Origin of the sequence: Rhodospirillum sp. A1_3_36, from assembly GCF_047263945.1 — a bacterium.
Classification (GTDB): Bacteria; Pseudomonadota; Alphaproteobacteria; order Rhodospirillales; family Rhodospirillaceae; genus Rhodospirillum.
Genome location: NZ_JBLAVB010000002.1, coordinates 286,779 through 402,121, shown reverse-complemented (window position 1 = coordinate 402,121; position 115,343 = coordinate 286,779). Strand labels below are relative to the sequence as shown.

Genomic DNA, 115,343 nt, shown 5'->3' with positions numbered 1-115,343 from the left:
GGAATGGTCCCATAAATATTCCTGCAATGGCCATAAAAGTGCCAGAGGGAAGGCGTTGGGCGGTCTTTCGGGTCAATCCTCCAAGAGCGGCGAGGGGGATTTTCTGTCCTCTCGCGATAAAAGCGGCACGCGAGGGGCCAAGGGTTGGCATTCCTGGGTGACTGGCGGTTGGAAGGATTGGTGATATCAGGGCCATATCAAGCCCGAGGTGGCGGGCTCGTCCAAGGGCTGTTCTGTCATGACAGGCCATGGACAGGAGGCGATCAGCACGGGCCCGTCTCCAGAGTAAAATCCGGGCGAGGGGGCCATGACGGCCAATGTATTCGGGCAAATGAATGCCGTCGGGGATCCAGGGGTGGACACCGGGCAAGGGAGTGGCAAGCAGAAGACGGATCCCACGCCTGCCTGCGAGGTCCTTCATCCGCTTCAGAAGGGCAAGGCGATCCTTCTGGGACCATTCATAGTGACGGATAATAACAGCGGCGCCCCGGGGCAGGCGAGCCATGACGGGCAGGGGATCAGGCAGCCGGGTGGCGTCGGTTATCAGGATTGGGTGAGGAGTGGACGGGACGGGTACCATAGCATTCACCTTGACCTATTTTTCCGCTCCGGTTCTAGATTAAAAGGAAAGCGGATTCACTTTTATCCCTGCCATTCCGAGGGTAGATTTCCCCCCAAACCAGAATTCTCCCCTTTTCTATCCGCCGGATCCGATCATGCCCGAGACGAAAAACGCCATTCCCTCTGATATCACCGAGAATTTGCGGGAGATCCAGACCCGCATCGTCAAGGCCTGTATGCCGGTTGGTCGACCACCGGAGGAGATTACTTTGGTAGCGGTCAGTAAGACGAATACCGCCGACCGTATTCGTGTTGCCCTGCGGGCGGGGCATCGGGTTTTTGGGGAAAACCGTATTCAGGAGGCCCAAGGAAAATGGCCTGCTTTGAAGCAAGATTTCCCCGAGGTGGAACTCCGATTGATCGGCCCCCTTCAGACCAACAAGGTCAAGGATGCCCTGGCGCTGTTCGATGTGATTGAAACCGTGGACAGGCCGCGTCTGGCCCGGGTTCTCGCAGAGGAAATGGAACGGATGGGACGGCGGGTACCGGTGTTGATCCAAGTGAACACGGGGGAAGAACCCCAGAAAGCTGGTGTCCTTCCCGCAGGTGCTCCGGCTTTCATTCGGGAGTGCCGGGACGAATTGGGTCTGGATGTCCGGGGGTTGATGTGTATCCCGCCGGTTGACGAGGAACCGTCCCCCCATTTCGCTCTCCTGCGGGAAATTGCAAAGGATGCAGGTTTGTCGGTGCTGAGCATGGGGATGAGCGGGGATTTCGAGAAGGCTGTGCCCTTTGGCGCCACCCATGTTCGGGTGGGGACGGCAATCTTTGGATCTCGACCCATGCCCGCAGCTTGACTGCCTGGATTTTCTTAGGCCCCACCCGAAATGATTCTCATTATTTCAATAGTTTAATCATCATTCCCGCACAGGTGGGAATCCAGGGTGGGATCAGGCAACGGAGGCAAACTCCGCAACGCCGGTGTTTCGTGTTTTTTGGGCGATAGCCCAAGCCCATTTGGGGGCCAATGCCCCCAAACCCCCGTTTTTTTAGCCCGGGGTCTGGGGCCTTTTGGCCTCAGCCTCGCCAAAGAGGGGGGGAACGGGGCAAAGCCCCGTTACGGGAAAGCACCGACTGTCGTGTACCCTGGCCCGTTTTCATGGGCCTTCGAGGCCTAGTTGTGCCAAGAAGTGGCCCAAGTGGCCTCGGAGCACTCTAGGGCTCCTGCTGTTCTATTGGAGGGGCTATGTGGGGGCAGCAATCTCCAGAACGGTGCCTGGTCCGACGCAGGCCAGGACTTGGCGCAGGTGCGGGGTTGAGAGGGCCACGCAGCCTTGGGTCGGTTTGCCTTCCGGTGGGGCAATGTGGAGGAAGACGGCGCTTCCAAGTCCGGGAACCACGGGATCATCGTTATGGCCTAAAACGACAATCAGATCATAGAGATTGTCTTCCCGCCAAAGGCGCTCGTGACTTGACGGATGGGGCAAGGTGACCGGTCGATTATAGGAGGTGAGGTCTTGGGGGTCGTCGCACCAGCCCATATCAGGGGTCAAGGCCACGACGGGCAGGGCCGTCATGGGGGGATCCACCCGATCGGCACGATAGTAGACCCGACGGAGGGGAAATTTGCCGACGGGGGTGCCCCCATCCCCTTCCACCTTATCGCGGAGAATACCGCGACGACCCAGGCGGCAAGGAAAGAACTTGGATCCAGCCTGCAAAACGCCTGGCGCTTCTACTCGAAGGAGCGGAACAGAACCGGTCGTCGTACAGTCAGGCATCAATGGGCGCCGCACGGGTCAGGGGGATGGAACCACGGGCCTTCTGGTATTTCTCCAATCCCATCATCATTTTTTGGGCGAACCAAGCGTCTTGATCGATTTCGCCGCCCTCTGGAGATCCTCCCCTTGGAGATTCCCCCCCTGGAGGTTCCATGATGGTCGTCGTGGCTTTTGAACCCGCTCCCGTTTGGCCGACCTGCAGGACATCTCCCTCGGTGGTTCCAGAAGAAGCACTGTTCGAGGCAGTCTTCAGAACCCCGCTGGCCGAGAGAGGCCGACTGGCGGCTTGGGCTTCGAGCAATTGGGCCATAGCTGCAGGATCGGGGAGGGGGGATTGGGAACTGGACTGACCGGTGGTGTGAGTCTGGCTGGAGGTCGATCGGGTCGACCGTCCGGCGTTGAAGCGGACAGCCCGGTTTCGGTAATCATCAAGGCTTTTTCCTGCGAATTCCCGGGTTTCAGACAGGGATCGTGGCTGTCTGCTTGTGGCGGTCGCCGGGTCCACCGCTGTCTGAGCCGGGTTCCTGTCGGCCCGAAGGGCCACTGTTTCAGATTGCGCTGGGGCACGGGTGGCCATGCCCAGGGCGTCATCCCCCAGAGGAGGATTCACGGGGGCACGACCGGCAACTTGTGGCGTTTGTCCGACTGAGGATGCGGCTTCGGCCCGTTGAGGCAAAACGATGTCGACGCTGCCGGGCCGAGGGGGTGTTGGTGAAACAGCTGGTGAAGCAGCCCCGTCTCCCAAGGGGGCGAGAGCCCCGTCCCCCAGGGGAAGGTTGGATGGCATGGTTCCCTGGGTTGTTAGGGAACTGCCCCCTAAAGCGGCTGTTGTCATGCCCGTATTCGCCGCCATCCGCCAACGCGGAGGGAGGAGATCCAGGGGAGCGTTGGGATCTTGGGCCAGAGCCTGGGCAGATTCTGCCTGACCCGAGGGGGGGTTGACCTGAGCTGTTTTCACAGTCTCTTCACCATTGACGGCCATGTCGAACAGCGCAACGGCGTGTTCCCCCAGATCCTTACCGGTCAATTCCTTGGCTAAAACGTTAACGGCCGCTCCCGCGAGGCCAACAACGCCTCCGAACAAGACACCTCCGGCCAACCGCGGACCGGCTTTTATCTGATCGTCGGTCAGCTCCCGGTAAATCGTGTTGACCACTGGGATATGCTGCAGGGGATTGATGACGTCCAGCGCGTCCCAGAAGGTAAAACCATCCATAAAGTCGTCGTTGATAACCTTATCCCCCTCGAGCCGGTATCCCGGATTCGTGGTATCTCTGGGTGCCTGTGGCAGGCTGGTTATCGCGTCGACGGCCATTGTGGACATCCTTAGCGTGGACGGCTCAAGAAAAATGGTACCCTTAACCTAAGCAAATGGCGTGCCGGATATAAACCTATTGTTTTTCAAGGGGATGAAAGATTCTGTTCTCTGATTTTTCCTACCGGTCGGCATCTTCTGCCTGTCTGGGCGGCAAGGGGTACCGACCAGGCCCTCAGGCTGTCTCCCCCGGGATTTCCTGAATCAAAACAAGTGGCCGCCTTTTCGAGCCTTGGTTTGCAGATACCGGAGATTGTGGGGATTGGGCTCGTAGATATGGGGGACCCGCTCCACCACCTCGACCCCATGGCGGGCGAGGGCTTCGACTTTCAGGGGATTGTTGGTCAGAAGTCGGACTTTGCTCAGTCCCAACAGGCGCAGGATTTCCGCCGCAGGCAGGTAAATCCGCTCGTCGTCGTCAAACCCTAACTGTCCATTGGCATCAAGGGTATCAAAACCCTGGTCCTGGAGTTGGTAGGCCCGCAGCTTGTTCACAAGGCCGATACCCCGGCCTTCCTGGGCCAGATAGAGCAGGACGCCGCTCCCCTGGGCGGCGATGGCGTCAATGGCGCCACGCAATTGATCCCCGCAATCGCATCGCAGGGAGCCCAGCAGGTCGCCGGTGAAGCATTCGGAATGCAGTCGGGCCAGGACCGGTTGGTCCGGATCGGGTGTTCCCACCAGGATCGCCAAATGTTCCGTGCCCCCGTCGGAAGGGCGGAAGGCGATAATCCGGGTATCTTCCGCTCCGTTCAGGGGCACCCGGGCCTCGCTGACCTTGCGCAGGGAGCGCGCCGCCGCAATCTGGTAGTCCAGAATGTCCCGGGAGGAAAGGGACAGGGTTGGGGGCGTCAATGTGGTGAGGTCCTGGGCCGGATCCAGATCGACGACCAGGGCGGCCGGCAGCAGCCGGGCCAGCTTGGCCAGGGTGACCGCCGCTGCTGCGGCAGAGTTCATGCGCAGGGGGGTCACTTCGGTGATGGCGGGCAGGGGGCCTTCCAGGTCCAGGCAGGGATCGGCAAGGCGGCTGACCAACTCCGGTGTCGGGGCGTCTGCCAGGGTCAAGGCGACCGGATCCGGTCCGGCTTCCGTCAAGCCGAGGACGGTGGCGCGGCGACCTGTCAAGAGAACCCGGGCTGGGCCAGTGGCGCGGTGTGCCAGATCGCCGAGGGTGGCTGGGGAGACGGATTCTGCAGCCAGAGCCAGGAGATGGCTGTTTTTTCCCCGAATGGAAACGGGCGCACCGAGACGCAATTCCGCCAAGCCCCGGTCGACGCGGGCCAGGATGCCGGGATCCTGGCCAAGACTCTGGCCTGATTCCTGATTGGAATGATCATTTGGATTGGACCCCGGAGAGAGGGGAGAGACGGGGGAACGGGTGTCTTCAGTCACGGGATATCCAACATGTTCGATAAAAAAAGTTCTCACCCCTCCTTCGAACTCGAAGGAAGTATCCGATGGCGTCCATATGGGGTGTCGGTCCTTGGCAAACCAGACGAATTGCCAATCATGGATCGGGAAGCTTCGTAACTGGGAATTTGCCGTTCCTATACCAAAGCGCGCCCGGTAATGGTATCCATAGAATAACGGAAAACGAAGAGTGCAACAAACCATGACATCCGGCAAGCGTCTGCTCCTGGTCGATGACGATGATTTCCTCCGCCGATCCCTAGGCGAGCAATTGCGAGCCCAGGACGATCTGGACAGTGTCGATGAAGCGGCCTCCGGGGCCGAGGCTCTGAAACTGGCTGTCGCGGGCCACTATGACGTGATCTTGCTGGATGTGGGTCTGCCGGACGAGGATGGACGCGACACCTGCCGCGCCATGCGTGACGCGGGGGTTCGGGGGCCGATCATCATCCTCACCGCCGCCGATACGGATGACGACACCATCCAGGGTCTGGGGGCAGGAGCCAATGATTACGTGACCAAGCCCTTCCGCCTGGGGGTTCTCCTCGCCCGGGTCCGGGCCCAGATGCGTCTTCACGAACAAAGCGATGACGCTGTTTTCCTGATCGGACCCTATCGGTTTCAGCCTGCAACCAAGATGCTGGTGGACCGGACCACGGAAAAAAAGGTGCGCCTGACCGAGAAGGAAACGGGGATCCTGAAATTTCTCTACCGGGCCGGGGACAAGGTGATAGCTCGGGATGTTCTGCTCCACGAAGTCTGGGGGTACAGCGCCCAGGTCACAACTCACACCCTGGAAACCCACATTTACCGCCTCCGCCGTAAGATGGAACCCGATCCTTCCCAGGCCACGATTTTGGTGACGGAGGAGGGGGGGTATCGGCTGGTCCGGGGGAATGGTGGGGAGTAGGTGGCCTTCAGGTTCAATACGGTACAAGACAGGGGGTATTGTCCCGTGCCCCACTGGGGGCAAATGCCCTCAAATGGGTTTGGGCAATCGCCCAAAAAAGACGAAACACGGGCGTGTACTGTGAGGTTGAATCGGAAGGAACTCTGGTCTATCAGGATGCTATCCTTCATCGGCTTGTAGGCTACGAAACATTACGAACGCATCGACATAGCCTTGTTTCGGGTGCTGGAATGCATTCGGCAAGCGGCCAACGATTTCGAACCCAAGGTGGCGCCATAGTCGGACCGCCCGATCATTGCTGGAGATCACGAAATTGAATTGCATGGCCAGGAATCCGGCCTGTCGCGCGATCTCCAGAGAATGCTCGCACATGGTTCTTGCCACGCCACGACCGGTGGCGTCGGACGCCGTCATGTAGCCGCAGTTCGCCACATGGGCGCCGCCTCCCGTCTGATTGGCGCGCAATACATATGTGCCGACCACGCGTTCCTGATCTTCTGCCACGAAGCAGAGCCGGTCCGGTGCCATCCAATAGGAAAGGGCCTCCTCACGATCCATGTCACGTGGAAGGGTATAGGTCTCGCCCGCCCGGATCACGGGCTCAAGAATCCGCCACAGGGTGTCCTTGTCACTGGGTTGCGCGGGTCGAATGGAGAGCATGAAACAAGTCCTCTGAGCGAGTCAGCGTCACCGGAACGAGAATATCGAACGGGAAAGTGGGGGCCGAAGGGAACACAGAGCGGACAACCGGCTTTCCGGCCTACGCGATATTCTAGAGTGCTCCGAGATCAAACCACCTCAAGTCGATTCCGATTTTGGGTGGTTTGATCTAAATGACCATCAATGCTGCCGTCAATGCGTTCAGGGTGGGGATGCCAGCATCGGTCGCGCGCAGCTGGCCCTTTTCACATTCAATCAGGCCTTCCGACCGCGCCATGGACAAGCCGTCCCGGTCGATGATGTCAGCCAGTCCCAGGCCGGTCAGGCGGCGCATGCGGGCGTCACTCACCCCTTCGGCCAGGCGTAGACCCATCATCAGCATTTCCTGGGCGCGGTGGCGTGGAGGAATGTGGCTTTCCTCCTTCAGGCCCGTCCCGGTATCCTCGACCCGTTTAAGCCAGGATTCGGGGCGGCGGTGGGCCACGGTGGCGCGGAAGCCGTCGGCGTCCACCCGCAGGCGGCCATGGGCTCCCGGTCCGACGCCCAGGTAATCCCCGCCCCGCCAATAAATGAGATTATGGCGGCTTTCCTGGCCCGGGCGGGCATGGTTGGAGACTTCATAGGCGGGAAGACCCGCGTCGCTCAGGATATCTCGGGTGAGCAGGAACAGGTCGGCGCTTTCGTCCTCGTCGGGTAGGGTAAAGTCTCCCCGGCAATAGGCGCCGAAAAACCGGGTGCCCTGTTCTATGGTCAATTGGTAGACGGACAGGTGGTCCGATCCCAGGGTCAGGGCTCGGCGCAGTTCCGCTTCCCAATGGTCCAGGGTCTGTCCGGGGCGGGCATAAATCAGGTCGAAGGAGAAGCGGTCGAACAGGCTCCGCGCCGTATCCAGGGCCGCCAAAGCGGATTTGGCATCGTGAACGCGACCCAGGAATTGCAGGGCGCGATCCTCCAGGGACTGGATCCCCAATGACAGGCGATTCACTCCGGCCAGCTTGAAATCCCGAAAGCGGTCCCGGTCGACGGTCCCCGGATTGGCCTCCAGGGTAATTTCCAGGTCTGGGGCCGTGGGCCAGAGGTCCGATGCCCGATCAATGAGGGCGGCGACCGTATTGGGGGCCATCAAGGAGGGCGTTCCTCCGCCCAGGAAAATACTGGTGAGCATGCGACCCTGTCCGGCCAGCCGTGCAGACTGGGTCTCCAAGTCGGTGATCAGGGCCTGGGACCAGATACCATGGTCGATGGTATCGACGACATGGCTATTGAAGTCGCAGTACGGGCATTTGGACAGGCAGAACGGCCAGTGGATATACAGGCCGAACCCTTCGTCCCCTTGCGTGACGGTCGAAATTTGATGGTCTTGGTCGTCCATGGGGGTGGACTCCGCCTTTCCCAGAAAAAAGACCCGGGCGGAACCGCCCCCGGGGTTATGGCTTTAGGCAGGCATCCACCATTTTGGCGAAGGCGCGGGCCCGATGGCTGATCGCCTGTTTGGCGTCCGACGCCATTTCGCCGAAAGTGGCGGTATGCCCTTCTGGTTGGAATATGGGGTCGTAACCGAAGCCATGCTCGCCCCGAGCGGGCCAAATCAGCAGGCCATCCACCCGACCCTCGAACGTTTCCACATGACCGTCGGGCCAAGCAAGCGCCAGAACGCAGAGGAAAGCGGCGCTGCGATCCGGTGACCCGGTCAACAGGGTATTTATTTTTTCCATGGCTTTGCCGAAGTCTTTTTCCGGTCCGGCCCAGCGGGCGGAATAGACGCCCGGTGCGCCGTCCAGGGCGGATACCGTCAAGCCGGAATCATCGGCGAGTGCGGGCAGGCCCGAAGCTTCGGCGGCGGCGCGGGCCTTGATCAATGCGTTCTCCTGGAAGGTCGTCCCGGTTTCTTCCGGCTCGGGCAGGTTCAATTCGCCTGCCGATTTGGCTTCCAGGCCGAACGGTGCGATCAGGGCGTTGATCTCCCGCACCTTGCCTGCGTTATGGCTGGCCACCACCAGGGGGCCTTGGGTGAGTTTTCTCGTCATGGGTCAGTCCCTTGCCCAAACGGATCAATCGGCGAGGCCGAGGGCGGCCTTCTGTGCCGCGACCAATTCGCTGACACCTTTTTGTGCCAAGCTCAGCAGCTCCATGAACTGGGCCTGGGAAAAGGGGGCTTCCTCGGCGGTACCTTGGATTTCCACGATGCCACCCCGACCCGTGAGCACGAAGTTGCTATCGGCCTGGGCGTTGCTGTCTTCGGCATAATCCAGGTCGAGCACGGCGGTTCCCTGGTACAGGCCGCAGGAAATAGCCGCCACATGGTCAGTCAGGGGAATCTCCTTAAGGATGCCCAGGGTTTTCAGGTGGGTGAAAGCCATGTGGAGGGCCACCCAGGCGCCGGTGATGGCTGCGGTGCGGGTGCCGCCATCGGCCTGGATCACGTCACAATCAAGCTTGATCTGCATCTCGCCCATCTTGGCCAGGTCCGTGACCGAGCGCAGGGACCGACCGATCAGCCGTTGGATTTCCTGGGTGCGACCACTTTGCTTGCCCCGGGCGGCTTCCCGGTCCGTGCGGGAATGGGTGGAGCGGGGCAGCATGCCGTATTCCGCCGTGACCCAGCCCTTGCCACTGTTGCGCATCCAACTGGGGACCCGTTCGTCGACGCTGGCCGTGCAAAGCACATGGGTGTCGCCAAACTTGGTCAGGCAAGAGCCTTCAGCATATTTGGAGAAGCCGGGCTCGAGGGAGATGGCCCGGGTGGACTCGGGGGTGCGTCCGGAAGGTCTCATGACGGTTTTCTTTCGGTGGCCTGCAGGATTTGACCGGTGTTCTAGAGCAAACCGGCGCAAATCAAAAACCATTTCCTGGTCCTTCATCGACGACTTCCGTCGAATCCGGGGGAGGCAGAGGCGTTGGGCCGTTGACCGGAACCCCTGGGCGACCTACCTTGGTGAAGACTGTCCTGAAACCGTTGGGAGAAATAAGGCCATGGTGATGACGGGTCGCGGACCTATCGTCACCGAGCTGGACGAACGGTCTCGAAAGATCTTCGGCCAGATCGTGGAGACATATGTGGAAACCGGGGAACCGGTGGGCTCTCGGACGTTATCCCGGCGCTTGGCGGTCTCGCTTTCCCCGGCCACCATCCGGAATGTGATGGCGGATCTTGAGGAGCAGGGCCTCCTCTATGCGCCCCATACCTCGGCGGGGCGCATGCCAACGGATGCGGGGTTGCGTCTGTTCGTCAATGGCCTGCTGGAAGTGGGCGGTCTTGATCCCATGGAGCGGGATCGGATCGACGCGCAGGTCCAGGGCGCAGGAAAAAGCGTCGATAGTCTGTTGAACGAAGCCACGACCATGTTATCGGGCCTGTCCCGGTGCGCCGGTCTGGTGTTGGCGCCCAAGACGGACAGTGGCCTGAAACATATCGAATTCGTGCCCCTTGGTCCGGGCCGGGCCATGGTCATCATGGTCACCGAGAATGGTTTGGTGGAAAACCGGGTGCTGGAAGTCCCCCAGGGCCTGCCCACCAGCGCGTTGGCCGAGGCCACCAACTACCTGAATGCCCGCCTGTCGGGCCGCACCCTTGATGAAGCCCGGGACGAAATCCAGGAGGAGCTGGATAACCACCGGACCCAGATGGACGAATTGGCCGCCCGGGTGGTGGCAACCGGCATGGCCACCTGGTCCGGCGGCGACCGGAGCGGCGAACTGATCGTGCGGGGTCAAAGCCATCTGTTGGCCGATGTCACGGCCCTGCAAGACCTGGAACGCATCCGCAGCCTGTTCGAGACCCTGGAAACCAAGGAACAGGTCCTGCGTATTTTGGACATGGTGAATGGAGCTGAGGGCATTCAGATCTTCATCGGAGCGGAGAACGAGTTGTTTTCCGTCTCTGGCTGCTCCATGATCGTGGCCCCTTATCAGAATAGCCGGGAGGAGATCGTCGGCGCCATTGGCGTGATCGGTCCCACCCGGATCAACTACCGCCGTATTATCCCGTTGGTGGACTACACCTCCAAGGTTATCAGTCGCATGATCGGCTGAAGCGGCGGTCTTCCCGAGAAAATCCAAGGTAAAGACGGAACGCGTCATGACGCAGCAGAACAACACGCAGGAAAACCCGGTACCCGAGTCCGAGGATCCGTCCTGGGAGGATACCGCAACCCCGACCGGGGAGACCCTCGGTGAGGACCTGGATGGCGCTGAGGATCCGGAAGCTCGCATCGCCGCCCTGGAGGCGGAAAATCGCAAGCTGAAGGAAGACTATCTCCGTGCGCTGGCCGAGGCCCAGAACGCCAAACGCATGGCCGATAAGCGGATCGAGGATAATTCCCGGTATGCGGTGTCGAATTTTGCCAGGGCGGTGCTCGGTGTCGCCGACAACTTGACCCGCGCCCTGATGGCGGCTCCGCTGGAGGCGCGGGAAACCAACGACATGATCAAGAATCTGGCCGTTGGCGTCGAGATGACGGCGAAGGAATTGGAAAATGCGTTGAGCCAATACCAGGTGCGCAAGGTCGAGGCCCAGGATGCGGCCTTTGATCCCAATTTCCACCAGGCGGTTCAGGAAGTGGAAAACACTGCCGTTCCCACGGGGACAGTGGTTCAGGTGCTCCAGGACGGCTATGTGATCCACGACCGCCTGTTGCGCCCGGCCATGGTCATGGTCTCCCGGGGTGGCCCCAAGCGTGAAGCCAAGGTCGAAGCGGAAGAGGGCGGTGCTGTGGGCGTCGACCGCACCGTTTGAGGAAGACTTTTAGAGCATGTCGCGTGAAATGTGATTCACGCGACATGCTCTAACCCTCTGATATTGAAGCAAATTGTCGTTGCAATCTGTTCCAGATTACTCAGGATTTGCTCTAGAGATCCGGTTTTTCCACTGGTTTTGAAAAGAAGACCGGTTGGGGTGGGGGATCTATCCATCCCAACCGGTCTGTTACTTTTCGAACGAAAACTGAATTCGATATCCAGACCTTGGGACTCAAGTGTAGACGGCATCAATCGCGTAGAAAAAACACCGAAGAGATCCTTTCAGATCGGAAATAAATTTAAAATATTAGTGGAAGTTCTATTCAATTTCACTGTCAAAGTACCAATCTAAATTTTGATCTAAAGGGGAAACGCCGTGTTTTTGCGTTAACACGGACGACAAAGTTTCGGTGATTGGGATCATTCCGTATATATCGTCGTCATGATCTTCTGAAAACAGCTCTTTCAAAGAGTTGATATCAATATAAGATATGTCTATTTCCTTTATCACTCGTTCTGTATCGTAAGAAAATCCACGAAGGTATCGTTTTATAGCCACGATTATTCTCCTTATGGCTCTACAGATCGACTAGGATCAGCATCTTTTGTCCTTTTTCCTGTAATATGATCAAACTCTCCTTCATGTTTCCCTCGTCTATTATAGCGTTCCACCGCTCCACTTTCGTAATCCCATTCATATATTTTGCTGTCAGAGTCTTTCCATCTTGCGCGTAACTTCCCAGCTGCATTGCGAGTTTTTGGAGTGGCGCGATGCGTATCCGGAAAGGCCGGTAGTGATTTCGGTGGATTGTAATAGTTATGGTATTTCGAATCTCTTCCACGTTCTTTGCGCGCATCATGTTCCCGTTGCCTCTGCTCAATCGACCCTTTTGAGGAATCCGAGCGTTCGCGGCGGGGAATTTCCCGCTCTGCACGTCTGCCAAAGGCAAAAGCGTTACTAAGGGCAAATATCTGAATCAGCAGCGTGGTAATTAAGAGCATCGCACGAACTGGTTTTTGGAAAAGGATCAACCGTTTCACGGATCGACCTCCTCCAAAAAGATTCGGGATTGACGCAAGACGCAGGCGTCTTCTTCGCAGAGCGGTAGGAGGATGCGTTGAAACGGTCGCTCCCGCCGCTCCTTTTCGCCGACAGTAAAGGCTGGTGCATTGGCTGCGATGAAGCTCCGCATGGTAGCCTCGATTCGGTCCGCCTCTTGACTGTGCTTTTGCTCTCGCCGATCAAGTAGGATCACCGCATCTACAAAATCATTTTGTTTTACGTCCAAATCTAAAATAGTAATTCCGAAGATGCCGGGTTCAATAGGGACATTAAACCAGTCACAGTCAAAAGAATTGTGACATGCAGAACGATTTTCTCTCTTAGGGCTTGTCAAACAAGATAGAATCCCTTGTTTATTAAACGTGCATGCAACAAGATCTGGTGGGCTACTTACTTCTGGAAGAAATGGACCAGCTAGCATAGCACCAGGACCATCCCAGGGCTGTCCCCCAATTTTATTGTGATCTGTCTCTACGTGAATATCAAACCTTCGGCTACCTTCTGCAGATGCTAGTTTTATTATGGATATATTAAGTAATATCATTAAAATGCACGAAGAGATTGATAAGAATAATCTATTTTTAGTCATGTGTTCCTCATTGAATTGAGATCTACATTATCTTGTGCTTGAGGCATATGATCACAGCTCTCCCAGAGGAAAAGTCCTCTGTTGTCACAGGGTGGTGTTTGCCAATGACCTTGGAGTGTTCCAGATCAGACGATAGGATGCACTGAAAGATTGAGAGATGTGCAAAAAAAATAAAAATACAGCTTTTAATTGTTAATGAGTATTAATCAAATCAGATAAATTTTCCAGACCAGCACCCAGGCGGACTTCCGGTGGTGCAGGAGCTCCTCACGGATGGGGAGTGTCATTTTTTGACCTGTTTCGTTGATTGCCTGACGTTCTTCGGGACAGAAGCAGGATGGTGAGGCCAAGAACGATCACGCCACCAGTGGCGAAAGGAAGGACCGCGTCTCCGGCTTTGGGACTGAACAAGAGGCTCCAGGCGCCTTTCAGGAGAGCGCCAAGGGCGGCGACGGCAAAGCCAAGGCCCCAGGAGCGGTGCCAGAAGGCGGCAACCAGGGCCACCGTATAGGCCAGAACCGCAGCCCCGCCGAACAGGGTTTGCCCGGTCCAGCCCTGGGTGAGAAAGGCCCGTTCCATGGCCAGGAAGCCACTGACCTTCTCCACAGGGGCGTCGGGGACCGGGAACCAGAACATGGAGGTCAGGATCGCCAGGATGGTGGCGAAGACTCCCGCCAGACTTCGGCGCCAGGCCGCGTAACAGAGCGGAAGGACGAGGAGGGGACGGGCGACCCAGGACAAGAGGTTCTGATGGCGTTCGAAAGCCCAGTCAAAGAATGCGGGCTCTGTGAAAAACATGACAAGAAACACGCCAATCAGCCCGGCGAACCCGACGGCGAGGAGCCAATCCAGGGGGTCCCGGAAGGGATCCGAGGTCGGGTGTTCACGCCTCACCCCCAGGGACCGCGTCGGGTGGCGGGGGCCTGTCCCATTTCGGCTGCCAGTGCACGCAGCTTGGCGATGCGGTTCTCCGTGGCCGGGTGGGTGGTGAAGAGGTTGTCCATCTTCTTGCCGTGCAGGGGATTGATGATGAAAAGATGGGCCGTGGCCGGATTGTGCTCGGCTGAGGGATTCTCGATGGCCCGGGCGCCCCGGTCGATTTTGGCCAGCGCGTTGGCCAGCCAAAGGGGGTGTCCGCACAGCTCGGCTCCGGTTCGGTCGGCGCGGTATTCGGCGGTGCGCGAGATCGCCATTTGAACCAGCATGGCCGCCATGGGTGCCAGGACCATCATCAGGATCACCCCGACAAAGCCCAGGGGATTGTTGTTGTTCCGACTGCCGCCGAAGAAGAAAGCGAAATTCGCCAACATGGAGATGGCGCCTGCCAAGGTGGCGGTCAGGGTCATGGTCAGGGTGTCCCGGTGCCGCACATGGCCCAACTCATGGGCCATGACACCAGCCAGTTCCTCGGTTGAGAGCATGCGTATCAGGCCTGTGGTGGCGGCCACCGCAGCGTTCTCGGGATTGCGGCCCGTGGCGAAGGCATTGGGCTGGGGGGTATCGATCACATAGACCTTGGGCATGGGCATACCGGCCCGCTGGGTGAGCTGGCGGATGATACCATACAGGTCGGGTGCCGTCCGGGCGTCCACTTCCCGCGCGTTGTGCATGCGCAGGACCATCTTGTCGGAATTCCAATAGGCGAAGACGTTCATGCCTCCGGCGATCAAAAGGGCAATGACCATGCCTCCCTGGCCGCCAATCAGATAACCGACGGCGAGAAACAATCCGGTCATAGCGGCCAACATCAAGGCAACGCGGGTGAAACTCATGATCTGACTCCCGATGAACCCCAGTGAATGATGGACCACAGGTTCCGATCCTGACATAAGCCGGGGAGAGTGGTCGTCAAGACTGGAATGGAGGGGGTCGGAAGACCCATATCAAAGCAATGACCGAAAAATCAGCCAATACACCCATCCCGGGTGAGCCCGCCAAGGCACCGGATACCAAATCCACCGAGACCTCCACGTCCCCAAAGGAGGAAATACCAAAGGAGGAGGTAAAGGAAATCGGGGGACCCCGGGGTCCGGAACCGACCCGCTACAACGATTGGGAACGCAACGGTCGCTGTAGCGACTTTTAAACGATCCATCGCCGTTCTCCCGCGGCTTTTCCAGGACAGGTCTTCGCCCGGTGTCTCCCTTCGTCTTCGCCGCGGTTCTTGGTGCCGCCCTGCTGCATGCCGCCTGGAACGCTGTGGCCAAGGTTGGGCTGGATGGCTTTGCTGCGATTCTTCTCATCGCCATGGCCGGTGGGGTTGCGAGCTTTATCCTGCTGCCCTTCTTTCCGACACCGGATCCGGCGTCCTGGCCCTATCTGGCGGTCTCGGTCGCCTTGCACCAAGGGTACAACCTGGGTTTGATTGCGGCCTATCGGACCGGTGACTTTGGGCAGGTCTATCCCCTGGCCCGGGGTGGGGCGCCGCTGATGGTGACTCTCGCCGGGTTGTTGGTTCTTGGGGAGCCCTTGGATCCGGGTCCGTTGGTGGGGATCCTGGTCCTTGTTTCCGGTGTTTGGCTCATGGCCAGGCGCGGAGGGGGAACAGGTTTGCCGGATCGCCGGTCCGTTCTTGCCGCCCTGCTGACTTCGGCGTTCATCGCGGGCTATACGGTCACCGATGGCCTGGGAGGGCGTCTGGCGGGATCCCCCCATGGGTATGCCCTGTGGTTGTTTGCCCTGGATGGGGTCTGCGCTGCGGTGATTTACCTGGGCGTCCGGGGTTGGGCCGGAATTCGTGCCCTGGGACCGGCTCTTCCCGCCGGTTTGGGCGGCGGAGCCCTGTCCCTGGGTGCCTATTGGACGGTGATTTGGGCCATGACCCAAGCGCCTATGGGGATGGTCGCAGCCCTCCGGGAAACCAGTATCCTTTTTGCCCTCCTGCTGTCCGTCTTGGTTCTCAAAGAACGGGCCGGTCCCTGGCGCCTCGCCGCCGGTGGGCTGATCGCCCTGGGAGCGGTTCTTTTGAAGACTTTGTGAGGCTTTAGAGCATCGAGCGGAAGCGGAAAGGGGGCATGGTACACGACAGTTGGTCCTTTCCCGTCACGGGGCTTTGCCCCGTCCCCCACTGGGGCCGAAAGGCCCCAGACCCCAGGCTGTTCTTTTTAAAAGAAAAATGGGGGTTTGGGGGCATCGCCCCCAAAGGGCCTTGGGCACTCGCCCAAAAAAGACGAGACACTGTCGTGTCCTGAGAAAAGGGGGGGAGAACGCCATAAACGGGAGGGCGGGGACTCACTCTGCCTGTAGCTTCAACGCCAGATAGCGAAAAAAGTGGAAACGCGGCACACGAGTGCTAGAATAGGGGTTGTTGAACTCCTGTTGCTCTCTATTGGTGTGTGCTGTCCCATGGCAACCGCTTGGTTTTCCTCTTCATTGTTTTTCTGCGCGATGGGTTTGGTCGTCTTCGGCCCGACCAGGGTTTCCGAAACGCATGCGGGTGCGATCGCCGACGTAGAGACCGGCGTCATTTCCGGCCCGGTGCAGGCCGAGGTTCAATCCGTTTATGACGGCGATACCATGAAGGTTTTGGCCGCCATTTGGCCTGATCAGGTGGTGCTGACCTCCGTCCGTCTGAACGGTGTGGATACCCCTGAAATCCGGGGGAAATGCCCAGAGGAAAAGGCCAAGGCCAAGGCTGCGCGGGATCGGGTCCGCGCTTTGGTGGCAGAGAACGGCTCACGCGTCTTGTTGTTGGGGGTGCAGCGGGGCAAATATGCCGGTCGGGTCGTGGCGAATGTGGCCATGCCTGACGGTCGAGACTTGTCCCAGGTCCTGGTTTCTGAAGGGCTGGCCCGGTTGTATGACGGGAAGACTCGCCAATCTTGGTGTGTTGGCGGATGAAGTGTGACGTAGAGCCCGGTACACGACAGGGAGTGCTTTCCCGTCACGGGACTTTGCCCCGTCCCCCACTGGGGCCGAAAGGCCCCAGACCCCAAGCTCTTATTTGTAAAAGAAAAAGGGGGGTTTGGAGGCATTTGCCCAAAAAACACGAGACACTGTCGTGTACTGTGGACGCGAAGTGGGGATGGCCCGTCTGCCTCTTGGCTTGGCTGCTGGCGGCTTTCCTTTGGGGTGGGGTTTGGTCCATCGCGTCAGCGGCGGACATGCAGATGGCTTCCGAGGCGCCCGTGGTCATGCCCACCGTACAGGAGATGGATTCCTGGCTCTCCCGAATGGGGAGGGGGCAAACGGAGGGTCCCTTGATCGCCCAAGCCTGTTGCAAGACATGCCGCAAAGGTAAGGCATGTGGGAATAGCTGTATCAAGCGGGACAAAAGCTGCAGTAAGCCTCCTGGCTGTGCCTGTGACGGCCAGTGATGCTTGGATCACCCTGATCGCTGTTCGAAGGCCTTCTATTTTCCGTAAAAATCCCTGTACCAAGCGACGAAGTTCCGGACCCCGTCCTCGACGGAGGTTTTTGGCATGTAACCCGTGGCGTTGGACAGCAAGCTCACATCCGCCCAGGTTCCCGGAACATCCCCCAATTGCATGGGAAGCATGTCTTTTTTGGCTTTGATGCCGAGAGAGTCCTCGAGCAGTTCAATGTAGTGCATTAACTTGATCGGTCGGGTGTTGCCGATATTGAAGACCTGGAAGGGACCGACGGGGCTGGTGGCCGGGTCGGGGACAGGCTTGTCGTGGGGCACAGCGGCAGGAATGTAATTCAAGGATTTCAGAATCCCATCGACGATATCATCAATATAGGTGAAATCCCGGATCATCTCCCCATGGTTAAAGACCTTGATGGGGTCCCCCTTCATCATGGCTTCGGCGAACAGGAACAGGGCCATATCCGGGCGGCCCCAGGGGCCATACACGGTGAAAAAGCGCAGGGCCGTACAGGGCAGGTCGTAGATATTGGCGTAGGAATGGGCCATCATCTCCGTCGCCCGTTTGGTGGCGGCATAGAAGGTTAGCGGGTGATCAGCGGGGTGATGCTCGCTGAAGGGTTGCTCTCGGTTCGCCCCATAGACGGAGCTGGTCGAGGCGAATACCAAATGCTCCACCGCCGTCGCCCGGCATCCCTCCAGAATAGAGAACGTACCGATTAGGTTGGAATCCACGTAGGCGCGGGGGTTTTCCAGGCTGTAGCGCACCCCTGCCTGGGCGGCCAGATGCACCACCCGGTCGGGTCGGTGGCGGTCAAAGACAGCGCGGACGGCAGGTTCGTCGGCCAGATCCACCCGTTCTTCGACGTAATCCGCAAAGGGAGTCAGTCGGGCGGCCCGGGCTTCCTTCAGCGAGACGTCGTAATAGGGCGTGAAATTATCCAGGCCCACGACGGCGTGGCCTTCCGACAGCAGGCGCAAGGCCACATGGTTGCCGATAAACCCGGCGGAGCCGGTGACGAGAACCTTCATGGTGGAATTCCCAGGGTAAGGGATTGGGGAAGACGGAGGCCCTGTATAGGCGAACAAGCAGATATTGAAAAGGAGCGGGCCACGGTACACGACAGTGTCACATATCTTTTGGGCGATTGCCCAAGCCCGTCTGGGAGAAAATGCCCCCAAATCCCCATTTTTTTAGCCCGGGGTCCGGGGCCTTTCGGCCCCGGTGAGGGACGGGACAAAGCCCCGTGACGGGAAAACATCCCCTGTCGTGTCCCCGTGGGACCGGGCAAGAGAAGGAGCGCAAAAGGCGGGCCCCTTTAGGGGGGCGTGGGAAAGGCATCCTGTTTTCAAGCCCGTGCGGATCAGCACCCCCCCTATGCGGTTTTTGCGCATAGCGCTGCATTGTATACTCGATTAAGGTGATCGCACTATCCGGAATATGTTTTCGATATTTCTGGAAGTCGGCAAAAAAAATGAAAAATGCCGAGACTCATGGGGAGGTATTCAAATGTTCATCCGTCTGATCGACGGGCTGAATGAGGTTGTTGGCCGCGTTTTATCCATCGTGGCAGTCCTATTCGCCAGCATCATTATTTATGACGTTGTCATGCGATACGCTTTTAACGAGCCATCGCGGTGGGCGTTTGACATTTCCAAAATGCTTTACGGATTTTATTTCGTAATGCTGGGTGGATATGCATTGAGGCATGGGTCTCATGTCCGCGTCGACTTGCTGCTTGAAAAGCTTTCTCCGACAGTGCGTCGTTGGGTGGAAGTTCTCGCCTATCCAATATTTTTCTTTCCTTTTGCTTGGGTGTTTACCACCAAAGCCTTTGATTTTGCCATGCGCTCCTGGAATTCGTCGGAATCAACATACGGAGCGGTCCAGATTCCCGTTTATCCCCTGAAGATCGCCATGGCCGTTGCGGCGGTTCTGCTTTTACTTCAGGGCTTGGCTCAAGTATTGAAATTGATCATGAACGTGGACATGGAGAGCGAGAATGCTGAGTCCTGAGCTTATTGCTCTCGTCATGTTCGGCCTGCTGGTGGTGGGCTTGTTCATGGGCCACCCTCTCGCTTTCGTGCTGGGTGGGACCGCCGTCATTGGTGCCCTGTTGGGGCCCGGCGAACGGGTTTTGGGTATTATCGTTAGCCGGATCTTCGGCGATGTCCTTGACAACTACACCCTGATTGCCATTCCGCTTTTTGTCCTTATGGCCCGCTTCCTGTCGGATTCTGGGGTGACGGACAAAATGTTCGAATCCCTTCGTTTGATGTTGGCCCGGGTTCGGGGAGGTCTGGCGCTTGCGGTGGTGTTCATCTCTATCCTGTTGGCCGCCACCACGGGGATTATCGGTGCCTCCATCACCGTAATGGGCGTGATCGCCCTGCGGCCCATGCTGCAGTACCGCTACAGCCCAACTCTGACCACGGGTGTGATCGCCGCCTCGGGAAGCCTGGGTATTCTCATTCCGCCCTCGATTATGCTCATCTTGATGGCCAGTTACAGCCCACTGTCCGTCGGTCAGTTGTTCGCCGGAGCGATGGTCCCCGGTGTGGCCCTGGGTTTGACCTATGCGGTTTATGTGGCGCTGGTGGCCGTCTTCCGTCCCGATATGGCCCCTGCGGCCCGGGCCGAGGAAGTGGGTGAGCATTCCCGTGTCCAACTGTGGAAAATGCTGGGTCTTGAAGCGGTTCCGCCATTGGTCCTGATTCTGGGTATTCTCGGGAGCCTGCTGGCCGGTATCGCAACGGCGACGGAGGCTTCTGCCATCGGCGCCTTCCTGTCCCTCGCCATTGTCATCGTCCGTGGCAAGTTCGAATGGCGGACGTTCTTCGGCGCCCTGCGGGAAACCGCGAGGACCTCGGCAATGATCCTGTTCATTGTGGTGGGCGCCACGGCCTTCACCGGCGTCTTCAACATCAGTGGGGGCCTGGGTGCGGTCCAGGACATCATTCGGGGTCTGGATATGCCCGCCTGGGCGCTGATCACGGTGATGATGGTGATCGTTTTTATCTTGGGCGCCTTCTTGGACTGGACCGGTATCGTTCTGCTGTCCTTCCCCATCTTCCTGCCGATCGTTCAGGAAATGGGGGTCAATCTGCTGTGGTTCGTTGTTCTGATGGCGGTTGTCCTGCAGACCTCGTTCCTGACCCCACCATTTGGGTATGCGCTTTTCTATCTGCGTGCCATCGCGCCCCCTGAAGTGCGAACCGGACAGATCATCATGGGCGTTGTGCCGTTTATCGGGCTGATCATCCTTATGGTGCTGGCCGTGGCCTTCTTCCCAGAGTTGGTCACCTGGATGCCCGATCAATTGTATACTAAATAAAAAAGGGAGGTTTCCTAATGAATATGTTTACCAAGACCCTGCTTGGGGCTGTTTCCATCAGTGTTCTGGCGGCTCCGGCCTTTGCCACTGAGAAATGGACCATGACCTCTACTTGGACCTCTTCTTTGGCGCTGATCGAGTTCGATAAGCACTGGGTGGAGCTGGTGAACAAGCTGGCTGGCGACGAGCTGCACATCGATTTCTTCGAGGGGGGCACCCTGGTGCCATCCGGTGAAGTTTTCGGTGCCGTCCAGTCCGGTGACATCCAGGCTGGCGCCGACTGGCCCGGTTATTGGGCGGGCCGTAGCCCGGCTTTCTCGCCGCTGGCCACCCATACCAGTCTGTTCAACGCCGTGGATTACATGAACTGGATCACGGCTTGGGGTGGTGAGGACCTGTACAAGGAGGTCTACGGCAAGTTTGGCATGGTTTATATTCCCTATGCCGTGACCAGCGATGAATCCGGTTTCCGGACTCAGACGCCGATCAAGACGAAGGAAGACCTGAAGGGTAAGCGTTTGCGCCTGTCTGGCCTGGATCAGGGCAAGGTTCTGGAGCGTTTGGGTGGCAATCAGGTGTCCATGGCCGGCCAGGAAATCTATCAGGCCATGGAACGCGGCGTGATTGACGGCGCCGAGTTCTCCACGCCGAACGTGGATCTGACCGCTGGTTTCGATCAGGTCTCCAAGGCATGGTCGACCCCGGGGTGGCACCAGTCCGCCTCAGTCTTCGGTGTGATGATCAACAAGGCGGCCTACGACGCCCTGTCCGACGAGACCAAGGAAAAGTTGGAGATCGCTGCGCAGGCCACCATGACCTGGGGTCTGGCGACCTTTGAGAAGCTGTCCTCCCAGGCGACCCGAGATTTTGCAGCCAAAGGCATCGAAATCACCCGCATGGATGACAAGACCCTGGCCGAGATTCAGCAGGTTTCCAACGAAGTGATTACCGAAAGCGCCTGTGCTGACCCGTTGACCGCCAAGGTTTATGCCAGCCAGCTGGCCTATTTGGCGGACTATAAGGATTGGCGCGCGGCCTCCCAGCCCTTCGGCTTGGGTCGCAACCCGAACGGTCCGGATCTGGCCAAGATCCAGGAATGCGCCGACAAGCAGTAAGTTGGAGCCTTTCCACCCCAAGGAAAACCCCCGGAGGATCGGTCCTTCGGGGGTTTTTATTTCATGCCTGAAGGGTACAGGATCGGGGGGTGTTTTCCCGTCACGGGGCTGAAAGGCCCGAGACCCCGGAATAAAAAAAGGGGGGTTTGGGGGCATTGGCCCCCAAATGGGCTTGGGCAATCGCCCAAAAAATATAAGACACTGTCGTGATACTTGGTTTGTCAAGTGGGGAAGGCTGCCGGTGAGGAAGAGAAAGACCTATCCGGGGTGTTTCTTAAACCTCCGGTCTTCATTTGAGGCTATTATCCCTCACCATCCTTTTGTAGGCTCCTGGGGCGATCTGTCAGCGAAGATGGGTCGGCCCAAAGTCCTGACCGCTTTTCTCTCTCTATCCCATTTCGTGCAGTTGCAATGTAGTGGACCGAAGGAAGCGTCCTATGACCGTGGAAGACTTGTTTTTTAGCCGCTTGGGTCCGGATTTCGAGATCACGATTGTGGATGTGGGCGCTGCCGAGGTCGGGGAGAAACCGAGCTATGAATCCCTAGTCTCTTCTGGTTTTGCCCGTCTCATCGGCTTCGAGCCCGATGAGACGGCCTGCGCGACCTTAAACGATAAAAAGGAAGGCAAGCGGGTCTACTACCCCTATTTCGTCGGGGATGGGCGAAAGGCCACTTTCTATGAAACCGTCTGGCCTCCAACCGGGTCCCTTTATCCACCCAACACGGCTCTAGTCGAGAAATTCCAGAACCTTAGTGAGGTGATGATCCCCAAGGCGGAGCATCAAGTGGAGACCGTCCGCCTTGACGACCTGCAGGAAATTCCCCGAGCGGAATTCATCAAGCTCGACGTCCAGGGCGCGGAACTGCGTGTCCTGGAAAATGCGGTTTCTTTGCTGCGGAGCACCCTGGTTGTTCAGGTGGAAGTGGAATTTGTGGAGCTCTACAAAGGACAGCCCCTTTTCGCCGACGTGGATTGCTTCCTCCGATCCCAGGGGTTCCAGTTCCATTGTTTCGCGAACGGCCTTGCCGGGCGAGCCTTTAAGCCCATGGTGGTTGGTGATGACATCAACCGACCCTTGCGCCAAGTGCTCTGGGCAGATGCCATTTATGTCCGTGACTGGATGGAACTGGATGCCCTGTCGAATGACCAATTGCTGGCTTATGCTCTCCTGTCTTGCCTCGTTCTTCGCTCTCCAGACCTGTCTCATCAGGTCTTAGGCCACTATGATCTGGTGAACGGCACCCGAGAGGCGGAGACGTTCATGGCCTTTTTGCAGCGGAGGTAATCCCGCAGTTGGGAAAGGGAGAGGCCCGCCAGATCGCTCCTTGGGGTCCTTTGGGACCTCCCTTTATCGTCGTTGTTGTGTCAAAGACGCTCGAACCCAATTGATTGGCGCTGACCGTCGGCGTACAAACCCCGGCATGATGGATTCTGCCACCGCCACCCGCGCCGCCGCCCTTGATCTTCTTATCGCCGTCCTCGACATGGGACGGACGCTGGAGGATGCCATGGGTACCGCTTGTAAGGGCCTCGCCCCTCGCGACCGGGCGTTCGCCCATATGATTGCCGCCACCACCCTGCGCCGCATGGCCCGGTTGGAAAAGGTCGTCAAGTCCTTCCTGGATCGCCCGCTCCCCAATAAGGCCAAGGACGCCAAACATATTCTGCGCCTGGGTGCCGCCCAGATGCTTTTTCTCGACACGCCACCCCATGCGGCCGTGGGCACTGCAGTGTCCCTGGCCAAAGCCCGGCGCATGACCCCTTATGCGGGGTTGATCAACGCCGTGCTGCGCAAGGTCTCAAAGGATGGTATGGCTCGGCTGAACGCCCTGGACGCCCCCTTCGCTGACCTGCCGCGCTGGATTGGCCAAAGCTGGGTTTCCGACTACGGCGAAGAGATTGCGGCCCGGATTGCCCGGGCCTGCGGGCGGGAAGCGCCGCTGGACCTTACTCCCCGGGATGGTGATCCCAGCGCTTTGGCCGATTTGACCGGGGGAGAGGCCCTGGCCGTCGGATCCGTGCGCCTGCCAGCCGGAACGCATGTCCTCGACTTGCCCGGGTTTGAGGAGGGTCGGTGGTGGATTCAAGACGCTGCCGCAGCCATCCCTGCCCGGCTGTTGCCCCTCGCACCCGAGCTGCGTGTCGCAGACCTTTGCGCTGCGCCCGGGGGGAAGACCCTGCAACTGGCCGCTGCGGGTGCCCGGGTTACTGCTGTGGACCGTTCAGAAAGTCGCCTCGGTCGCGTTTACGAGAACTTGGAGCGGGTAGGTCTCGCCGATCAGGTGGAGGTTTTGGCCGTCGATGCTCTCCACTGGGCGGGAGAGATCGAGCCCGGGACCTTTGACGCGGTTCTCGTCGATGCGCCCTGCACGGCCACCGGCACTTTCCGTCGTCATCCGGATGCACCCTGGCTGAAGAATCCCGACGACGCCAAGGCACTCGCCGCCACCCAATCGGGTCTGTTGGATGCCGCACACCGGCTGCTTAAACCTGGCGGTACGCTGGTTTATTGTGTTTGTTCCCTTCAGGCCGAGGAAGGGGAGCCCCAGGTGGCTGCAGCCCTTGTCCGCCATGGGGATCTCACGCGCCAGCCGATAAAGGCTGGAGAGGCAGGCCTGGAAACGGGGATGCTCACCTCCGTGGGTGACGTGCGGCTATTCCCGTTCCACCTGGACGACAAGGGTGGGCTCGACGGCTTCTACATGGCCCGACTGGTGAAAACATCATGACAACACCGCTTAAATCCACCCCTGGTCCGGGTCTTCATGTGCTGTTTCTGGTCACTGAGGACTGGGCCTTCTGGCGGCATCGCCGCCCCATGGCCCGGGCTGCCCGGGACGCCGGGTTCCAAGTCTCCGTCGCCTGCCGAGTGCACGAGCACCGCGCCCGGATCGAGGCCGAGGGTTTCCGTGTCCTCCCCCTGCCATGGAACCGCCAAGGGGTCAATCCCTTCGAGGAGCTGGTCCTGTTGGCCAAGGTCATCGCCCTGTTGCGTCGGGAGAAGCCTGATCTGCTCCATAACGTGGCCATCAAACCCGCAGTCCATGGGAGCCTTGGCGCTCTGGTGGCTGGAACCCCGGCTGTGGTCACCACCGTTGCCGGACTGGGCTACATTTACGTGTCCGACAGCTTTAAGGCGCGGTGCCTGCGGGCTGTCTTTACCCCTCTCTTCCGCATTCTGTTCAACCAGCGGAAGCGGATGTTGATGGTACAGAACACCGATGACCGCGCATTTTTTGTTGACCAGGGCATCGTTTCCGCTGACCGGATCGCTCTGATTCCCGGATCCGGTGTGGATGTGGATCTGTTTCCTCTTGCCCCGGAGCCAGAGGGTCCCCCCCTCTTCGTCTACGTCGGTCGGATGCTCGCCGACAAAGGTCTTCGCGAATTGGCTGGGGCTGCACGGCTGTTAAAGGAACGGGGAGTTCCCTTCCGTCTTGCCCTGGTGGGAGAGCCCGATGCGGGCAATCCGGCCACCTTGGACGAGGCTACCCTGCGCGCCTGGCAGACAGAAGGTCTGCTCGAATGGTGGGGCCACCGCGACGACATCCCAGCTCTTTGGCGAGAGTCCCATGTTGCCGTCCTACCCACGTTTTATCGGGAAGGCCTGCCGAAGGCCCTCTTGGAAGCCGCTGCCGCAGGAAGGCCCTGCGTCACCACCGATGCCCCGGGCTGCCGGGACTTCGTGGTCGATGGCGAGACAGGGATCCTGGTTCCCCCGCGCTCCGTTGAGCCCCTTGCCGAGGCCATGGCGGCACTCGCCACCGACGCTGAGACCCGGGTCAGAATGGGTGCTGCGGCCCGCGCCAGGGTTATTGACGGTTTCTCGGCAGAGGCCATTGGCGCTCAGACGGTCGCCCTCTACCGCACCACCCTCCTCGAGGGAAGGACGAGCCCATGACGCAGTCCGACCTGTCCGATCTGATGGTCGTCCTGATCCTTGCCCTGTTGGCTGTCCCTTTGTCGGCCATGGCTACGGGAGGTTTGATCCGCGAGTTAATTGCCCGGGCTGTTCTGGATACTCCCAACGCCCGATCCAGCCACCATATCCCGACTCCTCGGGGTGGAGGGCTGGCGGTCATGGCGGTGGCGCTTCCCCTGATCGGCTTGGCATGGCTTCTCGCAGGACCGGAGGGATGGGGTCCTTGGATGCTGCTCGCCGGGGCCTGCACCCTGCTCGCGCTGTCCTTTATGGATGACCTTTGGAACCTGGGGGTCGGCGCGCGGTTTGTTGTCCAGCTTCTTTGCGTGGCCCTGGGCCTTATGGCTTTGCCAGAGGGAACGGCGGAGCTGGGCATGGGGGGGGTGTTGTCTCCTTGGGTGGGGGTGCCGATCGCTTTTTTCGGGTGGGTCTGGTTCGTGAATCTGTTCAACTTTATGGACGGCATTGACGGTATTACAGGGGTGGAGACCATTTCTCTGGGCCTGGGGATTACTCTCGTGACCCTGGTCGGCGGCCTGGATAAAGGCTGGGCCGTGCCCGCGCCCATCCTGGCGGGGGCTGCCCTGGGCTTCCTGTTCTGGAACTGGTGTCCGGCCAAGGTATTTCTTGGCGATTCCGGGAGCATTCCCCTCGGTTATCTGCTCGGTGCTCTGTTGGTGGCTCTGGCGGCCCAAGGATATGTCGTCGCTGCCGTGATCCTGCCAGCCTATTATTGGGCTGATGCGACCATTACTTTGGTTCGTCGCCTCCTAAAAGGAGAGAAGATTTGGCAAGCTCACAGGACACATTTTTACCAACAAGCGACTCGCCGGACCCCTGGGGAACCAGGATGGACCCATGACCAAGTGTCCTTGACTATAGCTGGAGTAAACATTGTCTTGACCGGATTGGTCGTTTTGTGGACTTTGGGCACAATTCCAATGTGGGTTTGTTTTACCTTGGCTTTTTTCGTAGTGATGGCCGTCTTCGTCACATTCTCACGAGTACAACGAAAGAAAAGATTATGAGCGAGATCGTTGAACCCGTTTTTCTGATCGGTGCTACGAGTGGCATTGGGGGAGAGGTTCGTCAACGTCTGCTTGAGCGGGGAAGACGTTTGGTAAGTTTGTCCCGCGATCCGACCAAATTGGGTCCGCCCGTGGCTGGAGAAACGCAGCGTCAATGTGATTTGATGGATGGGAATTCCACTAGAGCTGCCCTAAAAGATGCCCGAATCATCATATCTTGTGTTCATGCTCGCTTCGTTGACCAGATTCTGAAGGTAAGCAACGATTCTGGAATCAGACTCATTCAAATGGGCTCGACCCGCGCTTTTTCCCGGGTTCCCGATCCCACTGTCAACCTTGTGGCCAATGGTGAAAAATCTTTAAAAGCAAGTAGACTATCTTGGGTCATGCTTCAGTCTACCATGATCCATGGCTTTAACGGCGAAGACAATATTCAGCGTATCCGTCAACTTGTCCGTCGGAGCCCCATTCTGCCTCTGCCTGGTGGTGGAAAGGCACTCATGCAGCCCATTCACACCTCTGACGTGGTTCGGAGTGTGCTTGCTTGCCTGGATAACCCGAACGTTACCGGACCAATTATCATTGCCGGACGATCTGCCTTGTCCTATCGCGATCTGGTGCATGCCGTTGCTAAGACAGAAGGACGACGCATTCTTATCATACCCCTCCCTATCCCTCTGCTTCTGGCCCTACGCCATGTACTTGCCATGATACGTTTCGGTCCTCGCATGTCTCGAGAAGAGATATTGCGCCTACAGGAGGACAAATGTTTCGATATCGGGCGTATGCGTGCCGAACTGGGGGTAAATCCTTTGGATTTCATTGAGGCTCTTCAGCTCTCCAATGAACAGGAAGGGATTAAATATGAGTGATTATCGAAAATTCAATTACGTGGAAGGTATTAAGAGAATTTTTGGAAATTCTCAAAAAAAAAGAAGTGTGCGTTTTTCAAATATTCCTGCTAGGGCTTGGCTGGTCTTTCTTCACGACCTTGTAATGGCATTTTTGTCTATACCTATTTCGATGTATTTAAGGTTAGGAAATCATATTGGTGCATTTTATACAATAAAAGAACTTTTAATACCTTCTTGTATATTTGTAGTATGTGCTGCTATAGCGTTTTATACTCAACGTATGTACATTGGTATTTGGCGTTATGCATCTTTGGAGGATTTGATCGCCATTTTCCGAGGCGTCGTTTTGGCGTTGGTTCTGTTGCTTGCAACGACATTTTTACTTGGCCGGATGGAATACCTTCCCCGGTCTATTCTGTTTATCAATTGGTTTGTGTTAATGGCTCTACTGGGTGGGCCACGCTTTCTCTACCGATTCTTAAAGGATCGGAAATTTGAACTGCGCCGCCAAGCCTATCAACTCGACAGCGGTACCATTCCCGTGTTGCTCGTTGGGGCCGGAGATGCCTGCGAGATGTTCTTGCGGTCCGTCTCCCAGGATCGCACCACTCCCTATGTCCCTGTTGGCATCGTCGCAGAAAATGAAAGCCGCGTGGGGCGAAGGATTCGAGGACAGGAGGTCCTGGGAACCTTGGAGCAACTGGACTCCGTCGTTCATCTGCTTAAAGCCCGCGGTCGGAAACCGCATAAGCTGATTCTGACCAAGGACGATATGGATCCGACCCTGGTTGCGGCCCTGTTGGACGATTGCGCGGCCATCGGCCTCTCTCTTGCCCGGATGCCCCGGGTGACGGAATTGAAAAGTGGCCTGAAGGAAAATGTGGTCGTGCGTCCGGTCGCGTTGGAAGACCTGTTGGGTCGCCCCCAAACGGTGCTGGACCGAGACCCGGTTATGACGATGGTCCGGGGTCGACGGGTGTTGATTACCGGTGCGGGTGGTTCCATCGGTTCGGAATTGGTCCGCCAGATCGCAGATCTGGAGCCGAGCCGCCTCCTGCTTGCCGATAGCTCAGAATTTGTCCTGTACACTATCGACATGGAAATCGGCGAGCGTTTTCCTAATCTGTCTCGCCGTGCCCTGATCGCCGATGTGCGGGACGAAGGGCGCATAAACTCCATTATGGTGGAGGAGAAGCCCGAACTGGTGTTCCATGCTGCAGCCTTGAAGCATGTTCCTATGGTTGAGGTGAACCCCCTTGAAGGTTTGCGGACGAACGCCCTGGGAACCCGAGTGGTCGCCAATGCCTGTCGTCGCAATGGAGTGCTGACGATGGTGTTGATCTCCACCGACAAGGCCGTCAATCCAACCAATGTCATGGGTGCGGCTAAGCGATTGGCTGAAACTTGGTGTCAGGCGCTGGACTTGGAAGAAAAGGGTAAGTCTACCGGAACCCATTTTGTGACCGTTCGGTTCGGCAATGTTCTCGGCTCTACGGGATCCGTTGTGCCCCTGTTTCAACGACAACTTGCCAAGGGTGGTCCTCTGACCGTCACACATCCGGAGATCACCCGCTATTTTATGACCATCCGCGAGGCCGTCGAGTTGGTCCTTCAGGCAGCGGCCCTGGGATCCCGGGCCGATACCTATCGGGGGTCCATCTTTGTGTTGGACATGGGCAAGCCGGTGAAAATCGTCGAATTGGCTAAACAGATGATCCGTTTGGCGGGCATGCGTCCCGATGAAGATGTGAAAATCACCTACACGGGCTTGCGCCCCGGCGAAAAGCTGTATGAGGAGATCTTTCACGGCAAGGAGAAGCCCTTGCCTACTCCGACCGAGGGAATTCTCGTGGCGGAACCCCGGGCTATGGATCTGGAGGTCCTGGAAGGCCATTTTCAGAATCTGCAAGAGGCCTGCATGGGTCCAGACTTGAAAACGGCATTTGGTGTCTTGGAAAGACTGGTCCCTGAATTCTTCCGGAACTGCTCGCCGGGGGGACAGGAAATGGGGGAGGAAGCAACGCCGTTTCAATAGAACGGTCATCAGCCCCCGTCGGATGAAACCGTTTCCCTCTAAGCGGATGGGTGCAAAACAGATTGGGCCATGCTATAGGAGCCCGGTATTCAGTCGACTCCACCGCTTCAGGGATTTTCGCCCGTGCTGCACACCATTGCCATTCGCCGAGCGCTCATCAGCGTTTCCGACAAAACAGACTTGGTGACCTTCGCCCAGTTCCTCGCTGATCGGGATGTGGAGATCCTCTCCACGGGCGGTAGCGCCAAGACCATCGCCGATGCGGGCCTGCCTGTCGTCGAGGTCGCTGATTTCACCGGTTTCCCTGAAATGCTCGATGGCCGGGTCAAGACACTGCATCCAAAGATCCACGGGGGCATTCTAGGGATTCGCGACAATCCGGACCATCGCCGTGCCATGGCCGAACATGATATTCACCCCATCGACCTCGTTGTGGTGAATCTCTATCCCTTTGAAGCAACCGTAGCAAGGGGCGGCGATTTCGAGACCTGTGTGGAAAACGTGGACATTGGCGGGCCAACCTTGATCCGCGCAGCCGCCAAAAACCACGACAGCGTGACCGTTGTCACGGACCCAGAGGATTACCAGGTCGTCATGGACGAAATGGTTGCCCATGATGGGGCGACAAGTATTGAGTTGCGCCGACTGCTGGCTGCTCGGGCTTTTGCCCGCTGTGGTGCTTATGATGGTGCCATCAGTCGTTGGTTCCAGGAGCAGGTCGGCGACAGTAGCCCTCGCCATATCGTTTTCGCCGGGCGTTTGCGCCAATCTCTTCGTTACGGCGAAAACCCTCACCAAAACGCTGGCTTCTACGTCCATGGGATTGGCCGTCCTGGTGTTGCGAGCGCTGACAAGCTTCAGGGCAAGGAACTCTCTTACAACAACATCAACGATACCGATGCTGCCTTCGAGCTGGTGTGTGAATTCGCTGAACCCGCTGTGGCGATCATCAAACACGCCAATCCCTGTGGTGTGGCCCAAGGCATCGATATGGTGGAGGCCTATAGGGCGGCTTTGGCCTGTGATCCGGTGAGTGCTTTTGGGGGTATTGTCGCCCTGAACCGGACCATCGATTTGGCAGCAGCTGAGGAGATCACCAAAATCTTCACGGAGGTGGTTATTGCCCCGGACGCGGACCCCGACGCCCGTGCCCTCTTCGCGTCCAAAAAGAACCTGCGTCTGCTGTTAACGGGTGTCCCTGCGGATACCAGCACCCAGGGCTTGACCGTCCGCTCTGTGGCCGGTGGCCTGCTGGTTCAGGATCGCGACTCGGCAGATGTGTTGGACGCCAACCTCAAGGTTGTCTCCAAGCGCGCCCCAACCGACCGGGAAATGGCGGACATGCTGTTTGCTTTCCGGGTTTGCAAGCATGTGAAGTCCAATGCCATCGTCTACGTGAAAAATGGTGCCACTGTCGGCATCGGTGCCGGTCAGATGAGCCGCGTGGATAGTGCCCGGATCGCCTCCTGGAAGTCCCAGGAAGCGGCAGAAGCGATTGGCGTGTCAGAAGCCGGGACGATTGGCTCCGTCGTGGCTTCCGACGCCTTCTTCCCTTTTGCTGATGGGTTATTGGCTGCGGCCAAAGCGGGAGCGACTGCGGTGATTCAGCCCGGTGGCAGTATGCGCGATGACGAGGTCATCAAGGCTGCCGACGAAGCAGGCCTAGCCATGGTGTTCACAGGGGTTCGTCACTTCCGGCATTAGAGTACCTTTCCGGCACGGGGCTTTGCCCCGTCCCCCACTGGGGCCGAAGGCCCCAAACTATTATTTTTGGCCGAAAGGCCCCAGACCCCGGACAACAAAAGGGGGGGGGGTTGGGGGCACTTGCCCCCAAATGGGTTTGGGCTATCGCTCAAAAAAGACGAGGCACTGCCGTGTGCTGTGACGCTTGGCTTACCGTACTTTGGAAGCGGCCAAGAGCTCGCCGCGCCCTACGGCGCATCAAAGGCAGCGTGGTATTTGAATGCAATAAAAGGGGCGTGGGTTTGAACCCGCGCCGCTTGGTATGAAGTCTGTGTTTGGGTCGATACTCTAACTATTTGAACTAGAGTCCGGTCGTAAAAGAGGGCTGGTTGCAATCGGCGAACGAAGGCGTGTGCTTTAGCTCAGCAAAGTCAGCATGGGGGCGCTGTCGTCGATTTTCTTGATATTGTCCAGACCTTGACGCATTTCACTCATGATGAATTCGGCGCGTTTGACAGGACCACCACTTGTCGGTTTTGGAAACAGGCGGATCCAGGCGTTCATTTTCACGGTCAGTCCGCAAAGCACACCGCCGATGGTGGTGTGGTAACTCTCGATCAAGCCTCTCACTTTTTCGAACCGTTCTGCGGAAATATTGTCCCACATCACCTTAGTGGACCGGTCGAAATTCTCGAACCGTCCCGTGATGGCCGATGACAGCTCGTTGATGGTATTTTCCATCATGGAACAATTTTTCAGCAGGTTGGCATCCTGCTTGAGCTGATAGTTGTTCCGGATCTCATACATCGAACTGATGAAAACTTCAAGAAGAGGTGCCAGCCTGTCTAAGCATTGTCGGTAATAGGAGAGGGATAGGAATATATCTCCGTAATCTTCCAAGAACTTTGGAACATCAAGCATGCTAATGCCTAACTTATCAGACATTTTCTGCAGACGTTCTTTTGCTTTTTTCAGGTCTGGATCACGGAATAGTTTAACGACATCATCGAAGCTGTTGATAACTAGATTATCATCCCCGTAGATTTGCATGATCAAGGGGTGGGTGAATTTGGTCATATAACTGGTGAGCTGGCTGTTTTTTTCGTCCGATAGCTTCAAGGCATCCTGTTGGTTGACAGAGATTCCATGTTCCCGCAAAAGAATGCGGAGAGAAAAGACGTCGTAGCTTTCCATTTTGGCCAGTTTACGCAAGACGACCATATCCGGGTGAATGCCCTGTTCCGGATCCCAACCGAACAGCTTAGGTAGGTCTGCGACTTCCACTTGGCCACTGCCCGTGGACAGGTCCTCGAACATTTCGATGACGGAAAAGAGCTTGGCGTTCTTAATCATCCGGGCCCGAGCAAGGGCTGGAGTCTCCAGGGGGATGATATTAAGCGGCAAGACGAACAGCGAATCCATATCGCTGTCCTCGATGGGCGTGTGTTTGCGTTCTTCGACCAACATGTCTGCGTGTTCCCGGTCCCCAATTTCTTGGCGCGGGTCCCTAGCACCGTCGGTACGGGATTCGGGACTCCGATGGCAGGAGTGGGGCAAAAACCTGTCCAAGGGCTTTACGGATGGAAACACCAAGGAAAAGCCGTGCGCCTTTTAGGACTGAATACTCTATCGGAGAGTATTGGCTCTGTCTTGGCAAAACAAGATTGAAGGATACCATCTTTAGGTTTCATTGGTAATGGTTTCATGGAATTTCAACAAGCCGGTGCTTCACTGCCCCTGGTTGCGGGTTCTCGGTTCTCTTCCGGACCCTGGACGACATGGGGTGGCGCTGATAAGGTCCGCGCCGCCCCTGAACGGTGATTATTCGGGGCTGCGATATTTCACTGCGGTTTCCCCTATCGAGGACCTTTTGGCGTGACCTTATCCAACGCCCTGGAGCCAACCACTCACACGTCAAGCCGCGTTCTGGTCCATCGTCTGGTCCGAGATTTCGTTCGGCCACGTTGGGGAACCATCCTTCACGGAATGGCTTGGATGTTGGTTTTGGCTGGGGCAACAGTCGCCGTGGCCCATATGCTCAAGCCTGCCATCGACGGAATCGTCAATGGGGGGCAGCCCGACGCGCTTTGGGCGATTGGAGGGGGGATCCTCGCGGCATTCGCAATCAAGGCCGTATCCAATTTCTTCAGCGTCGTTTTGGTGGCCAAGGCTGGCCTTGGTGCGGTGTCGGATGCCAGGGGTCGTCTTTACCGGCACCTCGCCGACATGGATCTCGCATTTTTCCAAACTCATTCGGCCAGTGCCTTGACTTCAAGGTTTACGGTCGATCTACACCAGATGCGGTTGGCCGTGTCCAATGGGTTGATCAGTTTGGGCCGGGATCTGGTGACCATGGTGGGTTTGGTGGCCCATACGATCTGGTTGGATTGGCGCATGGCCTTGCTGGCCTATGTGGCCCTGCCCCTGGCGATCTGGCCGGTCAGTCGGATCGGAAAACGGATCCGCCGGATCGCCTCGCGAACCCAGGGAGAGCTGGGAGGGTTGAACGCCCGCCTGACTCAAACCCTACGGGGGATCCGCATGGTCAAGATCTTCGGCGCAGAGGAGTTCGAGCGGGCCCGGGTCCACGGCTTGATCGAGGGGGTTCGGGCCCAGACCTTTAAGGCCGAATGGACCCGCGCCTTGGTAACGCCGGTGATGGAAGTTTTTGTCGGCGTCGCAGTGGGTGCGGCCCTGTTTTACGGGGGTGATCGGGTGTTGCGCGGAGAGGTCAGCCCCGGCGATCTGACCGCTTTCCTGGGGTCCCTTCTTTTGGCCTATCAGCCGGCCAAGCGCCTTGCCAACCTCCATACCATCCTTCAGGAAGGATTGGCGGCTGCGGATCGCATGTATCACTTGATGGATATGCGACCGGCCCTGATCGAAGCATCGGATGTAAAACCCCTGGGCCCCGGTCCCCGAAGGGTGCGCTTCGAGGGAGTGAGCTTCGCCTATCCCAACCACGTGGAGCCGGAAATCCAGGGGCCGCCTGCGCTGACAGGTGTGACCTTGGCGCTTGAGCCGGGGACGGTTACCGCTTTGGTTGGCCCGTCGGGCGCGGGTAAGTCCACCCTGATGAACATGATTCCCCGATTTCATGATCCGGTGGTGGGCCGGGTCGAGATCGATGGAGCGGATCTTCGAGGGCTAACCCTCTCCTCGATCTGGGAGTCCATTGCTCTGGTCAGTCAGGAGGTGGTCATTTTCGATGACACCGTCCGGGCCAATATTGCCTATGGCCGACCGGAGGCAGACGAGGCGGCCATTAAGGCCGCAGCCCGACGGGCCGCAGCCCATGATTTCATCGAGGCCCTACCCCAAGGATATGATACGGTTTTGGGCGAGCAGGGAACCCGCCTGTCGGGGGGGCAGCGTCAACGCCTGTCCATTGCTCGGGCCTTTCTCAAGGATGCGCCTATTCTGCTTCTGGATGAGCCCACTTCGGCGCTTGATACTGAGTCGGAACGGCTGGTCCAGGCGGCTTTGGCGGACCTGATGGCCGGGCGCACCTGCCTGATTATCGCCCACCGGCTCAGTACAGTTATCGGCGCTCATACCATCCATGTGATGGAGAATGGGGCAATTGTCGAGACGGGCACCCATACCACGCTTTTGACCCAAGAGGGTGTTTACGCAAGGTTGTATGCGGCCCATGCTTTGGGTGCGTGATGTCGCGCAGTGGGATCTGTGGGGAAAAAATCCTTCGATTCCCAAGGATAGATGCCCTATCCTCAGCCTTTCAAGGAAGCCGGTGATGGATCTTTGGTCATCACTATTTAGGGAGCCACGACCAAGGAATCGGTTGGTTCCCGCCCGGGGAGCGATATTCGGTGTGGGATGAGATCTGAAATCATGCATCTCGCCACTGCGGCGGACATTTTGTCTGCGGCGATGGAGGCCGCTCCCGATGGCTTGCTGATCCTGGATGGCCAAGCGCAGGTGGTCGCGTTCAATTCCGCAGCTGAACGTCTGTTCGGACGGCAGCGCGAGGAAATCTTGAGCCGCAACGTGTCCGAACTTCTCGGTGAGAAATTCGCCACCATTACCGCCCTTCTTGGCCGGGACCCGGACAGCGAGTCCTCGGAAACCAAGCGCTACCTCACGATTTCACCCCCCAGTGGTCTTTCGGTCAGCCTGGAGATGACCTTCAGTGCCACCGAGGTCTCTGGGACCCGGTATCATGTCGCTCTGGCCCGGGAAGCCTCGGTTATGCCCACCGGGCCGGACACTTGGCTGGAGACGGAAGAGCGGCTGGGTAATTTCGCCGCGAATATGCCCGGTATCGTGTTTCAGCGGGTTCTCCGGCCCGATGGCGCCATCTATTATCCCTTTTTTTCCACCGGGGTGGAGGAGGTGTTGGGCTTCCATCCGGAGGAAATCACTGTTGCCCGGGATGGCAGCCTGGACGCCATCCATTGGGCTGACCGGGATCGCTACCTGGAAAATGTTCAGCGGTCTGCGGCAACGCTGGGGGTCTGCCTGGAGGAGTTCCGGGCCATTGGCCGCGATGGCACGGTGAAATGGCTTTCCGGAACGGCTCAACCCCAAAGCATGCCCAATGGCGACGTTCTTTGGGACGGTGTGTTGATTGACGTCACCGACCGCAAACGGGCCGAACTGTGGCTCGAAATGATCATGAACCATGCTGCTGATGGCATCGTGACCATTTCAGAGGACGGCTTGATTGAATCCGTGAACGCGGCGGTGGGCGAAGTCTTTGGCTATGACAAAGACGATTTGCTGGGTCAGAATATCAGCGTTCTGATGCCCGATTCCGATCAGGCCGAACATGGCGACTATCTGAAACGGTATGTGATCACTGGTGAAGGCACCTTGATCGGGACCGGTCCGCGGGAACTGAGGGGCAAGCGGAGCAATGGGCGTATTTTCCCCCTGGAGATGGCCCTGTCGGAGGTTCTGACCGAGGGACGGCGTATTTTCATTGGGGTGATTCGCGATATCACCCAGCGCAAGGAAACGGAAAACGCCCTGGCCGCCACCCAGCAACGGCTACAAAATATCGCCGACAACGTACCGGGGTTGGTGTTTCAACGCATGCTGACCACCGACGGGGAGTTGACTTTCCTGTACATCAGCAATGGGGTGAAGGAAGTCCTCGGTGTTGAGCCCGAGGCCCTGCTTGAAAACGGGACCCTGTTCTTGGACGCGATGGCATCCGATGACAGGGACCTGTTCCTGGAGAGTCTGAAACAATCCGCCCGGACCCTTGAGCCCATGGAGGATGACATCAAGGTCCTCAGTATGGGAGGGGACGAGCGGTGGTTGCGGGGTTGGTCCAGGCCACACCGTCTACCCACCGGAGATGTGGTTTGGGAAGGGGTGGCTCTGGATGTTACTGATCGGAAACGGGCCGAAGGGCGCCTGACATTCCTGGCCTACTACGATCCCTTGACCGGTCTGGGCAATCGCTCCTTGTTTGTCGAGCGGTTCGAGCGGGCCCGGCAGTTTGCCAGCAACATGGGAACCTGGGTGGCGGTCCTGTCCCTGGGGCTTGATCGCTTCAGTATCATCAATGCCACAATCGGCCATACCATGGGCGATAAGGTTCTAGTGGCGGTGGCTCGTCGTTTACAACAGAGCCTGGATGCCGGATCCATTGTCTGTCGGGCGGGGGGAGACCGCTTCTTGGTCCTGCTGACGGGCCTATGCAATCACGCGGATCTGTTTGAATCCGTGGAAGTGCTGCAAAGCTCCTTTACACAACCCCTGGAATTGGATGGTCAACTGTTCGATATGACCGTGTCCATCGGTGGGGCCGTCTATCCCAACGACGGGAATGACGCGGAAACCCTGATTATGCACGCGGACGCGGCCTTGCACCGGGCTAAAACCGGAGGCGGCGGGGCGTTCCAGATGTTTACTGAGGAAATGGGCGCCCGGGCCGCTCAGATGCTGACCATGCAGAACCGCCTGAGGCGGGCCTTGGACCGGAGGGAGTTTGTCGCCTTCTTCCAGCCTCAGGTGGATGTCAGAACGGGTGAGATCACCGGTTGCGAAGCCCTGGCGCGTTGGATCAGTCCGGAAGATGGCTTGATCCCGCCGGGCAAGTTCATTCCGGTGGCGGAGGAGTATGGCCTGATTGATGCGATCTGTGTGCAGGTTTTGGCTGATTCCTGCCGGTGGACGTCGGAATGGCGCCGTCGAGGTCTGCCGCAGATAACTGTGGCCGTGAATATTTCGGGTCGCCAGTTCCACAACTCGCGCCAGTTGATCCATATGGTCGAAGAAAGTCTGAGCACCTTTAACTTGAACCCCGAGTGTCTAGAGCTGGAGCTGACAGAAAGTTCCGCTATGAATGATCCGGAGAACGCCATTAATGTGGTGAATATGTTCAGGGAACGGGGTGTATCCTGTTCGATTGATGATTTCGGAACGGGCTATTCTTCCCTATCCGTGCTCAAGCGTTTCCCCATCCGCAAGCTTAAGATCGACCGGAGCTTTGTGATGGATGTGACAACCGACCAGAACGATGCGGCCATTGTTCAGGCTATTATCGCTATGGCCCATGCCCTGAACCTCAAGGTCGTCGCTGAAGGCGTGGAAACCATTGAGCACTTGGATTTTCTCAGCAAAGTGGGCTGCGACGCGATCCAGGGCTACCTCTTCTCCAAACCTCTGCCGGGGGAAGAAATGGCCGCGATGCTCGGTGCGGGTAAGCCGATACCCAAGCCCGAAGACGTGTGATCTAGACGGGGTCAGAAGGGTTGAATGTATATAACTTCAATTGAAGTTGACAGGCCCCCCCCTAGACGGCACCTTGCCATACAAGCCCGATTCAGAGCCTACGCAGGGTTTTGTGCTCTTTCCATCTTGTTGAGGAAGAGAGAGCAGGGTTGCAATTAATTACAGTAAATCAAAACCTTGTAAAATTTTCTTTATGTGCTGAATTAAAGTGACAGCGTAGGGTCGTGGGTCCTGTCATTTGTTCCGAAGTGGGTATGGATTCAGGGGTTAATCTCCGGTGGGAGGGGATACCGGGCCCAGGTTTCCTACGTTAGAGGAGGGTCAGTCTTGGCCGCAGAGGTTAAACATTCCTACACCGTTCCTTGCACGTCAGCTTTTCGAGACGCGGCCCTTGCCCTTGCCGATCGGAGACGGGTCAATGTGGGTGATTTGGCCCGCTCGGTGATGTTGGTGGTCCCGCCAGAGGAAATCGAGACCTTCCCCGATCCCGGAGAGCCCCAAGCGGGGGATCGGGAGACAGTGGTTCTCAAGTCTGGACCGTCCGAGGGGCGACCCTGGCGTCGCAAACCACGTTTGCAGGTGCGGATGATCAAGGGGTTCGAGGTCCCCTTCATCCGCCGGGCCATCGGTCTTGCGCTTGCCATGGAGAAGGGGGCCGTGGCCGTCTCCATTGGTGGAGTCAGCGCCAAGGAAGCCGCCGCAGCGGAAAAGGAAGCCGCTGCAGCGGAAGAGGCACGGCGCGCCTTGGAAGGCAAAATGCGAAGCTTGCGCGCTGAATTGGATCGCGAAAAAGCGGAAATGGCCCGGGAATCAGCCGATATTCGCGAGGAAGTGGATCGCTTGCGGGCGATGGTTGGGGTTTTAATGACCGATCCCCTCCCCGGAGGTGTCACCAGCCGGGGCGAAGCCCTTTTTGTCATGGGGTTTCCGCCCGGCACCTGGCCCGATGGCCGGGAATTGAAAAGCCGGTTCCGTATGCTGGCCACCATTCACCATCCCGACAGCGGCATGGGCAGCCATGACCGAATGAGCCAGTTGAACCAAGCCATGGAATATTTGCGGAATCGTTAAGTTCATTGCGAGTCCGATCTGAATATCGACCCCTTGGCCCGACCCCCGCCCCGGGATATGCTGCCCGCCGCATCCCCTTTTCACGGGGTTGAATATGGAAAATCGGTCATTCAAAGCCGAATTCAAACCCGTCAACCAGTCCAAGAACACCATCCCATTGGAGGCAACATCCATGAAGCGGCGTGAATTCCTAACGACAGCGGCCACGGCCGGTGCGGCGGCGGCCTCGACTCCTCTGGCAGCAGGCGTCCTGGCCGCTCCCGCTTTGGCTCAAGAGCGGATCGAATGGAAGATGGTGGCGCCCTGGCCAAAGAACGCACCGGGTGTTGGCGTCAATGCCCAGCGGTTCGCGGATATGGTGACTGAGATGTCCGGGGGGCGTTTGACCATTACCCTGTTTGCCGGGGGCGAGTTGGTTCCGCCGTTCGAAGTGTTGGATGCCGTCCAGAACGATACCGCTCAAGTAGGCCACTCCACGCCCTATTACTGGCAAGGCAAGGCCAAGGCCTTGAATCTGTTCACTACGGTACCCTTTGGTCTGCTGGCCTGGGAAATGAACGGTTGGTTGACCTTCGGTGATGGCATGGCCCTATGGGAGGAAGTCTATGCCCCCATGGGGGTGAAGCCCTTTTACGCGGGCAATTCCGGAAGTCAGGCGGGCGGTTGGTTCAATAAGGAGATTAATACGCTCGAGGACTTGAAGGGCCTGAAGATGCGCATTGCCGGTCTGGGGGGCGAGGTCATGCGGCGACTGGGCGCGGCGACGGTGTTGACTCCCCCGGGTGAGATCATGCCCTCGCTCATGTCTGGCGCTGTGGATGCTGCGGAATGGGTCAGCCCCTGGCTGGACATTGCCTTTGGCCTGCAGAAGGCGGCAAAGTACTACTATATGCCTGCCTTCCATGAGCCCGGCCCCTCGCTGGAGGTCATCGTCAACCAGGCCCGTTATGATGCGCTGCCCACGGATTTGCAGGCTATCGTCAAGTTCGCTGCCCATGCAACGAACTCCATCACCCTTGCGGACTTTACCTACAACAACACCATCGTCTTCGACAGCATGAGGGAGAAGTACCCGCAGATTGAGATCCGGACCTTCTCAAAGGAGATTATCGTGGCCATGGGCAAGGCAACGACCGAAGTCTTGGAGGAGATGGCGGCCGGGGATCCGATGACCGCGAAGGTCTATGCGTCCTTCAAGGCCTTCAATGAGAAATGCGCCAAGTACCAGGCCCATGCTGATCTTCCCACCCTGCGTAATCGGGAAATTGCCTTGGGAATGGTTTGATTTCTTCCCATCACGGGATCCAGTGGGAGGTTTCTACAGCTTTTCGCCTGATTCAGGAATCCACAGGTCACGACAGTGCCTCGTATTTTTGGGGCGATTGCCTAGAGTGAAACGGGATCAGCTTGGGTCAAGCTGGCCCCGCATGCCTCTCGTTATAGCCCGCCCCCAACCGGGGCCTGAGGCCCCGGACACCCATTTGCTTTTTTACCAATGGGATCAAAGGGTCCGTGACCCTTTGCGGGTCTGGGCAGAGCCCAGTAACTGCGAAGCAGGGTTTCAGGATTTTCAATGCCCCCAAACCCCCCTTTTTCGCCCGGGGTCTGGGGCCTTTCGGCCCCAGCCTCGCCAAAGAGGAGAGGACGGGGCAAAGTCCCGTGACAGGAAAACATCCCCTGTCGTGTCCGGTGTCATGAATTGGAAAATATGCTCCAAGTGATAATGAGAGAAGCTCACGGCCACTCGGCAGCAGGCCGTTCCCACAGATTTTCGAAGATTTTCTCAGGAAAGCAGACCTATTTAACGGCGCGAACGTTTGCGAGAAAGCTTTCCACTTCCTTCTTTAAAAGGATCGCTTGGCGAGAGAGGTCGGTGGAGGCGCCCAAAACCTTTTCCGACATTTGCTCCGTGTCTCCGGCGACATGGGTGACATTTGCGATATTCGCCGAGACTTCGTCTGTGCCTGCGGCGGCCTTGTGGATGCCAGTCGCGATTTCGCGGGTGGCCGTCGCTTGCTCTTCGGCCGCAGTCGCGATGGACGAAATGACTTCGTCAATCATCAGGATGCGTTTGCCAATGACATCAATGGCGGTGGCACAATCTTCGGAGGCTGTTTGCATACCCGCGACTTGAGATGCGATATTTTCGGTGGCATTCCGTGTCTGATTGGCGAGCGTTTTCACTTCATTGGCTACGACGGCAAACCCTTTACCAAGTTCTCCGGCCCGGGCAGCCTCAATGGTGGCGTTGAGGGCCAAAAGGTTGGTTTGGGAGGCGATGTCGGTAATCAGATCGACCACTTCCCCAATTTTAACAGCGGCTGTCTTCAATTCGGTGACGGAATCGTTGGTCCGTTCAACTTCTTTTACGGCGGTACGGGTCATCTCCGAGGATCGGTTGATCTGCATATTCACTTCGTGAATCGAGGCGCTTAATTCCTCGGATGCGGAGGCGATGGTCTGGACATTCGTGGAGGCTTCTTCCGCCGCATTTGCCACGGTGCGTGATTGGGAATTGGTGTCGTCGGCAATCTTTGAAAGGCTTTGTGAGTCGGATTCCATGGCCGAGGATGCGGTCTGCACGCCAGAGACCACTTGGTTGATTGTTATCTCGAAGTCGGATATGGCATTTTCCAACACCTCACCCCTTGCAATCTGGCGTCTTCGTTCCTCGTCCTGTTCCGCCTGAAGCGTCTCGGCGTCCATGGCACGAATGCGCAAATCCTCCAGGGCCAGGAATAGATGGCCGAATTCGTCCATTCGGGTGGGGGTGGGGACCGGTTCGGAAAACTCCCGCTGGGACAAACGCCTAACGGTTTGCATCAAGCCTTTAATGGGGCGTGAAAACCGCCGCAAAATCGAAAGGGTCGAGAAGACCGATAGCCCAAGGGCGATCACCACAAGGGAGATGGCGGTTACCGCCCGTGTCATCGCCCAACTCGACCGCTGTTCGGCGTGGGTGACAGCTTCGTCCATGGCGGTATAACTGATGGCCAGGATGGCATTGAAGGGACCGTTGCACATTTCGGTGTAGGCTTTGGCGGGCATGGCCTCCTGCCCTCCTCCATCGAATCCCGCGACAAGGTCGTTCATACGCTTCTGCACGCGTTCGATTTCTTCGCGGGCCGTTTTGACCGTTGTCAGGACGGCGGAAGGGACATTGTCGTGGGCCAACAAGGCGTCCAGGGTGGGCCAAGCGGTCTGGTAGGCACCGATGAGCCCGAACCACTTTGCGGCAATCTCTGGGGAAAGGCGCCGACTATCCACCACATTGGGGCGGAGCAAGGAACATTGGGACCCGAATTTATCGCGAATGAGCCAACCCAGTCTGCGGACCTGGACCATTTCAGCGACAATGGGATCAAGCAGTCTTGCCCGGTTTTCGAGGGTCTGGGAGGCCAAGGAGAGGGCTTGGACCATGTCGAAGACACTCTGCCTCCAAGGTTGCGTGGCGCCGACGTCCCGCTCCTTTCTGGGACGTGTTGCTTGGGTATCAACCAAGGTTTGCAGTCCAGTCATCGTTTGCCAGCGGCTTTTCAGGCCTTCAAGGAGGTGGGTCTTGTCCGGCAAGTCGGTGCTCAGTAATTTCTCCATGACACTCTTGTAGGCGGCATTTGCCTTTGCACGGACAGCTTGAATGGCCGCAGTCGGGTCATCTTGTGCGACGAGGGCGGTTTGTGCGCTGGCATTTTGTCCTCGGACGACAATCATGGCCTTAAATAAGTCTCGATTGACTTGCGCGGCGGCGAGGATTGTTTTTGCTGCGTCGTAATCGCCAACCGATTCAAAGGCGATAAAAGAAGCGGAGAGGAGAAAAAATGAAAATCCGAAAATCTGGAGAGTTATAAAAAACATGGACAATGAATTTTTAAACATGACAACCCCCAGTCAGTTTGGACATTTTTGAGGCGGCTTTTTTTGACCAGAATAGCGGTGCACAGATAGTGACACTGCTGCTATTACTATATCTGTGCATTCTTGTTTCGAAACACCGTTAATCCAATGAAAATAAATGATTTTTGCTCATAGTCGACGGTGTTTTCTGCGTCAATCGAGTTGGACGTAAACAAGATGCTACGGAGTCAGTAATGTTCGCCAACCTAGTTGAAAATAGTACTTTCTGATTGGAGATTCTGTCCAGAAAAGGATGGTTCTTGCTCTTTTCTTTGGTTGTGTTCACAGCCACGGGGCAGGACAGGGATACTTTCCAGTGACGGGGCTTTGCCCCGTCGTCACTGGAGCCAATGGGCCCCAGACCCTGGGCAAAAAAATGGGGGTTTGGACAATTGCCCAAAACTATAAGACAAGATTGTGTACCGTGGTTGACAGCAATCTGCGGATTGATGAGATCAGCAGGCTGAAAAAAGTGGTCGTGTGGCCTTGGATGGGAGGTCAACAGTGAGGTCGGCAAGGAAAAGGCCCTGGTGATTGATCACCAGGGCCCGTTCAAAAAGTCTAGAAAAACAGGGTTTCAAACTGTGGCTGAAGCCTCTGTTTGGTGTGGTACCCTGGAGCGGAAAGAGGCCAAGTCGGGCCAAGACGTGGCCCAACTTGATCTCGGAGCACTCTAGCGGCGATCCCCCAGGAACATCATCAGGAACTGCATCAGGTTGATGAAGTTCAGGTACAGGCCGAGCGCACTGAAAACTGCCAGCTTTGTCTCGGACTCATGTCCCATCCCGGCGTAGTACCGCTCCTTAATGGCTTGGGTGTCGTAGGCGATCAAGCCAGAGAACACCAGGACGCCGGCGGCAGAGATGACAAACATCAGCATGGAACTGCCGACGAAAATATTCACCACGCCAGCAATCAGAATGCCGATCAGACCCATGAACAGGAACTTGCCGAAGGCCGACAGGTCCCGCTTGGTCGTGTAGCCATAAAGGCTTAGTGACGCGAAAGCCGCCGCGGTGATGAAGAAGACGCGGACCACGCTTTCCCCGGTGTACATCACCAGCAGCGTGGACAGGCTGATGCCCTGCAGGGCCACGAATGCCCAGTAGAAGGCTTGGGTGGCCGTTGCGCTCATGCGTTGACCCGCGAACATGACCAGAAACAGCAGGGCCAGCGGCGCGAAGACAGCGATCATGCCCAGGCCGTTCAGACCAATCAACTGCCCGTCCGGGGTGATTTGATAGAAGATTCCGGCCATGGAGGTGTGAACAACCGCGAGAGCGACCAAGCCTGACAGCAGCAGACCGGATGCCATGTAGTTGTAAACACTCAGCATAAAAGAGCGCAATCCGGCATCCACTTGGGCCTCCGCCCGCGTTCCTGCCTTGGACCGCGACAGATGCGCTTGTCTGATGTCGTCGACCATTTTTTCCTCTTCGATCTCTCAACTCGTGGTGGGAACCGATTGGGAAGCCTGCCTGGAACAGGTCGTTCCAGTCTCCCCTCGTTCCTAATATGGCATGCTTTTCGAAGGAATCAACGGATACTCGGTGGAAACAGATGGCGGGTTTCCCCAGTAATATTTGTGTATATCGTCCGCCTTGATTTCGCCTTCATTCAAAAAGGTTTGGCGACCCGAATTTTTTCTCGCAGTACAAAGCGGCAGTCAGTCAGGGTCCAAGGCGAGGGGACTTCGGATCTTGTTCTGCAACCAGACGCCGGGCTCGCTCCTGACCGTTGACAGCGTAACAGTATACGCAGCCATGGGCGCAGGTGTCATAGGCGCCAATATCCCGGGACTGGACGCAGGCGCATGCGGGTCGGTGGGGTTTGGCCTTGGGAGCGATGGGCCGACCGGCAATGCGCGACAGGCGTGCGGCGTCTATGCAGGCGGCCTCGACTACGCCGGGGACCAATAACTCGGGTTGGGCGCAGAGGGAAAGGCGCAGGCCCCGCTCTGCGGCCAGGTCGGCCAAGTCCCTCAGAAGGGCCTGCTTTTCCTCCACCTGAGGGTCGCACCAAGCCAGGTCGTGGAGCTTGTCCAGACGCCGCGCGGCCTTCTTATAGGGCTGGAGGACGGAAACCACCACTTCATTGGCGAGCGCCCGTCCCGCGACCCGGTCGGCCAGCCGCGCGAAGGTCTCTCGGTGGACGGACTTCGGGGTCTGGTCGGAAAAGACGATCGGGTCGTACCGCCAGACAACCCGATCGGACCCATGGGTCCGGGCGATCTCCTCCATCACGGTCAAGGCCTGATCCGGGGGGGGCGTGCCGCCGTCCAGGCGAGAGGGGTGGCCCGTCATGGTATACTGGACGACGAAAGGGATTTCCCGGGCGGCGACCTGCTCGAGCTGGGGCAGGAAAGGTCGCGCGTTTCGGGTCCAAAAGATGAAGCCCTCCACGTCCTCGGCTTTCAAGGAGACCCGGCCTGGAGGACCGCCATAGGGGTTGCGGACCTCCACCCATCCGGCTTCCAGTCGCCTTGCGAACCACGCAGCGTGGAAGGCGGGAATATCTGTCCGGTAACTGGCGGAAACGATCATGGGGAAGATCTGGGAGCCGAGGGAGAGGCGGTGGGCGGGCGCCCGGTCACCCCATCATGGAGGGGCACATGCCTGAGGCGCAAGCCGGAGCACCACAGGGTGCGGGCTGAGCGGTGGCCGCCGGTCCACCGATACTCGGTGCCATCAAGCTCTTGCGGACGTCCGTGTCTCCGCATTCTGGGCAAGCGAGGGACTTAGCCTCGACCTTGCCATCATAATCGGCCATGTTGTCGAACCAGTGTTCAAAGACATGCTCGTGGCTGCATTCTAGGCTGTAGCGGATCATTGCTTGAATCCCCATGGGCTGTCCGGTTTCTGAAGTCCCTTATAGTCCCTCTGACCCTCGGGGGAAAAGGGGCAAGGGAAACGCACTCTTTGGTCCCATTCTTCTCGGCTCCATTCTTTGACCCTGGGGACCTCTCAGATGCACCAAACGGATGCTTTTCATAGCTAGCCGCTTGGCAGTCTCGGGGGGAGAGTGCTATCCTGCCCTCGCCCCAAACCGGGGAAACGGTCTTTGACTGAAGGTAAGCGTCTGAATATACGGGAGAAAAAACCTCTTGAGAGAGCCTGTTGCAGGTGCTCGGGGTATCTCCTATATAGGGGTTAAGCGTGCCCAAGGGGGGCGCGATATCGTCAATTCGGAACCGTTTCGCGACGGCGGCAGCTCCAACAGGGCACTGTCTGCGCCGGTTTCCGGGGATACACCGCGATGCCAACGTGGTCGCGGAGAGTCCGCCAATCGGGAGAGTATGAAAGATGAGCAAGGTTATCGGCATCGACCTGGGCACGACGAATTCGTGCGTGGCCGTCATGGATGGCAAGGATGTCCGCGTTATCGAAAACGCCGAGGGTGGGCGCACCACACCCTCAATGGTTGCCTTTACTGAATCCGGTGAGCGTTTGGTGGGTCAGCCCGCTAAGCGTCAGGCCGTCACCAATCCGGAAAATACCCTGTTCGCCATCAAGCGGCTGATCGGGCGCCGGTATGGAGACCCCACCGTTGAGAAGGACAAGGGGCTGGTTCCCTACAGCATTGTCAAAGGTGACAATGGGGACGCATGGGTTAAATCGCACGACGAGAGCTACGCGCCGTCTCAGATTTCCGCTTTTATCCTGCAGAAGATGAAGGAAACGGCTGAGTCGCACCTGGGCGAAAGCGTGACCCAGGCGGTCATCACCGTCCCGGCCTATTTTAACGACAGCCAGCGTCAGGCCACCAAGGATGCCGGCAAGATCGCCGGTCTGGATGTGCTGCGCATCATCAACGAGCCCACCGCTGCGGCCCTGGCCTATGGAATGGACAAGAAAAGCGGCGGCACGATTGCGGTCTTCGACCTGGGTGGCGGTACCTTCGACGTGTCCATTCTGGAAATCGGCGATGGTGTGTTCGAGGTGAAGTCGACGAACGGCGACACCTTCCTGGGCGGTGAGGACTTTGACGCCAAGATCATCCAATATCTGGCCGATGAGTTCAAAAAGGAGCAGGGGATTGATCTGCGCTCCGACCGTCTGGCATTGCAGCGCTTAAAAGAAGCGGCGGAGAAGGCCAAGATCGAGCTGTCCAGCTCCATGCAGACCGAAGTGAACCTGCCGTTCATCACCGCCGACCAGTCCGGCCCGAAGCACCTGAACATCAAGGTGAGCCGCGCCAAACTGGAAGCGCTGGTGGACGATCTGATCCAGCGCACCATTGACCCCTGTAAGAAGGCGCTTGCAGATGCCGGGGTGAAGGCCAGCGAGATCGACGAGGTGATTCTGGTCGGCGGTATGACCCGCATGCCCAAGGTTCAGGAGACGGTGAAGTCCTTTTTCGGTCGGGAGCCTCACAAGGGCGTGAACCCGGACGAGGTTGTGGCCTCTGGCGCCGCCATTCAGGGCGGTGTTCTGAAGGGCGACGTGAAGGATGTGCTGCTGCTTGACGTGACCCCGCTGTCCCTGGGTATCGAGACCCTCGGTGGTGTGTTCACCCGCCTGATCGACCGCAACACCACCATCCCGACCCGCAAGTCCCAAACCTTCTCCACCGCTGAGGATAACCAGACGGCGGTGACCATCCGGGTCTTCCAGGGTGAGCGCGAGATGGCGGCGGACAACAAGATGCTTGGGCAGTTCGACTTGGTTGGTTTGCCAAGCGCACCGCGTGGCGTGCCGCAGATTGAGGTGACTTTTGATATTGACGCCAACGGTATCGTGAACGTCAGCGCCAAGGATAAGGCCACCGGCAAGGAACAGGCGATTCGCATCCAAGCCAGTGGCGGTCTGTCCGACAGCGATATCGACCGCATGGTGCGTGAGGCCGAGGCCAACGCTGAGACCGACAAGAAGCGTAAGGAAGCGGTGGAAGCCCGCAATCAGGCCGATGGTCTGGTTCATTCGACCGAGAAGAACCTTAAGGAATATGGCGACAAAATCCCCGCTGAGGATAAGACCAAGATCGAGAGTGATCTGGCGGACCTCAAGGGGGTGATGGACTCCGGTGACGCCGAACAGATCAAGGCAAAGACCGAAGTTCTGATGCAATCCGCCATGAAGCTGGGTGAAGCCATGTACGCCGCCAACCAGGAAGCTGCCGATGGCGCGTCCGAGGGTGGTCCGGAGGCCAGTTCGGCCGATGACGGGGTTGTGGATGCCGACTTCGAGGAAGTCGACGACAAGAAGAAAGACTAATCGTCAGGCGCCAAGGGCTGGGATCTCCCGGCCCTTGGACGTTGCGTCCTGGTGCGGACTGCGTTTCCGCCTCAGTCCCGGCGTCAGTTCACGAAGGTTATCTGGGTAGGTGACCTGAGGGGCTGGCGTTTGGGTTCTGTGTCACAGGACGTGTACGCCGCCTTCCGCTTTCCCAAACCCCAAGGACAGACCCGCACACCATGAGCAAACGGGATTTCTACGAGGTTCTGGGCGTCGAGAAGAACGCCTCGGGCGATGACCTGAAACGGGCCTATCGCAAACTTGCCATGCAAAACCATCCGGATCGCAATCCGGATGATAAGGAGGCCGAGGCCCGGTTCCGAGAAGTGAACGAGGCCTACGAGGTCCTCAAGGACGATCAAAAGCGCGCCGCCTACGACCGATTCGGCCATGCTGCCTTTGAGCAGGGTGGAATGGGCAGTGGACAAGCCAGTGATTTCGGTTTCGGTGGCGGCTTCGCTGATATCTTCGACGAAATGTTCGGGGAATTCATGGGTGGTGGTCGCCGGGGCGGTGGCGGCGCCACGCGTGGCGCCGACCTGCGCTACAATATGGAAATCACTCTGGAGGAAGCCTACGCGGGCAAAAAGACCTCCATCCATGTGCCGACCTCAGTGGCGTGCGATTCCTGTAGCGGCAGTGGTTCCAAAGGGGGCAAGGCGCCGGACACCTGTCCCACCTGTCGGGGTGCGGGGCGGGTCAGGGCCCAGCAGGGCTTCTTTACCATCGAACGCCCCTGCCCCACCTGCCATGGTCAAGGCAAGGTCATCAGCGATCCTTGTGGCGAATGCGGTGGATCGGGGCGCAAGCGTAAGGAAAAGACTCTGGAGGTTACCATTCCTGCCGGTGTTGAGGAAGGTACCCGGATTCGTCTGGCCGGTGAAGGGGAGGCAGGGATGCGGGGTTCCCCAGCGGGGGACCTGTATATTTTCTTGGCCCTTGCGCCCCACCGGATTTTCCAGCGGGATGGCGCTAACATTCATTGCAAAGTCCCCATCAGCATGACCACTGCGGCCCTGGGTGGTACGATCGAGGTCCCGACTATAGATGGCGGTCGGGCGTCACTCAGCATTCCCAAGGGCACCCAATCGGGCAACCAGTTCCGTCTGCGCAGCAAGGGGATGAGCGTTCTCCGTAGCACCTCTCGTGGGGATATGTTCATTCATGCGAGCGTGGAAACGCCAGTGAATCTGACCAAGCGTCAAGAAGAGCTTCTGCGGGAGTTTGAGGACGCTGGGGATAAGGATGCCGATTCTGGTGGGCACAGTCCCGAATCCAACAGCTTCTTCAGGAAGGTGAAGGAATTCTGGGAAGACCTGACAGATTGATCTCGAATCGGGGACAAGACCCCGCATCGTTGATTTGAAACAACTGGCCAGCACGCGATCCTATGGCGTGCTGGCCAGTTGAAAATCCGGAACCCCTGCTTCGCGGTTGCTGGGCTCTGCCCAGACCCGCAAGGGGTCACGAATCCTTTGATTTCATTGGTAAAAAAACGAATGGGGGTCCGGGGCCTCAGGCCCCGGTTGGGGGCGGGGCAAAGCCCCGCGTTTTTCGGTTTTTCAAGGACAAGAGTATAAAAGAAAAAGGGGGGTTTGGGAGCATTTGCTCCCAGATGGGTTTGGCCCGTCGCCCAAAAAATACAAGACAGTCTCGTGTCCCGTGAACTCACAAATCAGCCAATAATAGAATGATTTAAAAATGGTGCCGCCTCGCGGATTTGAACCGCGGACCTACTGATTACGAATCAGTTGCTCTACCCCTGAGCTAAGGCGGCGCACACAAGGTCCCACCGGAAACTGCCTGGGAACCTTGTTGGTTGGACGGCGGACCATAATCCCAACTTCCCCCGGACGCAAGAGTCCGTTTGAGGTAATTTCTATGGTGCATTGCGGTGATCTGTGAGGGGGATTAAACTGCTGCCTTCCAGGAAACCCCAATGGGCACAGGGCGGTAACGCGATATGACGGAGCGGGAAAGCGTTGATCTGGTGTGGGTGCTGCTGTGCGCGGGTTTGGTTTTCCTGATGCAAGCGGGCTTTACCTGTCTGGAGGCGGGTTTTACACGGGCCAAGAACAATATCAACGTTGCGGTCAAGAACATGGCCGACTTCGTCGTGACCGTCCTGCTGTTTTGGGCGATTGGTTACACAATCATGTTTGGTCCCGCCTGGAGGGGGGTGATTGGCCTCGATAGATTGGCCATGGATTTCAGCGAGGACCCAAAACAGGCCGCCTTTTTCCTCTTTCAGGCCATGTTCTGCAGCACGGCGGCGACGATTATTTCGGGCGCCACTGCAGAACGGATGCGCCTGACGGGATACTTGGTCGTCGCCGCGCTGGTTGCGGTCATTTTTTATCCTTTTTACGGGCATTGGGCCTGGAATGCTGATGGCTGGTTGGCCGATTTGGGTTTTGTCGATTTTGCCGGTTCAACCGTGGTCCACTCCCTGGGGGGATGGATGGCTTTGGCCGCAATTATGGTGATTGGTCCCCGGATGGGGCGTTTCGGACCCGATGGCCAGCCCCGCACCATCCAGGGCAGCGACCAGCCCCTGGCGGTTCTTGGAACGCTCTTGCTGTACCTGGGCTGGTTCGGATTCAACGGAGGCAGCACCTTGGCCCTCGATGGACGGGTCCCTGGCATTATTGTCAATACGGTCATCGCCGGAGCTTCGGGTGCTGTGGTGGCATCGGCCCTATCCATGTCCGTGGAACGAACCTTGGCCTTGGGTGTTGTCTTGAACGGCGCCATCGCCGGATTGGTGGCCATTACTGCCAATGCCCATGCGGTTTCTACCGGGGACGCCGTGATTATCGGTGTCGTTGGCGGATTGTTAATGCTGGCTACGGAGCGGGCCATGCCCCACTGGGGTTTGGACGATGTCGTGGGTGCGGTGCCCGCCCACCTGGTCCCTGGTATCTGGGGGACCTTGGCTGTCGCCTTGTTTGGTCGGCCCGAGGCCTTGGGTACGGGACTGGATTGGTTGTCCCAATTGGGGGTTCAGGCCCTTGGCGTGGTGGTTTGCGGGCTTTGGGCGTTCGGTTTGGGGTATCCGGCCATCAAATTGGTGGATCGTTTGATGGGGCTTCGGGTTCCACCTGATGACGAGGACCGGGGACTGAACGTTTCCGAACATGGGGCGACAACGGATTTGGTCGACCTATTCCAAGATATGGAAGCCCAGGCAGCATCCGGTGATCCCCAAGCCCGGCTTCGGGTCGAACCCTTTACCGAGGTTGGCGCCATCGCGCTCCGCTATAACCGGGTCATGGATGCCCTGGAACGGGCCATGACCCAATCGGATACGATTATCCGCTCGGCTCGGGACGCCATCCTGACCTTCGCCGGAGACACCCTGTCAATTATTTCGGCCAATCCAGCGGCTCAGACCATGTTCGGCTATCCAGCCGACGCGATGACCGGAAAGACCTTGGTCGATCTGCTTCCCCAGGGCCCTGATGTCGGAGCCAGCAACGGTGACATGGAGGCCGTCGTTTCCGAATTGATGGCTCGCCGGGCCGACGGAGGGATCTTCCCGGTGGAAGTGTCCTTCTCTTACGCCAATCTGGGGCGGGAGCGGTTTTCTATCGCCCTGCTCCGGGATGTCACTGACCGTCGTCGAATGGACCGGGCCTTGAAGGATAGCGAAGCCCGCTATGCCCAGATCATGAAGGCGGCCAACGATGGGCTGTATGATTGGGACTTGTCCCGCAAGAAAATCGAGCTATCGCCCAGACTTCAGCAAATTATCGGTGAAGCTCGGGCGTTCATAACCGTTGATGAATGGGTGAGGCGTATCCACAGTGATGACCACGACACGTTTCAGGCCATTCTGCGCGCCCATTTAAAGGGACTGACCGATCGGTTCGCCCATGAATACCGCTTTCAGGCCGTGAATGGGATCATCTGGATTCGGCAACATGGCGTGGGTCTGCGCGATGGGCGCGGTCGGGTCGAGAGGGTCGTGGGGGGCATCGGGGATATCACCGAGCGGAAGCGAGCGCAGGAAACCCTGAGAATTCTCATGGGATCCATTCCCTTACCTGTCCTGGTCACCACCCTAAAGGACGGTGAAATCCTGTTCTGCAATGATTTGGCCGTGAGTTCCTACGGCCTGGAAACGGAAAGCGAGAGGACCAGAATCGCAAACCTTTATCGGTCCTCGGAAGACCGGGAAGGATTCATTCAGATCCTGAAGGAAAAGGGGCAGGTGGACGGCTTCGAAGCCCATTTCAAGGGTCCAGATGGAGAGGACCTGTGGCTTATGATGTCTGCTCGGCTCATTGAATTCCAAGGGAAGCAGGCGATCCTGACGGTCACGACGAGTATCACGGAACGCAAGGCTCTGGAGGATGGCCTCCGTGAGGCTCGAGAAAACGCGGAGCAGGCTCTGGCGGATCTGCGGGCGACCCAGGACACTCTGGTGGAAAGCGAAAAAATGGCATCTTTGGGCGGTTTGGTGGCTGGGGTGGCCCATGAAATCAATACGCCCGTGGGCATCGTCCTGACCGCAGCGACACATCTTCAGGAAAAAACCCAGAGTCTGCGCGGTCTGTTTGAGAAAGGGGGGGTCCGCAAGTCGGATTTCAGCGATTACCTGTTCACGGCGGCAGAGGCAACGGCCATGATGGTGTCCAATATCACCCGGGCCGCCGACCTGATCCAGAGTTTCAAACAGGTGGCCGTGGACCAGTCCAGTGACAATCGGCGGCCCTTCGATCTGCGTGGGTATCTATCGGAAGTTTTGCCCAGCCTTGGCCCGGCACTGCGGAAAACCCAACACAGCCTGGAACTGATCTGTCCGGAGGACATCAGGATGGAGAGTTACCCGGGTGCCCTCTCCCAGGTGGTGACAAATCTGGTGATGAATGCCTTGACCCACGCATTCCCCGATGACCGTAAGGGGTCTATGACATTGTCCGTGAGCCTTGATGTGCCGGGTTGGATCCGCCTAACTTTTTCCGATGATGGGGTGGGTATCCCCCGCGACAACCTGAAGCGGATCTTCGATCCTTTCTTCACGACCAGACGCGGGTCCGGAGGGTCCGGCTTGGGCCTGAACATCGTCTATAATATTGTGACCCGAAGCTTGGGCGGTCGGATCGTGGCGTCAAGCAAAGAGGGAGAAGGCGCGACTTTCACCTTGACTCTGCCGGAAGTCGCTCCCGACATACACCAATTGCCCTCCACCCCGGTGGCTCCCTCTCTGAACCGTGATCACTTGACCCCAACCTAGAGTATTCCGAGATCAAGTTGAGTCGCTTCGCGACCAAACTTGATCTCGGAATACTCTAAAACTTATAGAATGAGAGTGAAACGGGGCCAGCTTGACTCACGCTGATCCCGTTTCACTCTAGCCCCACCCTACTCCATGACCGGAGATCACCCATGACTGAAGTGCTTCGCCGCGCTGTCCTCCTGGATCGGGACGGAACGATTAACGTCGACACCCACTACCTGTCCCGGCCAGAGCAATTGGAGTTGTTGCCGGGTGCAGCGGAAGGTCTGCGTATGATGCGGGATCTGGGGTTTGCCTTAATTGTGGTCACCAACCAATCCGGTATCGCCCGGGGATATTTTTCGGAGGACGATCTAAAAGACATACACGCCCGATTTAGGGCTATCCTGGCCGATGAAGGTATCACACTCGACGGAATTTACTACTGCCCCCATGGAACCGAGGATGGTTGCATTTGCCGGAAGCCGGGACGGGGGATGGTTGACCAAGCCCTGGCGGATATCGATTTTGATCCGGCTCGTTCGTTCATGATCGGTGATAAGCGCGTCGATCTGGACTTGGGGCGGGCGGTTGGCGCAGAGCCGATCCTGGTGCGCACCGGCTCTGGAAGCGGTGTGGAAAGCGAGGGCGATCACGGGGCGGTCTTCGTCGCTGACGGCCTTACCCAGGCCGCCGCTTTCATCGGGGGGCGGTTGGACAAACAAGGCGAGCGGTAGCGCTCGACGGGATTTTGGAGTGAAACTGGGCCGACATGACTCAAGCTGGTCCAGTTGGGACAAGACGCAGGGTATAGGACAGTGTCTCGTCTTTTTTGGCGATTGCCCAAGCCCATTTGGGGGTCAATGCCCCCAAACCCCCATTTTTCTTTTAAACATAACAGCCCGGGGTCTGGGGCCTTTCGGCCGAAAATAAGAGTTTGGCGCCTGTCGGTCCCAGTGGGGGACAGAGCAAAGCCCCGTGACGGGACAGCATCGACTGTTGCGTGAATCACATTTCACGCAATATGCTCTAAGACCAGGGTCCTTTGCGGGGTGGCGTGCGTCCTGATTCGGGAAAGCGGGTTCGGGGTCGTTTCAGGGTTACGATGGGCGGGCGCCTCTGGGAATACCCAGAGGGCGGAGGACGCAGCCCTCGACGGCCTGCCCCAAAGGCTGCGGTGCGCAGGCCTTCCGTTGACCGGGCGCGAAACAGGGCCACAGTCCGTCGTTTGAAGGGTAAGAGCAAGGCCATACCGACCAGGAATCCTCCGACATGGGCCCACCAAGCCACGCCTCCCTCCCCTCCCCCCAAGGCGGAGAGCACCTGCATGGCAAACCAAAGGCCCAGGAAGACCACCGCTGGCAGGCGGAGGACCAAGATCCAGGCCCAGCAAAGGATCCGCGCCCGAGGATAGAGGAGAATATAGGCCCCCATTACTCCGGAAATCGCACCGGATGCCCCCACCATGGGGATAGCCGAATGCGTGTCGGACACCCCATGAAACAGGGAGGCGGCGGCGCCGCAAAGCAGGTAAAAAACCAGAAAGCGCCCATGCCCCATGGCGTCTTCCACGTTGTTCCCAAACACCCAAAGGACCAACATGTTGCCAAGTAGGTGCAACAGCCCCCCATGGAGAAACATGCTGGTGAACAGGGTCGCGGCGGACGGGAGAGGAAACTGTTCCTCCCCTGGAAAATCCACGAAGAGGCGCAGGGGCAGGAAGCCGTAGGATAGCAAAAAGGCTTGGCTCTCCCGGTCGGATAATTGGGCCTGATATAAATAGACGATCATGCACAAAAGGATCAGGCCGATGGTGACCACCGGCCTGATTGTCGTCGGATTGTCATCGTGCAAAGGGAGCACAGTGGACGCCCCCTATTCCGCGGCTGCCACCAAATCCCGCGTGGTTGTTCGCCAGGAGACCTGACCCAAAGACCCACAACTTCCGCACCGGGGCTCCCAGGTGGCAAGGGTGCCTCCACAGGCCTCGCAGACCCATTGCGCATCCGGGTCAGCGTCCAAGGCTTTGATCAACCAGGCATTGGCCTTGGCCAAATCCTCTTTCTCCCCCTCCTCCAGTCGTGCCATCAACTGGCAGATGAGGCGAGTGGGTTTGCCATGGGCCAAGTGCTCCAGATCCCGGCGGGCCTGCCCCCACAACCGTGCATCCAGGGCGACCCGAGCCTTCAGTAGGTGACTGCGCGGATGGTCAGGATTGATTGCGGCCAATTCCTCGGCCCGTTTCACCGCTTTCAGGGGATCTCCATTCGTGACCGGAGCCATAAAGAAGGCTTCAAGGTCCGGATGGGGTAGACGGCGCCATTGGGCGGCAATTAATTGGTGGGCCTTCTTTTCCTTGCCCATCGCCATGAGGGCGCGGGCCTGGATCAGGGTGGCTTCCACCAGATCGGGATTCAATTCCTGGGCTTGTTTGGCCATCTTCTCGGCTATGGGGTGGGTGCCCTCTGCCTCGGCGTCCCGGGCCTGGGCGCAAAGCAGAGCGGCGCGGATGGCCTTGGGGTCTTCCTCCGGAGAAAGAATGGCTTGGCCACCCTTGGTCAGGGCAATTTCCGCGTCGGCCCAGGCCCCTTTGTCCAGGGACAGGCGGAACAGGGCGCCAAAAACCCAGGGAGCGTCCACACCGGCACCAAGGGCTTCCCGGGCGATTACCAGGGCCTTGTCCTTGTCCCCCCGGGCCATGGCGGTTTCGAGCAGACCCCGGCGGCCACTGGCCTGGATGCGGGGGTTGTCGAGCATGGCCGTATAGGCCTTCTCGGCGCTCTCCAAATCCCCGGCGGCGGCGGCGGTATCCGCAGACAACTGGGAGACGCCTGCCGCTCCGGGAACCAGCTTTTCTGCGTCTTTTAATAGTTTCCGGGCGAGCATCACATCTCCCCCCCGAGCTGCGGCGATTCCCTCACCCAGGGCCAAAGCGCCCCGCTTCAGCTTCTTTTCCCTGCGGTTCCGGCCAATGGTCTTGGGTAAGCGGAGGGTCCCCCCCAAAATTCGGGCGAGCAGAACAAAAAGGCCGACCAGGAGGATGAGACCGATCAAAAGGACCATGACGGAGGTTTCAACCCGCCAGCCCATCCAATCGACCATGACGGCTCCGGGTCGATCGGCCACCCAAACCGCGCCGAAAACCAAGACGGCGGCCGCGGCAATGAAGAGAAGGATTCGGATCATGGCCTTAACCCTCCGTTCCGGTCGAGGGAGCGCCGTTGGAGTTGACCGGCGCCAGGGCGTCGGCTGCTCCCACCGCAGCCAGGGCTTCGGCGGTCAATTCGGACAGGGCGGTTTCGGCGGACAGCTTGGCCTTGGCGGCGTTGACCCAAGGTTGGGCCGCCTCTGCCGGGGCGCCGGTCAGATTTTCCAGGACGGCGACGGCCCCGGCCAAATCGTTCTGTAAGACCATGGTCTCTGCCCGGGACAGTAGGTCGAGCGGCCCGTCCCCCTCGGCATCGCCCCCGTCGACCCGACGCAGGGTTACCAGATTGGTCAGGGCCCCCAGGGTCCGGTCCATCCAGTTGCTTCCTTCCGGTGCCAGGCTCGCTTGGGAAACGGCTCGGGACACGCTGTCGAACTGGAAGCGCAGGGCGGCCCGGGTGCTTACGCCGGTTTCGGACAGCGGCTCCAGGACCGGAATACCATGGGTTTCCATGCCTGCGCCTTTGGCGATGGCGGTAACGGCCAGTAATTCGGCCTTGAAAGGTTCCCCCTGGGCTGCGGCCTCCCGTAGTTGGCCAACGGCCAGCAGCAGGGCCAGTGCCGAGTTTCGGCGCGTATTGGCCTGACGGGCAAGGGCCTCGATTTCCGTCAGTCGTCCCGACAGGGCCAGAACCGTTGACGGGGGTACTTGGTTGCCTTTGAGATCGGCCTGGGCGGTTTCCAGTTCACTGAACTGGTCTCGCATGTCGGCGATGGTTTCCTGGGTGTTTTGAAGTTCCTCACGAAGGCCGAGGATGACGTCGGATTGCCCAAGGTCGGGAACGGCAGCGACGACGGATGCGGTCTCAGGTCCAGTGTCTTCTGAAGCTGGACCTGTCATCCCCTGGAGGGCGGCGAGATCCTCTTCCAGGGCGGCGATGCGGTCCGCCACGGCCGGTCCGCTGTCCTCTCCCAGGTCGGTCCGCAGGGTTGCGATGGCGTTTTCCACCGCAGAGATCCGCCCTTCCAGAGTGGACACCGTTCCCTCGAGGGCGACCACTTTGGGGGAATCCGGTGCACCAGGGATGGCAGGCAAATGGGCTCTGATGGCTTCTGGCACCATGGGACGCCACCAGGGGTAACTCCCAGCGGCTGCGGCAATGACCAGCAGCAGGAGAACGAACAGGGCTAGGCCGCTGCCCTTCTTGCCGGGTGCCTTTGGGGCGGCCTTTGCCGCCACTGGAGTGGTCGATCCGCCATAGGCGGCATCCTCCCCATCGTCTCCTTCTGGTTTCTCTTCGCCGACCGGTTCCTCGGGTCTGGCTGCTGCGGTCCAGGGTGTTGCCTTCTCCTCCCCCGATTCTCGCCCCTTGTCCGCGACCGGAGCATCCTTGCCCGGAGCGTCCTCGGCTGAGCCTGCGACCTCGTCCTTGGGACGGTCATCCTTGGATGGTGTGTTCATTCCCGGGGGTCCCCCTTTTCTGGTCCCTTCCGGCCCGACGTGACCGGACTTGTCCACGTTCTTTTCCTCAACGCTCCCACCCGCCTTCAGATCCCCGTTACAGAGGGACATAAGGGCTTCCTGGGTTGGAAACTCGGCGACCCGCGTCGCCCGAGTGGGCAGGTCCTTTACCTCTTCAGCGACCGCGCGGCTCAGGGCGTATATGGTCACCCGCTTCATGGCCTCGGTCAAACCGGCTTTCGCCAACAGAGCGACAAAGGTCTTGGCCGTTCGCGGCGAAAACAGGAAAACGGCGTCGATTGTTTCATTGGCCAGGGCCTCCCGTGTCTCCTTGGACAATGCGACGGCCGTTCGAGCTTGATAGAGCTGTTCCCGCCGGACGGTGAAGCCCTCAGCTTCCAGGGTTCCGGCCAGATCACCCGCAGTCACCGTCCCGGTCACATGCAAAAGGTCTCCCCCCGTGGGAGAAAGCTTGGATCGAACCAGGGTGGCCAGGGCTTCCACATCGCCATTGGCCGAGTCAATTTGGGCAAACCCCAAATCCCGGGCAACCTTGGCCGTCGCCTCTCCCACAGCGTAAACGGGCAAGGTTCGGCTGGATGCCATAGCGGAAAATGCCCGTACCCCATTGGCGCTGGTGAACAGCAGCGCCTGGACACCCGTCAAGTTGGGTGCGGGTCCGGCCATGGGGAGAATCACCAAAAGGGGTTCAAGGATAACCTCCACCCCCCGCGCCCGAAGGGGCGAGGCGAGGCGTTCAGCGTCTTCTGCCGGACGAGTGATCAGCGCGCGCATACCCTGGACGTTTTGCCTTTCTGTCAGTGCAAGGAACGGAGACTTCCATCTTTGGGATGGGCCTCTTCGAAACCAGATGGAGGCGCCAAGGGACAGATGGTCCCATCTGATTTCGAAGGGACCCCCGTTGTACCCGGCGCCGGAAGGCAGCGGACTGGCCCCAATCCAGCGGGTCGTCCTCTCACGATCTGGGCCGATCGATCAAGTCCGACAAGGAGCCATCGAATCTGGCCCGAGGGCCGATTCGATTGTCTACAGGACGTCTTTGCGAGGCTTCTGAATCAGGCCCTGACCTGGAAAAACCCCTGTCCAGCCTTGGCCAGCAACTCGACTCCGGCGTCATCGCCCATGGCGATTCCATCCGCAACCGGACCCTCGCGTGTTGTTTCGTGTACAACCTTACCATCCGGGCGGATGATCATGCCACGGAAAGACATGCGCATGCCCGAAGAATCCAGGCGGGCCAACCCTGCGATGGGCGTTCGGCAACTGCCGTCCAATCGGGCCAGAAAGGTCCGCTCCATGGTCACGCAAACAGCGGTGTCCCGGTGGTCCAGGGGCGCCAGCCAAGCCTGGGCCTGCCGGTCGCCTTCCCTGCAGGTAACCCCCACGGCCCCCTGGGCGACTGCAGGCAACATCACGTCGGTGTCGAAAATGGTGGTGGCGACATGGGCCATTCCCAAGCGATTCAAACCTGCGAGTGCAAGGAGCGTTCCCGCAGCCTCTCCCCGCTCCAGCTTGGCCAGGCGGGTCTGGACATTGCCCCGGAAGGGGATGACGGAGACATCGGGCCGCGCCGCCAGGACTTGGGCGCCCCGACGCAGGGATGCGGTGCCGACCACGGCAGCCCGGGGCAAATCCGCAAGTGTGGCCCCATCCCGTCCGATAAAGACATCCCGGGGATCTTCCCGCTCCAGGATGCAGGGCAGGATGATCCCTGGGGGCAGAACTGTGGCAACATCTTTCATGGAATGGACGGCGATATCGATCCGGCCATCGAGCATCGCCTCGTCCAACTCCTTGGTGAACAGCCCCTTGCCACCGATTTCGGACAGGGGCTTGTCAAGGACGATGTCGCCGGTCGTTTTGATGACATCAACGCGCACGGCATCCGGCTCAGATAAAGCCGGATGGGTGGCGATCAGAAGATCGCGGACTTGGTGGGCCTGGGCCAGCGCTAAGGGACTGCCCCGGGTTCCGATGCGTAAAACAGGCTGATGTGTCATGGTCCGCAGTTGTAAGGGCTTGACGCTCCATTTGAAAGGGGCAAGACGCGCGAAATTTCGACAGATTTCTGTTTCCCGGTCGTCTCTTGGGCAAGAAGACCCGGCGTCTTCTGTGACGAAAGGCGAGTTGGGGGGACTCCACCGGCTTGAGCCCTCTGGGCTTTTCCGCCATAAGGATGGGATGATCCGAACCATTGAAACCATAACCGTTCTGGGTGGCGGGGCCTGGGGAACGGCCTTGGCCCAGACCTGTCATAGGGCTGGCCGCACCGTCACCCTTTGGGCGCGGGATCCGGAGGTTGCCCGGCTGGTGACCGAGACGCGGGAAAACCGTGATTATTTGCCCAATATCCCCCTCGATCCGGGACTCCAGGCAACTTCCGACATGATCCGGGCCCTGAACGGCGCCCAGGCGGTTCTGGTGGTCTGCCCGGCCCAGGCGGTTCGGTCGGTCCTGACCGCAGCGCGCGACCACTGGCCCGCAGAGGCTGCTGCGGTCCTGTGCGCCAAGGGCATTGAACAAGGCACCATGGCACTGATGGGCGAGGTCACGGCGGCGGTTCTCCCTGGGGCTCCCATCGCTGTCCTCTCCGGTCCCACCTTCGCCAAGGAAGTGGCCGAGGGAAGACCGACGGCCGTCACCTTGGCGAGTGCCGATCCCGAGCTCGCCGAAGCTTTGGTGACCGCCTTGGGGACCCGCTCCTTCCGACCCTATGCCTCCACCGATGTGATTGGCGCGGAAGTGGGCGGCGCGGTGAAAAACGTCTTGGCCATTGCCTGCGGCGTGGTGGAGGGCCTGGGCCTGGGGGACAATGCCCGGGCTGCCCTGCTGACCCGGGGGCTGGCGGAGATCATCCGCCTGGGCCGGGCCCTGGGCGCCCGATCGGAAACCCTGTCCGGTCTCTCTGGTTTGGGAGATTTGATTCTGACTGCCACCAGCATGCAATCCCGGAACTATTCGCTGGGTCAATCTTTGGGAACCGGGCGCCGGTTGGAGAGCATCCTCGCCGAGCGGAAGTCCGTGGCGGAGGGTGTTTTCAGCGCCTCCGCCGTGGTTGCTTTGGCCAAAGACAAAGGGGTGGACATGCCGATTTGCCAAGCGGTCCATGCCCTGGTTACCGACGCCATGACGGTGACGGAGGCTGTTGATTCCCTGCTATCTCGGCCCCTCCGCCCGGAAAGTGACGCATTCGAGTGATGTGTTTTAGAGGAAGGCGTTTCCCTCTGGAGTTGAAGGCTCCGTGGAAACCACGGTGTCGTCATTGGCTCACTGGTATGGTGCGACGGAAAATGTCATCCTAAACTGTGTATTAGTTTCTGCCGTCATTTAGGATTGGGCAAACCGATGGTGGGCCATCCACGTCACCGACGGTGGGCCGTCCACGTCAAGGAATTTCAAAGTCCATGGTGCACCCGTTTACGGAACGCAACCTGCCGATTCTGCAGTCCGCTGGTATGGTATTGCTCGCAGCGCTGACGACATTGGGTGTGGGGGCCTATGTGATCTGGTCCTTCATGGACCATTTCGAACAGGGCTTAGCTCAAACGGAGGGCAGGACCGTCGCCGCTCAGGAGGCGCTGCTCGACAATCAATTAACGGCGGTGATCAACCGTCTTGACCATGAACGCAATCGCGCCGAAAGCTTTCTGCGGGAACAGGTTCGTGACCGCACCAATACCGCGATTGCCATCGCCCAACAGCTTTATGACTTGAATAAGGGGCGGATGCCGGACGATGAGATTAAGTCCCTGATCCGGGAAACCCTTCGGCCTCTGCGGTTTTTTGATGGGCGTGGCTATTATTTCATCGATACCCTGGATGGGGACTGTGTCCTCCTGCCAACGGCGCCGCAGTTGGAGGGAACGTCCCTTTGGGATAATCGGGATGCTGAAGGGCATTTTATTATGCGGGGTCTGGTGGACGCGGCGCGCGATCCTCAGACTGGAGGGTACTCCACCTATAAGTGGTATCCGCCCTACATAAACGAAATGCGCGAAAAAATCGCCCATGTCCGTGAGTTCAAGCCCTTCGGCTGGGTTATCGGTACCGGGGAGTACACCTATCAGATCGAGGCAGATTTGCGCAAAGCAGCGCTGGAGGAAATCTCCAGCATTCGTTTTGGTGCGAGTGGATACGTTGCGGTTTTGACCACAGACGGCATGCTTCTGGCCTCGGCCAACAACAAGGATGCCGTTGGCGTTCCCCCTGCCGACCTTCCCAAGGATGCTCGAGAGGTTCAAGAGGCGATCGTGGCTAAGGCCAAGGCCGGTGGCGGGACCTACCGGTACGATTGGCAACGTCTGGGCAAAATGCAAAAGACCAGCAAGCTGGCCAGGGTCCGTCTCTATGAACCCTGGGGTTGGGTGCTGGTTACCGGGATCTATATGGAAGATATGGATCAATTGCTGGCGGCCCAACGGGCCGACCTGGGTGTCTATGTCAGTCGTCAGATCAAGGGCCTGTCCTGGGTGATGTTCGTGGTCTTTGCGGTCTCGCTGGTCCTGTCGGTTGGTTTCGGACAGTGGGTCCGGCGCATTCTTCAGGCCTATCGATCCGATTTGGAAGCGCGCAATCGGGATCTCGCTGAAAGCCGCAATCGCTTGAAGCTCTCTGCCAGAGTATTCGAAAGCAGTGGCGAGGCCATGGTCATCACGGATGCGGACAATCACATCCTGGCGGTCAACCCGGCTTTTACCCGAATCACGGGCTACCATGCCGATGAGGCCCGGGGCCGGGATCCCAAAATTTTGACCTCCGGTCGGCATGATACCGCGTTCTTCAAGACCCTTTGGAAGGATGTCATAGAACGCGATGGCTGGTCTGGTGAGATCTGGAACCGCCGCCGGGATGGGGAGGTCTTTCCGTCCTGGCTGGCGATCAATCCGGTCCGTGATGAAACCTCCACCATCACCCATTTTATCGGGACCTTGACCGATATCACCCAACGCAAGGCCGCCGAGGAAAAGATCCGCGAGCTGGCCTATTATGATCCCCTCACCCAATTGCCCAACCGCCGCCTCTTGCGCGACCGTTTGGAGCAGGCCATCGCTGCAGCAAACCGCACCGGTTTCCATGGGGCGGTCCTGTTCATCGATCTGGACAACTTCAAGACCCTCAACGACACCCGGGGCCATGACGTGGGAGATTTGCTGCTGGTGGAGGTCGCCAATCGGTTGAAAACCTGCCTGCGCAATCAGGACACAGTGGCCCGTCTTGGCGGCGATGAATTCGTCGTCGTGCTGGTGCACCTCAGTTGCGAAGAGGCTGACGCGGCCACCCAGGTGGAGCGGGTGGGCGAGAAAGTCACGTTGTCTCTCACCAAACCCTACGATCTGGCGGGGCGTCGCTATGATATCACGCCGAGCATTGGTGCCTGTCTGTTCCATTGGGCCCAGGATTCCGTGGACACCTTGCTTCGTCATGCGGATACGGCCATGTATCAGGCCAAGCAAAGGGGCCGAAACCGCCTTTGCTTTTTTGATCCGGCCATTCAGGAAGCCTTGATGGAGCGGGCGCGCGTGGAAAGCGAATTGCGGGGTGCGCTTGATCGAAACGAATTCGTTTGTCTCTACCAACCGCAGGTCGACGGTAAGGGGATCATCCATGGTGCGGAAGTCCTGTTGCGCTGGCGTCATCCCACCATGGGTATGGTCTCTCCTCAGGCTTTCATTCCCTTGGCCGAGGAAACAGGCCTGATTGTTCCCATTGGGGCCTGGGTTCTTAATCAGGCTTGCATCAAGCTAAAGGAATGGTCCCAACAGGACGAAACGTCCCACCTGGTATTGGCGGTCAATGTCAGCGCGGTGCAGTTCCGGGAGACGGACTTCATTTCCCGGGTGGAGCGAGCGATCAGCACCCATGGGATTGATCCCCATTTCCTGAAGCTCGAATTGACCGAAAGCCTGGTGCTGGAGGATGTGGAAGGCAGCATCGAGACGATGAAACACCTGAAATCCTTGGGGATTGGCTTCTCCATGGATGATTTCGGTACGGGTCAGTCCTCGCTGACCTACCTGAAGCGCTTGCCCCTGGACCAATTGAAAATCGATCAGTCCTTTGTCCGGGATGTGATTGATGATTCCAACGATGCGGTCATCGTGCGCACCATCATCGCCATGTCCAACAGCATGGGTCTGGATGTCCTGGCTGAAGGTGTTGAAACCGCCGACCAACGGGATTTCCTGTTGTGCAATGGATGTCACCGCTTCCAGGGGTACTATTTTGGTCGTCCCATGGATATCGACACCTTCGAGGTCAATGTGGGGCTGCCTCTTCTCCTTGAGGGCTCGGAGAATTCGGACTCCTAGTGGTTCGAATCTGACGCTTCGAACCACTAGGGCTTTTGATTGATGGATCAACTTATCGAAACATTTTAGTAGTTCATGGTGTTTCCAGCCTCATCCGAAGTGGGACTCAAATGTTTCGGTTGATCCACTAAAGTGAAATGGGATCAGCGTGGGTCAAGCTGGTCCAGGTTACGACAGTGTCTCGCATCTGTTGGGCGATAGCCCAAGCCCATTTGGGGGCAAATGCCCCCAAACCCCCATTTTTTTTGGTCTGGGGTCTGGGGTCTGGGGTCTGGGGCCTTTCGGCCAAAAATAATAGGTTGGGGCCTTTCAGCCCCAGTGGGGTACGGGGCAAAGCCCCGTGACGGGAAAACACACCCTGTCGTGTACCCTGGTCAAGCAGGCCCAATTCGATCTAAGGAAATGCGCGCGCAAATCGGGAAAGACGTAAGAAAATTGCGTCTGGCGGTTTGCACCGTTTCGTGGAAATCTCTAATCTGTCGCGGAATGGAGGGCGCTGCTATGCTTGCGCCGATTTCCAAGGACCGTGCCACAGGCTAAAACAGCCGTTCAAATGATCGTATTGGGGAGTTGTTCATGCTTTACGCCGTCCAGTGCCGGGACAAGGCCAACCATGCCCACGTCCGCCAGGAAAACCGTCCCGCCCATTTGGAATTCCTGAAAAGCTGGGGTGACAAAGTCCTGTTTGGGGGGCCGCTTCTGACGGATGATGGTGAGGGGATGATCGGCAGTCTGCTCGTCCTGGATGTGGAGGGTCGGGCCGAGGCCGAAGCCTTCGCCGCCGGTGACCCCTATGGCAAAGCAGGCCTGTTCGAGACCGTTACTATTACGCGCTACAAGATCGTCGTTGGCTCCAAGGCTGACTGATTCCTCTCCTTTTCCAGCGTTTGGAGTGACTTAAGCATGGCCTATTGGTTGGTGAAATCCGAACCAAACACGTGGTCCTGGGAGGATCAGGTCAAAAAGGGTGTGGAACATTGGGACGGGGTTCGCAACTATCAGGCGTCCAATAACATGAAAGCCATGCGGATCGGAGATCGCGCCTTTTTCTACCATTCCGTCAACGAGAAGCGCATCGTCGGCATCGTCGAGGTGGTCAAGGAGTATTACCCAGACCACACCGATGCGTCCGGCCGTTTTGGCATGGTGGACTTTCAGGCGGTCGAGCCGGTCCCCAACCCGGTGACCTTGGCGCAGGTCAAGGGTGACGAACGCTTGTCCCATCTGGCGCTGGTTAAACAGTCCCGTCTGTCCGTCTGTCCCGTGGACGACGCAGCCTGGGCGCTGATCCGGGAAATTGGGGGACTTGGACCAGAGGGGGACGCGTGAGCGAAGCGGCTCGGCGGCTGGATGGAGACCTCTGTGATCTGGCGGACATCGCCGATCCTGGAGCCAAAGGATTCGTTGTTCGGGACGCCGATGATCTGCCCATGAAGGTCTTTGTGGTTCGGCGGGGACAGGTGGTCCGGGGCTATGTCAACCGCTGTCCCCACAATCGCATTCCACTTGATTTCATGCCGGACGATTTTCTGAACATGGGGAAAACGCATATTCAGTGTGCCACCCATGGGGCCATTTTCCTGATGGAGGATGGCCTTTGTGTCGAGGGTCCCTGTCGGGGGAGGCGACTGGACGCCTTTCCCGTCACCCTGGTGAACGGGAGGGTTCTGACCGACAGCCCATGACGACCCCGGACGGTCCAAGGGAGATCCAGAGGGATCCCCAGCCTCCGGGTACAGACGAAGACGTCTAAAATGACCGAGAGAAAAATAGGGGAGAAAACGCATGTCAGATATTTATCCCGTGCCCGCAGAAATCGCCGCGAACGCTCTGGTTACCGAGGCGCAGTACAAGGACATGTACGAAAAGTCGGTAACCGATCCGGTCGGGTTCTGGGGAGAGCACGGAAAGCGGATCGATTGGATCAAGCCCTATACCCAAGTGAAGGACGTGTCCTTCGATCCCCATGATGTCCACATTCGCTGGTTTGCCGACGGCACTTTGAACGTGTCGGTGAATTGCCTGGACCGTCACCTGGAAAAGCGCGGCGATCAGACGGCCATCATCTGGGAAGGCGACGACCCCAAGGACGACGCCAACATCACCTACAGGGATCTGTATGAGCGGGTTTGCCGTCTGGCCAATGCCATGCGCGCCATGGGCGTCAAAAAAGGCGACCGGGTCTGCATCTATCTGCCGATGATTCCCGAAGCCTCGGTGGCCATGCTGGCTTGCGCCCGTATCGGTGCGGTTCACTCCATCGTTTTCGGAGGCTTTTCCCCCGACAGCCTGGCCAACCGCATTCAGGATTCAGAGTGCGTTATGGTCATCACCTCCGACGAGGGATTGCGCGGTGGCCGCAAGGTGCCGCTGAAGGCCAACGTGGACAAGGCCATGGCCACCTGTCCGAGCGTTAAAAACGTGATCGTGGTCAAGCGCACCGGCGGTGACGTGGCGATGGAAGCGGGTCGTGACAGCTGGTACGAGGAGGTGACCGCTGCCCAGCCCGCCGATTGCCAGCCCGAGGAGATGAACGCCGAGGATCCCCTGTTCATCCTCTACACCTCTGGCTCCACCGGGAAGCCCAAAGGTGTTTTGCACACCTCCGGCGGCTATCTGGTCTATGCCTCCATGACCCATGAGTATGTCTTCGACTACCACGAGGGCGAGGTCTATTGGTGCACGGCGGATGTGGGCTGGGTCACGGGTCACAGCTATATCGTCTATGGCCCGCTGGCCAACGGCGCCATCAGCCTGATGTTCGAGGGTGTGCCCAACTACCCGAGCGTCTCCCGTTTCTGGGAGGTGGTCGAGAAGCATAAGGTCAACATCTTCTACACGGCCCCCACCGCCATCCGCGCCCTGATGCGGGACGGCGAGGAGCCGGTGAAGAAGCACGACCGCTCCAGCCTGCGCATCCTGGGATCGGTGGGCGAGCCCATCAATCCGGAAGCTTGGACCTGGTACAACACGGTGGTTGGCGAAGGGCGTTGCCCCATCGTCGATACCTGGTGGCAGACCGAAACCGGGGGCATCCTGATCACCCCTCTGCCCGGCGCCATTGCGACCAAGCCCGGTTCGGCCACCCTGCCCTTCTTCGGCGTCCAGCCCGTTCTGGTCGATGCGGAAGGCACCGAGTTGACCGGCGCGACCGAAGGAAACCTGTGCATCGCCGATTCCTGGCCGGGCCAAATGCGCACCGTTTATGGCGACCACGAGCGGTTCGTCCAGACCTACTTCAGCACCTACAAGGGCTATTACTTCTCCGGCGACGGCTGCCGTCGGGACGAGGATGGCTATTACTGGATCACGGGTCGGGTGGATGACGTGATCAACGTCTCCGGTCACCGAATGGGTACCGCTGAGGTTGAATCCGCCCTGGTTGCTCATGCCAAGGTGGCAGAGGCCGCCGTGGTCGGCTTCCCGCACGACATCAAGGGCCAGGGCATCTATGCCTATGTGACCCTGGTGGCTGGGGAGAAGGAAACCGATGCGCTGCGCAAGGAGCTGGTTGCCTGGGTGCGTCAGGAAATTGGCCCCATTGCCAGCCCCGACGTGATCCAGTGGGCCCCCGGCCTGCCCAAGACCCGCTCGGGCAAGATCATGCGTCGCATCCTGCGCAAGATCGCCGAGAACGAGTTCGGCGCCCTGGGCGATACGTCGACCCTGGCCGATCCCTCCGTGGTCGATGATTTGATCGCCAGCCGCCCCCAGAGCTAACGGTGGTTCGATAAGGGCTTAAGACGGGGCCGGGAGTGTGTTCTCCCGGCCCCTGTTCTTTGATTTTTTTGGTCGGGTTGCTCAAGGGAAGGGGTGGTGGTCACTCTTATTCTATAAGTTTTAGAGTATATTCGAAGCCCAACTTGATCTCGGAATACTCTATGGGTGAGGCCTGACAAAATGCTGTTCCAAGACTTGGTTGCCCCATTGCGTTCCCGCACGTTCATCGACATGGACGAAGCCATGCGATTCGTAGAGATGCCGTGCCGCTGATAAACCGGCAAAGGTCCACAAATGTGTCTCTGTGAACTGCGCTCCGTCCACAAAGTCGAGCGCGGTAGACAGGAGCTTGCGCCCTATTCCTGTGCCGCGTGTGCCATCGTCGACAATGAACCAGCGGAGATGTGCGATGCCGGGGTCAAGATCCTCGCCATCAATGGCAACAGAGCCGACGATCGTTTCATCGCAGACGGCGGTCCATATGGCGTTGTGGGGGGAGTCGAGGCGATCACAGAATGCAGACAGACCGCTGGCGACAAGCGACTCGAAAGGCTGACCAAAGCCCGAAGCCCTTGCGTAATAGAGGGCATGCATTTCGGTGATTCGGGCGATCAGTCCAGGTCTATAGTCAGTGTCTATCCGCACTGACGGTGCAATGCGCCGGTCGTCTGCCGTCTCGGTCAGAGAATTGGCGTAGAGTTGAAGACCTTTCAGGACGGTGCGGGCTTGTTCTGAAGACATACGGCCCAAGGCCGTGGATACCTGTCTCTGGGCGAAGGCGTGGATTTCCTCGACTCGTTTTTGACCGGCGAGGCTTAAAGAGAGCTTCCTTTCGCGTCTGTCCTCCTCGCCGGGCTCTTCTCGGATATCTCCGGACAGGAGGAGCTTGCGGAGCATTCGACTGGTGCTCGATTTTTCTAAGCGTAGACGCTCACTCAGGTCCCGCGCGGTGATGCCTTGCCGTGCGTCGATTTCGATCAAAGCGTGGACGGCGGATGGCGAGAGGGTTGTTCCGGCGAGTGCCTCATCCAGAAAGCCGAGCCCACGGACGAGCTGGCGAGAGGCATCGCGGATCGAACGAACAAGGGAAGAGCGGTCGGGCAAAATGAGACCCCCATTTTAGTTGTATAATACAACTATGTGCGCCAATGTGATTTTGCAAGACTGATTTGGTCTGAAAATGAGGTCGCCTAGATCAAATGGTTAGAGCATCGAGATAGTGTGCTAAAAATCGCGGGGCTTGGGGAGGCCGTGCCTCCCCAAGCGGGTCTGGGCGGCAGCCCGGTTAAGCTTTACGTGTCTTGCCGAGCAACCCGAGTCCCACCACGAGAAAGACAATGATGGTGGCCATGCCCCACCGTTGACTCTCCGTAGCCTGTGTCACGGCGCCCACTGCCACCGGTCCGGCGAAGGCGGTGATTTTACCGGAGAGGGCAAAGAGGCCAAACAGCTCTGCCCGGGCTTCTGGCGGAGCAATACGGGCCATGTGGGTGCGGCTCGCGGCTTGAACGGGGCCGAAAAAGATCCCGAGGATCAGGGCCAGGGTGACGAAGGCGGTGGCGCTTTCCACGACCAGGACGGCGGTGCCCAGGGTGATCATGCCGAACAGGCCGATGACGATGGTCTTCAGGGACCCGAGGCGATCATCCACCCATCCGAACGCGAAGGCACCCAGTCCTGCGGTCACGTTCAGCGCAATCCCGAACATAATGATCTGGTCGAAGCTCATGTCGAAGGTGCCTGCGGCGTAGATACCGCCGAAGGCGAACAGCGTGTTCAGTCCGTCAATGTAAAGCATGCGGGCAAGCAGGAACCAGCCGAGCGGTGGATCCCGGCGGAACAGGGCGGGCAGACCCCGCAAACTGGCGAAGGCCTCGCGGAATGCCTGGTTCAGGGGGGGACGCTCGCCCTTTCCCGATTCAGGCACCCAGGCGAACAACGGCCAGGAAAACAGCAGGTACCAGAGGGCCACCAGCAGCACCGTGGCCCGCACATGCTCGGCCTGATCCCTGTCGAGGCCGAAGGGGGCGGGGTCGGCCTGGACCAGGACGAAGAGGGCGATGACCAGACAGGACAGCCCCCCCAAATAGCCGAGCCCCCAGGCCCAGCCCGACAGGCGGCCCATGCGCTCTGGCGTGGCCACCTCGGGCAGCATGGCGTTGTAGAAGACGCCACCGACTTCGAAGGCCGCATTTGCGACCAGGGCCAAACCCAGGCCGAGAAGCAGGTAGGCGGGATCGGGTTTGACGAACCACAGGAGCGCCGTGGTCCCCACGCAAATCAGGGAAAACAGCAGCAGCCAGGGTTTTCGGCGCCCCCCCTTGTCCGCCATGGCCCCCATGATGGGGGCCAGGAGGGCAATCAGAAGCCCCGAAAGACCCATGGCATAACCCCAGGCCGCCGTCCCCGCCTCCGGTGTTTCCGCCACGGCTTTGGTGATATAGGCAGAGAAGACGAAGGTGGCGATGACTGTCGGAAAGCCCGAGTTCGCGAAGTCGAACAGACACCACGACCAGGCCGCACGCTTGCCAGAGGTTGGATTCACTGTCTTAGTGGCCCGAGGGGTGGAGAATGCTCTCCTTCAGGCCGGTTTCGTAGGCCAGTCCCTCAGCGGTGAGGGTGACCGCCGAGGGGAACATGCCCCGGATCAGGCTTTTCCGCTCCAGGGCCTTCCAGACCCCGGCATTGGTCAGGCCCGAGGCATTGGCGGCCCCCACCACATAGGGACCCACGTGAAAATGGTCGCCATGGGGGTGGGGGATGGAGCCGATGGTGACCTCGCCAGTCTCCCCGTCGGCCATGGCCCGGCCCGGATCCTCGGCCATGGCTTGGAACAGGGTCAGGGTTTTCAGTTGCAAGGCGTTCAGCTTCAAGGGATTCGGGCGGGCGAGAGTCATCGATTTCAAGATCCGGACAGGGCGCGGAATTGCCGCGCAGCGACGGTGAGCATGGCCAAATCGACAGAAGCGGCGCCTCGCAGATCGGCGAGGAGCTGTTCGGCCCGCTCGACCACCTTGGGGTTGGTTCCCTTCCAGCAAGCCACGGCCTTGGCCGGATCGTCAACCTCTTCGGCACAATCGAGCGCCGCCAGGGCGAGGTTCCGCTGTTGGACAAACAGATCCTCGATGATGGCCGAGACGGCGAGCTTGGTCCAATGGCTGCCCTTGTCCAACTCCAGGGCCCGGTCTCTCAGCCAGGACATCCCGAAGTCGGCTCCCACGGCGAAATAGAGCCGGGCGGCCCGGTCCACGGGCATATCCCTTTGGGCCGCCAGACGGGCGATGTCATTGGTTGCGGCCAGATCCTCCAGGCCAGCCACGGCTTGGGCCAGGTCGCCGGGCACACCCGCATCCGTCAGCGCCGCAGTCCGTTTCTCCAGCGCCTTTCGGGCGTTGTCCATCAACAGGTCGGGGAGCGTGTGTCGCAGGGTGGCTGATGCCTCCGCCAAGGGGCCATGGGCTTCGGTCAGGTCCAGGGGGTGATTGCCATTGCGCAGCAGCCACAGGGTGGAATGGGACAGCAGCCGGTTGATGTCCTGGAGCATGGAGAGCTGGACCGTCGCCGGGACCTGGGCATCCAGGGCCTCGATGGCGGACCACAGTTTGCGGACCCCATGGGCGTCGCGGCTGACGATATAGGCCCGAGCCACGTCCGAGGGGTCCAGGCCCGTCCGCTCCATCATTTGGGAAACAAAGGTCCCGCCCACCCGGTTGATCATACTATTGGTGGCGACGGTGGAGATGATCTCCCGGCGCAGGCGGTGGTCCTTGATGGCCTCGGCGAAACGGTCCCCCAGGGCCTCCGGGAAGTAGCGGATCAGATCCCCTTCCAGGGCCGGATCATCGGGCAGGTCGCTGTCCAGCAACTGATCGAACAGCCAGAGCTTGGCATAGGGCATGAGAACGGCCACCTCGGGCCGGGTCAGGCCCTTGCCCTGGTTGGCCCGGTCCTGGAGGGTCTCGTCATCGGGCAGGAACTCGATGGCCCGATCCAGCCGTCCGGTTCGCTCCAGAAGACGCATCAGGCGGGTTTGGTGATCCAGCAGTTCGGGGGCCTGATTGACGGTCAGGCTGATGGCTTGGGTTTGCAGATAGTTGTGGCGCAGGACCAGACCGGCAACGTCGTCGGTCATCTCCACCAACAGGGCATTGCGTTGCTTGCCGGTCATGTCTCCGGCCTGGACAACCCCGTTCAGCAGGATCTTGATGTTCACTTCGTGGTCGGAGCAATCCACACCTGCCGAGTTGTCGATGGCGTCGGTGTTGATGCGCCCGCCTTCCAAGGCGTATTCAACCCGGCCCAATTGGGTGACGCCCAGGTTGGCCCCTTCGCCGACCACCTTGGCGCGGATATCCTCGCCATTGACGCGGATGGCGTCGTTGGCCCGGTCTCCGGCCTGGGCGTCGGTTTCGGTCCGCGCCTTGATGTAGGTGCCGATGCCGCCGAACCAAAGCAGATCCACCTTGGCCTTCAACATGGCCTTGATCAGTTCGTTGGGAGTCACTGTGTCGGAGGGCAGGTCGTAGAGGGCGCGGATCTGGGGAGAGAGGGTGATCCGCTTGGCCCGCCGCTCGAAAATGGCGCCCCCTTCCGACAGCAGGCTTGTGTCGTAGTCGTTCCAGCCCGAACGGGGCAAGGCGAACAGTCGGGCCCGTTCGGCGAAGGAGGTTTCCGGATCGGGATCGGGATCGACGAAGATATGCATGTGGTTGAAGGCTCCCACCAACTTCGTGCGGGGGGAGAGCAACATGCCGTTGCCGAAGACGTCGCCGCTCATATCGCCCACACCGACGGTGGTAAAATCCTCGGTCTGGATATCGTGGCCTGTCTCGCGGAAATGGCGTTTCACCGCCTCCCAGGCACCCCGGGCCGTGATGCCCATGACCTTGTGGTCGTAACCGTTGGAGCCACCAGAGGCGAAGGCGTCGGACAACCAAAAGCCGTAGTCGTCCGAAACACCGTTGGCGATATCGCTGAAGGTCGCCGTGCCCTTGTCGGCGGCAACGACGAGATAGGGGTCGTCCCCGTCCCGGCGCACGACCCGGTCCGGCGGGATCACGCCATCGGGACCCAGGTTATCGGTGATGTCCAACAGACCCCGCATCAGGGTCTTGTAGCATTCGATGCCCTCGGCTTGCTGGGCTTCCCGACTGGGATCCTTGGGCGGTTGCTTGACGATGAAGCCACCCTTGGAGCCAACCGGCACGATCACCGCATTTTTGACCATCTGGGCCTTGATCAGGCCCAGGATCTCCGTGCGGAAATCCTCCTGCCGGTCGGACCAGCGGATACCGCCCCGGGCGACCTTGCCGCCGCGCAGGTGCACGGCTTCCACCCGGGGGGAGTAGACGAAGACCTCCACCCAGGGCTTGGGCAGGGGCAGTTCGTCCAGTCCCCGACTGTCCAGTTTGATGGACAGGTAGGGTTTGGGGTTGCCGTCGGCGCCCGTCTGGAAATGGTTGGTGCGTAGGCTATGGGTGATCAGGTTCAGATAGCGCCGCAGGATCCGATCCTCGTCTGGACTGTCCACGGCGTTCAAGGCCTCCTGGATGTCCTTTTCCAGGGACTTTTCCCAGGTCTCCCGATCATTGGCACTGTCCGGATCAAAGCGGGTCTCGAACAGAGTCACCAGAAGGCTGGTGATTTCAGGGTGGACCCCAAGGGTATTCCAGATGGTGCGCTGGCTGGAGGGGAAGCCCGTTTGCTTGAGGAAACGGGCGTAGGCGCGCAGGATCGTGACTTGGCGCCAAGTCAGCCCCGCGAGAACCACAAGGCGGTTGAACCCGTCGTTCTCCACTTCGCCACTCCATAGGCGGGCGAGGCAATCCTGGAAGGGCGCACGGACCTTGCCGATGTCCAGGCTTTGGCCATTGGGCAGTTCCACGGAAAAGTCATGGACCCAGACGGCCTTCAGGGAGTCCTGTGTGGCGTTGCGGCGTTTCAACTTGAAGGGCACTTCGCCGATGACCCGGAAGCCCATGTTTTCCAGCATGGGCAGCACGTCGGAGAGAGGGAGACCGGTGCCCGGCCTGTAGATCTTCAACCGGGCTTCGTGGGCGGCATCCTCCAGCGACCGATAGAGGTTCATGGAAAAGCCGGGGCCGTTCAGGGCGTCCTCAATCCGGTCAATATCTGTGACCGCTTGATGGGCGGTGAAGCGTTCCCGGTAACCCACGGGAAAGGCTTTGGCGTAGAGGGTGTTCAGGCGGATCCCCAGTTCCTCGCCCTTGGCGGCGATCAGCGCATCGTGCAGGTGGTCGGACCAAGCCCTTGCGGCGTCGGCGATCAGGCGCTCAATGACCCGTGCATCGTAGTGGGGCAACTGGCCCGGTGTGGTGCGGATGATGAAATGAACCCGGGCCAGCGGGGAATCCGAGACCTGGGTGGAATAGCTTTCCACCTTGCCATCCAGGGCCTTTTCCAGAATCTCCTGGATTTCCAGGCGCAGGGCCGTGTCATGGCGATCCCGGGGGACGTAGACCAGACAGGACAGGAACCGCTGGAATTCATCCTGGCGCAGGAACAGGGCGGTTCGCTGCCGTTCTTGCAGATGCAGGATGCCCACAGCGGTCCGCAACAGGGCGTCCTCGTTCATCTGGAACAGCTCATCCCGGGGGAGATGTTCCAGGATGTTCATCAGTTTCTTGGAGTCATGGCCCTTGTTGTGCAGACCCGAGCGCTTGACCACCCGGTGGATCTTGTCGCGCAGGATCGGCACGAAGGAGGGGGAATTGGTATAAACATCTGCGGTGAACAGGCCGACAAACAGGCGCAGGCCGACCACTTCCGTTCCGCATTCGCTGAACTGTTTGATGCCGATGGCGTCCATGGTCACCGGGCGGTGAACCCGGGCGCGCTCCGTGCTTTTGGTGATGATCAGCGAGGTTTTCTGCTCGACGAAAGCGCGGACCTCTTCGGGCAGGCTCCTCAGGTTGCGCAGCTCTCCAAAGGCCTTGGCGGTCGGATCGCGGAGGATGCCAAGGCCAGCTGCCGGAACGGCCATGTCCGGGGTTTCTCCGGCCATGAAGGTATAGGCGCGGTATCCCAGGAAGGTGAAATGGTCATTGCCCAGCCATTCCAAGAAGTCCGCCGTTACCCGGACATCGGCATCGGTGGGGTCGTCCTTGGTCGAGGCGGCGTATTCGGCGGTGATGGCCGCGCAGGTGTCGCGCATGGTGGGCCAGTCTTCCACTGCGGCGCGCACGTCGGCGAGAATGGCGGCCAGCCGACTTTCGGCAGAGCTCAGGCGGTCGGGATCCGATTCCTCGTAGACTTCGATATGGACGATGGATTCCGCTCGCCCTCCATCGGCTTCGGCGTCTTCCATGCTGGCGACCGCCGTCGGCTCCCCCTGGGGCGAGCGGGTCACGCGCATGACGGGGTGGATCACCAAATGGACACCCATTTCCAGGCGGTTCAGTTCCGCCGTCATGGAATCCACCAGGAAGGGCATATCGTCGTTGATGACCTCCACCACCGTATGGGCGCAGCGCCAGCCGTGTTCTTCGACGGTTGGATTGTAGGCACGGATTTTTGGCGCGCCTGGCTTCCGATCCCGCACAAAGGCCCAGAGGGACAGGACCTGGCCGAACTGGCTGTCGGCGTCCGTGTCGGTCAGGTCGTCGGGGGGAACATTGGCGAAATACAGGCGGGCGAAATCCGTGGCCAGGGCCGCAGAATCTCCGTCGAGCCGGGACCCGATCATCGCGATGACCTTGCTCACCAAGCTGTCCTTGCGGCTATCGACCTGCTCTTCCATCGGGGGGATTCTCCAGGGAATTGGGATACGAGGTGGGACGATGGGGGTCGGTTGGATCCCCGGGATGTGCCAAAGGGGGTATTCTGCAAAGAAGGCGGATAACGGTATCACTTTCGAGGGGTAAAGCCCTTAATTTTCAGATGTTTGCGCCGCAGCAAAGGCAAGGGTGCGATTCATGACCTCGCCAAGACTTGGGATGAGGGAATGGATTTGACCACCGGGGACCGGAAAAAATTCACGGAGAAACCGAACGGAGAGGTCCGGCCGATGGCTGGATTCAGCCCTCGACCGGTCTCTCTTCGCGGGGATCCCCGGGAGACTGGATCTATTTGCTTTCGGCGTGGAAGGTGGCGTCCCAATCCGCGAGGGGGGGGACAGCTTTCCAGGTCGCGATGCGGGTCAGATACAGGTCGGCGACCGGATCCCGGGGACGCCGGTAGGACAGATCGCGGAAGGCGCCCTCTGCTTCTGCCCAAAGCTGCGCCCGGTACAGGGTGATGGCCCGGTCCCAGTCTCTGATATAGGCTCGCAGCTCCTCGATGCCCATGGCTTCCCAGGTGGGGTCGATCAGATCGTGGACCTCCAAAGGCACCCGCGCACCCTTGGGGACGACCCGGTCCACGGCACGGAACAACAGCGTGTCGTCGGCGGCTTCAGCGAGTCGTCGGGTCGTGTCACCCACCAGGGTAGCGGTGCCATAGACCTTATTGAGTCCCTCCAGCCGGGCAGCGGTGTTCACTGTTGCGCCGACTGCAGTGTAGTTCAGCCGGTCATGGGTGCCGAGATTGCCGACAATCACAGGCCCGGTGTGCAGACCGAAGCGGGTGGGAAAAGGGGGCTCGCCCTGGTGGATGCGCTCCAGGTTCCACCGGGTCACAACTCTTAGGGCGCCGAGTAGACCTCGGCAGGCGTCCCGTGCATGGTTGGGATTGGTTTCCGGCGCATTCCACAGGGCCATGACGGCGTCGCCGATGAATTTGTCGATCACGCCGCCGCCGTCCTGAATGGCTTGGCCGAGGACCTCGAAATAGGCGGAGGCATCGGCCATGGTTTGTTCCGGATCCCGGCCATCGGCAAGGGTGGTGAAACCCTCGACATCGCTAAAAAGCAGGGTGGCCTCGCGCCGGTCCCCTCCCCGGTCCGCGCCTCGACCCGAGGCGATGGCTCGCGTGACAAGGGTTCGGGGCACATACTTGGTGAAGGTCTCCACGCCCGAGCGCATGGCTTCCATGGTGAGTGCCAAGTGGTCCACCTCGGTGATCCGGCTGCGGGTGGTCACGGGCGTGGACAGGTCCATGGCGCGAATGGTTTCCGCAGAGCGGGTCAGGCGGCGCAGGGGCGAGGCGATCAGGGTGGAGGCGAGCATGACCAGGGGAATCGCGGCGCAGATCACGGCGATGGAGTACCAGGCGCCCATGCGGGTGATGACGATCAGGGGCCCGACGACTTCGGCGATGGGTGTGGCCAGAACGATCCAGGATATCCCGTGCGGGACGTGGGTCAGGGGCATCAGGCGCACCGTCCACTCCTCCCCATCCAGGTCCAGATTGAGTTCTCGGGCTGTGCCGGCTTCCAAAAAGTGGATTCGCAGGGCATCAAGAACGGGGTCGCCCATATCGACCAGCCGCACCGGGGGTAATTTGGAATCTGGGGACTCCTCTCCCCTCAAGCGCCTGAGGGTGTCCTCGTCTTGGCTGGCGATGATGTCTCCCCGTTTGTTGAGGACGACGAGCCGGGAATCCGCCGTGGGCCTATGGTCGGCCAGGAAGGCGGACAGGCGGGATAGGGAGATATCGACCCCGACGACAGCTCCGTTTCCGCCCTCTACGGGTGCGGCCAGGGTTAAGGCGGGCTGACCGGAGGGGCGGGTCCGACGGGGACCCAATTCAAGGAGCTTTCCCGCGTCCAGAACGTCCTTGACCCAGTCTGGAGGGCTCACCCCATCATGCGTTCCGCTTTCAAGGCGCGCGTCGATGGTGATGCCTGCAGCATTCTCGTAGCGCCATTGGGTCCATTGGATGCCGTCCCGGTCCTGGAACCGGATTTGCGTGATCGTTTGAGTCATGGGAGGGGCCGCCAAGGCTGTCCGTTCCTCGGGGGTGGCATCCGCTATGTCAATGAAGCGCAGGAAGGTGCCATCGGGATAGAGGACGAACAGATGGTGAATCCCTCCGACCCCGCTCATGAGGTCGTGCAGACGGTGCTCTGCGAGGTGAGAGGCGGCGCGTGGAGGCTCGCGCAGCACGGGGAGGCTGGCCAGCAGGGGGATTTGAGCTTCGACCTGCCCGAAGGAGTCGGCGAGCCGCTCCGCCACCAGGGTCTCGACCGTGGCCATATGGTCTCGGGCGGCGGCCAAGACGACATCTCGTCCGGCACGGTGGCTCAGCACGAGCATTCCGGCGGCGAGGAGCGCCAGGATGGATACCATCATGGTCAGAATGGTGACGCGGAGGCTGAAATGGCCCCGTTTGATGTGGGGCGAAGGGGGATAGGGCTGAGACATGGAACCCGTATAAATCAATCCCTATCAAATCAGCATTGATTTTTTTGTGATTGGGTTTGGAAAAAACGAAAACGGCCCCCCGAAGGGAGCCGTTTTTGGAAGCCTTTGTGGGCCTCTATACTGGAGCGGGTGAAGGGATTCGAACCCTCGACCCCAACCTTGGCAAGGTTGTGCTCTACCCCTGAGCTACACCCGCATCCGCGATCCAAGTTGGTTCGTTTTGAGTGAACCGCCCTGGATCCAGGGTACCCGATCGGTGGAGGACTGTGTCGTTCCGTCCGTCGGTGGAGGCGGATAATACTCAGGAATTTGCGGCTGGCAAGCGGTTTTTTCCGGGAACGTCATTTTTCCGTCAGCTTGACGAAGAGGCTTGGATTTCCGGCCTTTTCCCCTTGCCCTCTTGCGGTCAGCGCGGGAACAAGTCACATAAGGGCCGTGGATGCTCTGTCCCGGACGGAGGGATGCCACGCGACGGATTGTCAATTGGGGGGAATCAGGCTCATGTCCCTGATCATAGATGGAAGCGGTCGGCCCATTTCGTCGGGAAAGCCGAAGAACGCAGAGACCAGCACCAAGGGTTCTTCTGCTGCGGGCGCCCTGGTGAAGGAAACCGATACCGAACAGTTCATGGCCGACGTGATCGAGGCGAGCAAACAGGTTCCCGTCATCGTCGACTTTTGGGCTCCCTGGTGCGGTCCCTGCAAAACCCTCGGTCCGGCCCTGGAAAGGGCTGTGAATGCTCGGGGCGGTGCGGTGCGCATGGTCAAGATCAATGTGGACGAGAACCAGGATCTTGCCGCTCAGTTCCGAGTCCAGTCCATTCCCACGGTCTACGCCTTCCGAGATGGTCAACCGGTGGACGGATTCATGGGCGCTCTGTCTGACAGCCAGATCTCCGAATTCATCGACAAGCTTACGGGCGGGGCGGAAAATATCCTGGACGAAGCGCTTGCCCAGGCCCAAGCCCTGTTGGACGGGGGGGATCCCTCCAATGCCCTGGCGGTCTATCAGCAGGTCTTGGCCCAGGACCCCCGGCATGCCGGGGCCATTGCGGGTGCTCTGCGCTGTCAGATTGCCCTGGGCGGGGCCGATGAGGTGCGCGGCCTCTTCGACAAGCTGCCTCCGGAGATTCTCAGGGATCCGGAAATCCAAGCGGTGAAGGCTTCGCTGGAATTGGCCGATCAGGCCAGTGCGGCAGGCCCGGCCTCGGAGCTTCAAGCCAAGGTCGACGCCAATCCCGATGATCACCAGGCGCGTATGGATCTGGCCCTCGCCCTCTTCGCCGGTGGCGCCGAAGCCGAAGCCCAAGACCAGCTTCTGGAGTCCATCCGCCGGGATCGGACCTGGGAGGACGAGGCCGCCCGCAAGCAGCTTCTGAAATTCTGGGACGCTTTGGGCCATGCCCATAAGATCACGGTGGCTGGGCGGCGCAAGCTGTCGTCCATTCTGTTTTCCTGAGCCGTTCCCCGGGGGAACAGGCGAACAAGGGGGTCTCGGTCGTGAGCGGACAGATTTTCCAACCCCGATTTCAGGACCTCCCCCGGGAGGTCGCGGTCTTTCCCCTGTCGGGGGCGCTTCTGCTTCCCACTGGGACGCTGCCCTTAAATATTTTCGAACCCCGGTACTTGGCCATGGTCTTGGATGCCCTGGGCCAGGGACGGATGTTTGCCATGGTCGAACCCAAAGACCCGGACCAGGACCCCTCCCCTTTGCATGGGGTCGCCTGTCTGGGGCGGATCGTCAGCTTTAGCGAGACCAACGATGGGCGGCTGATGATCACCTTGCAGGGCCTATCGCGCTTGAGGGTGGTGGAGGAGATCGAGGGTAAGGAGGGGTATCGCCGAATTCGTGCCGATTATGGTCCCTATGCCGATGATCTGAATCCGCCGCCCAAGGCTCTGGGGTTGGATCGTGATGGCTTCCTGGAGTCCCTGAAAGCCTATGCGGGCACCCATGGACTGACGTTCAATTGGTCTGCCATTCAGGAGGTGCCGGACTCCGCCTTGGTGACGGCGCTTTGCATGGCCTGTCCCTTCGAGGTGGCAGAAAAACAGGCCTTGCTGGAATCGGAAACGGCGCGGGATCGGGCGGATCTGTTGTATGGTTTACTGCGCATGGGGGCGGCGACCTCCTTTACCGGCGGTGCCACCCAGTAGAACTCATGGTCCGTAGAACTCACTTCCAGCAGACCTCATAGACGGAGAGTCGACCGATGACCGAAGGTCCCACCCGCCCCACCGACCCTAAACTGCTTGAGCTGTTGGTGGCGCCCGGATCCCACAACACCCTGCGCTATGACGCCGAGGCCCAGGAGTTGATCGACGACCGGGGGGGCTTGGCCTTCCCGATCCGCGATGGCATTCCGATCATGCTCATCGACGAAGCCCGGTCCCTGGACGAGGGCGAGGCCCGCAAGGTCTGAGTCGTCCGCTCGTCTTTTTTGGGCGATTGCCCAAGCCCATTTGGGGGCAAATGCCCCCAAACCCCCATTTTTCTTTCTGGGGTCTGGGGTCTGGGGCCTTTCGGCCCCAGTGGGGGACGGGGCAAAGCCCCGTGACTCGAAAACACCACTTGCCGTGAGAGAAACCAAGGGATGCCGTGGGCGTGGCTCAGAGAGCCTCGCCCTTCATCAGCTTGGGTGTGTATCCGATGTTGAAGGTACCCATGGCGTGGTTCATGAACAGTTTCTTCAGCGGGGTCATCTTGTCGACGGCGGCGATCCCCAGACGGCGGGCCAGGGCGATGGGTTTGATGTCGTTGGAGAACAACCGAACGATCACGTCGGTGATCCCCAGCATCAGCAGATTGTCAAAGCGGCGCATGGCCTGATAGTCGGCCAGCAGGGTGCTGGTCCCCAGGTCCATGCCCAAGCGGTGTGCCTTGACGAGAATTTCGGTGATTACGGCCACATCGCGCAGTCCGTAGTTCATGCCCTGCCCCGCTACCGGATGCATGCCATGGGCCGCGTCGCCGACCAGGGCCATGCGGGTGTCGACGTAGCTGTCGGCGAATTGGAGGGTCAAGGGGTAGGCGAAGCGCGGCCCGACCGGTTTGACCCAGCCCAGGAATTCCCCAAAGCGCTTTTCCAGTTCCGCCTGAAAGATCTCGTCGGGCAGGGCCAGGATCCCCTTCACCAAATGGTCCTTTTCCGTCCAGACAAGGGAGGAGGTGTTGCCCGGCATGGGCAAAATGGCGAAGGGGCCCGAGGGCATGAAATGTTCCACCGCGCAGCCCTCGTGGGGCAGCTCGTGCTCCACGGTCAGGACAATGGCTGTCTGGCCATAGCCGAGGGTCTTGATGCCGATGCCTGCCATCTCCCGGACCTGAGAGCGGCGACCGTCGCAGGCCAGGACCAGGCGCGCCCTGATCTCCTGTCCGTCTTCTAGCACCGCCGTCACCCCATCCGCAGATCGGTCCAGGGTTGCCAACCGCGCCGGAGCCAGAAGGGTGGCGCTGGGCAGGGTGGGCAGCATCTTCAGGATGGCTTTGCGCAGTGAGCGGTTCTCCGCCATGTAACCCATGGGGCCGCCCGCATCCTCCTGCCAATAGTGCAGGAACAGGGGGGACTCGCCATCGGCTACCCGGATGTCCAGGATGGGTTGGGTTTCCTCCGCCATCAACTCCCAGAGTCCGACGGTCTCCAGCACCTTCTGGCAAGCCAGGGCAATGGCTGAACACCGGCCATCGTATTCAGCGGCCAGCAGGGCCTGGGGATCGGTGCCGTCGATCACCGCCACCTCGATGCCCTCGCGGGCGAGCGCGCAAGCCAGTGTCCCGCCCACCAATCCGCCGCCGACAATCAGCACATCCTTGACCAAGGGGGGTGGGGTGGTAGAGGAAGAGGGGGCGGTGGTCATCGGTCCAAACTCCTGAGGATATGAGACCGGGGCACCATGGCCCGATCGCTCGCGCATGTCCAGATTCGACAGGGGGTCTCTTCCTTGTTGGAACGGTCCCTCTGGTTTCGTATAGTTGGATATTGGATCCAATATTGGATGGTGTCATGATCAATCCCCGTTTGACCGCCCTGCCCCCCTACCCGTTCCAGCGTCTGGCCACTCTGCTTGACGGGGTGGCGCCTGGAGCAGATCCCCTGATGTTATCCCTGGGTGAGCCCCAGCATCCCACCCCTCCCCTGGTCGGGGCGGAACTGGCCCGGCATGCGGACCTGTGGCGGCGCTATCCGCCCGCAGCCGGGGCGCCCCGGTGGAAGGAGGCGGTGGTGGCTTGGATGACCCGCCGCTACGCTCTGCCCGAGGGGATGGTGGATCCGGCCCAGGTGATCCCGGCGAGTGGCACGCGGGAGGCCCTTTATATGATGGGCCATTTGCTCGTTGACGGCACGGTGACCGCGTCCGGTGGCAATCGGGTGCCCCTGGCGATCATGCCCGACCCCTTCTATCTGCCTTATCTGGGGGCTTCGGCCATGAACGGGGCGGAAATTCTGACCATTCCTGCGGGGCCGGAGACAGACTTCCAGCCCGACATCGCCGCCCTGCCCGACGAGGTTTTGGACCGGGCTGCGGTGGTCTTCATGTGCTCTCCGGGTAACCCCCAGGGGTCCCTGCTCTCCCTCGACCAATGGAAGGCCTTGGTGACTTTGGCCCGGGAGCGGGAGTTCGTCTTGGTTGCCGATGAATGCTATTCGGAGATCTATGATGCCGAGGCCCCCAGCGGCGTGCTGGAGGCCTGTCGGGATTTGGGGGGAAGCCTGAAGAACGTTCTGGTGGCCAACAGCCTGTCCAAGCGCTCTAACGCGGCTGGATTGCGGTCGGGGTTCATCGCCGGGGATCCGGATCTGATCGCGGCTTTCCTGCGGATTCGGGCTTATGGGGCCGCCGGCATGCCCCTGCCCATTCAGGAGGCCAGCGCCGCCCTGTGGGAGGACGAGGATCATGTGATTGCCAACCGGATCCTCTATCGGGAGAAGATCGACGCGGCCGAAAAGCACCTGTCTGGCCACCTGGGCTTCCGGCGGCCTCCGGGAGGGTTCTTCCTGTGGCTTGATACCACGGAATGGGGGGAAACGGGCGAGGAAGCAACCCTTCGCCTGTGGCGGGACCGGGGTCTCAAAGTCTTGCCGGGGGTTTATATGTCCGCTCATCCGGAAGATCCGAACAACCCCTGTCGTCACCGTTTGCGCATCGCCCTGCTCCACGACACCCTGGTGGTGGACCGGGCCATGGATCGATTGATTGCTTCGGAAAAATAGGGTCCGTCGGGAAAGTCGCTTTTAGGCCAAGGCCTTGGCCCGTAAGTGGAGAGAAGGGAGGAGGAGACCCTTCCCTCCCTCTGTAGTTGCACAGCAAAAAATCTCTTTCCCTTTGGGGCTTATCGGGCGATCTTGATCCAGAATATCGGGTAAGGACAAACGTGGATTTCCACCTTTGTTCCTCCGGCTTGTCCAGATTCAGAGGACCCATGGCCAAGAGTTCCAGCCTCTCGCCCCTGTTGTCCCCGGCCGCCGCAATGGCCCTGCGGATGGCTCTCAGGCGTGGTTTTGGGCTGCTTCTGCTGCTCTTCTGCGTGCTTTTGGCCGCAGCCCTTCTTACCTACACTGCGTCTGACCCCTCCTTGAATACGGCCAGCGATGGTCCCGTGGGCAATCTGCTCGGGCTGCCGGGGGCGCTGGTCTCGGACCTGTTGTTGCAATGGGGCGGGTTGGCCATGGCCTTTCCCATTCTGGCCGTTGCCCTGTGGGGGTTGCGCATGATGGCGGGGCAACCCGTCGCCTCCCCTTGGCCCCGGGTGCTGGGTCTGCTTTTGGGAACCCTTTTGACAACGCTGGCGCTTGCACGCTTCGAGTCGCCGGACAGTTGGCCCTTTGGCGCGGGATTGGGGGGATTCGCAGGGTTCCTGCTCAATGAGCGGTTGTCCATCGGGATGGCTTTGGTGGGATTGGAGGAGGGTTTGGGATGGGTTCCCTCGGCGATTGCCGGGGTTCTGGCCTATCTGTGCTTCCAATGGGTTACGGCCATTCGCTGGCGGGATTACGGGGCGACATTGGCCAGTCTGGGGCATATCGGCCTGGTGGTCTTTGGTGGCGGTCCGGCCCTGATGGCCCGCTTGTCCAAGGCCCAGTCTGAACCCCAATCCACCGCGACGCCGGAGCGGACCCGGCGCGGATCCTCCGCTCCCAAAGCGCGGACGCGGAGGTCTGCGCAGGAGCGCCGGGAACCGACTTTGGGTCAGCCGGAGGCCGGGGAATGGGATGCGCCCTCCCCTACCCCACGGGGGGGAGGGCCGATGGTTGCCCCCCGGGCGCCCGAACCCAAGATTGCGGCCAAATCCATGGCGTCGCGTCAGGGCTCCCTCTTGCCCGAGGACAGGGTCTTCGCTTCGCCGCCGCTCGACCTGCTGGCCGCGCCTGACCCGACCAAGCGCAACAAGGTGGACGAGGATTCGCTGACCCAGAATGCCCGTTTGCTGGAAGGGGTTCTGGCCGACTTTGGTGTTAAGGGGGACATTGTAAAGGTGCGTCCCGGACCGGTGGTGACTCTCTACGAGTTGGAGCCTGCGCCGGGGACCAAGACCTCTCGCGTTGTGGGGTTGGCTGACGATATCGCTCGGTCTATGAGCGCGATTTCCGTGCGCATCGCCGTTGTACCGGGACGCAGCGTGATCGGCATCGAACTGCCCAACAGTCGACGGGAAATGGTATTGTTCCGCGAGCTTCTCTCCACGCAGGATTTCGTCAAACATACCGGGGGTCTCGTGTTGGCCCTGGGCAAGGATATCGGTGGGGCCGGTGTTCATGTGGACCTGTCCCGTATGCCCCACCTGCTGATTGCCGGGACGACGGGTTCGGGCAAGTCCGTGGCGGTCAATACGATGATCCTTTCCCTGCTGTATCGGATGTCGCCGGAGCAGGCCCGCTTCATCATGATCGATCCGAAGATGTTGGAGCTTTCCGTCTATGACGGCATTCCCCATCTGCTCGCCCCGGTGGTGACCGATCCGGGCAAGGCGGTGGTGGCCCTGAAATGGGCAGTGCGCGAGATGGAAAACCGCTATCGGGCCATGAGCCAGTTGGGTGTGCGGAACATCGCCGGATACAATCAAAAAGTGGCAGAGACGGTGGACAAGGGCGGCAAGTTGACCCGGTCGATCCAGACGGGATTCGATCCGGAAACGGGAAAACCCCAGTTCGAAGAGCAGGAAATCGACCTGCGCCCCCTCCCCTTCATCGTTGTCATCGTCGATGAAATGGCTGACCTGATGTTGGTGGCGGGCAAGGATGTCGAATCCGCGATCCAGCGTTTGGCCCAGATGGCCCGGGCTGCGGGCATCCATCTGATCATGGCAACCCAACGTCCTTCGGTCGATGTGATCACCGGCACCATCAAGGCCAACTTTCCCACCCGAATCAGCTTCCAGGTCACAAGTAAAATCGACAGCCGGACCATCCTGGGCGAACAGGGGGCCGAACAGCTTCTCGGTCAGGGGGACATGCTGTACATGGCCGCAGGGGGGCGGATCACCCGTGTTCACGGTCCCTTCGTGTCCGACGCTGAGGTCGAACGGATCTGTGAACACCTGCGCGCCCAGGCTGAGCCGGACTACGTGGAGTCGGTTACCGAGGAGGACGAGGTTGCGGATGCTGCCATTCCTGGGATGGGGGGCGGAACCAAGGCTGGGGGAGAGGAAAGCGATACCCTCTACGATCAGGCCGTTGCCCTGGTGGCCCGGGAACGCAAGGCCTCGACCAGTTTCGTCCAGCGTCACCTTCAGATTGGCTACAACCGGGCCGCTCGCCTGATTGAGCGCATGGAAGCAGAAGGCGTCGTCAGCCGCGCCAACCATGTTGGAAAGCGAGAGGTGTTGCTGCCAGAGCATGGGGCGGATTGCAGGGCGCCAGATTAGGGGGCCGGATTAGGGGGTCAGATTAAGGGGGACCAGACCATGGGGATGTGTGATCACCAAATCGGACCCTGTTGGGATGGCCTTTCCACCTGAAAAGAGACGGTCTTTTTTGCGTATGTGCAATTTTTGCATAGGAGGTATGCAATTTTTTGTGTTCTCCGATCAACGGCGGCGCATCATAACCGTCCAGCCGGTACAGTACCGTCTGGACGGTATGGTGTTTTGTATTTGCTCGGTAACAGGAGACTCCCTTGGCAAAAGCGGATACCCGCGATCGTATCGTCGAAGCCGCCATGCATATTGTGCGGGAACGTGGCCCTTCGCGTTTGACCCTGGACGAAGCGGCTCGTGTGGCCCATGTCTCCAAGGGAGGCGTTCTCTATCACTTCAAGTCCAAGGATGAGTTGATCCGGGAAATGGTGCATCGGATGATTGATCGATGCGATACTCTGTCCAAGACCTATTTTGATCAGGAGGGGGAGAGCCCTTATCGCTGGAACCGGGCCCTGGTTCAAACGGCCTTCGATTCCCGTAGTCCAGGCAATGATCCGGTTGGTGCGGCCATTTTAGCTGCGGCCACGTTGAATCCGGCATTGATGGAACCGCTGCGCGAGAAGTTTGCCGAATGGGAAGAGCGGATCATTGAGGGAAGTCCCGATCCGGATCTCGCGATCCTCGTTGACTTGGCCTTGGATGGTTTGTTTATGAAGCGCATGACGGGTATGAATCGATTTGACGATGCCCAACTTGATCGCCTGAAAGACAAGGCTCTGGCCCTGCTGACGGTTTGAGTCCTTCCCAAGTATTCGATTTTGGATGTATTTGGAGCCCCCAATGAAAAAGATGCGCATGGCCGTTATGCTGGTCGGAAGCACGGTCCTCTTTGGAGGCGTGATCGGATTCACGGTTTTCAAGGACCAGATGATCAAGCAGTATTTCGCCAACATGCCCGAGCCGGTGGTGACCGTGTCTGTTCAGAAAGCGGCGACCGAACAGTGGACGGATGTGGTTCCCGCCGTGGGAACCCTGCGCGCGGTCAACGGTGTGTCGATCAGCTCTTCGGTTGGTGGGACCGTGACGGCAATCGCCTTTGACTCCGGTCGGGTTGTCCAGACCGGTCAGGTGCTGGTCCAGTTGGATACCAGCGAGGAAGAGAGTCAGCTCGCCTCCGCCAGGGCTCAGGTGGCCTTGTCGCAACTTGCTGCGGACCGGGCTCAGCGTTTGGCGCGCTCTTCCGCAGGAACCCGGGCGGACCGGGATGACAGTGTGGCCCAATTGGACATTTCCAAATCCAAGGTGATGGAAATCGAGGCGATGATTGCCAAGAAGACCATTCTGGCGCCCTTTAATGGCACCCTGGGTTTGCGGGCTGTCGATTTGGGGGAATATGTCCAGCCTGGTCAGGCCCTTGTCGATCTCCAGGATCTGTCGGTGATCCTCGCCGATTTCACTGTGTCCCAGAAGGAATTGTCTCAGGTCTCCGTGGGGGCAACCCTGAGCATGACCACAGACGCCTGGCCCGACCGGACCTTTACGGGGAAGGTATCGGCCGTGGCTCCCAAGGTTGATGCGACTACGGGTATGATCAAGGTGGAGGGCCATTTTGAAAACGCCGACGGTGCTCTGCGCCCGGGTATGTTCGCCCGGCTTGCGGCCCGGCGGTCTGAGTCCCGGTCGGTGACCGTGGTTCCGGCCGAGGCTGTGTCCTACAGCCTGCACGGAGATACCCTGTTCGTGGTCAAGGATGTCCCCGCCGAGGGGGACAAGAAAGCCGCCAAGCGGGTGGAGCGCCGGGTTGTGACGATTGGACAGCGGCGAGGCAATATCGTCTCTGTCACCAAGGGCGTTGAGGCCGGGGAAACGGTGGTGACCACCGGTCAGCTTAAACTTCAAGATGGCACCAAGGTGACCATTGCCGATGGGGTGCTCTCGCCGGGATCCAAAACAGATGCCGCGGGTGGCTCTGGGGCGGAAAACACGCCCGATAAGACCGCCGAAGCCAAATAAGGGACCACCGCGTCATGAAAACCTTCGATATCTTCATTAAGCGCCCGGTCCTGGCGATGGTGGTCAGTCTGCTGATCCTGGTCGTCGGTATTCAGGCGCTCATGAACCTTCAGGTGCGTCAGTATCCGGAAATGAGCAACACGGTGATCACCATCACCACGACCTATCCGGGTGCGGATTCGGACTTGATTCAGGGGTTCATTACCCAACCCATTCAGAAAGCTGTCTCTACGGCCAAGGGATTGGACTATGTGACCTCCAGTTCCGTTTCCGGGGCGAGCACCATCACGGCCCACGTTCTGCTCAACGGCGATCCGGACGCGGCCATGACTGAGGTGACAGCCAAGGTTAATGAGGTGCGATCCCAGCTTCCTCGGGACATCAATGACCCGGTGATCAGTAAGGAAACGGGGCAGACCTTCGCATCGGCCTATTTGGCGTTTTCCTCGGATCGGTATTCCCAGGAACAGATCACCGATTATGTGAACAGGGTGATCCAGCCTAAGCTGTCTGCGGTACCCGGGGTGGCCAACCCGGAAATCTTCGGCGAGAAGAAGTTCTCGATCCGCGTTTGGCTGAACCCGGATCGGATGGCTCAACGGGGTCTGACGACATCGGATATTCAAACGGCACTGACCACCAATAACGTGTCCTCTGCGGCTGGATCGACGAAGGGGGCCTTTGATATCGTCCCCACAAAGGCTGAGACCGATCTGACGAACATTGACGATTTCCGGAAGATGGTCGTCGGCCATGACGGCTCCAACTTGGTGCGTCTTTCTGATGTGGCCGATGTGTCCTTGGGTGCCGAGAACGAGGACATGAGTGTCTTCGCATCCGGAAAGCCTGCAATCTTCGTGGGTGTCTATACCGCCCCGGACGCGAATCCGTTAACCGTCATTGGCCAGGTTCGGGATGAAACCTTGCCCGCTATCATTGAACAGCTTCCCGACGGAATGACCGCTCAAATTGCCTATGACTCCACGATCTTCATTGAGGAATCCATCAAGGAGGTGATGAAGACCATCGTCGAAGCGGCCCTGATTGTGATGATTGTGATCTTCCTGTTCATGGGGAGTTTGCGGTCTGTTCTTATTCCTCTGGTCACCGTTCCCCTGTCCCTGGTGGGCGTGGCGGTCTTGCTGGCGGCCTTGGGCTTTTCCATCAATCTTTTGACCTTGTTGGCCATGGTTTTGGCCATCGGACTGGTGGTGGATGACGCCATCGTCGTGGTGGAAAACGTGCATCGCCATATCGAGGAAGGCCACACCCCCTTCGACGCGGCGATTATCGGTACCCGGGAGATCGCCGGGCCGGTGATTTCCATGACCATTACCCTTGCCGCAGTTTATGCTCCCATCGCCTTGATGGGGGGCCTGACCGGTGCCTTGTTCAAGGAGTTTGCACTGGCACTGGCCGGGTCTGTGGTCGTATCGGGTGTTGTCGCTCTGACGCTGTCCCCCATGATGTCGTCGCGCATCCTGAAACACGATACGGACAAAAAGGGTCTCGCCGCTCGGTTGGATCGGCTGTTCGACAAGGTGCAGGGTCGCTACGGGAGGATGCTGGACTCCTCCCTGGCAGATCGCCCGACCACCATCGTGTTCGCCTTGATCGTCATGGGTAGCCTTTATTTCCTGTTCACCGCCATTCCCACGGAATTGGCACCGGAAGAGGATCAGGGCGTGGTCTTTACGGCCTTCAACGGCCCGGCACCGGCCAACAATGATTACATGTCGGCGCAAGTCGGCAAGATCAACAAGGCCCTGTCCCAATTTCCTGAAATCAAGGATACCTTCATGATTGCGGGCATGGGGACGCCCAGCGCGGGTTTCGGCGGCGCTGTGCTCAAGCCCTGGGATCAGCGGGATAAGCAAGCCAAGGAACTGACCGCATCAATTCAGCAGGCGATGAATGGCATCGCCGGAGTGAAGGCCAGTGTTTTCGCGCCGAACGCCCTGCCCGGCGCGGATGGCCTGCCTGTGCAGTTCGTGGTGTCGTCCACCGACGATTACACGGTTCTGGACGAACTGCAGACCACGTTGATTGGCAAGGCCTCTCAAGCGGGCATGTTCGCCTTTGTCGATGGGGATCTGAAATACGAGACTCCGCAGACGGTGGTGGTCATTGACCGGGAAAAAGCGGGAGCCTATGGCGTGTCCATGACTCAAGTGGGATCGGCCTTGGCTACCATGACCGGTGGAAACTACGTGAATTTGGTCAATTTGGACGGCCGCTCCTACAAGGTCATTCCCCAGGTGCCCCGGGAGTTCCGCCTTGATCCCAGTCAGCTCGGTCGGTTTTATATTCGGGTCTCCGATGGGACTGCCGTGCCCTTGTCATCGCTGATTTCCATCCAGCAGCGGACCATTCCCTCGGCCCTAAACCAGTTCAACCAGTTGAATTCATTTACAATTTCGGCTTTTCCCATGCCTGGGGTCAGCCTGGGTCAGGCGCTGGGCTTCTTGGAAGGGGCTGCCAAGGAGGTGCTGCCCAGGGGGGCGGGCGTCGACTATGCGGGCCAGTCCCGTCAGTTCATCCAGGAAGGCAACAGCCTGATGGCTACCTTCGGTTTCGCTTTGATCATCATCTTCCTCGTGCTCGCTGCCCAGTTCGAGAGCTTCCGGGATCCTTTGGTGATCATGACGTCAGTGCCCTTGTCTATCAGTGGCGCCCTGATCCCCTTGGCGCTTGGCGCGGCGACCATGAACATCTACTCTCAGGTGGGATTGGTGACCTTGATCGGATTGATCACCAAGCACGGAATTCTGATGTGTGAGGTGGCCAGGGAACGGCAGGAGGAAGACGGTTTGAGTCGGGCGGAGGCCATCGAAGTGGCGGCCAAGCTTCGATTGCGCCCCATCCTGATGACCACCGCAGCCATGGTTGCGGGGTTGATCCCCCTGATGTTCGCGTCCGGTGCTGGGGCCATGAGCCGGTTTTCCATCGCCGTGGTCATCGTCGCGGGCATGAGTATCGGGACCTTGTTCACTCTGTTCGTTCTGCCGGTGATTTATACCTTCTTGGCCTCGGACAGGAACAGCGCCGTTAAGCCCCATTCGGTCCATGATCACGATGGGGGGGCGGATGCGGACAAGGACGGAGATCAAGGGGAGCTTTCCCTGCCTCGGGCCGCGCAATAGGTCCCTTAGAATAGGGTGCGGTTGGTGCGGAAAAGGTTGATGACAGGGAAACGGATGATCCGGTCGTCCGTTTCCCTTTTTTCGAACACCTTTCCCGACTACCCTGCTGCCAGAGACTGGTGAAGAACACCGCCGGGCCTTCCAGGGAAGGGGCCGGGATAACCGCGAGGAAAATTCATGACGCGCAGACTTTCCATTCGCCTGTTCGCCCTGTTTCTTGGCGTGACGTGCCTTGGGGGCCTGTCGACCCTGGGAACCGGCGCGCGGGCCCAGGAACCCCAGAGTATCCTGCCAACATTGAAGCAGGATCAAAGGGCCTTCGTTGCCGCTGTTGAGAGCTATCTGAACAAGTTGACGACAGTTCAAGCCCGGTTCCTCCAGATTTCCTCCACTGGAAACTATGCTGAAGGCACGCTTTATATCAGCCGCCCGAACCGCATGCGGTTGGAATACGATCCGCCTTCAGATGAAGTCCTGCTGCTCGCCAATGGCAGTAATCTGGTGTTCTATGATAAGGAATTGGACCAAGTGTCCTATGTGGGTCTGGGCTCCACACCCTTGGGCGTGCTGTTGCGCGAGCATTTCACTCTGACCGATCCGGAATTGGTTATCACTGCTTTCCGTGAAGCGGCGGGCGTGGTGGAGCTTTCCATTGTCCAGGCCGACGACCCGGGACAGGGAACATTGACCCTTGTCTTCACCAAGTCACCGATCGAATTGCGCCAATGGCGGGTGCTTGATGCGCAAAATACGGAAGTGACGGTCTCTTTGTTCAATCCTCGGTATGGAATCGCTCTGGACCGACATCTTTTTATCTTCGACCAGAAGAAAGAGCGCCGGTAGGTTCTCTCTGGGTATTGGGAAAAGGGCGGAGATGGATTGGATCCAGAAGCCTGAAAAAGCACGGACTTCAGTGTTATGCGTTTTTGGAATGCCAGGGATGAGTTAATTGCAGTGGTCTGGACGCATGTCGGACCTATTTACTCTGGTATCGGTTGCTCACAAACGTGAGTCGACCGGGAGAGGGATCGGTTTCCCCTGCCGCCCTCGTGCTCCGACAGGAGTTACCGTGAACCTGTTACCCCCCTAATGGGTCCACGATGAAAGACGCCCGGCGGCCCCCCCCGCCGGGCGTCATTTCGTTCTGGTGGGGCATATCCTCGAGACATGACTAATCCTTGAGTGCTTGTGGGTTTTTGCGCTGTCTTCCTATCACCTGTCTGCTGGGATTGTGTTCCGAGGGTTGAGGCCTATACTGCGTCCAGGTTTCGATATTTGGAGCATATCCCGTGACTCAGGTTCCTTCCGATTGGCCCCGTCCCGCCCTCCCCCTGCGGGGATCTTCCGCCCTCTTCCCAGCGCGTCGGGTGTTCTGCGTGGGTCGGAACTATGCTGACCACGCTCGGGAGATGGGGTCCAATCCTGATCGGGAGCCCCCCTTCTTTTTCTCCAAGCCCCAGGATGCGCTGGTCCCCTTGGGTGGGAATGTACCCTACCCTATGGCCACCAAGTCCTTGCACCACGAGGTAGAGTTGGTCGTCGCCTTGGGACAGGGCGGCCATCATATTCCCCTCGACCGGGCCATGGATCACGTTTGGGGCTTCGCCGTGGGGATCGACCTGACCCGCCGGGACCTGCAGACGGAGGCCAGGAACACCGGTCGCCCCTGGGATATGTCCAAGGGGTTCGATGCCAGTGCGCCCATCGGCGCCCTGTCTCCCCTTGCCGAATGTGGTCCCATGATGAAGGGGGCCATTTCCTTGGCTGTGAACGGGACTCTGCGTCAGACTGGGCGGTTGGAGGATATGATCTGGCCCGTGCCGGACGTGATCGCCTTCCTGTCCACTCTGATGGTGCTCCAGCCTGGAGACTTGATCTACACGGGCACGCCAGCTGGCGTGGGGGCTGTGGTCGAGGGTGACGAGTTGCGGGCCGAGGTCGAGGGGTTGGAACCCCTCGTGGTGACTATTGTTCCAGGGCCGGTCCTCTGACCGCCCCATTTGCCGGTTCTGGCACGGATGGCCTGACCGTTGCGAGCTGGAACGTCAACTCTCTGCGTCTCCGTCTCCCACAGGTTGCTCGCCTGATGGAGGAACGGCCCATCGACGTGCTCTGTGTTCAGGAAATCAAGGCTGCACCGGACAAGGTGCCCTTGATGGAAATGGCGGCCCTGGGGTTTCCGTACCACGCGGTCCATTCCATGCCGGGGTACAATGGTGTGGGGATTTTTTCACGCCATCCCGTTGAAGGCCAGGAGACCCTGGATTGGTGCGGCAAGGGTGATTGCCGCCATATCCGCGCCCGGGTGGCGGGGATCGATATTCATTGTCTTTATGTGCCTGCTGGGGGAGACCTGCCTGATCCGGAGGAAAATCCCAAGTTCAGGCACAAACTGGATTTCATCGATGCGTTGACCGAATGGTCAGCGCAGGCCATCGATCCAGATGTTCCAACGGTGATGACGGGGGATTTCAACGTGGCACCGCTGGAAACCGATGTGTGGGACCACAAGAAGATGCGGCGGATTATCACCCATACCCCGATCGAGCGTGAAAAGCTGGAGGCCTTCCAAAATAGTGGATCCTGGGTGGATGCCATGCGCCGTTTTGTCTCGCCAGAAGAAAAATTGTTTACCTGGTGGAGTTATCGGGCGCGGGATTGGAAAGCGGCCAACCGAGGACGCCGCCTGGACCACTTTTGGGTGACACCTGTTCTTGCTTGCCGTCTGTCGGGGATGGAGGTTTTTGATGCCGCTCGCGCGTGGGAAAAGCCTTCGGACCATGCGCCTGTCATTGTCAGACTATCCCCTTAGAGTGCTCCGAGATTAAGTCGGGCCACTTCTTGGCCAAGCTACACGACAGGGGATGTTTTCCCGTCACGGAGCTTTGCTCCGTCCCCCACTGGGGCCGAAAGGCCCTAGACCCCAGGCTGTTCCTGGCCGAAAGGTCCCAGACCCCGAGCTCTTATTTGTAATAGAAAAAAAGGGGGGTTGGGGGCATTTGCCCCCAAATGGGCTTGGGCAATCGCCCAAAAAAGACGAGACGCTGTCCTGTACCGTGCTTATTGGCCCAACTTGATCTCGATTTTATGCCTCCCACCGACCGGCAAATTATATGAATGCGGCTGAGGACAGGGCCGCCGAGGTATAGATTAAATTTTAATATCCACAGAGGTAAAGTGCCGCCAAGACTCGGCTGTGTTGTTGTATGAGTCCAAGGGGTCTGTGTCCATGTGGGCCCAGGTGACATGGTTTGGGTCGTGTTTTAAAAAATAACAACTTTTTACGGTGAGGTTGGGAGATGGGGTTTCCATCCACGAAATCCATAAAGGTAAGCTTGGAGCTCGCCCGTCTAAAGATGCGCCTTGGTGGAACTGACGAGGCAGACTTGGTGTGCCGGGAAGTCCTTCGTCTCTGTCCCGGACATGTGGATGCACTTCATCTTTTGGGGATTCTGGCGGCACGAAAGGAGCGGCTAGCCCTTAGTATGGCTTTGTTGGAATTGGCTCAGGACCTCGACCCCGACTCGGTTGCTATCCTTGCAGACTTGGCGATGGTGTTCCAGACGCGCGGTATGGAGGAAGAGGCCAGGGACGTTTTCCTCAGGGTCCAGCAGCTTGATCCAAGCCATCCTACGGCCCGTGTCGTTCTTGATAAAGTGAGCCATTCTGCGGCCCATGTTGCCCTTGACCAGACCGTTCCCATGCCAAAAGTCCTCGCCTACTTTAAGAAACAGGTCGGCTATGCCATCGCCCCTGAGAGGCTGTATGGGCTGGTTTGCACGGATATCTCGGATTTCGCGGCACTTAACCGCATGTCTGTGCGCCATTGGGAGATCGCTGACGATGATCGGATCCCGCTGCCGGACTGGTCGTGCTATCCTGAGGAATGGGAAGACTTCGCGGTAGAGATTGAGGAGCGGATGCGGCGGGGGCTCGTTGTCGTCGAAAATGCCGAATTCCTTGCTCGCTTTTCCCCTGCAACATTTGACGTTTTCACGGACAAGACCCTGCTGCGGGAGCGGGATTATTATATTCTCGGGCCTGAGTTCCCGCATATGCATTCAAGTTCAGGGTTAAGCGTGAACCTGTCGAATTTTCAGGAGGCGGTGATTGGGCTCCGCGGGTCTTCGCCCCCCATCGTGATCGAAGACCCTGTGGTTTTCTTGAACCATTGCCCGACCTATGGCCATTTTCTCGGCGATGTCCTTCCGAAGCTCTGCGTCGTTTACAAGGACGAGGGGTTACGGGCTCTACCGATCTATAGCCCTCCCTTACTGGACTACCAGCGGGAGCTTATTGATTTGCTCGGATTGAGCGGTCTGAATTTTCGCGAGGTTGATATTCCCTTGGGGAGCGTTCTTCATTTGAAGCGGGGCTTCCTCCCGGGACACATTCCCTATCCCTTTGCAGTCAAATGGATTCGGGATCGATACGCAGCGGAACAAGGACTCTCAGGTCGACGGAATCGTCGCTTGTTTCTATCGCGTGCCAACATGGTTCCGGAAAAGCGCCGTTTGGAGAATGAGGACGAGATCTTCGCGTTCCTTGAAAGGAGGGGGTTCGAGCGGATTTTCCCCTCTGCAATGCCCGTGAAAACGGTCGTCGAATTGGTGTCTGAAGCCGAGGTCATCGTCTCGCCGGTCGGTTCGACGGAGACGAGTAGTATCCTGGCCCAACCGGGGACGGTGCATATTCAGCTTGCCCCGGAGGATTTCGTCAAGCCCGAGTACATCTATTGGCGAAGCACATATCCCCTCTTTGCTTATTTTCAAGTCGATTTTCACCGCGTTTTGGGTAAGTCCCGCAGGGACGCTGCTGGTTCAGTCATCGATAAACCACTGACCATCGACACGAAGGATCTGGCTGCCGTCCTAGATCAGGTGGGGATTACGGAAAAGACCGATCTGTTCTCTTAAAAAAGACAGGTCCTGATCCCTACGATGTGACCGCCGAATGGCCGGTTCCGTTTATGCGGAATTTGCCCCTTTCTCCCTCCATCGGGTCTCTTCCATTGCCTCCCTGCGCACGCTTCCGCAGGGGCGCTAATACCAAGGTGCGGTGAGTTTGCCTCACCGCACCTTGGAAGCGGCCAAGTGACCGCCGCGCCTTATGGCGCGTAAAAGCCCGCCTGGCGTTTGAACGCAAGAAAAGCGGCATGGGTTTCAACCCGCGCCGCTTGGTATAAGAGAGTAAAACTGGATCAGCTTGGTCAAGCTGGCCCGGTTTCACTCCAAGGCCTGTTTCAATGGGTCTAAATGGCGCTCAACCTTGCGCCATTTGGCGATGGACCTTTTGTGAACAGGGGCGCGGACTTGGACTTTGGAGAGGGAGTGGACGACGCGTTTGCTGTCCGCCGGGCGAAGGCAGGCCGGATCCCAATCCAGGCCGAGGAAGGCGACCAAACGCCGCGCTTCCCCTTCCAGATTATCCACAAGGGTTTCGTAATCCACCACCGTCATCCGTTCCGAACCAAGAACGGTCGCCCAATGGGCGGTTAACCGGTCCTGCAGGCGCTGATAGCGACCCAGGCGAGTCAAATCCGTGGTCCAGGCATGGCCCCGCCCAAACAGGTTCTTGAAGCAGGACCAACCCACATCCATGGGATCCCGGCGGCTGTGGATGATTCGGGCGCCGGGCAGGGCGAGGCGGATGAGTCCCAGGTGGAGCCAGTTCGCCGGGGTTTTGTTGACGATCCGTTTCGCATCCGGTGCCAGGCTGCGGAGCCCCGCCAGATAACCCTCACCGACCGTCCGCAAACGCTCTGCGGTGATCAAGTCGGGGTCGGAGGCATAGGTGGACAACCCGGCTTCGGCCAAACAGTGCTCCAGAAGCAGGGTTTCCCCGGCTCCATGGACGGCCCCATGGCTGGCCAAGACCTGTTCGAGGAGTGTGGTGCCGGATCGGGGCATGCCGACGATGAACACGGGCAGGGGATCTTTCGGCCCTTCCCCGTTCGAGGCGAAAGCGGCCAAACGCGGGCCGTCCCAGGTCTCCGTAGCGGCCACATGGGCTGCCACGGGTGGAAGGTCGTCGGGTAAAGTCCGGCCCCTCAGGGCATTTCCCTGAGCGAGTTGTTCGAAGGCTCCGTCCAGGTCTCCCTGGTCCTCCAGGGCCTTTGCGGCGGTGAAGCGCAGGGTTACCGTGTCGGTGGGACCCAGTTTATCCACCTTTTTTAAAAGTGTTTCGATGGCGAACCAGTCCGGATCGTTGGGCACAAACGTCTTGAGCTTCGCCAGGGTGGCGAGGGCGTTCACGGATTCCGGTTGTCGGGTCAGGGCGGCGCGGGCTCGGACTTCCGCCTCCCCCATGCGGCCCAGGCTGAGCAGGATGTCTGCGCCCAGCGCCAGGGCCTCCGGATCCGTGGGGTCCAGGGCGAGGGCCTGCCCCAGAGCATCCTCCGCTTCCGTCGCTCGCTCACCGAGCAAAAGGGCGGCAGCCAGGGCCAGCCAAGCCTCTGGCTGCCGGGTGGCGCGGCGGGTGGCGTCTCGGGCATGGCGTTCGGCTTCGTCCGGTTGACCTGCGGACAGCAGGAGCCGTGCCAGTCGGAGGCGCAAGGCCGCCTCCTTGGGGGCAAGACGGACGGCCTCCTGGGCTTGGTCGATGGCGGCGGTCAGTTTTCCGGCCCGGGCCAACACCATTGACAGGTTTCCCCGTTGTGTGGCGTCGTCCGGTTTCAACTCTACGGCCTTGCGCAGAGCCAGCTCTGCATCGTCGAAACGACCCAGGCTGAACAGGCATTCGGCCAGTTCCCCGTAGAGCCGGACTCCCTTTGGCTGGGCTTGGATGGCGGCCAGATAGCTCTGCACCGCCTGGGTGGTCTGGCCGCGCTTGCGCAGGGCGCGGGCCTGAGCGAGGGCATTGGACATGGGTCAACCCCGGAGAGGAGAGCAAGCGGGCAGGGTTACCCGCCGGGAAGGGCGTAGCCGTTGCGGCGGCTCACGGTGCGGAGTGTAAACGATGACCGGATTCGTGCCACCCCCGGCATGCGCGACAGGTAGACCTTGTGGATGCGCTCGAAATCGGCTGTGTCGGCGGCGACGAAGCGCAACAGGTAATCGGCGTCACCGCTCATCAGGTGGCATTCCATAACTTCAGGGCAGGCACGGACGGCGGCCTCGAAGGCTTCCAGACAGGCTTCCGACTGACTGGACAGGCTGATTTCCACGAAGATAGAGGAGGGTTTGCCAATGGCGGTTTGATTCAACAGGGCCATGTAGCCGCAGATGACTCCTTCGTCCTCCAGCCGCTTCACCCGCCGCAGACAGGCCGAGGGGGACAGGGCAATCCGCTCCGCCAGCTCCGCATTGGTGATCCGCCCGTCCTGCTGAAGAGACGAAAGAATCTTACGATCCACCGCGTCTAAGGGGATTGGTCGCATTTTCCACCTCAAAATCATGAATCATTCGAATGATCTTGTGTAATACAGGACGAAAATACTTGGTTACGCAAGCACATTTCGAGGCTGTCGGCGCATACTCAGGTCACTGTTGTTGAGGGCTCCGCTCTGGATCCGCTTCCTGCGGTGCCCCGCTTCAATTGGGACCGTTCAACTCAAGCAAATGGTGGGCTTCATGCTTGTTGGTGTGCCGAAGGAAATCAAAAACCACGAGTACCGGGTCGGTTTGACGCCGGACAGCGTCCATGAATATGTGGCCCACGGCCATCAGGTCATCGTGGAGACCGGCGCGGGCGTCGGTATCGGCGCCGCCGATGCCGATTACGAGGCCCAGGGCGCGACGATCGTTGCCACTGCCAAAGAAATCTTCGACCGCGCCGACATGGTGGTCAAGGTCAAGGAACCCCAGGCCGTCGAACGGGCCATGCTGCGCCCCGGTCAGATTCTCTATACCTATTTGCACCTTGCTCCGGATCCGGAACAGACCAAGGATCTGGTGGCTTCTGGCGCGACCTGCATCGCCTATGAAACCGTGACCGACGCCAAGGGCGGTCTGCCCCTGCTGACCCCTATGTCCCAGGTGGCCGGGCGCATGTCCATTCAGGCGGGCGCCACCTGTCTTGAAAAATCCCACGGTGGCGAGGGCATGCTGCTGGGCGGTGTGCCCGGTGTGGCCCCGGCGAAGGTGGTGATCATTGGCGGCGGCGTGGTTGGCGAAAACGCCGCCCAGATGGCTCTCGGTCTGGGTGCCGACGTGACCGTGTTGGACCGGAACCTGGAGGTTCTGGCCCGTTTGTCCGCTCGTTTCGGCTCCGCCTTGAAGACGGTGTTCTCCAGCAAGGCCGCTTTGACCGCAGCTGTCGTCGACGCCGATCTGGTGGTGGGTGCGGTGCTGGTGAAGGGGGCCTCGGCGCCCAAGCTGGTGACCAAGGAGATGTTGGGCCAGATGCGCGACGGCGCGGTTTTGGTGGATGTGGCCATCGACCAGGGCGGTTGTTTCGAAACCTCCAAGGCGACCACCCATGCTGACCCGACCTACATCATTGATGGGGTTGTTCATTACTGCGTGGCCAATATGCCCGGCGCCGTGGCCCGGACCTCGACCTACGCGCTGAACAACGCCACCCTGCCCTTCGGTCTGGCCATCGCCAACAAGGGGTGGAAGCAGGCTCTGGCCGATGACCCTTACCTGCGCGAGGGCCTGAATGTCCACGCCGGTCAGATCACCTGCGAGCCCGTGGCCCGCGACCTGGGCTATGCCTACGTTCCTGCCGAAGACGTTCTGAAGTAGGGATCGTTTCGATACCAGAGCCCGCCACGCTCGGCAGTCTTGGCTCTCTCCTCGGTCGCTTGCTGATGGCATTCGGCGACTGGGTTCCCTCCCCCTCTGCCCGATCCCCCGGGGCGGAGGGGGCTTTTTTTGGCCTCGCGAAAAAGGAAGGTTACCAGGCTGGGGAGTGGTGGAGTCCGGGAATGGAGGAACTCTCCCTGACAAGATAGTCGACGAGCAGACGGATGCGGGTAATCGCCGCCCGTTGGGGCACGATCAACATGCTTAAGGGAACGGGAGGCAGCGTATAGTCTGGCAAGACCTCCAACAGGGCGCCTGACTGTAACAGATCATCGACCAGCCATCGGTGTGTCGGGCCGAGGCCCTGCCCCGCTGCAAAAGCTTCCCGGGCAGCAAGCCCGTGGTCGAGACGCAGACGACCGCCAAAGGGAACCCTTTGGTCTTTCCCATCCCGTCCCCGCAAGATCAGATGGTCGCTGCCACCCACATTGACCATGCGAATTCCTTGATGCCCCGCCAGATCTGAGGGTGTCAGGGGCTGTCCCCAAGCGGTCAAATAGGCGGGCGAGGCGACCAACAGGCGGCGGCTGTATCCGAGAACTCGTCGCTTCATGCTGCTGTCGCTGAGGGGACCCAAGCGCAGGGCGAGGTCTATTCCATCCCGGACGAGGTCGATCCGATCGTCGGTCAGGCTCAGATCGACCTGTATCTCGGGATATCTGTTCTGGAAGGCGAAGACCAGACGGGTGACATGGCGGACACCCAGTGCCGCCGTACAGGAGATCCGGATTGTGCCGGAGGGGGCGTCACGGGATCCCCGTGCCTCTTCCGCCCCCTGCTCAAGGATCCGGAGCATCCGAAGGGAGGTATCGAGAAAACGCGCTCCTTCCTCAGTCAAGGTGACACGACGGGTGGTTCGACTCAGCAAGGCGACTCCGAGACCCTCTTCAAGGTCCCGCAAGTGGCGGGTGACCGTCGACTGCCCGATATTGAACTCCCGCGCGACGGCAGAGAGGTTACCGCGCTCCGCCACGCGGACGAAGGTGCGCATGCGGTCAAGGGTCAGGAGTGTTTGATCCATTTTCCGGCACAATCATATTCATTATCCCTGGATACCAGATTATTCCGCAGCTGGTTACGGTGGAAGTCCAATCCCCGGACAGTGAAGGATTCTTTTCCATGAACGTTCTTTTCGTTTTCGCCCATCCCGACCCTCACTCCCTAAACGGCGCGCTTCGCGATAGTGCCGTTGAGGACCTGAAGGCCCAAGGTCATTCCGTTCGGATCACGGATTTATACGCCGAAGGGTGGAAAGCGGTGGTTGACCGGGCGGATTTTCCCCAACTGGCCCCCGGAACCCGCCTTCGGGTGCCCCAGGCTTCCAGGGATGCGTTTCAGGAAAAAGCCCTGACCCCGGATGTACAAGCCGAACAGGAAAAATTGCTCTGGGCCGACACGGTGATCCTGCAGTTTCCCCTGTGGTGGTTCGCCATGCCCGCCATTCTCAAGGGGTGGGTGGACCGGGTTTATGCCTATGGGTTTGGCTATGGCGTGGGGGAACACAGTGACCGGCGGTGGGGTGATCGCTACGGCGAGGGCACAATGGCCGGAAAACGCGCGATGCTGATTGTGACGGCGGGGGGGTGGGAGAGCCACTATTGTCGCCGGGGCGTGAACGGGTTCATGGAGGACCTCTTGTTTCCGATCCACCATGGCATCCTGTTCTATCCCGGTTTTGAGGTGTTGCCCCCCTTTGTCCTCTACGAGGCGGACCGCCTCTCCGAGGAAAACTATCCGGCAGCGGCTGAGGCGCTTCGGTCGCGGATGCGGACCCTTGAAACCACGCAACCCATTCCCTATCGACGGCAAAACGGGGGAGACTACGATATTCCGCGCATGGAACTTCGTGCCGAATTGGACCGGCCAGGGATCTCGCCCTTTGGGCTGCATCTTAACGAATCAGAGTCCCGGGATGGGTCGATGTCGAATAGGGCCGACTAAAACTCCACTCCCGGCTGGGCCTTGATGCCCGAGCGGAAGGGGTGTTTCACCATTTTCATTTCGGTGACGAGATCCGCCGCCTCCATCAGTTCGTCAGAGGCATTGCGACCCGTGAGCACCACATGCTGGTCACTGGGGCGTTTCGCCAGGGCCTCCAGCACCTCTTCCAGCTCCAGGTAGCCGTAGCGCAGGACCACGTTGATTTCGTCCAGCACCACCATGCGCACCGAGGGATCGGCCAAGAAGCCCTTGGACACCTCCCAGGCGCGCTGGGCGGCGGCGATGTCCCGTTCCTTGTCCTGGGTCTCCCAGGTGAAGCCCTCGCCCATGGCACGGATGGTTACCAGTTCGGGAAAGCGCTCCAGAACTTGCCGTTCGGCGGTGTCCATGGCGCCCTTGATGTATTGGACCACGCCCACTTGAAAGCCATGGCCGATACAGCGCAGAACCATGCCGAAGGCGGCGGAGGACTTGCCCTTGCCCGGGCCCGTATGGACGATGATCAGGCCCTTTTCCCCGCTTTTTCCAGCCATCATGCGGTCCCGGGCGGCTTTCTTCTTGGCCATCTTGTCTTTGTGGCGTTGAAGGTCCTCGGTTTCTTGGGGGCGCTCGCTTTCGGTCATGGCTGGTTTTCCTCAAGGCTGGGGGAGAAGCGGCCCTCGGCGAGGGCGCTCAGAAGGGATCGGCTGTCGTTCCGCTTGCCCCGCCAAAGGCCCCGGTCCTGGGCCTCTATCAGGCGGGCGGCCATGTCTTTCAGGGCGTCCGGATTCACCTCGGCCAGGAAGGCCCGGACGGCGTCATCCATCAAATAGGCATCCAGAACGAGATCGAAATGGTGGTTTTTCACCGCCCTTGTTGTGGCGGAGAAGGCGAAGAGGTAATCGACCGTCGCGGCCATTTCGAAAGCACCCTTGTAACCGTGGCGCATGACGCCCTCGATCCACTTGGGGTTCACGACCCGGGCGCGGACCACACGGGCGATTTCTTCCTCCAGGGTGCGGACCCGGGGGTCCTCCACCCGGGCGTTGTCCCCATGGTAGACGACCGGTTGGCGCCCCGAGAGGACGCGGGCGGCGACGGTTGCCCCTCCCTCAAACTGGTAGTAATCGTCGGAGTCGAGCAGGTCATGCTCCCGGTTGTCCTGGTTTTGCAAGATGACTTCGGCGCTGGCGAGGCGGGCTTCGAACTGACCATGGGCGGCCTCTCCGGCGGAACCGGAGCCATAGGCATAGCCTCCCCAGGCCACGTAGGCCTTGGCGAGGTCCGCTTCGGTCTCCCAGCCCTTTTCGTCGATCAGGGCTTGGAGGCCTGCCCCATAGGCCCCGGGGCGGGAGCCGAAAACCCGATGTCCGGCCCGGTGCGCCGCCTGTTCCGGATCCGTTCCGGAAGCAATGAGGCGTTGGGTATCCTCGCGGACTCTCTGAGCGAGTGGATTGAGGTGGGCCGGTTCGTCGGCCTGTTCGGCGACGGCCCGGGCTGCGGAGTCCACCAGATCGATCAGGCCAGGGAAGGCATCCCGGAAGAAGCCGCTGACCCGCAAGGTCACATCGACCCGGGGACGATCCAGGACGGTCAGGGGCATCACCTCGAACCCGGTGACCCGGCGGCTGGTCGGATCCCAGGTGGGTTGCACGCCCATCAGGGCGAGCGCTTGGGCGATGTCGTCTCCGCCTGTGCGCATATTTGACGTGCCCCAGGCACTGAGGACCAGGGTTCGGGGCCAATCCCCATGGTCCTGCAGGTGACGCTCCAACAGAACGTTTGCCGCCCGCCAGCCCAGGGTCCAGGCGGCCGGTGTGGGGACCACCCGTCCATCCACGGAATAAAAGTTCCGACCGGTGGGAAGAACATCGGGCCGCCCCCGGGAGGGTGCGCCGGAGGGGCCCGGTTCGACAAATCGGCCATCCAGCCCCGTCAGCAACCCCGCGAGTTCCGCTGGGCCGCAGGCATCGACAGCGGGGGCAAGGGTGGTGCGGATGTCCTCCAGCACTGCCGCCGTGGCGGACCAATTCGCATCGGCATCGTTGTCACCCGACACCAGGGCGGCGGCCAATAGCTCCAGACGCTCCACCGTGTCCCCCTTGGTGCGCCAGGGATCGGCGGACAGGGCGTTCAGGACGGCGGGGCGCAGACCCTCCCAGGGCTCCCCCATGGGGCAGGACAGGGGATCCAGCGTGAGACCCAAATCCTTGGCCAAGGCGCGGGTCAGGGACTCCTGGGCAGGCGTCTTGCCCCGGGGACTCCGGGCCAGGGCCACCAGCAGATCAGCGCGGAGGCGCCCCTCCGGCGATTCCCCATAGATATGCAGTCCGTCGCGGATCTGCATTTCCTTGAGTTCGCAGAGGTGGTTATCCAGGGCTGCCAGGGCGCTGTCTTCGTCGATACCACCGGACAATCCCAGGTCGGCAAGCAGCCCGGCGCTTTCGGCTAGGGAGAGAATTTCCCGTTTGAGCACCGTCAGGCGCCGGGGATCCACTGCCGCGGCTTCGTAGAACTCGTCCACCAGTCGCTCCAGGTCGCGGAGCACGCCGTAGCTCTCCGCCCGGGTCAGCGGTGGGGTCAGGTGGTCGAGGATCACCGCCTGGGCGCGCCGTTTCGCCTGCGTTCCTTCACCGGGATCATTGACGATGAAGGGGTAAAGATGTGGCAGAGGCCCCAGGGCTGCTTCGGGCAGGCAGTCTGCGGAAAGGGCCAAAGCCTTGCCGGGCAGCCATTCCAGGTTCCCATGCTTGCCCATGTGGATCACCGCTTGGGCGGCAAAGGGGCCGCGCAGCCAGGCATAGAAGGCCAGATAGCCATGGGGTGGCGGCAGGGCCGGGTCGTGGTAGCTGGAAACGGGATCGATGTTATAGCCTCGGGCCGGCTGGATACCGATGGCCACATTGCCCACCAGCGTCAGGGGGAGAGCAAACCCGTTCCGGGATCGGACGAAGAACGGATCCTCCTCCGGTGGTCCCCACCGGTCGGAGACGATGGAACCGGCACCCGGGGACAGGCCGTCGAGGAAGGCCTGATAGCTTTCCAGCGGCAGAAGGATGTCTGCGTTCTCCCGCTTTTTAGGATCATGGGCATTGGTGGGACCGGCCAGCAGGCGGGTAATCAGGGCCGTGCCGTCCAGGGGACGACCCGGGACGGAATAGCCCGCGCCGTCAAGGGCGGCCAGGACCTTGGCCGTTCCAGCGGGAACGTCTAGCCCCACCCCATTGCCCAGGCGCGCATCCCGGTTGGGGTAATTGGCCAGGACCAGGGCGATCTTGCGGTCCTGGGGCGCCTTGTTGCGTAACCGGACCCAGTTGGCGGCGAGGGTGGCGACGAAGGCGATCCGATCCGCGACGGGCTCGTGCCGGGTGATGGCGGTCTGAAGGGCCGCATCCCGATCCGTCGATCCCTTGAAGGAAATGGCCCGGGAGAGGATGCGCCCATCCACCTCGGGCAGGGCCACGGCCATGGCGATATCGCGGGCAATCAGGCCGTTGTCCATGGTGCGCCAACTCTTTTCGTCGCTTCCGGCCAAGACGGCTTGGAGGACCGGAGCATCCACGACTCCGAGGGGGGTGGCCCGGGGCGCGCCCGGGGCGGCCACGGAAAAGCCGGTCAGGTTGATAATCACATCCGGACTTTGGCGGAGCAGGACCGTCTCCACCGTTGCCGCCGCCAGGGCGTCTTTCAGACTGGTACAGTAGAGGGGAACCGGCCGCAGGCCCCGGGCCTCCAGGGCGTCTGCCAATGCGCTAACCGGGGCGAGATCTCCCGCCTGGACCAGGGCGCGGTAGAAGACGATGGCCACGCTGGGACGCCCATCCCGGAGATCGGGTTCCTCGCCCAAAATGCCGGCCACGGGCAGGGCAACCGGCTCTCGCCAGTCCGTTTCGATGCCGCAGAGGTCTGCGCAGTGGCGGAGGAACTGACCGGCATTGTCAACGCCGCCTTCGACCCAATAGCGCCAAAGGCGGTGGAGCACCTCCCGGGGCAGGGTCGAGGCGCGGGTCAGATCTTCGTCCGGGTTGGCGTCGCCCGGCAGCAGAGCCAGCTTCAGGCCTGTTTCGCGAGCCAGCTCCACCAGCCGCTCCACCCCATGACTCCAGTACCCCCGTCCGCCAAGCAGACGCACGACCACCAATTTCGCTTTGGCGGCCAAATCGTCAACCCAGAGGTCCACGCTCATGGGATGGCCCAGATGGGTCAAATTGGCCGCCCGGATGGAGGGACACTCGGGTGAGTGGGCGGGCCAAGCGGCCCGGGCTGCGGCGAGGCAGGCGATTTCCGTGTCGGCGGCGGAAAGGAACAGGATATCAGCGGGATCCTGCCCCAGGTCCACCGCCTCGGACCCGTCGGTCACGCGTCCGGGTTGGGCAGCGAGGAGGTGCATGGGGGCTCCCGGTCGGTGGGGGAAAGGGGACGGGAGTTAATCGTCTCCCATCTTCAGGGCATTGATGAAGGCGGTTTGCGGGATTTCCACCCGGCCAAACTGGCGCATCTTCTTTTTGCCCTCCTTCTGCTTCTCCAGAAGTTTCTTCTTCCGGGAAATATCCCCGCCGTAACACTTGGCGGTGACATCCTTGCGCAGGGCGGCGATGGTTTCGCGGGCGATCACCCGGCCCCCGATGGCCGCCTGGATGGGCACCTTGAACATATGCCGGGGGATCAGGTCCTTCAGTCGGGCACAAATCTGGCGACCACGGAATTCGGCCTGTGACTGGTGGGCGATGAAAGCCAGGGCGTCCACGGGCTCATTGTTCACCAGGATCGACACGCGGACCAAATTGCTTTCCGTATATTCATCCATATCGTAATCGAAACTGGCATAGCCCCGGCTGATGGACTTCAGGCGGTCGTAAAAATCGAAGACGATTTCGTTCAAAGGCAGCTTGTAGACGGCCATGGCGCGGGAGCCTGCGTAGGTCAAATCAAGCTGGATACCGCGCCGCTCCGTGCAGAGCGCCAAAATCTGACCGAGGTAGTCATCCGGCACCATGATGGTGGCCTTCACCCAAGGTTCCTCGATCCGGTCGATTTTCATCGGGTCGGGCATGTCCGCCGGATTGTGGAGTTCTTCCATGGTCCCGTCGGTCATATACATCTTGTAGACCACCGAGGGGGCGGTGGTGATCAGATCCAGGTCGAATTCCCGCTCCAACCGCTCCTGGATGATTTCCATGTGCAACAGGCCCAGGAAGCCGCAGCGGAAGCCGAAGCCGAGGGCGGCGCTGGTCTCCATCTGGAATTCGAAACTGCTGTCGTTCAGGCGGAGCTTGGCCAAGCTGTCGCGCAGCAGCTCGAAATCGCTGGTGTCCACGGGGAACAGGCCGCACCAGACCACGGGAATGGAGGGCTTGAACCCCGGCAGGGCTTCCGTCGTCGGATTCCGGTCATCGGTGATGGTATCGCCGATGGAACAATCCGCGACGCTTTTGATGCCGGCCATGATGAAGCCCATTTCGCCGGCGGACAGGCTGTCGGTCTCCAGCATCTTCGGAGTGAAGACGCCGACTTTGTCGATGGGATGGACCGCTCCGGTCTGCATCATACGCATGCGCATGCCCTTTTTCAGGGTTCCGCTGCGCACACGGACCAGGATCACCACGCCCAGGTAAGGGTCGTACCAGCTGTCGACCAGCATGGCTTGGACCTTGGCGTTCAGGTCCCCTGTGGGGGGAGGCAGTCGGGTGACGATGGATTCCAGCACCTGATCGACGTTCAGGCCGGTTTTGGCGGAGATGCCAACGGATTCGCTGGTATCCAGGCCGATCACGTCCTCAATCTGGCTTTTGACCCGGTCCACGTCAGCGGCAGGCAGGTCCACTTTGTTCAGGACGGGGATGATTTCGTGGTTGGCGTCGATGGCCTGGTAGACGTTAGCCAGGGTCTGGGCCTCCACGCCCTGGCTGGCGTCAACCACCAACAGTGAGCCTTCACAGGCCGCCAGGGACCGGGAGACCTCGTAGGCGAAGTCCACGTGGCCCGGGGTGTCCATCAGGTTTAATTGGTAGACCTTTCCGTCCCGTTTGGCGGTATAGAGGAGGCGGACCGTTTGGGCCTTGATGGTGATGCCGCGCTCCCGCTCCAAATCCATGGAATCGAGCAGCTGCTCCTTCATCTCCCGGTCGTTCAGGCCCCCGCAGAGCTGAATCAGTCGGTCCGCCAAGGTGGATTTGCCGTGGTCGATATGCGCGATGATCGCGAAGTTACGGATATGGGACAGGTCGCTCATGGTTCGCCGGACAGTAGGAGTGGGGCCGCAAGATTGCGCGGAAGGGGCGGAAGATAGGCCCAAACCGGCTGCCGTTCAACCGTGAGGGCCGTTCAGCAGATCAGGAGACAGGCCCATTTGTCTCATTCAATTGCTTTTCCGCCGTGGACGAGTCGTTATAGTCTGGCAAAAAGGCTCCCGGTTCCATGTGAATTATGGGGTGGCTGGGCTTTGATTAGGGAAAATTGATCTTGAGCGAACCACGCGGGATAGATGGGGCTTCGAGCGGAAGCTTGAATGCGGAAACGCTTCTGCAACTCGCCCGCGAAAAGACCGTGAGCAGTCGGAACCGCTTGGCCGAGGCGATGGTGGATATGTTCTCCGACCGAGGGCGCGATTTGAGCGACCGGGAACGGGGGCTGATGATCGATATTCTGAAGCGGGTGTTGGGCGAGATCGAACATTCCGTTCGCAAACGCATCAGTTCGGATTTGGCCAGTCGGAAGGATGCCCCCCACGCCTTGATCGGTTTCCTGGCCAACGACGAGATTGATGTCGCCTATTCCATTCTCAGCCAGAGTCGGGTGCTTCAGGACGCGGACCTGATTGAGGTGATCCGTAATCGGACCATGGAACACCAACTGGCCATCGCCGTCCGCTTTCACGTGAGCGAGGCGGTCACCGACGCCCTTGTGGAAAGCGGGAACGAGACGGTGATCACGGAAATGCTGCGTAATCCCGACGCCGAGATCTCAAGGGCGACCATGGATTATCTGGTCGAGCAGTCCCAGCGGGTGGATACTTTCCGGGAGCCGATCCTGCGGCGGGAAGATCTGCCACCGGAGGTGGCCAAGCGCATGTTCATGTGGGTTTCTGCGGCGCTGCGGAAGTACATCCTGTCCGAATTCGGTCTGGATGCGGATACCGTGGATGATCTTCTGGAGAACGCTGCCCGGGAAGGATTGATGACCGAAGCTTCGGTCCAGAAACCGCCCGCCGCGACGCTCGCCGAAAAGCTTTACCAAAAGGGCAACATCGACGTAGACCTTTTGATCAGCACTCTCCATGACGGGGAGATTGCGCTGTTCGTTCATCTTTTCGCCCGGATGTCCGGCATGCGGGCGCCCCTGGTGCAACGCATGCTGTTTGAACCGGGTGGGGAGGGGTTGGCCATTGCCAGCAAAGCCTTGGGGTTCTCGCGGGAGGATTTCTCTGTCCTGTTCTTGCTGTCCCGTCAGGCACGGCCTGAGACCCCTCGCAACGTGCGCCATGCTCACCAACAGGTCATGGAGATGTTCGATCGCATGGTCGAGGCAGAATGTCGGAAAGTGCTGCGCAAATGGCAAAGGGATCAGGACTACCTGAAGGCCCTGTTGTCGGTGGAAGGGGATGGGACGGTCGACCCCCTGCCTCCGAAAACATCCCGGTTGCAGCGCCGACCCAAGGCGTGAGGCGGACATGAACCGGTTGGATGCGGATTTCCTGACTCGCGAGCGCTTTTATGATTTGACCCGGCTGGTGTCCGACTGGCTGTGGGAAACAGATCGTGATGGGTCCTTCACCTATGTCAGCGATCGCGTATTCGAGATCCTGGGCCTGCCGAGCCAAGCCCTTTTAGGGCGAAGCTTTTCGGATCTGGGGCAGTTTCCCGATGGCGGAGAATTCTTCGACCCGTTTCGCGATCGCCCGTTTGAGACGAGGCACCGGGATGGCGAGGCCCGGTATCTTCTGATCAGCGGATTGCCCGTTTTCCATCCGGAGACCGGGGAGCGCTTGGGGGTAAGGGGCACGGCCAAGGATGTCACGGGTGAACGCCGGGCTGATGCTGAGATCAAGCGTCAAAGGGCTTTCCAACAGAGCATTCTGGACGCCATTCCCCTTCCGGTTTTTCTTAAGGACGCCGATGGGCGGTATGAGATGTGTAATCAGGCCTTTCTGGATGCGAACGACAAGAGGCGGTCGGAAATCATCGGTAAATCCATGTTCGACCTGCTGCCCGAGGAGGAGGCTGCGAACCACGCCAGGGAAGAAGCCATTCTCCTGAGAGAGGGGCGGACAAGGGTCTGGGAGGCGTCAAGTCGTTCCTTGGATGGGAAAGGCCGTTCGGTTCTCGTCACCGCGTCCCCGCAGATGGAAGTGATGGGGGGACGGGACATGGGCTTGATCGGCGTTGTCCTGGATGTCACACGGGGCAAGGAAGTGGAAAAGATCCTGCGGGCAACCGTGGCGGAATTGACGGAAAGGAACAACGACTTGCAGCGCTTTGCCGAGGTCGCTGCCCATGACTTGCAAGAACCGGTTCGGGCAGTGGTCAGCTATTGTCAATTGTTGGACCGAAGTCTGAAAGGCCGTCTGGAGGACCAGGAGCGGGAATATTTATCCTATGCCATAGAGGGGGCGAAGCGCATGCGTGCCCTGGTGCAGGACCTGTTGGCCTACTTCAGTGCCGGTCGGGAAGAATTGGAGGAAGAAGGCATTCGGGTTTCTGACTTGGTAGAGGAAGCCATCGAGACGCTGCGCCCCGAGATGGACCGGCTTGGGGGCACCTTCGATGTGGGCAACCTGCCAAAGACAAGAGGACGTCGCAAGGAATTGGCAAGCCTGTTCGGGAACTTGCTCGATAACGCCGTGAAATTCCATTCACCTCTCCGACCGCCCGAGATTTCCGTTAAGGCGCAACCCCTGTGGGATGGCAGCGGCACTTGGCGGTTCACCTTGGCGGACAATGGTATTGGCATGGATCCATCCCAGGCGGAAAAGGTCTTTTCCATCTTTCGTCGCCTCCATGGTCCCCAATCCTATGAAGGAACCGGCGTTGGCTTGGCCATCTGCAAGCGGGTGGTCAGCCAGCATGGGGGAACAATTTGGATTGAAAGTCAGCCGGACCTTGGGTGTTCGGTCCATTTTACACTGATGGCCGAGTCGGACCTCCCTTAGAGTTCAACCCGAAATGACTCTCATTATCTCAATAACTTAGCCGTTGTTTCCGCGACGCCAGTGCGTTTGAGCACCGGCACTGAAATCAACTCTGGATGCCTGTTTTCACGGTACAGGACAGGGGGTGTTGTCCCGTCACGGGGCTTTGCCCCGTCCCCCACTGGGGCCGAAAGGCCCCAGACCCCCATTCGTTTTTTACCAATGGGATCAAAGGGTCCGTGACCCTTTGCGGGTCTGGGCAGAGCCCAGCACCTGCGAAGCAGGGTTTCCGGATTTTCAAGGATACAGAGGATATATAGATTATAGAGGGCCTTCGAGGCCAAGTTTGGTTGCGAAGTGGCCCAATTTGATCTCGGAGCGCTCTAGCGTTTGGGCGGAGGATAAACGGCGTGGGTTTCAATTCGCGCCGCATGGTATTAAGCGGGTGGGGCCGTCGATTCTCTGTCAGAACCCGGATTCGGTTGCATAAAAATTTAAATACATTGAACGCTTGTGTCTCTGTTTTGTTTGCCGCTCGCCCTTACCCTGAAAAATACGCTTTATAGTTCGTTTTTGGTGTCCAAAACACTGAAGACGAGATCGCTTTACGGGTTTTTGCGCGAATTACTCGCGAATCGCTGGTGCCTTTTTCCTATTGGATGCATTCTCTGTGAGTTCAGTTGCTCAGATTTCATGGGGAAACGGGAATATGACTTCTGACGATGGGAATATCTTAGCCTCCTTCGTGGGGGCATTGGGCGGGGCGACATCCACAGACGAACTGACCGTGGTGTTGACCGATACCTTAGGTGCAATGGGGTTCCGTCACGCCTGTTACCACGTGGTGCGGCTCAATGGGGATGGCCGTCGGCTTCCCTATGTCTTGCACAATTATGGATCGGCTTGGGCAGAGCATTACTTCAAGGAGGGCTTCCTTGAAGTGGATCCTATTATTCAGTCCGCTCCGGTTCGGCAGCTCCCCTTCTTCTGGCGTGATGCGACCGACTCGGAAACCCTCTCGAAACACCAGAGCCGCATGTTTAAGGAAGCTGCGGATGCAGGCTTGGAAAACGGGTATTCGGTTCCGATTCCAGGCATGCATGGGGATTATGTAACCCTGTCCGTGGTCCCAGACGATGAGCGTCGAGGGAACGTACTGATTGAAGAAAACGCCAATCTCCTTCATCTTATAGCAATATATTTCGACCGTCAGGCGCGCAGTCCTTTGATTAACGCGCGCTTGACGTCTCGTCGTCAGAAAAGCTTTCTCAGTCCCCGTGAACAGGAAATCCTGCGCTGGACTGCTGTGGGTAAGACATCTGGCGAGATTTCGGAGATCATTGGTATCAGCGTCAAAAGTGTGGAATCGCATCTGGAGAATGCAAAACGGAAGTTGGGAACCTACTCCAAGACCCATGCGGTCGTTGTTGCCCTGACACGGGGTCTGCTGCCCATGTGAGGGCAATTCACGCAAAAGGTGTGGACCCGTTGGCATTGCGCCGACGGTGTGATGTCCCTCTGACTTTGCCCCTCTGACTTTGCTTTGAAAGCCCGCCGATGATGAATCGGCGGGCTTGCGTTTTGAGTACTTTGAGGGGGAATATTTCAAGAAATTGATAATAAAACATTTCTAAAAGTCAATTCAGTAAAAAGACGGAGGGGGTTTTCCCCCCAGAAGGTACCCGGGATTTCTGGGCGCCTAAAATCTGCTTACCTCTTTCCAACCACAGGGAAGGAGTTGCCCTCATGTTCACGATAACAGACCGCTTCAATGCGATATCCAACGCATACGACATTCATTCGTTCTCCGAGTTGCGCCACGAAATTTTTATCAATCGATTGAAGTGGCCATTGGCCTGCCCCGCCGGCCGGGAGCTTGACCAGTTTGATGACCAGGACGCGGTTTATTTGACAACCATGAATTCTCGTGGACAGGTTGTGGCGGGCGCGCGTTTGTTGAATACCGCCAAGCGGAGTCTGTTGGGTGAAGCCTTTCCCATGTTGGTCAATGGCGTGATTCCCAAGGATCCGCGTGTGATCGATGTAACCCGGTTCGCCGTCGACCACCGGTCGGAGCGGACGGAGGGATGTGGCAATTTGTGTGGTATGTTGCTGTGCGCCCTTCAAGAATATGGTCTGCGGGAAGGGCTCGACAAATACGTCTCCGTTTCAGATGTGCGCATGGAGCCGATCCTCAGGCGTGGCGGATATCGCTTCAAGCGGTTGGGAGACATGGTAGAGATGGATGGCACCGGGGTCGTAGCCCTGGACGTTGAGATCTCCGAGGAGGTTTTGGCTTCTGCCCGGCGTCGGGCAAAGGTTACCGAAGAGATGCTTCCGCTCGAAGTCATCCGGAGGGCAGCCTAATGGGAATCCGGGGAAAAGCCGCCGATGGGATGGAGCCCATGCAGAAGGATGGGGTCGACAGTGCCGAAATTGAAACTCCCGATGATGGACCGGACTGCGTGCGTGGCCTCTGGGAAGCCCTCGCTTACCTGGAAACAGAAGCCTTAAAAGTGGGGGGGCAAGAGGTCAGTGTTCTGATCGGATGCGCTCGGCAGTCCTTGGAACGACGCTGGGGAGGGTACCCTCCCCCCGAACCGGGACGGTCAAGTTCCTTCCACTGACTTGTGACGGCTTTTCTTGTGCCAATCCTTCGGACCAACAGGAAAGAGGAGCTTCTTAGGAAGCTCCTCTTTCCGTTTCGATCGAAAACATCAGTATTGTAGGACCAATTCTGATTGACAATGAGCCTGTCTCAGCGAGATTTCCGCCGATCAGTTTCGTGATGTTGGGAGCTGGCTTTCCAAGGTTTCTTGTGCTGCCATAGTGGCCAATGCATCCTTGGGATTGTCTCCGTCTTCGTAAGCGGGCTTTTCCAGGGTCGCGGTGACCTTCAGGAAATCTAAAAACCGCTTACGAACCCGCGGTGATGCCGCCCAGAAGGCGTAGCACAGCTCCAGGGTTTCCGTCCGAGTGAGGGGGTCCTCCGACACGGGCAGAGAATCGCCGAGCTCCAAGGCATCCTGTCGCGCCCGGGGGATCGTGCGGTCCACGTCCGCCGTCTCCAGGTCTTCGAAGAAGAATGAAACACTGACCCCTAGAATTGTCGCAAAATCCCAAAGGCGGCTTGAACTCAATCGATTCACGCCCCGTTCATACTTCTGCACTTGTTGGAAAGTGATGCCAACGGAATCAGCCAATTGCTGCTGGCTTAACCCCAACAGTTTGCGGCGGAGCCGCAGTCGTCGTCCCACTTCTATGTCCAGCGGATCTGGGTTGTCGCTCGAATACGGGCGCACCTCCGCTTGTTTGCCTTTGCGCATTTACGTTGTCCGTACAGTAAAATTCCGTGACCGAAGTCACCTTGTAGGTGTGATATGGGTGTAAAACCATCCTTTTGTCCAGAGGTGTTGCGTCCAAAATGTCAGTTTTTTGAGTCTTTTCGTAAAAAACTATCACGAGTTGCTAGTCTAAAAAAAGTTGAATACTGTATTTTGTGCTATGGAAAATATCAAAAATGCGTGTACTTCTCCTTTTCCTAATCGTTTTCCGTGTCATTTTGAGGTCCATTACAGCGCATTTGTTGATCTTGGGGGGTGTTCTAACTCGAAGACAATCAAGGGGCGTTTGCTTTGGGTGCTCATTCTTCCGCCGGTTATGTTGGGGCTGTCTTGTCGAAAGATGCAGGTGGGTCCGGACTCCTGTTGCGCTGGCGGGGGCTGCTCTGTATAACCCTGGGCTCCGTGATAATCGGATGGCGCGGCGGAGGGTCCATTGGACCCCGGGCATGCCCAGTCGTCCGTTAGGTCAAACCGGTGGTCTGCGCTGCCTCCTCCCTTGGAGAAGAGCCAACCCCTAAAAAGGAACCGAAAATGCCCAAGATGAAGACGAAGAGCGCTGTCAAAAAGCGCTTCAGCCTGACCGGCACCGGCAAGGTCAAGGTCAAGGTCGGCTACAAGAGCCACCTGCTGTCCAACAAGAGCACCAAGATGAAGCGCCATGCCCGTGGCACCTTCATTCTTTGCGACTCGGACGAGAAGATCATCAAGAAGTTCATGCCCTACGGCTGATCGTCTGATCACGCCTTTTTCATGTCCTGACTTCTGACTGATCGACGACAGCACGCTTATTTGGAGCTGAACCATGTCCCGCGCGACAAACG

At 59.2% G+C, this 115,343-nt stretch carries 88 protein-coding genes and 2 tRNA genes (2 of these 90 cut by a window edge); 52 read left to right on the top strand and 38 right to left on the bottom strand.

Features of this window, described 5'->3' with window-relative positions:
* On the bottom strand, positions 1-580 hold the 5' portion of the coding sequence (locus ACLIRY_RS06310) for a thiamine phosphate synthase (protein ID WP_413204509.1). 17 nt of this gene lie to the left of the window's left edge; the window shows 580 of its 597 coding nt (coding positions 1-580); the start codon lies at positions 578-580; its stop codon lies beyond the left edge, outside the window.
* A gap of 136 nt (positions 581-716) precedes the next feature.
* On the opposite strand from ACLIRY_RS06310, the gene ACLIRY_RS06305 reads away from it, so the two are divergent.
* Positions 717-1,418: a YggS family pyridoxal phosphate-dependent enzyme gene (locus tag ACLIRY_RS06305; protein ID WP_413204508.1), complete on the top strand. Its 702-nt coding sequence runs from the start codon at positions 717-719 to the stop codon at positions 1,416-1,418.
* A 387-nt stretch (positions 1,419-1,805) separates the two neighbouring features.
* On the opposite strand, the gene ACLIRY_RS06300 is transcribed toward ACLIRY_RS06305, so the two are convergent.
* From ACLIRY_RS06300 to ribA, 3 genes are all read right to left on the bottom strand, one after another.
* A complete protein-coding gene (locus ACLIRY_RS06300) occupies positions 1,806-2,342 on the bottom strand; it encodes a L,D-transpeptidase family protein (RefSeq protein WP_413204507.1) in 537 nt (178 codons plus the stop codon).
* Complete coding sequence (locus ACLIRY_RS06295; RefSeq protein ID WP_413204506.1) at positions 2,335-3,657, bottom strand: hypothetical protein; 1,323 nt, start codon at positions 3,655-3,657, stop codon at positions 2,335-2,337. The genes ACLIRY_RS06300 and ACLIRY_RS06295 overlap by 8 nt, the downstream gene beginning before the upstream one ends.
* 204 nt (positions 3,658-3,861) lie before the next feature.
* The gene (gene ribA, locus ACLIRY_RS06290) at positions 3,862-4,944 is read right to left on the bottom strand and encodes a GTP cyclohydrolase II (RefSeq protein ID WP_413204781.1); all 1,083 of its coding nucleotides are present in this window, start codon (positions 4,942-4,944) and stop codon (positions 3,862-3,864) included.
* 325 nt (positions 4,945-5,269) lie between these two features.
* Here ribA and ACLIRY_RS06285 point away from each other — a divergent pair, with 325 nt between their 5' ends.
* Positions 5,270-5,977: a response regulator transcription factor gene (locus ACLIRY_RS06285; RefSeq protein ID WP_413204505.1), complete on the top strand. Its 708-nt coding sequence runs from the start codon at positions 5,270-5,272 to the stop codon at positions 5,975-5,977.
* 159 nt (positions 5,978-6,136) lie between these two features.
* Here the strand turns inward: ACLIRY_RS06285 and ACLIRY_RS06280 are convergent, their stop codons facing one another.
* The 4 genes from ACLIRY_RS06280 to rph all read right to left on the bottom strand — a co-directional run bounded on the left by ACLIRY_RS06280 (position 6,137) and on the right by rph (position 9,411).
* Positions 6,137-6,637, bottom strand: a complete 501-nt coding sequence (locus tag ACLIRY_RS06280; protein WP_413204504.1) for an N-acetyltransferase family protein — start codon at positions 6,635-6,637, stop codon at positions 6,137-6,139.
* Positions 6,638-6,806: 169 nt separating this feature from the next.
* On the bottom strand, positions 6,807-8,009 hold the full coding sequence (gene hemW, locus ACLIRY_RS06275; protein WP_413204503.1) for a radical SAM family heme chaperone HemW: 1,203 nt from the start codon (positions 8,007-8,009) through the stop codon (positions 6,807-6,809).
* 55 nt (positions 8,010-8,064) lie between these two features.
* Positions 8,065-8,664 carry an RdgB/HAM1 family non-canonical purine NTP pyrophosphatase gene (gene rdgB / locus ACLIRY_RS06270; RefSeq protein WP_413204502.1) on the bottom strand — a complete coding sequence of 200 codons (600 nt, stop codon included), beginning with the start codon at positions 8,662-8,664 and terminating at the stop codon, positions 8,065-8,067.
* 24 nt (positions 8,665-8,688) lie between these two features.
* The gene (gene rph, locus ACLIRY_RS06265) at positions 8,689-9,411 is read right to left on the bottom strand and encodes a ribonuclease PH (RefSeq protein WP_413204501.1); all 723 of its coding nucleotides are present in this window, start codon (positions 9,409-9,411) and stop codon (positions 8,689-8,691) included.
* A 199-nt stretch (positions 9,412-9,610) separates the two neighbouring features.
* Here rph and hrcA point away from each other — a divergent pair, with 199 nt between their 5' ends.
* Positions 9,611-10,669 (top strand): heat-inducible transcriptional repressor HrcA, encoded by a 1,059-nt coding sequence (hrcA, locus tag ACLIRY_RS06260; RefSeq protein ID WP_413204500.1) that lies wholly within the window; start codon positions 9,611-9,613, stop codon positions 10,667-10,669.
* A 46-nt stretch (positions 10,670-10,715) separates the two neighbouring features.
* On the top strand, positions 10,716-11,372 hold the full coding sequence (gene grpE / locus ACLIRY_RS06255) for a nucleotide exchange factor GrpE (RefSeq protein ID WP_413204499.1): 657 nt from the start codon (positions 10,716-10,718) through the stop codon (positions 11,370-11,372).
* A gap of 321 nt (positions 11,373-11,693) precedes the next feature.
* On the opposite strand, the gene ACLIRY_RS06250 is transcribed toward grpE, so the two are convergent.
* From ACLIRY_RS06250 to htpX, 5 genes are all read right to left on the bottom strand, one after another.
* Entirely contained in the window at positions 11,694-11,933 is a 240-nt protein-coding gene (locus ACLIRY_RS06250) for a hypothetical protein (protein WP_413204498.1), read from the bottom strand.
* Positions 11,934-11,944: 11 nt separating this feature from the next.
* The gene (locus tag ACLIRY_RS06245; RefSeq protein WP_413204497.1) at positions 11,945-12,415 is read right to left on the bottom strand and encodes a colicin E3/pyocin S6 family cytotoxin; all 471 of its coding nucleotides are present in this window, start codon (positions 12,413-12,415) and stop codon (positions 11,945-11,947) included.
* The gene (locus ACLIRY_RS06240; RefSeq protein ID WP_413204496.1) at positions 12,412-13,026 is read right to left on the bottom strand and encodes a hypothetical protein; all 615 of its coding nucleotides are present in this window, start codon (positions 13,024-13,026) and stop codon (positions 12,412-12,414) included. Before ACLIRY_RS06240 ends, ACLIRY_RS06245 begins: the two co-directional genes overlap by 4 nt.
* 267 nt (positions 13,027-13,293) lie before the next feature.
* Positions 13,294-13,920 (bottom strand): hypothetical protein, encoded by a 627-nt coding sequence (locus ACLIRY_RS06235; protein ID WP_413204495.1) that lies wholly within the window; start codon positions 13,918-13,920, stop codon positions 13,294-13,296.
* Positions 13,917-14,798: a zinc metalloprotease HtpX gene (gene htpX, locus ACLIRY_RS06230; RefSeq protein WP_413204494.1), complete on the bottom strand. Its 882-nt coding sequence runs from the start codon at positions 14,796-14,798 to the stop codon at positions 13,917-13,919. The genes ACLIRY_RS06235 and htpX overlap by 4 nt, the downstream gene beginning before the upstream one ends.
* 119 nt (positions 14,799-14,917) lie before the next feature.
* Here htpX and ACLIRY_RS06225 point away from each other — a divergent pair, with 119 nt between their 5' ends.
* The 3 genes from ACLIRY_RS06225 to ACLIRY_RS06215 all read left to right on the top strand — a co-directional run bounded on the left by ACLIRY_RS06225 (position 14,918) and on the right by ACLIRY_RS06215 (position 16,866).
* The gene (locus tag ACLIRY_RS06225; RefSeq protein ID WP_413204493.1) at positions 14,918-15,112 is read left to right on the top strand and encodes a DUF1674 domain-containing protein; all 195 of its coding nucleotides are present in this window, start codon (positions 14,918-14,920) and stop codon (positions 15,110-15,112) included.
* 50 nt (positions 15,113-15,162) lie between these two features.
* Positions 15,163-16,005 (top strand): EamA family transporter, encoded by an 843-nt coding sequence (locus tag ACLIRY_RS06220; RefSeq protein WP_413204492.1) that lies wholly within the window; start codon positions 15,163-15,165, stop codon positions 16,003-16,005.
* Between the two features lie 408 nt (positions 16,006-16,413).
* A complete protein-coding gene (locus tag ACLIRY_RS06215) occupies positions 16,414-16,866 on the top strand; it encodes a thermonuclease family protein (protein WP_413204491.1) in 453 nt (150 codons plus the stop codon).
* A gap of 511 nt (positions 16,867-17,377) precedes the next feature.
* Here the strand turns inward: ACLIRY_RS06215 and ACLIRY_RS06210 are convergent.
* The gene (locus ACLIRY_RS06210; protein WP_413204490.1) at positions 17,378-18,385 is read right to left on the bottom strand and encodes an NAD-dependent epimerase; all 1,008 of its coding nucleotides are present in this window, start codon (positions 18,383-18,385) and stop codon (positions 17,378-17,380) included.
* 478 nt (positions 18,386-18,863) lie between these two features.
* Between ACLIRY_RS06210 and ACLIRY_RS06205 the strand changes: the two genes are divergently transcribed.
* The 10 genes from ACLIRY_RS06205 to purH all read left to right on the top strand — a co-directional run bounded on the left by ACLIRY_RS06205 (position 18,864) and on the right by purH (position 31,347).
* On the top strand, positions 18,864-19,370 hold the full coding sequence (locus ACLIRY_RS06205; protein ID WP_413204489.1) for a TRAP transporter small permease subunit: 507 nt from the start codon (positions 18,864-18,866) through the stop codon (positions 19,368-19,370).
* The gene (locus ACLIRY_RS06200) at positions 19,357-20,688 is read left to right on the top strand and encodes a TRAP transporter large permease (RefSeq protein ID WP_413204488.1); all 1,332 of its coding nucleotides are present in this window, start codon (positions 19,357-19,359) and stop codon (positions 20,686-20,688) included. The genes ACLIRY_RS06205 and ACLIRY_RS06200 overlap by 14 nt, the downstream gene beginning before the upstream one ends.
* A gap of 17 nt (positions 20,689-20,705) precedes the next feature.
* Positions 20,706-21,803, top strand: coding sequence for a TRAP transporter substrate-binding protein DctP (dctP, locus tag ACLIRY_RS06195; protein ID WP_413204487.1), 1,098 nt, complete (start codon positions 20,706-20,708; stop codon positions 21,801-21,803).
* Between the two features lie 437 nt (positions 21,804-22,240).
* Positions 22,241-23,089 carry an FkbM family methyltransferase gene (locus ACLIRY_RS06190; protein WP_413204486.1) on the top strand — a complete coding sequence of 283 codons (849 nt, stop codon included), beginning with the start codon at positions 22,241-22,243 and terminating at the stop codon, positions 23,087-23,089.
* Between the two features lie 136 nt (positions 23,090-23,225).
* The gene (locus ACLIRY_RS06185) at positions 23,226-24,533 is read left to right on the top strand and encodes an RsmB/NOP family class I SAM-dependent RNA methyltransferase (protein ID WP_413204485.1); all 1,308 of its coding nucleotides are present in this window, start codon (positions 23,226-23,228) and stop codon (positions 24,531-24,533) included.
* Positions 24,530-25,705 (top strand): glycosyltransferase family 4 protein, encoded by a 1,176-nt coding sequence (locus ACLIRY_RS06180; RefSeq protein WP_413204484.1) that lies wholly within the window; start codon positions 24,530-24,532, stop codon positions 25,703-25,705. The genes ACLIRY_RS06185 and ACLIRY_RS06180 overlap by 4 nt, the downstream gene beginning before the upstream one ends.
* Complete coding sequence (locus tag ACLIRY_RS06175; protein ID WP_413204483.1) at positions 25,702-26,754, top strand: MraY family glycosyltransferase; 1,053 nt, start codon at positions 25,702-25,704, stop codon at positions 26,752-26,754. The genes ACLIRY_RS06180 and ACLIRY_RS06175 overlap by 4 nt, the downstream gene beginning before the upstream one ends.
* Positions 26,751-27,626 carry an SDR family oxidoreductase gene (locus tag ACLIRY_RS06170; RefSeq protein ID WP_413204482.1) on the top strand — a complete coding sequence of 292 codons (876 nt, stop codon included), beginning with the start codon at positions 26,751-26,753 and terminating at the stop codon, positions 27,624-27,626. Before ACLIRY_RS06175 ends, ACLIRY_RS06170 begins: the two co-directional genes overlap by 4 nt.
* Before the next feature lie 421 nt (positions 27,627-28,047).
* Entirely contained in the window at positions 28,048-29,643 is a 1,596-nt protein-coding gene (locus ACLIRY_RS06165) for a polysaccharide biosynthesis protein (protein WP_413204481.1), read from the top strand.
* 123 nt (positions 29,644-29,766) lie between these two features.
* Positions 29,767-31,347: a bifunctional phosphoribosylaminoimidazolecarboxamide formyltransferase/IMP cyclohydrolase gene (purH, locus tag ACLIRY_RS06160; RefSeq protein ID WP_413204480.1), complete on the top strand. Its 1,581-nt coding sequence runs from the start codon at positions 29,767-29,769 to the stop codon at positions 31,345-31,347.
* Positions 31,348-31,743: 396 nt separating this feature from the next.
* On the opposite strand, the gene ACLIRY_RS06155 is transcribed toward purH, so the two are convergent.
* Positions 31,744-32,793: a hypothetical protein gene (locus ACLIRY_RS06155; protein WP_413204479.1), complete on the bottom strand. Its 1,050-nt coding sequence runs from the start codon at positions 32,791-32,793 to the stop codon at positions 31,744-31,746.
* Positions 32,794-33,321: 528 nt separating this feature from the next.
* On the opposite strand from ACLIRY_RS06155, the gene ACLIRY_RS06150 reads away from it, so the two are divergent.
* From ACLIRY_RS06150 to ACLIRY_RS06135, 4 genes are all read left to right on the top strand, one after another.
* Complete coding sequence (locus tag ACLIRY_RS06150; protein ID WP_413204478.1) at positions 33,322-34,995, top strand: ABC transporter ATP-binding protein; 1,674 nt, start codon at positions 33,322-33,324, stop codon at positions 34,993-34,995.
* Positions 34,996-35,163: 168 nt separating this feature from the next.
* A complete protein-coding gene (locus ACLIRY_RS06145; RefSeq protein ID WP_413204477.1) occupies positions 35,164-38,031 on the top strand; it encodes an EAL domain-containing protein in 2,868 nt (955 codons plus the stop codon).
* A 327-nt stretch (positions 38,032-38,358) separates the two neighbouring features.
* Positions 38,359-39,102, top strand: a complete 744-nt coding sequence (locus ACLIRY_RS06140) for a J domain-containing protein (protein WP_413204476.1) — start codon at positions 38,359-38,361, stop codon at positions 39,100-39,102.
* 172 nt (positions 39,103-39,274) lie between these two features.
* A complete protein-coding gene (locus ACLIRY_RS06135; RefSeq protein WP_413204475.1) occupies positions 39,275-40,387 on the top strand; it encodes a TRAP transporter substrate-binding protein in 1,113 nt (370 codons plus the stop codon).
* A gap of 512 nt (positions 40,388-40,899) precedes the next feature.
* Here ACLIRY_RS06135 and ACLIRY_RS06130 read toward each other — a convergent pair.
* The 4 genes from ACLIRY_RS06130 to ACLIRY_RS06115 all read right to left on the bottom strand — a co-directional run bounded on the left by ACLIRY_RS06130 (position 40,900) and on the right by ACLIRY_RS06115 (position 45,840).
* Positions 40,900-42,813: a methyl-accepting chemotaxis protein gene (locus ACLIRY_RS06130; protein WP_413204474.1), complete on the bottom strand. Its 1,914-nt coding sequence runs from the start codon at positions 42,811-42,813 to the stop codon at positions 40,900-40,902.
* 856 nt (positions 42,814-43,669) lie between these two features.
* Entirely contained in the window at positions 43,670-44,422 is a 753-nt protein-coding gene (locus ACLIRY_RS06125) for a Bax inhibitor-1/YccA family protein (RefSeq protein ID WP_413204473.1), read from the bottom strand.
* A 244-nt stretch (positions 44,423-44,666) separates the two neighbouring features.
* A complete protein-coding gene (locus tag ACLIRY_RS06120; RefSeq protein WP_413204472.1) occupies positions 44,667-45,539 on the bottom strand; it encodes a DUF1848 domain-containing protein in 873 nt (290 codons plus the stop codon).
* 46 nt (positions 45,540-45,585) lie between these two features.
* Positions 45,586-45,840 carry a DUF1178 family protein gene (locus ACLIRY_RS06115; RefSeq protein WP_413204471.1) on the bottom strand — a complete coding sequence of 85 codons (255 nt, stop codon included), beginning with the start codon at positions 45,838-45,840 and terminating at the stop codon, positions 45,586-45,588.
* Between the two features lie 458 nt (positions 45,841-46,298).
* On the opposite strand from ACLIRY_RS06115, the gene dnaK reads away from it, so the two are divergent.
* Positions 46,299-48,209, top strand: coding sequence for a molecular chaperone DnaK (gene dnaK, locus ACLIRY_RS06110; protein ID WP_413204470.1), 1,911 nt, complete (start codon positions 46,299-46,301; stop codon positions 48,207-48,209).
* Between the two features lie 200 nt (positions 48,210-48,409).
* Positions 48,410-49,558, top strand: a complete 1,149-nt coding sequence (gene dnaJ, locus ACLIRY_RS06105) for a molecular chaperone DnaJ (protein ID WP_413204469.1) — start codon at positions 48,410-48,412, stop codon at positions 49,556-49,558.
* A 374-nt stretch (positions 49,559-49,932) separates the two neighbouring features.
* Here dnaJ and ACLIRY_RS06100 read toward each other — a convergent pair.
* Positions 49,933-50,007, bottom strand: a tRNA-Thr gene (locus tag ACLIRY_RS06100).
* A gap of 186 nt (positions 50,008-50,193) precedes the next feature.
* Between ACLIRY_RS06100 and amt the strand changes: the two genes are divergently transcribed.
* Positions 50,194-53,469 (top strand): ammonium transporter, encoded by a 3,276-nt coding sequence (gene amt / locus ACLIRY_RS06095; protein WP_413204468.1) that lies wholly within the window; start codon positions 50,194-50,196, stop codon positions 53,467-53,469.
* A gap of 152 nt (positions 53,470-53,621) precedes the next feature.
* Positions 53,622-54,188, top strand: coding sequence for a D-glycero-beta-D-manno-heptose 1,7-bisphosphate 7-phosphatase (gene gmhB, locus ACLIRY_RS06090; protein ID WP_413204467.1), 567 nt, complete (start codon positions 53,622-53,624; stop codon positions 54,186-54,188).
* Between the two features lie 292 nt (positions 54,189-54,480).
* Here the strand turns inward: gmhB and ACLIRY_RS06085 are convergent, their stop codons facing one another.
* The 4 genes from ACLIRY_RS06085 to hemC form a co-directional block, all read right to left on the bottom strand.
* Positions 54,481-55,314, bottom strand: a complete 834-nt coding sequence (locus ACLIRY_RS06085) for a rhomboid family intramembrane serine protease (protein ID WP_413204466.1) — start codon at positions 55,312-55,314, stop codon at positions 54,481-54,483.
* A 12-nt stretch (positions 55,315-55,326) separates the two neighbouring features.
* Positions 55,327-56,637: a heme biosynthesis protein HemY gene (locus ACLIRY_RS06080; RefSeq protein ID WP_413204465.1), complete on the bottom strand. Its 1,311-nt coding sequence runs from the start codon at positions 56,635-56,637 to the stop codon at positions 55,327-55,329.
* A gap of 4 nt (positions 56,638-56,641) precedes the next feature.
* The gene (locus tag ACLIRY_RS06075; RefSeq protein WP_413204464.1) at positions 56,642-58,855 is read right to left on the bottom strand and encodes a uroporphyrinogen-III synthase; all 2,214 of its coding nucleotides are present in this window, start codon (positions 58,853-58,855) and stop codon (positions 56,642-56,644) included.
* Positions 58,856-59,136: 281 nt separating this feature from the next.
* Positions 59,137-60,081: a hydroxymethylbilane synthase gene (gene hemC / locus ACLIRY_RS06070; RefSeq protein WP_413204463.1), complete on the bottom strand. Its 945-nt coding sequence runs from the start codon at positions 60,079-60,081 to the stop codon at positions 59,137-59,139.
* A gap of 181 nt (positions 60,082-60,262) precedes the next feature.
* On the opposite strand from hemC, the gene ACLIRY_RS06065 reads away from it, so the two are divergent.
* The 6 genes from ACLIRY_RS06065 (at position 60,263) to acs (ending at position 68,109) form a co-directional block, all read left to right on the top strand.
* Positions 60,263-61,279 carry an NAD(P)H-dependent glycerol-3-phosphate dehydrogenase gene (locus ACLIRY_RS06065; protein ID WP_413204462.1) on the top strand — a complete coding sequence of 339 codons (1,017 nt, stop codon included), beginning with the start codon at positions 60,263-60,265 and terminating at the stop codon, positions 61,277-61,279.
* Between the two features lie 206 nt (positions 61,280-61,485).
* Positions 61,486-64,389 carry a cache domain-containing protein gene (locus ACLIRY_RS06060; RefSeq protein ID WP_413204461.1) on the top strand — a complete coding sequence of 968 codons (2,904 nt, stop codon included), beginning with the start codon at positions 61,486-61,488 and terminating at the stop codon, positions 64,387-64,389.
* Between the two features lie 576 nt (positions 64,390-64,965).
* A complete protein-coding gene (locus ACLIRY_RS06055) occupies positions 64,966-65,256 on the top strand; it encodes a YciI family protein (protein WP_413204460.1) in 291 nt (96 codons plus the stop codon).
* Positions 65,257-65,292: 36 nt separating this feature from the next.
* Positions 65,293-65,718, top strand: a complete 426-nt coding sequence (locus ACLIRY_RS06050) for an EVE domain-containing protein (protein ID WP_413204459.1) — start codon at positions 65,293-65,295, stop codon at positions 65,716-65,718.
* Positions 65,715-66,074, top strand: coding sequence for a Rieske (2Fe-2S) protein (locus ACLIRY_RS06045; RefSeq protein ID WP_413204458.1), 360 nt, complete (start codon positions 65,715-65,717; stop codon positions 66,072-66,074). Before ACLIRY_RS06050 ends, ACLIRY_RS06045 begins: the two co-directional genes overlap by 4 nt.
* A gap of 100 nt (positions 66,075-66,174) precedes the next feature.
* The gene (gene acs, locus ACLIRY_RS06040; RefSeq protein ID WP_413204457.1) at positions 66,175-68,109 is read left to right on the top strand and encodes an acetate--CoA ligase; all 1,935 of its coding nucleotides are present in this window, start codon (positions 66,175-66,177) and stop codon (positions 68,107-68,109) included.
* Between the two features lie 159 nt (positions 68,110-68,268).
* Here acs and ACLIRY_RS06035 read toward each other — a convergent pair whose 3' ends face one another.
* The 6 genes from ACLIRY_RS06035 to ACLIRY_RS06010 form a co-directional block, all read right to left on the bottom strand.
* Positions 68,269-69,213, bottom strand: a complete 945-nt coding sequence (locus ACLIRY_RS06035) for a GNAT family N-acetyltransferase (RefSeq protein ID WP_413204456.1) — start codon at positions 69,211-69,213, stop codon at positions 68,269-68,271.
* Between the two features lie 181 nt (positions 69,214-69,394).
* Positions 69,395-70,654 carry an MFS transporter gene (locus ACLIRY_RS06030; protein WP_413204455.1) on the bottom strand — a complete coding sequence of 420 codons (1,260 nt, stop codon included), beginning with the start codon at positions 70,652-70,654 and terminating at the stop codon, positions 69,395-69,397.
* A 4-nt stretch (positions 70,655-70,658) separates the two neighbouring features.
* Complete coding sequence (locus ACLIRY_RS06025; protein WP_413204454.1) at positions 70,659-71,006, bottom strand: hypothetical protein; 348 nt, start codon at positions 71,004-71,006, stop codon at positions 70,659-70,661.
* Between the two features lie 5 nt (positions 71,007-71,011).
* Positions 71,012-75,868 (bottom strand): NAD-glutamate dehydrogenase, encoded by a 4,857-nt coding sequence (locus ACLIRY_RS06020; RefSeq protein ID WP_413204453.1) that lies wholly within the window; start codon positions 75,866-75,868, stop codon positions 71,012-71,014.
* A gap of 325 nt (positions 75,869-76,193) precedes the next feature.
* A complete protein-coding gene (locus ACLIRY_RS06015; protein WP_413204452.1) occupies positions 76,194-78,371 on the bottom strand; it encodes an adenylate/guanylate cyclase domain-containing protein in 2,178 nt (725 codons plus the stop codon).
* Between the two features lie 121 nt (positions 78,372-78,492).
* Positions 78,493-78,567: transfer RNA gene (locus tag ACLIRY_RS06010), tRNA-Gly, on the bottom strand.
* Between the two features lie 305 nt (positions 78,568-78,872).
* On the opposite strand from ACLIRY_RS06010, the gene trxA reads away from it, so the two are divergent.
* The 3 genes from trxA to ACLIRY_RS05995 are packed head-to-tail and all read left to right on the top strand — an operon-like array spanning position 78,873 to position 80,793.
* Positions 78,873-79,829, top strand: a complete 957-nt coding sequence (trxA, locus tag ACLIRY_RS06005; protein ID WP_413204451.1) for a thioredoxin — start codon at positions 78,873-78,875, stop codon at positions 79,827-79,829.
* A 41-nt stretch (positions 79,830-79,870) separates the two neighbouring features.
* Complete coding sequence (locus tag ACLIRY_RS06000; protein WP_413204450.1) at positions 79,871-80,527, top strand: LON peptidase substrate-binding domain-containing protein; 657 nt, start codon at positions 79,871-79,873, stop codon at positions 80,525-80,527.
* Positions 80,528-80,583: 56 nt separating this feature from the next.
* Positions 80,584-80,793 carry a Trm112 family protein gene (locus ACLIRY_RS05995; protein ID WP_413204449.1) on the top strand — a complete coding sequence of 70 codons (210 nt, stop codon included), beginning with the start codon at positions 80,584-80,586 and terminating at the stop codon, positions 80,791-80,793.
* A 187-nt stretch (positions 80,794-80,980) separates the two neighbouring features.
* Here ACLIRY_RS05995 and ACLIRY_RS05990 read toward each other — a convergent pair whose 3' ends face one another.
* The gene (locus ACLIRY_RS05990; RefSeq protein WP_413204448.1) at positions 80,981-82,228 is read right to left on the bottom strand and encodes a UbiH/UbiF/VisC/COQ6 family ubiquinone biosynthesis hydroxylase; all 1,248 of its coding nucleotides are present in this window, start codon (positions 82,226-82,228) and stop codon (positions 80,981-80,983) included.
* 146 nt (positions 82,229-82,374) lie between these two features.
* Between ACLIRY_RS05990 and ACLIRY_RS05985 the strand changes: the two genes are divergently transcribed.
* The 9 genes from ACLIRY_RS05985 (at position 82,375) to ACLIRY_RS05945 (ending at position 96,300) form a co-directional block, all read left to right on the top strand.
* The gene (locus tag ACLIRY_RS05985) at positions 82,375-83,583 is read left to right on the top strand and encodes an aminotransferase class I/II-fold pyridoxal phosphate-dependent enzyme (RefSeq protein ID WP_413204447.1); all 1,209 of its coding nucleotides are present in this window, start codon (positions 82,375-82,377) and stop codon (positions 83,581-83,583) included.
* A gap of 209 nt (positions 83,584-83,792) precedes the next feature.
* Positions 83,793-86,234: a DNA translocase FtsK 4TM domain-containing protein gene (locus ACLIRY_RS05980; RefSeq protein WP_413204446.1), complete on the top strand. Its 2,442-nt coding sequence runs from the start codon at positions 83,793-83,795 to the stop codon at positions 86,232-86,234.
* 251 nt (positions 86,235-86,485) lie between these two features.
* Positions 86,486-87,025, top strand: a complete 540-nt coding sequence (locus ACLIRY_RS05975) for a TetR/AcrR family transcriptional regulator (RefSeq protein ID WP_413204445.1) — start codon at positions 86,486-86,488, stop codon at positions 87,023-87,025.
* A 52-nt stretch (positions 87,026-87,077) separates the two neighbouring features.
* Positions 87,078-88,241 carry an efflux RND transporter periplasmic adaptor subunit gene (locus ACLIRY_RS05970; RefSeq protein ID WP_413204444.1) on the top strand — a complete coding sequence of 388 codons (1,164 nt, stop codon included), beginning with the start codon at positions 87,078-87,080 and terminating at the stop codon, positions 88,239-88,241.
* Positions 88,242-88,255: 14 nt separating this feature from the next.
* Positions 88,256-91,384, top strand: a complete 3,129-nt coding sequence (locus tag ACLIRY_RS05965) for a multidrug efflux RND transporter permease subunit (RefSeq protein WP_413204443.1) — start codon at positions 88,256-88,258, stop codon at positions 91,382-91,384.
* Between the two features lie 177 nt (positions 91,385-91,561).
* Complete coding sequence (locus ACLIRY_RS05960; RefSeq protein WP_413204442.1) at positions 91,562-92,227, top strand: LolA family protein; 666 nt, start codon at positions 91,562-91,564, stop codon at positions 92,225-92,227.
* Between the two features lie 446 nt (positions 92,228-92,673).
* Entirely contained in the window at positions 92,674-93,375 is a 702-nt protein-coding gene (locus tag ACLIRY_RS05955) for a fumarylacetoacetate hydrolase family protein (protein ID WP_413204441.1), read from the top strand.
* Positions 93,372-94,196: an exodeoxyribonuclease III gene (xth, locus tag ACLIRY_RS05950; protein WP_413204780.1), complete on the top strand. Its 825-nt coding sequence runs from the start codon at positions 93,372-93,374 to the stop codon at positions 94,194-94,196. Before ACLIRY_RS05955 ends, xth begins: the two co-directional genes overlap by 4 nt.
* 673 nt (positions 94,197-94,869) lie before the next feature.
* Complete coding sequence (locus ACLIRY_RS05945; protein WP_413204440.1) at positions 94,870-96,300, top strand: glycosyltransferase 61 family protein; 1,431 nt, start codon at positions 94,870-94,872, stop codon at positions 96,298-96,300.
* 309 nt (positions 96,301-96,609) lie between these two features.
* Here ACLIRY_RS05945 and ACLIRY_RS05940 read toward each other — a convergent pair whose 3' ends face one another.
* Complete coding sequence (locus ACLIRY_RS05940) at positions 96,610-98,250, bottom strand: tetratricopeptide repeat-containing sulfotransferase family protein (RefSeq protein ID WP_413204439.1); 1,641 nt, start codon at positions 98,248-98,250, stop codon at positions 96,610-96,612.
* A gap of 35 nt (positions 98,251-98,285) precedes the next feature.
* Positions 98,286-98,762, bottom strand: a complete 477-nt coding sequence (locus ACLIRY_RS05935; protein ID WP_413204438.1) for an Lrp/AsnC family transcriptional regulator — start codon at positions 98,760-98,762, stop codon at positions 98,286-98,288.
* Between the two features lie 193 nt (positions 98,763-98,955).
* Between ACLIRY_RS05935 and ald the strand changes: the two genes are divergently transcribed.
* Positions 98,956-100,071 (top strand): alanine dehydrogenase, encoded by a 1,116-nt coding sequence (ald, locus tag ACLIRY_RS05930; RefSeq protein WP_413204437.1) that lies wholly within the window; start codon positions 98,956-98,958, stop codon positions 100,069-100,071.
* Between the two features lie 151 nt (positions 100,072-100,222).
* On the opposite strand, the gene ACLIRY_RS05925 is transcribed toward ald, so the two are convergent.
* Positions 100,223-101,152 (bottom strand): LysR family transcriptional regulator, encoded by a 930-nt coding sequence (locus ACLIRY_RS05925; RefSeq protein ID WP_413204436.1) that lies wholly within the window; start codon positions 101,150-101,152, stop codon positions 100,223-100,225.
* A 98-nt stretch (positions 101,153-101,250) separates the two neighbouring features.
* Between ACLIRY_RS05925 and ACLIRY_RS05920 the strand changes: the two genes are divergently transcribed.
* A complete protein-coding gene (locus ACLIRY_RS05920; RefSeq protein ID WP_413204435.1) occupies positions 101,251-102,072 on the top strand; it encodes an NAD(P)H-dependent oxidoreductase in 822 nt (273 codons plus the stop codon).
* Here the strand turns inward: ACLIRY_RS05920 and cobO are convergent.
* The 3 genes from cobO to lepA are packed head-to-tail and all read right to left on the bottom strand — an operon-like array spanning position 102,069 to position 108,283.
* Entirely contained in the window at positions 102,069-102,695 is a 627-nt protein-coding gene (cobO, locus tag ACLIRY_RS05915) for a cob(I)yrinic acid a,c-diamide adenosyltransferase (protein WP_413204434.1), read from the bottom strand. The genes ACLIRY_RS05920 and cobO overlap by 4 nt on opposite strands.
* Positions 102,692-106,441, bottom strand: a complete 3,750-nt coding sequence (gene cobN / locus ACLIRY_RS05910; protein ID WP_413204433.1) for a cobaltochelatase subunit CobN — start codon at positions 106,439-106,441, stop codon at positions 102,692-102,694. Before cobN ends, cobO begins: the two co-directional genes overlap by 4 nt.
* Before the next feature lie 36 nt (positions 106,442-106,477).
* Positions 106,478-108,283 (bottom strand): translation elongation factor 4, encoded by a 1,806-nt coding sequence (gene lepA / locus ACLIRY_RS05905; protein WP_413204432.1) that lies wholly within the window; start codon positions 108,281-108,283, stop codon positions 106,478-106,480.
* A 230-nt stretch (positions 108,284-108,513) separates the two neighbouring features.
* Here lepA and ACLIRY_RS05900 point away from each other — a divergent pair, with 230 nt between their 5' ends.
* From ACLIRY_RS05900 to ACLIRY_RS05880, 5 genes are all read left to right on the top strand, one after another.
* Complete coding sequence (locus ACLIRY_RS05900; protein ID WP_413204431.1) at positions 108,514-109,713, top strand: DUF2336 domain-containing protein; 1,200 nt, start codon at positions 108,514-108,516, stop codon at positions 109,711-109,713.
* A 7-nt stretch (positions 109,714-109,720) separates the two neighbouring features.
* Positions 109,721-111,199, top strand: coding sequence for a sensor histidine kinase (locus ACLIRY_RS05895; protein WP_413204430.1), 1,479 nt, complete (start codon positions 109,721-109,723; stop codon positions 111,197-111,199).
* Between the two features lie 688 nt (positions 111,200-111,887).
* Positions 111,888-112,637 carry a helix-turn-helix transcriptional regulator gene (locus ACLIRY_RS05890; protein WP_413204429.1) on the top strand — a complete coding sequence of 250 codons (750 nt, stop codon included), beginning with the start codon at positions 111,888-111,890 and terminating at the stop codon, positions 112,635-112,637.
* A 287-nt stretch (positions 112,638-112,924) separates the two neighbouring features.
* The gene (locus tag ACLIRY_RS05885) at positions 112,925-113,545 is read left to right on the top strand and encodes an acyl-homoserine-lactone synthase (protein ID WP_413204428.1); all 621 of its coding nucleotides are present in this window, start codon (positions 112,925-112,927) and stop codon (positions 113,543-113,545) included.
* A complete protein-coding gene (locus ACLIRY_RS05880) occupies positions 113,545-113,805 on the top strand; it encodes a hypothetical protein (RefSeq protein WP_413204427.1) in 261 nt (86 codons plus the stop codon). The genes ACLIRY_RS05885 and ACLIRY_RS05880 overlap by 1 nt, the downstream gene beginning before the upstream one ends.
* A 150-nt stretch (positions 113,806-113,955) precedes the next feature.
* On the opposite strand, the gene ACLIRY_RS05875 is transcribed toward ACLIRY_RS05880, so the two are convergent.
* A complete protein-coding gene (locus ACLIRY_RS05875; RefSeq protein WP_413204426.1) occupies positions 113,956-114,504 on the bottom strand; it encodes a helix-turn-helix domain-containing protein in 549 nt (182 codons plus the stop codon).
* 549 nt (positions 114,505-115,053) lie between these two features.
* Between ACLIRY_RS05875 and rpmI the strand changes: the two genes are divergently transcribed.
* Together rpmI and rplT are read left to right on the top strand one after the other, a co-directional pair.
* Positions 115,054-115,251 carry a 50S ribosomal protein L35 gene (rpmI, locus tag ACLIRY_RS05870; RefSeq protein ID WP_413204425.1) on the top strand — a complete coding sequence of 66 codons (198 nt, stop codon included), beginning with the start codon at positions 115,054-115,056 and terminating at the stop codon, positions 115,249-115,251.
* 73 nt (positions 115,252-115,324) lie between these two features.
* Positions 115,325-115,343, top strand: partial view of a 50S ribosomal protein L20 gene (gene rplT, locus ACLIRY_RS05865; RefSeq protein ID WP_413204424.1) — the start only. It continues 338 nt past the right edge of the window; 19 of the gene's 357 nt are visible here — the first part of the coding sequence; the start codon lies at positions 115,325-115,327; the stop codon falls past the right edge of the window.

Coding starts and splice junctions, on each gene's coding strand:
- acs (WP_413204457.1), top strand. CDS start 66,175: ATGTCAGATATTTATCCCGTGCCCGCAGAAATCGCCGCGAACGCTCTG.
- ACLIRY_RS06060 (WP_413204461.1), top strand. CDS start 61,486: ATGGTGCACCCGTTTACGGAACGCAACCTGCCGATTCTGCAGTCCGCT.
- ACLIRY_RS06305 (WP_413204508.1), top strand. CDS start 717: ATGCCCGAGACGAAAAACGCCATTCCCTCTGATATCACCGAGAATTTG.
- ACLIRY_RS06130 (WP_413204474.1), bottom strand. CDS start 42,813: ATGATTGTCGTCCGAGGACAAAATGCCAGCGCACAAACCGCCCTCGTC.
- ACLIRY_RS06025 (WP_413204454.1), bottom strand. CDS start 71,006: ATGACTCTCGCCCGCCCGAATCCCTTGAAGCTGAACGCCTTGCAACTG.
- rpmI (WP_413204425.1), top strand. CDS start 115,054: ATGCCCAAGATGAAGACGAAGAGCGCTGTCAAAAAGCGCTTCAGCCTG.
- hrcA (WP_413204500.1), top strand. CDS start 9,611: ATGGTGATGACGGGTCGCGGACCTATCGTCACCGAGCTGGACGAACGG.
- ACLIRY_RS05880 (WP_413204427.1), top strand. CDS start 113,545: ATGGGAATCCGGGGAAAAGCCGCCGATGGGATGGAGCCCATGCAGAAG.
- ACLIRY_RS05980 (WP_413204446.1), top strand. CDS start 83,793: ATGGCCAAGAGTTCCAGCCTCTCGCCCCTGTTGTCCCCGGCCGCCGCA.
- ACLIRY_RS06020 (WP_413204453.1), bottom strand. CDS start 75,868: ATGGAAGAGCAGGTCGATAGCCGCAAGGACAGCTTGGTGAGCAAGGTC.
- ACLIRY_RS06205 (WP_413204489.1), top strand. CDS start 18,864: ATGTTCATCCGTCTGATCGACGGGCTGAATGAGGTTGTTGGCCGCGTT.
- ACLIRY_RS05920 (WP_413204435.1), top strand. CDS start 101,251: ATGAACGTTCTTTTCGTTTTCGCCCATCCCGACCCTCACTCCCTAAAC.
- ACLIRY_RS06190 (WP_413204486.1), top strand. CDS start 22,241: ATGACCGTGGAAGACTTGTTTTTTAGCCGCTTGGGTCCGGATTTCGAG.
- gmhB (WP_413204467.1), top strand. CDS start 53,622: ATGACTGAAGTGCTTCGCCGCGCTGTCCTCCTGGATCGGGACGGAACG.
- ACLIRY_RS05895 (WP_413204430.1), top strand. CDS start 109,721: ATGAACCGGTTGGATGCGGATTTCCTGACTCGCGAGCGCTTTTATGAT.
- ACLIRY_RS05885 (WP_413204428.1), top strand. CDS start 112,925: ATGTTCACGATAACAGACCGCTTCAATGCGATATCCAACGCATACGAC.
- rdgB (WP_413204502.1), bottom strand. CDS start 8,664: ATGACGAGAAAACTCACCCAAGGCCCCCTGGTGGTGGCCAGCCATAAC.
- ald (WP_413204437.1), top strand. CDS start 98,956: ATGCTTGTTGGTGTGCCGAAGGAAATCAAAAACCACGAGTACCGGGTC.
- ACLIRY_RS06125 (WP_413204473.1), bottom strand. CDS start 44,422: ATGGTCGACGACATCAGACAAGCGCATCTGTCGCGGTCCAAGGCAGGA.
- ACLIRY_RS05925 (WP_413204436.1), bottom strand. CDS start 101,152: ATGGATCAAACACTCCTGACCCTTGACCGCATGCGCACCTTCGTCCGC.
- dctP (WP_413204487.1), top strand. CDS start 20,706: ATGAATATGTTTACCAAGACCCTGCTTGGGGCTGTTTCCATCAGTGTT.
- ACLIRY_RS05965 (WP_413204443.1), top strand. CDS start 88,256: ATGAAAACCTTCGATATCTTCATTAAGCGCCCGGTCCTGGCGATGGTG.
- ACLIRY_RS06155 (WP_413204479.1), bottom strand. CDS start 32,793: ATGTTGGTCGAAGAACGCAAACACACGCCCATCGAGGACAGCGATATG.
- ACLIRY_RS06225 (WP_413204493.1), top strand. CDS start 14,918: ATGACCGAAAAATCAGCCAATACACCCATCCCGGGTGAGCCCGCCAAG.
- cobO (WP_413204434.1), bottom strand. CDS start 102,695: ATGACCGAAAGCGAGCGCCCCCAAGAAACCGAGGACCTTCAACGCCAC.
- ACLIRY_RS06080 (WP_413204465.1), bottom strand. CDS start 56,637: ATGATCCGAATCCTTCTCTTCATTGCCGCGGCCGCCGTCTTGGTTTTC.
- ACLIRY_RS05935 (WP_413204438.1), bottom strand. CDS start 98,762: ATGCGACCAATCCCCTTAGACGCGGTGGATCGTAAGATTCTTTCGTCT.
- dnaK (WP_413204470.1), top strand. CDS start 46,299: ATGAGCAAGGTTATCGGCATCGACCTGGGCACGACGAATTCGTGCGTG.
- ACLIRY_RS05990 (WP_413204448.1), bottom strand. CDS start 82,228: ATGACCACCGCCCCCTCTTCCTCTACCACCCCACCCCCCTTGGTCAAG.
- amt (WP_413204468.1), top strand. CDS start 50,194: ATGACGGAGCGGGAAAGCGTTGATCTGGTGTGGGTGCTGCTGTGCGCG.
- ACLIRY_RS05945 (WP_413204440.1), top strand. CDS start 94,870: ATGGCTTTGTTGGAATTGGCTCAGGACCTCGACCCCGACTCGGTTGCT.
- ACLIRY_RS05985 (WP_413204447.1), top strand. CDS start 82,375: ATGATCAATCCCCGTTTGACCGCCCTGCCCCCCTACCCGTTCCAGCGT.
- ACLIRY_RS06075 (WP_413204464.1), bottom strand. CDS start 58,855: ATGCGCGCGCTGATCACTCGTCCGGCAGAAGACGCTGAACGCCTCGCC.
- ACLIRY_RS05940 (WP_413204439.1), bottom strand. CDS start 98,250: ATGTCCAATGCCCTCGCTCAGGCCCGCGCCCTGCGCAAGCGCGGCCAG.
- ACLIRY_RS06115 (WP_413204471.1), bottom strand. CDS start 45,840: ATGGGGATTCAAGCAATGATCCGCTACAGCCTAGAATGCAGCCACGAG.
- ACLIRY_RS05890 (WP_413204429.1), top strand. CDS start 111,888: ATGACTTCTGACGATGGGAATATCTTAGCCTCCTTCGTGGGGGCATTG.
- ACLIRY_RS06165 (WP_413204481.1), top strand. CDS start 28,048: ATGGCTCTACTGGGTGGGCCACGCTTTCTCTACCGATTCTTAAAGGAT.
- hemW (WP_413204503.1), bottom strand. CDS start 8,009: ATGGACGACCAAGACCATCAAATTTCGACCGTCACGCAAGGGGACGAA.
- dnaJ (WP_413204469.1), top strand. CDS start 48,410: ATGAGCAAACGGGATTTCTACGAGGTTCTGGGCGTCGAGAAGAACGCC.
- ACLIRY_RS06145 (WP_413204477.1), top strand. CDS start 35,164: ATGAGATCTGAAATCATGCATCTCGCCACTGCGGCGGACATTTTGTCT.
- ACLIRY_RS06240 (WP_413204496.1), bottom strand. CDS start 13,026: ATGACTAAAAATAGATTATTCTTATCAATCTCTTCGTGCATTTTAATG.
- ACLIRY_RS06280 (WP_413204504.1), bottom strand. CDS start 6,637: ATGCTCTCCATTCGACCCGCGCAACCCAGTGACAAGGACACCCTGTGG.
- htpX (WP_413204494.1), bottom strand. CDS start 14,798: ATGAGTTTCACCCGCGTTGCCTTGATGTTGGCCGCTATGACCGGATTG.
- ACLIRY_RS05970 (WP_413204444.1), top strand. CDS start 87,078: ATGCGCATGGCCGTTATGCTGGTCGGAAGCACGGTCCTCTTTGGAGGC.
- ACLIRY_RS06050 (WP_413204459.1), top strand. CDS start 65,293: ATGGCCTATTGGTTGGTGAAATCCGAACCAAACACGTGGTCCTGGGAG.
- grpE (WP_413204499.1), top strand. CDS start 10,716: ATGACGCAGCAGAACAACACGCAGGAAAACCCGGTACCCGAGTCCGAG.
- hemC (WP_413204463.1), bottom strand. CDS start 60,081: ATGACACATCAGCCTGTTTTACGCATCGGAACCCGGGGCAGTCCCTTA.
- lepA (WP_413204432.1), bottom strand. CDS start 108,283: ATGAGCGACCTGTCCCATATCCGTAACTTCGCGATCATCGCGCATATC.
- ACLIRY_RS06210 (WP_413204490.1), bottom strand. CDS start 18,385: ATGAAGGTTCTCGTCACCGGCTCCGCCGGGTTTATCGGCAACCATGTG.
- rph (WP_413204501.1), bottom strand. CDS start 9,411: ATGAGACCTTCCGGACGCACCCCCGAGTCCACCCGGGCCATCTCCCTC.
- ACLIRY_RS06120 (WP_413204472.1), bottom strand. CDS start 45,539: ATGATCGTTTCCGCCAGTTACCGGACAGATATTCCCGCCTTCCACGCT.
- ACLIRY_RS05960 (WP_413204442.1), top strand. CDS start 91,562: ATGACGCGCAGACTTTCCATTCGCCTGTTCGCCCTGTTTCTTGGCGTG.
- cobN (WP_413204433.1), bottom strand. CDS start 106,441: ATGCACCTCCTCGCTGCCCAACCCGGACGCGTGACCGACGGGTCCGAG.
- trxA (WP_413204451.1), top strand. CDS start 78,873: ATGTCCCTGATCATAGATGGAAGCGGTCGGCCCATTTCGTCGGGAAAG.
- ACLIRY_RS06150 (WP_413204478.1), top strand. CDS start 33,322: ATGTTGGTTTTGGCTGGGGCAACAGTCGCCGTGGCCCATATGCTCAAG.
- ACLIRY_RS06285 (WP_413204505.1), top strand. CDS start 5,270: ATGACATCCGGCAAGCGTCTGCTCCTGGTCGATGACGATGATTTCCTC.
- ACLIRY_RS06170 (WP_413204482.1), top strand. CDS start 26,751: ATGAGCGAGATCGTTGAACCCGTTTTTCTGATCGGTGCTACGAGTGGC.
- ACLIRY_RS06295 (WP_413204506.1), bottom strand. CDS start 3,657: ATGGCCGTCGACGCGATAACCAGCCTGCCACAGGCACCCAGAGATACC.
- ACLIRY_RS05875 (WP_413204426.1), bottom strand. CDS start 114,504: ATGCGCAAAGGCAAACAAGCGGAGGTGCGCCCGTATTCGAGCGACAAC.
- ACLIRY_RS06135 (WP_413204475.1), top strand. CDS start 39,275: ATGAAGCGGCGTGAATTCCTAACGACAGCGGCCACGGCCGGTGCGGCG.
- ACLIRY_RS06015 (WP_413204452.1), bottom strand. CDS start 78,371: ATGTCTCAGCCCTATCCCCCTTCGCCCCACATCAAACGGGGCCATTTC.
- ACLIRY_RS05995 (WP_413204449.1), top strand. CDS start 80,584: ATGACCGAAGGTCCCACCCGCCCCACCGACCCTAAACTGCTTGAGCTG.
- ACLIRY_RS06175 (WP_413204483.1), top strand. CDS start 25,702: ATGACGCAGTCCGACCTGTCCGATCTGATGGTCGTCCTGATCCTTGCC.
- ACLIRY_RS06055 (WP_413204460.1), top strand. CDS start 64,966: ATGCTTTACGCCGTCCAGTGCCGGGACAAGGCCAACCATGCCCACGTC.
- ACLIRY_RS06300 (WP_413204507.1), bottom strand. CDS start 2,342: ATGCCTGACTGTACGACGACCGGTTCTGTTCCGCTCCTTCGAGTAGAA.
- ACLIRY_RS06215 (WP_413204491.1), top strand. CDS start 16,414: ATGGGTTTGGTCGTCTTCGGCCCGACCAGGGTTTCCGAAACGCATGCG.
- ACLIRY_RS06185 (WP_413204485.1), top strand. CDS start 23,226: ATGATGGATTCTGCCACCGCCACCCGCGCCGCCGCCCTTGATCTTCTT.
- ACLIRY_RS06180 (WP_413204484.1), top strand. CDS start 24,530: ATGACAACACCGCTTAAATCCACCCCTGGTCCGGGTCTTCATGTGCTG.
- ACLIRY_RS06065 (WP_413204462.1), top strand. CDS start 60,263: ATGATCCGAACCATTGAAACCATAACCGTTCTGGGTGGCGGGGCCTGG.
- ACLIRY_RS06200 (WP_413204488.1), top strand. CDS start 19,357: ATGCTGAGTCCTGAGCTTATTGCTCTCGTCATGTTCGGCCTGCTGGTG.